Below are 112,376 nucleotides of genomic sequence, written 5' to 3'. Positions count from 1 at the left end.
CCAGTTTGCCGGTCAGTTCGCCCGTGCAGCCGGGGCGGATGTCGGCCTTGATCACCAGGGAGACGCGGCTGCCGTAGCGGCCCACGGCCTCCGTAGCCCGCTTCACGACGTCGAACACCTCATCCCATTCGCCCTCGATCGTGGTGAACATCGAGTCAGTGTGGTTCGGCAGCCCGGATTCCCGGACGATCCGCACCGCCTCGGCGACGGCATGGTGGACCGAGGCGTCGTCGGATTCGGAGCCGGCGGGGGCGCCGGCGGGACGGCCGGAGGGTGCGACAGAAAATGCAAGCAACATGGCTCCAGTCTGCCACGCGGGATCCGGGCAGCCCGGGTCCAAAATCGCGGGCCGACACGTCACAATTGGGCGTACCCGCCGGTAACAGGTTTCCTCCACCTCCGCGTTGCTACCCTGAGCAAATGAACCGGGCAGTAGACCGCAGGCCGCTCCGTGCGGATGCAGCGCGCAACGTCAACAAGATCATTGCCGCGGCCCGCCAGTGCTTTCGCGAGCACGGCCCCGAAGTTCCGCTTCAGACTATCGCCGTCACTGCCGGAGTAGGCCCCGCGACCCTGTTCCGGAACTTCGCCGACAAGGAAGAACTCGTGCTCGCCGCGCTGCACCAGCAGTTGAAGCTGCGGGTCAATCCGGTCATCGAGGAAGCGCTTGCCGGCAAGGACGCCGCCGAAGGCCTGTTCCGCGTGGTCGACGCCCTGATGGGGGTTGCCAGCGACGAAGCCAACCTGCTCGGCGCGGTGGCCGGCCGCCGCGGTGTGCTTACCGGCATCACCGGGGACCTGATCGAGTCGGTGGCCGTACTGCTGGGCCGCGGCCAGGGCCAGGGCACGCTGCGCAGCGACATCTCCATGACTGACATGATCCGGCTGCTGGCCATGCTGATCGGCGTGGTGGACACGATGGAGGCCGGTTCGGATGCCTGGCGTCGTCCGGCCGCCCTGCTCGAGGACGCCATCCGCGCAGAACGCCCCGATCGTCCGCTGCCACCGCAGTCGCTGCTGCCGGGGACCACGTACGGCACCGCATTCGGCGTCGGCTTCGGGTCGACTTACGGAACCACGTACCGTTGACCCCATGACGTGGGAAACCGTCGCCGGCGTGCTCGGCGGCCTATTGCTGATGTATGCCGTGCTACTGGCGCTGCTCTGGGGCTACGCGCGGCGCCACCCGGCGACGGTCACCATGAAGGATGCCCTGCGGCTGCTGCCGGACCTGCTCCGGCTGATCCGGCGGCTGGTGGCCGACCGCACGGTCGCTGTCGGCGTGCGCATCCGGCTGGCCCTGCTGCTGGCGTACCTGCTCTCGCCGATCGACCTGGTGCCCGACTTCCTGCCCGTGATCGGCTACGCGGACGACGTCGTCATCGTCGCCCTGGTGCTGCGCTCCGTGGTCGCCCGGGCCGGCGCGGAGGCCGTGGAACGGCACTGGCCCGGCACGCCGGAGGGCCTGCAGCTGATCCTGAAACTGGCCGGACTCGGCACCGCCCGGTGAGCTGACACACTTGTCTGCGGCACGCGGAATAGGGTCCCGGAAGCAGCCGTTGAAGCCTGCATGAAGGCGATAACGTACAGCGAATATGGAAATCCGGACGTCCTTGAGTTGGCCGAGCGTCCGATGCCAAAGGTCGGGCCGGGCATGGTTCTGGTCAAGGTCAAGGCGGCATCGGTAAATCCGGTCGACTGGAAGATCATGGCCGGCTACTTGGATGCAGTGATGGACCTGCAGTTCCCGGCAATTCCCGGCTGGGATGTGGCCGGCGTCGTGGAATCGGTCGGCATCGACGCGCCGCATTTCCAGCCCGGCGATGAAGTCATCGCCTATGGCCGCAAAGACTATGTCCACGGCGGGAGTTTCGCTGAATACATCGCCCTCCCGGAACGGCTCCTCGCCCGCAAGCCCGCCTCACTCGGGTGGAATGAGTCCGCCGGGCTTCCCCTGGCGGGACTGACGGCCTATCAGGTCCTCACGCGCCTCGGCCTCAAGGCCGGCGAGACCGTATTGATCCATGGCGGGGCCGGCGGCGTCGGGTCCCTCGGAATCCAGATCGCCGCGGCGCTGGGTGCACGTGTGATCGCGACGGCGTCAGAAAAGAACCACGAGTTCCTGCGCTCCCTCGGCGCCGAACCCGTCAGCTACGGTGAAGGACTCGCGGACCGGGTGCGGGCACTTCGCCCCGAAGGAGTCGAGGTCGTGGCGGACTTCGTCGGCGGGAACCTCGATGCCACCCTGGCGGTGCTGGCCGACGGCGGCCGGCACGCCTCCATCGCCGACAGCGAAGTTGAGCAGCACGGCGGCACCTGGATGTGGGTGAACCCGGTGGGCGCCGATCTGCAGGAGCTCTCCGAGCTGGTCGATGAGCGCAAGCTCCGGGTTGAGGTGGCGCAGACCTTCCCGCTGGCGCAGGCGGCAGATGCGTTCCGCCTCAACATGGAAGGGCACACCCGCGGCAAGATTGTCGTGACGGTCGACGGCGACGCCTGAGGCGGGGCGGCAGCCGGAGTCCGGCTGCCGCCGGCCCGCCGGGTCCTTGCAGCTGAACCTCTCAGTGCCCGCCTTGATCTTCGGCTGGCTTTTCCTTGGCCTCGTGCAGGTGGTGTGCCTCCTGCAAGTGCTGCTGCAGCTTCTCTTCGGCCTCACGACGGCGTCGGGCCATTTCGCGCAGTTCCCGGGTGGATTCTGCCCCGGGGGAAACGAAGTGCTCGTGCGGCCTGGGATGGTGTGCCTTGCCGGCGGCGTCCGCACCTGCGGCTTCCGGGTTCACCGCCTCTGGATCCTGCGGCCCGGGCGCGGCGGCATTCGGAACGTCTTTATCGGTCATCATCGAATGCTCCCATTGGGCGCCCGGCCCAACTAGGGGCTAAAGACCGTTGAGCGCCCGACGGCGGAGCGTCAGCTCCAGCCGAGCAACCGCAGCCCGGCCGCCGCGCCGGCGCCGGCTAGGACCACCACCAGGAACGGCGCCCGCAACCACAGGGCGATGGCGGCCGCGGCGAGGGCACCGAGCCGCGCGTCCAGCGCCAGGGACTGCCCGGACGCCACTGTGTTCACGACGGTCAGGGAGGCCAGCAACCCGATCGTCATGGTGCCGGCGATCCTGGACATCCGCGGATTGCGGAGCAGGCTGGCGGGCACAAGGTACCCCACCAGTTTCCAGGCGTACGCCAGCACGCAGGACAGCAGGAGCCAGAGCCAGAGCGTCATGAGGCATCCCCCGGGCTGTGGCCGGAACGGCGGGCAGCCTCATGCTCCTCGGCGTACGGGTCGACGTCGGGTTCGAGCCCCTCGTCGCTGCGGCCGTGACTGAACCAGCCGACCACCGCCGCCACGAACGCGGCGACCAGGATCGGCACCCCGGCCGGCACGAACGGCACGGCCAGGACGGTTGCCAGGGCGCAGACGACGGCGATCGCGACGGGTTCGCGGCCCTTGAGCCGCGGCCACAGCAGGCCGAGGAACGCCGCCACCGCGGCGCCGTCGAGCCCCCACTGCTTCGGGTCGCCCAGGGCGCTCCCGGCCAGCGCCCCCACAGCGGTGAACAGATTCCACAGCACGAAGATGCCCAGCCCCGCCGTCCAGAAACCCCGGCGTTGCTCCGCCGGGTCGGTCTGGCCGGTGCTCGTGGCGGTCGATTCGTCGATGGTCACGTGGGCGGCAGCGAACCGGCGCCAGCCCCGCGGCTGGAGCAGGGCGTTGAGCTGCATCCCGTAGATGCCGTTGCGCATGCCCAACAGGGTGGCGGCGCTCATCGCCGCGACGCCGGAACCGCCCCCGGCCACGACACCGATGAACGCGAACTGCGAGCCGCCGCTGAAGAGCAGCAGGCTCAGGGCCATGGTCTGCCAGAAATCGAGGCCGGACGTCACGGAGAGTGCCCCGAAGGACACCCCGTAGAGCCCGGTGGCGATGCTGATGGAGAGTCCCACCCGGAAGGCCGGGGATTGTGCCAGCTTCACCCGCGCCGCCGCTTCGGGACCGGCTTCGTCAGGCTCCACGCCCAGGCGATGAGCGGCGCCTGCAGCGGCAGCCGCAGGCTGTGGATACGGCGTTGCGCGGGCGTTCCCCCGGGTCCGAACGCCGTGCGGAGCGCGTCCAGGTGCCCGGCGAGGAAGGCGGTGAACATGCCGGTGACGCAGCCGGCAGCCACGCGTCGGGTGGGCGGGATCAGGAGTCCGACGGCGGCGCCCGCTTCCAGCAGCCCGCTCACCGCCACCCACTCTGCGCGGGACAGTACGGCGAGGGGCCCGTTCTGCCGGCCGCCGGAGTCATCACGGCAGAGGAAGTCCGGGACCACCGGGGCGAAGAAGTCCGGATCGCGGAAGTGTTTTGCCGCGCTGGCCAGCAGCAGCCCGCACAGGGCGGCCGCGGAAAGAGTCTGGGTTGCCCGGGGGGACCAGCGGAAAGGCATGCATCCATGCAACCACAGCGGCGGGGCGCCCGGTAACCGGGGCCGTAACCTGCGCCGGGGGCTTTGCGCGACCCGGGCGTGACCTGCGAAAACGGGACCTTCCGCAGGGGTCTGGAAGCGGTGCGCGGGAGTACCTTGTTGACTATGAGCAGTGTCGTGCAGATGAGCGGCGTCGTAAAGCGTTTCGGGGCCGTCACGGCCCTTAATGGCCTGGACTTCGAGGTGGCCGCCGGCGAAGTGCATGGCTTCCTGGGCCCCAACGGATCCGGCAAGTCCACCACCTTGCGGCTGCTGCTGGGCATGCTGCGGTCCAACGCAGGGTCCATCCGGGTGCTGGGACTTGATCCCTGGCGCGACGTCGCGACGCTGCACCGCCGGCTGGCGTACGTTCCCGGCGACGTGGCCCTGTGGCCCAACCTGACCGGCGGCGAGGTGATCGAACTTCTCGGCAAGCTGCAGGGCGGCCAGGACCGGGCACGGCGGGACCGGCTGCTGGAACTTTTCGAGCTGGATCCGACCAAGAAGGCCCGAACCTATTCCAAGGGCAACCGGCAGAAGGTGGCCCTGGTCGCCGCGCTGGCCACCGACGCCGAATTGTTCCTGCTGGACGAACCCACGAGCGGACTGGACCCGCTGATGGAAGACGCCTTCCGCGGCTGCGTCCGCGAACTCCGGGCACAGGGGCGCACCGTGCTGCTGAGCAGCCACATCCTCAGCGAGGCCGAGGCGCTCTCAGACCGGGTGAGCATCATCCGCGCCGGGCGGGTGGTGGAGACCGGCCCGCTTGAGCAGTTGCGCCACCTGACCCGGACTGCCGTCACCGCCGACGTCGCCGCCGTGCCGCCGGGGCTGGAACTGCTGCCCGGCGTGCACGACGTGGTGGTGGCCAACCACCGGGTCAGCGCCCAGGTGGATCCCGCCGGACTGGGCCCTTTCCTGCAGGCGCTGACCGCGGCCGGACTGCGGGCGCTGACCAGCCAGCCGCCAACGCTGGAAGACCTGTTCCTGCGGCACTATGGCTCCGGGAACGGCTCGTTTAACGCCGGCTCCGGGACCGGGGCGGGCCAGCGGGACACCGGGGCCGAAGCCGTGGGCTCCGCGGCAACGGGGCCCGCCGGGCCGGGATCCGGCAATGCCTGAGACGCTGGCCGGCACCGGAACGCTGGTCCGGCTGGGGCTGCGGCGGGACCGGTGGCTGCTGCCGGTGTGGGTGCTGGGATTCGCCGTCGTTGCCTACTCGACGGCGGTGGCCGGCGCGGACCTCTACCCAGACGTCCGCAGCCGGATCGAAGCCGCCAATGCCGTGAATGCCACCGCGTCGATGGTGGCGATGTTCGGGCGGATCTACGATCCCGCCTCCCTTGGGGCGCTCTCGCTGATCAAGTACACCGCGTTCATGACCGCCATCCTCGCGGTTCTCATGGTCATCCTGATCATCCGGCATACCCGGGCCGACGAGGAGGGCGGACGCCTCGAGCTGCTCGGCGGCGGCCGGCTGGGACGCGACGCCGCCCTGGCCGCCGCCCTCATTATCGGCCTAGGCGCCAGCCTGGCCGTGGGACTGCTGTCCGCCGCCGCCCTCGCCGCCGGCGGCCTGCCGGCTGCCGGGTCGCTGGCCTTCGGCCTAGGCTGGGCCGCAACCGGGATGGCCTTCAGCGCCGTGGCCGGCGTCGCCGCGCAACTGACCGCGAGCGCCCGCGCTGCCACCGGCTTGAGCGTTGGCGTCATCGCCGTCACCTACGGCCTGCGCGCCGTCGGAGACCTTGCCGAACCGGGGCCCTCGTTCCTATCCTGGCTCTCACCGATCGGCTGGAACCAGCAGATCCGGGCGTTCGCCGGGGACCGATGGTGGGTGCTGGCGCTGCCGGTCGCACTGTGTGTTCTCCTCATCCCGGCGGCCTTTGTGCTCCGGGCGCGCCGGGACCTGGGCGCGGGGCTCCGCGACGAACGTCCCGGCCCCGCAGTCGGCTCGCTCTCCGGGGTCTGGGCTTTGGCCGTGCGCCTGCAGCACAGGGTGTGGCTGGCCTGGGCCGCGGCGTTCGTCGTCTTCGGCGTCGTCATCGGCTCGCTGGTCAGCAATGTGGCGGAGATGCTCAGTTCCCCCAACGCGCAGGACCTGATCAAACTGATCGGCGGCGCATCCGCGCTGCGGGACGCCTTCCTGGCCGCGGAGATCAGCATCATGGGCCTGCTGGCCGCGGCTTACGGGGTGGCGGCGGTGAACCATCTGCGCAGCGAGGAGTCCGCCGGGCACACCGAAGCGCTGCTGGGGACGGCTACCACGCGCAGCCGCTGGGCAAGCAGCCACTTCGTTTTCGCACTGGCCGGAGTCGCGGTGCTGATGGTGCTAGCCGGGGTCTCGATCGGTGTCGGTGCCGCAGCCGCCGTCCAGGACAGCGGGCTGGTGGGCAGTGCCACGGTCGCCTCGCTCGCGCAGATTCCCGCAGCGTGGGTGCTGACCAGCGTGGCGCTGGCGGTGTTTGGCTGGGTGCCCCGGCTGGCCGGCGCGGTCTGGGGCGTGCTGCTAGCCTTCGTGGCGCTCGGAGAGTTCGGCGTGCTCTGGAACGCCCCGGGATGGCTCATGGATCTCTCGCCGTTCCGGCACTCCCCGCTGCTGCCGGTGGGCACCGACGCTGTGCCCGCGCTGGTGGCCCTGACCGCCGTCGCCGCCGGACTCGCCGTCTTGGGCTATCTCGGCTGGCGGCGTCGGGACCTGGCCGCGTAAGGGCACCACCATTGGCACCTGCTGGGCGGCGCACACAGATCCGCCGCCTGCTAGGCGAGGCTTGCGGCCAGCTCCTGGTAGGCGGGGTGGAGTTCCTGCCACCGGGCCCGAGCATCACAGGGTTCACGGCCGGAGAGGTAGGCGGCGAGGTCTTCGAGGTGAATCTGGTCTCCCGCCCCATAGGCGGCGATCTGCTCCAGGGGTAAGCCACGGTCTTCGATGACCAGGATGGTTTGGTCGCCGTCGGCGGTAAGCGTCACCTCGATCACGCCGTCCGGTTCGTCAGGGGATTCGGTCAGAAGCAGCAACCGCTGTGGAGGCTGGCACACTTGCACGCGACAGGTGCCTTCCCATCCGCTGGCAAAGTAGTGCGCGCGGTACTCACCGCCCTGGCGGAGATCGCCTTCCACCTCACCGAGCCAATGCGCGAGGCGGCTGGGGTCGGTGAGGGCTGACCAAAGGTCCTCCCTACCGACGTCGAACCGGTCTTCAAGTCGGACCATCCCTTTGCCGTCCGCCGTTCCCAAGGCGCCCAGGGTGCGCACGCTTCCGGAAGTGTCGGGGGTCATCGGGTGCTCCTTCGGTCGCGTTTGACGCGCGGTTTTCGTGGCTCCTCCGTTCCAAGGCCGTTACGGAACCGTCATGGCACGCCGCTCCACTCAATTGGCAGCCATAATGTCAGGCTGAATCCTCGCTGCCAAGGCAAGAACGGCAGTAAGTGTCCCCGGCCGTACCAACCTCGAAAAACCCGGTAGCCTCGTCCGCCATCGGGGAGCTTCCCGGCTAAGAGGCAGCGCCCGCCTGGCGGGCCCGGCGGCTCCAGCGCGACCCGCTGCCTTCTGCGGCGGCTGCGTCATCCGGGTTGATCAGGGAGCAGCGGCCCAGGGACAGGCACCCGCATCCGATGCAGCTCTCCAGCGAGCGTTCCAGTACTTGGAGTTCGCTGATCCGCCGTGCCACCAGGCCGGCCCAACGCTGGCTCATAGCAGTCCAGTCGGCCTGGGACGGCGCCTTGTCTAAGGGGAGTTCATCAAGGGCCGACTTGATCTGTTCGAGGGACAGGCCGACGCGCTGTCCGGCGGCTATGACGGCCAGTCGGCGCAGGGACATCCGCTTGTATCGGCGTTGGTTGCCAGTGGTGCGTTGGGAGTGCACGAGGCCGCGCTCCTCGTAATAGCGCAGCGTCGGCACGGTAATGCCGGCCCGGGAGGCGATCTCGCCAATGGACATCAGGGAATCAGGGCTGTGGGGCACCGGAGCAGTCTGCCAGGCCGGCGAACTTGACCTCAAGTCGACTTGAGGTTGTTGAGTGTTATCTGACAGATTCCCACTCGCTGGAAAGCAGGACCATGAGAAATCCCCGCAGGAACCGTTCCAACTCAGACACACCCGGCGAGGCCGCCCGATCCGAGCAACTACTGTTGCGGCACCGGCGGCCCTGGGAGAACCGGTCCTTCGATGCAGCCTTGACCACCATGTCGCAATTCCGGTGATCCGGCCCCGGCTCCTCAGAGCGGGGCGAGCAGCTGGGCGCGGACCTCGGCCGGCCGGTTGGTGGTGATCTCGTGGATGCCCAGTTCACGGCATAAGTCGACATCGTCCGCCGAGTCCACGGTCCAGACCCGGAAGCGGCGGCCCGAACCGAGCCAGCGCCGGACGGTGCGGGAGTGGCCGCGCACGTAGCCGATACCGGGCCCGGCCAGGCCCACCTCGCAGTCGTCCAGGATCCGCTCCCCCTCCGTCTGCGCAGCTTTCATGACGTTGGCGAGGGCGCCGCCGGTGATGGCCCCGAGGCCGAGTTCCTCGCGGATTTCCTCCACGTTCACGTCGTCCACGAGCTGGCAGATGGCCGCGGCGGGCACGCTCTGGAGCAGGTGCTTCACCGAGTCGGGGCTGAAGCTCATGAAGGAGACCCGGATGTTGTCCAGCATCGAGGTGGTCCGGTCCCAGCCCTCGGACTCGAGGACCGCCAGGACCCGGTCCTCGAGCTTGAGCTGGTAGGGGCTGGGGTGTTTGAGTTCGATCGCCAGCCCGATCTCGCGGCCGGCCAGGCGCAGGATGTCCAGCAGTTCGGGGAGCGTGAGGAACTGCTCGGACCGGGCGCCGTATTCCTCGGGGATCCGGGCGCCCTTCCAGGAGCAGAAGTCCAGCAGCCGCAATTCCGCCAGGGTGCGGTCCGCGACCGGGCCGGTGCCGTCCGAGGTGCGGTCCAGGTTGGCGTCGTGGAGCAGCACCGCGTGCTGGTCGCGGGTCAGGTGGATGTCGCATTCGACGCCGTCGGCGCCGTCGGCGATCGCCTGCAGATAGGCGGCACGGGTGTGCTCGGCGAAGGCTTCGCTGGCGCCACGGTGGGCGTAGACCAGCGGGCGGGCGGCGGCGGACTCCTCGGTAGTCATGCTGACACGTTAGCGGACGTCGGTTACGGATGCGCGGCTAGGCTGGGCACATGCAGGTGAACACTGAACGACCCTCCCGTCCCGCCGTCCCCCCGGCCGCCGTCGGACACCGGCTCTCCGCCGCGGACGCCGAAAAGGCCGCGGCGCTGCGGAAGATGAAGCTGCTGGCCGTGTCGCTGCTGATCGGCATGGCCGTCATTTTCGTGGTCGCCTTCGCCCTGCAGAAGCAGTACCCGTGGCTCGAGTACGTCCGGGCCGCGGCCGAGGGCGGCATGGTGGGCGCCCTCGCGGACTGGTTCGCGGTGACGGCCCTGTTCAAGTACCCGCTGGGTCTGAAGATCCCGCACACCGCGATCATCCCGCGGCGCAAGGACCAGATCGGGGCGTCGCTGGGCGAATTCGTGGAAACCAACTTCCTCTCCGAACAGGTGGTGAAGGAGAAACTGGCCAGCGTGGACATCGCGCGCAAGGTCGGCGGCTGGCTGTCCGGGCCCGGCGGCGCCGAGCGGGTGGCCAAGGAAGGTGCCGCCGTGATCCGCGGCGCCTTCACGGTGCTGAACGACGACGACGTCCAGGCCGTCATCGAGGGCATGGTCCGCCGGCACCTGCTGGCTCCGCCGTGGGGACCGCCGGTGGGCCGGCTCGCCCAGCGCGTGTTCGACGACGGCCACCACCACGCGCTCGTGGACCTGCTCGTGGACCGGACGGTGGACTGGGTGCGGGACAACCATGAGACGGTCAACCGGCTGGTCACGGACCGTTCCCCCACCTGGGTGCCGACGTTCGTGGACGGGCTCGTAGGCGACAAGGTCTACGTGGAGATCCTGAAATTCACCCGTGCCGTGCAGGCGGATCCGCAACACCAGGTCCGGCTCTCCATCGACAAATACCTCAAAGAGCTGGCCCAGGACCTGCAGCACGATCCGGTCATGATCGCCCGCGCCGAGGGCGTCAAGGCCCAGGTGCTGGGCGACCCGGAGGTCCGCGAACTCGCCTCCCGCACCTGGGGCACGGTCAAGGCCGCGCTGCTGGCCGCCGTCGACGATCCGCACAGCGAACTGACGGTGAAGTTCAAGGCCGCCGTGCACGACTTCGGCACCCGGCTGGTGGTCGACCCGGAACTGGCCGGCAAGGTGAACACGTGGATCGGCGACGCCGCGGGGTACCTGGTGAACAACTACCGTTCGGACATTGCCGGCGTCATCACCGATACCGTGGCCCGCTGGGACGCCGAGGAGACCTCGCAGAAGATCGAACTCCAGGTCGGCAAGGACCTGCAGTTCATCCGGATCAACGGCACCGTGGTGGGAGCCCTCGCCGGGCTCGCCATCTTCACCGCCGCACACCTCGTCTTCGGCTAATCCCCCGCGCGGACGAAGCGCGAACGGACACTTAGGGGCCCCTAAACGGGCACGACCCTGGCCTTGGCCCGGCCATGCATGGCGAAGACCGTGAACGCCAGCGCCGCGAGCGCCGTGACCACGAGCAGCATCAGCCCGATCGAGTAGCTCCGGGTCGCGGCGTCGTAGGTGGCTCCCATCACCAGCGGCGGGAAGTAGCCGCCCAGGCCGCCGGCGGCGCTGACCACCCCGCTGATGCTGCCGACCTTACCGGCCGGGGCGAGCACCCCGACCCAGGCGAAGACGCCGCCGGTGCCCAGCCCCAGGGCCGCCGCCATGGCGACGAACGTCAGGCCGGCGGGCACATCGCCGTCGGGCTGTAGATTCACTACCCAGGCCAGCACGGCGACGCCGGTGAGCGACACCATCACCACGGGCTTGGGTCCGAACCGGTCCGCGAGGACGCCGCCCACCGGCCGGGCCAGCACGGCGGCGAGGGCGAACCCGGCAGTGCGGGCACCGGCGGCGCTCGGATCGAAGCTGTAAATGTCGCGCAGGTAGGTGGGAAGGTACGTTGCGAAGGACACGAATCCGCCGAACACCACGGCGTAGAGGAAACACATCTTCCAGGTGACCGGCGTCTTGGCGGCGTCGAGCAGCTTGGGCAGCACCGGGGCGTCGTTGCGGTGCCAGGCCGGGGACTCCTTCATCAGGAACCAGACCAGGGACGCCATGACGGCCAGAACCCCGGCGATCAGCAGGTGCGTAGGGAAGTACCCGATCCAGGCGACCAGCCTGGGGTTCAGGAAGGCGGCCAGCGCGGTGCCTCCCATCCCGGCGCCGAACACCCCGGTGGCGAAACCGCGCCGGGACGGTTCGTACCAAGCGCTGACGAAGGGGATGCCGACGGCGAAGACCGTCCCAGCCACGCCAAGGAGCAGCCCGGCGCCCAGCACCAGCGCGAAGGAGCGGATGGTGCCCCCGACGGCCACCAGCAGGATCGGGACAATGGCCGCCAGCAGCACGAAACTGAAGAGGGCGCGGCCGCCGTACTTGTCCGTCAGGGCCCCGACGACGATCCTCCCCAGCGAGCCAACAAAGACGGGCATCGCGACGAGGATGCCCGTGGTGGCCGGGTTGAGCTGGAGGTTCTGGGTGTAGAAGGCCCCCAGGGTGGCCACCGAATTCCAGGCCCAGAAACCGGCCACCGAGGCCGCGGTGGCGAGCACCAGGTTGAGCGTCCGGCCGTCGGTGGCTGCGGACGGGGTCACTGCTCCGGCCATCGTGGTTTCCTTTCGATTCAGCGGGGCGGGGTCACCAAGAGCGCCGGCACCTCAGCGGTTGCGGGTGTCCCGGTCGCGGGTTCCGACGGCGGACCAGCCGCGGCGGGCGGCGGTGCCGGAGGACCGCGTGGCGGCCGCGCCGGCCCGGCTGCCGTCCCGGTCGCGGTCCCGGGAGCGGTACACGATGTAGGGGCGGAAGAGGTAGTGGAACGGCGCCGTGAAGGCGTGGACGAGGCGGGTGAACGGCCAGATCACGAACAGCGCCATGCCCACCAGGGTGTGCAGGTGGAAGGAGAACGGCGCCGCCGCCATCGCCGCGATGTCCGGCTGGAAGATGAACAGCGAGCGGAACCACGGAGCCACGGTCTCGCGGTAGTTATGCCCGTGCTCGCCCTCGAAGACGCTCGCCAGGGTGGTCCAGAGCCCGAACACGATCGCGCCGGTGAGCACGACGTACATGGTCTTATCGTTCTTCGTAGTGGCCATGAAGACCGGCCCGGTGGTGCGGCGCCGGTAGATCAGCAGGATGATTCCGCCCAGCGTCCCCACCCCGGCGATCCCGCCAACCAGCAGGGCGTTGAAATGGTAGAACTCCTGGCTCATGCCCACGGCCTGGGTCCACGCCATCGGAATGACCAGGCCGAAAAAGTGCCCCGCGATCACGGCGAGCAGGCCGAAGTGGAACAACGGCGAGGCAATCCGCAGCAGCCGGGATTCGTAGAGCTGGGAGGACCGTGTGGTCCAGCCGAACTGGTCGTATTTGTAGCGCCAGATGAGACCGCCCACCAGCACGACGACCATAACGTAGGGCAGTACGCCCCAGAGCACGATGTCCAGTGCGGAGATTTCGACGGCGGATCCTGGCTCGGCCTCTAATGCCAGCATGGTCAGGCCCCCTTCACGGGCAACAAGCGCGGATCATACGGGTCCAGGCCCACCGCCTCGGTGGGCGGACCGTAGCCGGCCATCCGCATCACGGCCTGCTCATCCGCCGGTGATTTCCCCGGCAGGGTGGCGCAGACGGCCTGCAGGATCCGGGCGTGTGGGAGGTCGTCCCGGAGCAGGCCGAAGCGCAGCATCTCCAGGCTGGCCCGGAACCGGCTCAACAGCTCCCGGCCGGCCGCGAGGTCCACCAGCGCGGCGTATTCCAGCACCATCGGGAGGTAGTCGGGCAGTTCACCGCGGGTGTCCACCAGGATGTCGCTTTGCCGGTAGGCCTTCTTGAAGTTCCCCAGCACTTCGCCGCGGCGCCGGGTATCGCCGTCGGTCCAGTAGGACAGGTGCAGGGCGTGGCGCTTGCCGAGGTCGAACTCGCGCACATAGTGGGCCTGCAGCTCCAGCGGCGGGGTGGAGTCCAGCCGGTCCAGCACCTCGGCGAAGTCCGCCCCGGCGCCGGGAAACTCGGCCAGCGCGGCCCGCATCATCGGCACCCTGCCGACCAGTTCCTCGTCCGGGTAGGACAGGCACCAGGCCGCGGCGAGGTAGAGGACCTGCTCGCGGCGGCTCACGGCCGGTCCCCCGGCTGGCTGCCTGGACCGGGGCCGGGGCCCCCACCGGCACCGGGGGGCGCCTTCTCCGGGAACAGTCCGGCCGGCGCCCCCGTGCCGTCCCAGTTCAGGAGGTTCACCCGTCCACGCAGCGTCGTTTCACCGGGCGCGGCGCCGGAGGTCTGCCGGTCCCGGAGGGCATTGAAGGTCTCCACCGCCACCGGGACGGGCCTGCCGCTGGCCTCGCCAAACGGCGAGGAGTCCTGCATGCCCGGTCCGCCCTCAAAGTCCAGCGAGCAGCCCATCTCCTCAAGGTCGTGCGCCTGCTCCACATGCGCCTTGGGGATCACGTAGCGCTCCTCGTACTTCGCGATCGCCATCAGCCGGTACATCTCGTACATGGTCTGGCTGTCCATCCCCACGGCTTCCGGGATGGAGTCGTCCGGGTCGTTGCCGAGGCTGATGCCTCGCATGAAGGAGCGCATCGCCGCGAGCTTCTTCAGCACTGCGGTGACCCGGTCCGCGTCCCCGGCGGTGAAGAGCTCCGCGAGGTATTCCACCGGGATGCGCAGCGCGTCGATGGCGCCGAACAGGTTGCCGGCGTCCTCGCCGTCGTGCCCTTGGTCCCGCAGCAGGTCCACCACGGGTGAGAGCGGCGGGACATACCAGACCATCGGCATGGTCCGGTATTCGGGGTGCAGCGGCAGAGCCACCTTATAGACCTTGGCGAGGGCGTAGACCGGCGAGCGCCGGGCCGCGTCGATCCAGTCCGCCGGGATGCCCTGGGCCCGTGCCTCGGCCTGGACGGCCGGGTCGTTGGGGTCCAGCAGCACGTCCATCTGGGCGTCGTAGAGCTCCTGCGGGTCCGTCACGGCGGCCGCCGCGGTGACGGCGTCGGCGTCGTACAGGAACAACCCCAGATACCGCAGCCGGCCCACGCAGGTCTCCGAGCACACCGTCGGGAGTCCCACCTCCACCCGCGGGTAGCAGAAGGTACACTTCTCGGCCTTGCCGGTCTTGTGGTTGAAGTAGATCTTCTTGTACGGGCAGCCGGTGACGCATTGCCGCCAGCCGCGGCACTTGTCCTGGTCCACCAGCACAATCCCGTCCTCCACCCGCTTGTAGATCGCGCCGGAGGGGCACGAGGCCATGCAGGACGGGTTCAGGCAGTGCTCGCAGATCCGCGGCAGGTAGAACATGAAGGTCTGCTCGTAGGCGAACTTGATCTTGTCCTCGGATTCGCGCCGGACCTTTTCCACGATCGGGTCCAGGTGCCCGTTCTCTGCGGAGCCGCCCAGGTCATCGTCCCAGTTCGCGGACCAGGTGATCTTGGTGTCCTCGCCGGTGATCAGGGACTTTGGCCGCGCCACCGGAAAGTCGTCGCCCAGCGGCGCGTCCACGAGGGTCTTGTAGTCGTAGGTCCACGGCTCGTAGTAGTCCTTGAGCTCGGGCTGGACCGGGCTGGCGAAGATCCCCAGGAGCTTCTTCACCCGGCCGCCGGCCTTGAGCACGAGCTTGCCGCGTTTGTTCAGCACCCAGCCGCCGTGCCACCTCTCCTGGTCCTCGTAGCGGCGCGGGTACCCCTGCCCGGGGCGGGTTTCGACATTGTTGAACCAGACGTATTCGGTGCCGGCACGGTTCGTCCACGCCTGCTTGCAGGTCACGGAGCAGGTGTGGCAGCCGATGCATTTGTCCAGGTTCATGACCATGCCCATTTGGGCCATGACACGCATCAGTACTGCACCTCCTGGGAACGACGGCGGACGGTGGCCACCATGTCGCGCTGGTTTCCGGTGGGGCCAAGGTAGTTGAACGCGTAGGCCAGCTGGGCGTGGCCGCCGATCAGGTGCGAGGGTTTGACCAGCAGCCGGGTCACCGAGTTGTGGATGCCGCCGCGCCGCCCGGTGGCCTCGGACTTCGGCACGTCGATGGTGCGTTCCTGGGCGTGGTGGACGTAGACGACGCCGGCCGGCATCCGGTGGCTGACGATCGCGCGGGCCACGAGGACGCCGTTGATGTTCACGCACTCCACCCAGTCGTTGTCCTTGACCTCGATGGCGTCCGCGTCGGCCGGGCTCATCCAGACCGTGGGTCCGCCGCGGGAGAGCGAGAGCATCAGCAGGTTGTCCTGGTATTCGGAGTGGATGGACCATTTCGAGTGCGGCGTCAGGTACCGGACCACCACCTCCATGGACCCGTCCCGGCCGAGTTTGGGTTCGCCGAAGAGCCGGTGCATGTCCAGCGGCGGCCGGTAGATCGGCAGGGCTTCACCGATGTCCAGCATCCAGTCGTGGTCCAGGAAGAAGTGCATCCGGCCGGTCAGGGTGTGCCAGGGCTTGAGCCGCTCCACGTTGATGGTGAACGGTGCGTAGCGCCGGCCGCCGGTCTCGGAGCCGGACCATTCCGGCGAGGTGATCACCGGGACCGGGCCGGCCTGGGTCTGCGCGAAGGTGATGAACTTTTCCTCGGAACCCTCGGACAGGTCCGCCAGTTTCCGGCCGGTGCGGACTTCCAGGTCCTTGAAGCCCTGGACGGACAGGGCGCCGTTGGTGGTGCCGGAGAAGGCCAGGATCGCCTCTGCCATCTTCGCGTCGGTGTCGATTGCCGGGCGGCCGTCCGCGGCGCCGCCGAGCATCACGCCGTTGGACCGGCTCAGCCGCTCCAACGGCCCTGCGAGTTTGTAGGTGACGTTCTTGACCGTGAAGCCCAGTTTGTCGGCCAGCGGCCCGACGGCGGCCAGCTTGTCCGCGATGGCGGTGTAGTCGCGCTCCACCACGGAGAAGATGGGCATGTTCTGCCCCGGCACCGCGGGGATGGACGCGTCCCGCCAGTCGCGGACGATCCCGCCGGGCTGGGCGAGCTGGCTGGGGGTGTCGTGCTGCAGCGGCACACTGACCAGGTCCCGGCGGACCCCCAGGTGCGTCTTGGCCTGCCGGGAAAACTCCTGGGCCAGCAGGTGGAAAGTGTCGAAGTCCGTCTTGGTCTCCCACGGCGGGTCGATCGCGGGGGTGAAGGCGTGCACGAAGGGGTGCATGTCGGTGGAGGACAGGTCGTGCTTCTCGTACCAGGTGGCGGCCGGGAACACGACGTCGGAGAGCAGCGTGGTGGAGGTCATCCGGAAGTCCGCGGAAACCAGCAGGTCCAGTTTTCCTTCCGGCGCCTGCTCGTGCCATTTCACGTCCCGCGGCTTGAGGCCTTCCGCGTGGTCCTTGCCGAGCACGTTGTTGTGGGTGCCCAGCAGGTTGCGCAGGAAGTACTCGTTGCCCTTGGCCGAGGAACCGAACAGGTTCGAGCGCCACAGCACGAGGGTCCGCGGCCAGTTCTCCGGGGCGTCCACGTCCTCGATCGCCGGGTTCAGGGTGCGGTTTTTCAGGGCGTCGGCGATGTAGCCCGGGGTGTCCTTCGCGGTGCCGGCGGCGACGGCGGCTTCCGCCTCGTCCGCGATCTCCAGCGGGTTGCGGTCGAACTGCGGGTAGAACGGCATCCAGCCGAGCCTCGCGGACTGGGCCATCGCGTCCGCGGTGTGCATGCCGTCCAGGGCCCCGGTGGACAGCGGGGATTTCAGCGCGTCGGCGGAGTAGCCGTCCTGCCGCCACTGGTCCGTGTGCATGTACCAGTAGCCGGTGCCGATCATGGTCCGCGGCGGCCGGGACCAGTCCAGGGCGTTCGCCAGCGAGACCCAGCCGGTGGCGGGGCGGGTCTTTTCCTGGCCCACGTAGTGCGCCCAGCCGCCGCCGTTGCGGCCCATGCAACCGGTCAGCATTACCAGGGCCAGCACGGCCCGGTAGGTGGTGTCGCCGTGGAACCACTGGCAGATGCCGGCGCCCATGATGATCATGGACCGCCCCTTGGACTGCTCCGCGTTGCGGGCGAATTCGCGCGCCACCCGGATGCAGGCCTGCGCGGGGACGGAGGTGATCTCCTCCTGCCAGGCCGGGGTGTAGGGCGTCCCGGCGTCGTCGTAGCCGGCCGCCCAGTCCCCCGGCAGACCCTCGCGGCCCACGCCGTACTGGGCCAGCATCAGGTCGAACACGGTGGTGACCAACTGGCCCTCCACCTCGAGGACGGGGACGCCGCGGCGGAGCACGCTGCCCTCGCCGCCGGCATCCTCGAAGCACGGCAACAGGATCTCGGCGTTTTCAGCGGAGACCTCCCGCAGCGACAGCGCCGGCTCGATGCCCTCAAGGTCCAGGTTCCATTTGCCCTCGCCGCTGCCGGAATAGCGGAACCCCATTGAGCCGTTGGGGACGGCGGGCAGGCCGGTCTTCTTGTCGAACAGCACGGTCCGGAACGCCGCGTCCTCAGCCAATGACTCGGCCGGGAGGTCCTTGGCGGTGAGGAACTTGGACGGGGTGAGGGAGCCGTCGTCGCGCCGTTCCAGCCGGACCAGGAACGGCAGGTCGGTGTACTGGCGTACGTAGTCGGTGAAGAACGGCACCTCGCGCTCGACGAAGAACTCCCTGAGCATGACGTGCCCCATCGCCATCGCCAGGGCGGCGTCGGTTCCGGCCTGCGCGGGCAGCCATTCGTCGGCGAACTTCGTGTTGTCCGCGTAATCCGGGCTTACCGTGACCACCTTGGTGCCGCGGTACCGCACCTCGGCCATCCAGTGCGCGTCCGGGGTCCGGGTCACGGGGACGTTGGAGCCCCACATCATCAGGTAGCGCGCGTCCCACCAGTCACCGGATTCCGGGACGTCGGTCTGGTCACCGAAAACCTGCGGGCTGGCCACCGGCAGGTCGGCGTACCAGTCGTAAAAGGACGTCATCACCCCGCCGATCAGCTGGATGAAACGGGTGCCGACGGCGTGCGAGACCATCGACATCGCGGGGATCGGGGAGAACCCGGCGCAGCGGTCCGGCCCGTAGTTCTTGATCGTGTTGACGTGCGCGGCGGCCGCGATCTCGATCGCTTCCTGCCAGGAGACGCGGACCAAGCCGCCCTTGCCGCGGGCCTGCTGGTAGCGGCGGCGCCGCTCCGGGTCCCCCACAACGTCGGCGAAGGCCAGCACCGGGTCGCCCAGCCGGGCCTTGGCCTCGCGGTACATCTCCACCAGCACACCCCGGGCGTAAGGGAAGCGAACCCGGGTGGGCGAGTAGGTGTACCAGGAGAAGGCAGCCCCGCGCGGGCAGCCGCGCGGTTCGTATTCGGGGCTGTCCGGGCCCACCGAGGGGTAGTCGGTCTGCTGGGATTCCCAGGTGATGATGCCGTCTTTGACGTACACCTTCCAGGAGCAGGAGCCGGTGCAGTTCACCCCGTGGGTGGAGCGGACCACCTTGTCGTGGCTCCAGCGGTCCCGGTAAAAGATGTCGCCTTTGCGGCCTCCCTCCCGGAACACCGCCCTGCCGTCCTCGGTCTGGTCCCATTTCGTGAAGAATCGGCCCAGCTTCAACATTGCATCCGAGGCGGGTCCGTCCAACCCCGCGGAGCCTCCGGCAGTCATGCCCCCAAAGCTATGGGCCGGGGTCCGGCCTCGATAGGGCCTTACGGCACTGGGCGGCCGCTGCGACCGGCACCCGGGCCCGGCATCTTCACCGCGGCGCAGCTGGTCTGCGTCCAACCCCGGCGCGAACGGACACTTGCGGCCCGCCTGCACGCCCAGACCGGGCCCGAAGTGTCCGTTCGCGCCCTGGAGAGGGCCCGCAAGTGTCCGTTCGCGCCCTGCTAGGCGAAGGACTCCAGTTCGACGCCGGCCTTCTCCAGCGCGGCGCGGACGGCGGCGGCTACCTGCACCGAGCCGGGGGTGTCGCCGTGCAGGCACAGCGAATGCGGTGTGAGCGTGACGACTGTGCCGTCGACCGCCAGGACTTCGCCCTTGAGGGCCAGCCGGAGCGCCCGCTCGACGATCTCGTCCGGGTCCTCAATCACCGATTCCTCCGCCAAGCGCGGCACCAGCGAGCCGTCCGGGAGGTAGGCACGGTCGGCGAAGGCCTCGTGGAACACCGGGTTGCCGGCCTCACGGGCAATCCTGAGCAAGGCCGAACCCTCCAGGCCCAGGATCGGAAGGCCTGGGTCGTAGGCCTGGATGGCGGCGACCACGGCGGAGGCCTGTTCGTCGTCGTGCATCGTGCGGTCGTAGAGGCCGCCGTGCACCTTGACGTAATCCACCGAGGCACCCACCGCATGGGCCACGCCGTCGAGCGCGCCGAGCTGGTAGAGAACCGCGCCGAACAAGTCGTCGAAGGTCATGTCCATGGCGCGGAGGCCGAAGCCGGCCAGGTCGGGGTAGCCCAGGTGGGCGCCGACCCTGACGTCGAGTTCGTAGGCCGCGCGGCAGGTGTCCAGCATGGTGACGGGGTCCCCGGCGTGCATACCGCAGGCCACGCTGGCGCTGGTGACGAGCGGGAACATCGCGGCGTCATCGCCCATGGTCCAGGAGCCGAAGGACTCCCCCAGGTCAGCGTTCAGATCCACGGGTTCCGCCTTCCAGGTCCGGGCCGGCTTCCGCGGTGCCGGCGCCGGGCTTCAGCTCGCCGGGGATGGTCACCGGCATCGGGCCGAAGGCCTCCTTGGCGTTTTCGACGACGGCGCGTCCCATCATCCGGTTGCCGACGCCGCCCACCACGGCGCCGACGCCGAAGGGCAGGGCGCGGCCCAGCAGCGCGGTGCCCTGGCGCTTGAGCAAGTTCCGGAGGAAGGCCCGCTGGATCCGCTCGCGCACCGAGCCGAAGCCGATCATCGGCGCCCTGCGTGCGAACAGCGTGCCCCAGGCCTGGGTTGGCCCCTTGCCCTGTCCGGCGGCGTGGCCGCTCAGCGAGCTCAGCAGTGCCGTGCCTTCTTCGCCGAGCATGATGGCCATGACCAGCGTGCTGGCCCTGTCCGGATCCACCATTCGCACCCCGTGCAGTTCCGCCAGCGAGGTGGCGAACAGCGCGGTGGCTTCCAGGAAACCGACGGTCGCGGCGGCGGAGAGACCCAGCGCGGCCACGGTGCCGACGCCGGGGATGACGGCCGCGCCGCCGACGAGGGCGCCGCCGCCGGTGACGGCGGTCAGGTAGTTGCGCTCAAGGATGGCGGCGAGCTGCGCCGCGGTGGCGTGCGGGTGCCTCCGCTGCAGCCGGCGCAGGTTCGCCAGGACCAGCGGCCGCTGGATTTCCACCGCGCGCAGGAGCATGTTGTGGACGCCGGGCTTGGGCTTGCCGTCGGCGTCGAACATCGCGCTGTGGGCGGTCTTTTGGGCAATTTTCATTGCCGGGTTGCTGCGCTTGGCCATCATCGCCTCTCCGTGAACCATAAGTGTGCTGAACATCGTCCAGCCTTAACACTAGGCCACGTGCCGCCCGGCCGCTCTTGCGCAGCTCCTGGGCCGGTGCCGCCGTCGGGCCGGGGCGCTAGAGCACCCAGGATTCGGCCAGGGCGATGAACGCCGAGGAGGACGGTCCCAGCGGACCGGGATAGACCGCCGGCGTGCCCGGCCACTCCACCCCGAATTCCGCGAGCCGCCCGGTGCTGCAGGGCAGATAAACGTTGCTCAGGGCAGCGGTGCCCTCGCCGAGCTGGAAGTTAGGGGCAGTGAACTGCCTCCGGTCCAGGACGCCGCTGATTGCCAGCTCAGCCTTGTGGCCGGTTGCGCGGAACCCGGCCGCCGGGTCCACCTCCACCGTGAACTCGTCATGGGTGTGCCCGATCCCGGTCAGCGGGAAGCGGGCCGCTTCCGGGAAATAGCGGGTAAGTTCGGTGGCCAGGGTTTCCGCGAGGGCCTCATTGGTGCCGTAGCTGCGCCAGCCCTGCAGGGTGGCAACCAGCAGGGCGCTCCCGGCACCCCAGCGTGACCAGTCGGCCTGCCAGAACGTGGCGAAGCAGCTGGCCGGCTCGCCCGAGACCTGGGCGCCCCGGGAGTCCGCCGGGTGCAGCGCCAGACCCGCGTTGATTCCCACGAATGCCAGGCTGCGCCGCGCCGCTGCGGTGGCCGTTTTCTCCATGTGAGGAGCCTAACGGGACGGCAACGGCTGCGGCCGGAAGGTCTTCACCTCCGGCCGCAGCCGTGTCCTGGCGGGGATTCCCGGCTGAAGCGGTCCCGCCTGGGGCGCGCCCGTTTAGCGCGGGGTACGGATCAGCTTCTTGTTCACGAATTCGTCCATGCCGAACCGGCCCAGCTCACGCCCGACGCCGGAGCGCTTGACGCCGCCAAAGGGCATGTCGGCCTGCGTCTGGGCCACGGAGTTGATGAACACCATGCCGGTGTCCAGCTGGTCGGCGACGTCCTGGGCCTTCGCGGGATCGGCGCTGAAGACCGATCCGCCCAGGCCGTAGGGTGAGCCGTTGGCCAGGTCGATCGCTTCCTCCACGCTGGCCACCTTGTAGATGACGGCAGCCGGGCCGAACAGCTCCTCGGAGAACGCGCGCATCTCCGGGGTGACGTCGGTGAGGACGGTGGGCTCGACGTAGGCGCCGGGTCCGTCCACCTTGTGGCCCCCGGTGCGCAGGGTGGCTCCCTTGTCCACGGCGTCCTGGATCTGTTCGACCAGGCCGTCCGCTGCACTCTGGGAGGACAGCGGACCGAACCGGGTGTCTTCCTGCTGGGGATCGCCGGGCTTGATCCGAGCCATCCGCTCGGTGAACTTCTCCACGAAGGGTTCGTAGAGGTCCTCAAGCACGATGAACCGCTTGGAAGCGGTGCAGGCCTGCCCGGCATTGCCCATCCGGCCGCCCACGGCGGCCTTGACCGTGGCGTCCAGGTCATCGGAGTCGAGCACGATGAAGGGGTCGCTGCCGCCGAGTTCCAGGACGTACTTCTTGAGGTTGCGCCCGGCCACCTCGGCCACGGCCGCACCGGCCCGCTCGCTGCCGGTCAGGGAGACGCCCTGGACGCGGGAGTCGGCGATGATCTCCGCCACCTGGTCGTTGTCCAGGAACAGGTTGGTGTAGGCGCCCTTCGGCAGGCCGGCGTCGTGGAAGATCTCTTCGATCGCAAGCGCCGACTGCGGGCAGCTGCCGGCATGCTTGAGCAGGATGGTGTTGCCCAGGACCAGGTTGGGCGCGGCGAAGCGGGCCACCTGGTAGTAGGGGTAGTTCCACGGCATGATGCCCAGCAGGGGGCCGATCGGGGTGGAGCGCACCAGTGCGTCGCCGCCGCCCTTGACCTCCAGCCGCTCGTCCTTGAGGAATTCCGGGCCCTCGGTGGCGTAGTAGTCGTAAATCGAGGCGACCAGCTTGACCTCGCCGCGGGCCTCGACCACGGGCTTGCCCATCTCCTTGGCGATCAGGCGCGCCAGTTCATCCTGGCGCTCCCGGTACAGCTCGGCGACCCGGGCGATGACCTTGGTGCGCTCCTCCACGGGCGCCTTGCGCCACTCGAGGAAAGCCTGCTGCGCGGCGGCGAGCGCCGTCTCGACCTCTTCCTTGGTTGCGAGCGGAAATTCCTTTTCCGTCTCTCCGGTCGCGGGGTTCACTGTCTTGTAGGCAGTCATTGGTCCACCATCTCCGTTTCTGGCTGAGTTGAGCCGGTGTGGGCGCGGGCCGCCGGTGGCGCCGGGTACGGCGTCGACGGCGGATACCGCCCATTGCGCGGGGCCGGCCTGCCTTCAAAGGCGGGCCAGGTCCCTTAGGCGCCAACCGGGGCATACCCCGGACTATTCCATCGGGGGTTTCCGGCGGCGGCCGGCGCCAGCGCCTTTCGCTACAGCGACACGTCGCCGCAGAGGTGGACCTGCACTCCCAGCTCGGCAAAGAAAGCGGCCTTGGCTTCCAGAGCCTTGTCCGCCGTCGCGGCATCCGGGGCGTAGACCACCTGGGCGTGGTTGGCCTTGTGCCGGGCCATCAGCTGGTCCCGGCTGACGCCGTTGAGGACGGCGTGCATGATCGGCCACTGCGGGTCGGTCGCGTCCAGCCGCCGCCGGGTTTCCTCTTCCGGAAGCTCGACGACGTGGCCACGGCCGAGGTCAACGTGCAACCGGTCATCCATGATGAAGACCCGCGACCAGACGATCTCCCCCGGCTTGGAGACACCGCTGAGGGTACCGCCGCCCAGCGGGAAGAACATCGAGGGCTGGCGCATGCTGTAGGACTTGTCGTAGCCGCCGTTGTGGGAGGCCGGCACCGAGCCGGAGATTTCGAAAACCCAGACGAACTCGCCGTCGTAGTCGGCACCCCAGCGCACATCGTGCAGCGTGGTGGCGGGATCGAGTCCCATCGCGGTCCAGATTCGGTTGGTGATGAGGGCGTCGACGGCGACCCCTTCGTCCACTTCGTTGAAGTGCGGCAGCGCCTTGCCGGCGAACAGCTCGCGGCCCCCGTCGCGGGAGTAGACCGGTGGCCGCTGGACGTTGTTGAGCAGGCCTTCCGCCAGGTCCGAGGCCGGGACGGTGTCCTTGAGGCCCTGCTGATACTGGATGCCGACGGCGTCGACTCCGTAATCGTCCGAAATCCGCAGCGCCGCAATGTACATCTTCAGCTGGCTGTGGACCTGGTCGGGGGTCAGTTCCGTCGCCGGGTCGGTTCCGAAGTGGAAGGTCAGGCCGGCGTCGTCGAGCCAGCTCTTCACCGCGTCCGCCTCGGCGTCCGGGACCTTCTGCATCTCGGCCACGAGGGCGCTCTGCGAGAGCCGCTCCTTGTATATGCCCAGCGGGTTGAGCATTTCGTCGTCGATGATGGCGTTGTACATGCCCATGCAGCCCTCGTCGAAGACGCCGATGATGGCCTTGTCGGCCATCAGCTGCTGCGCCAGGGCGCGTCCCAGCCGGACCTCTTCGGTGTCCGCCAGCGGCGGCAGTTCGCGGACGTGGCTGGTGTCGTGGGTGATGCTGCCGGACGTGAGCCAGGACTTGAGCTTGCCCAGCGCCCATTCGTCGGTGAAGTCCTCGCTCCACAGCGCAGAGTAGTCGACCTTGGCCTTGGTCAGGCTTCCGGTGAGGTTGAGCAGCCCCACCAGGCCTGGGAAGTCGCCCGCCCAGTTCGCCACCACCAGGATCGGGCCGCGGTGCGTGCGCAGGCCCGCAAGGACGTGGTGGCTGTATTGCCAGACGGCCTCGACAACCACCACCGGCGCCGTGGGCGGGATGTTCTTGAAGACCTCCATGCCCATCCGCTGGCTGTCGATGAAGCCGTGCCCGGTGTCCGGGTTGATGCCGTGGGCGCGGACGACCTTGTAGCCGAGCGACTCCACGGCGGCGGCGAAGTGCCCTTCGAGCTGCTGCTGGGTGGGCCAGCACTTGGTGTTCGCGGCGAGCCGGAGGTCGCCGCTGCTGATGGTGTAGACCGTGTTGGCCTCAGCGGCGGGGGTCTCCGCGACGGCCGGGAAGGTGTAGTTGCTCATGGTGTGGATTCCCTTTCGAGGTTTTGGGGGCTCAGGCGTTCTTCTCGTCCGGCGAGGGCGTGGGCGATGTCCTGCGTGGCCGGGTAGAGCCGCAAATAGAGGTCGTATAACTCGTCATAGTCCGCGGTGAGGGCGGGGTTGGGGTGCACGGTCCGGGCCGGCGGATTCCATTCGCTGATGCTGACCTCCGCAACGGCGCCTGCGGCCAGATAAGCGGCGCCGTAGCTGGCGCCGATGGTCTGGCTCGGAATGAGCTGCGGCTGGCCGGTCACGTCGGAGACGATCTGGGTCCACAGCTCGCCCTGGGTCCCGCCCCCGACGGCCACGATGCGCTCGATATTTCCTCCGGCCAGCTCCATGGATTCGATGTTGTGCCGGACGCCCAGCGCCGTTGCCTCCAAGGCAGCCCGGTACAGGTCCCCGCGGGTGTGCGAGAGGGTCAGCCCGGCGATGATGCCGCGGGCTTGCGGATCCGCCACCGGGGTCCGTTCGCCGGCAAAGTAGGGCAGCATCAGCAGTCCCCTGGCGCCGGGGCCGGAGGCGGCGGCCAGCCCCAGCAGTTCCGGGAAGTCGAGGGAGCCGAAGAGTTCCTTGAGCCACGAGGTGACCGCCCCGGAGGTAGCCATCCCGCCGGCCAGGTTGCGGGTTCCCTCGAAGGCGCCGACCGTTCCCCACAGCTGGGGAGAGGTCACCCGGTCCGGCACGGTGTTCACGAGGAACATGGTGGTGCCATACATCAGCATCAGGTCGCCGTTGTTCTGGCTGTCCACGCTGACGGCTTCGCTCCAGGCGTCGATGGTTCCGGCGATCACCGGCACTCCAGCCGGCAGTCCGGTGGCGGCGGCGGCTTCCGGGGTGACGTACCCGGCGGTGTCGCCGGGCCAGAGCAGCGGTGGTAGTTCCAGTCCGGGGGCGATCTGGTCAGCGTAGGGCGGATACCATTCCAGCGCCCGCGTGTCGTAGAGCGGTGTGCACTGGCTGGCGGAGTGGTGGTCCAGCACGTACGCTCCGGTCAGGTGGTATGCGAGCCAGGACGAGGGCATGAAGAGCCGGCGGCTCTTTGCGAACACTTCAGGTTCGTGCCGGTCCAGCCATGCCAACTTCGGCCCGACCGCCTGCGTGGACAACACGGAGCCGCAGCGCTCCATGATGACGTCGTCGCCGCCAAGCCGGGCGGTCAGCGACTCGATCTGCTCGGTGGCCCGGGAATCGATGCCGTAAAGGATAGCCGGGCGAAGCGGGGTGCCCTCCGCGTCCGTGACCAGGACGCAGGGCCCCATGCCGCTGACCCCGACGGCGACAATTTCTTCGTCCGCATCCGCGCTGGTGAGCAGCTCGCGGCTGATCGCGGTGAACTCCTCCCACCACAGCTCCCCATCCATCTCGGCCCAGCCCGGCCGGGGCCGACTTACCTCGTGGCTGCGCGACGCGGAGCGGAGCACCCGGCCGGCCAGGTCCACGAGGACGCCCTTGCTGCTGCTGGTGCCGATGTCCACGCCGAGCACCGCCCGTGTTCGGGCCGGCTGCTCCGTCACGTGACCGGCCTCAGGCGCAGGCCCTGCATGCCGCCGTCGACTGCCAGTGAGGTTCCGGTCGTGGAGCCAGCGGCGGGCGAGGCCAGGTAGGCGATGGCGGCCGCCACCTCGTCCGCCGTGACCAGGCGGCCGTGGGGCTGGCGGGCGTTGAGCGCGGCGCGTTCGGCCTGCGGATCATCGCTTTGGTCCATCAGGCGGCCGATCCAGGGCGTGTCCGCAGTGCCCGGGTTCACGCAGTTGACCCGGATGCCTTCGCGGATGTGGTCCGCGGCCATGGCCAGCGTCAGGGACAGGACAGCGCCCTTGCTGGCGCCGTACAGCGCCCGCTGCGGCAGTCCGGCCGTGGCCGCGATGGAACACGTGTTGACGATCGCGGCAGCCGGCGAGCGGCGCAAATGCGGCAGCGCGGCGCGGCTGACCCGGACCATGCCAAGCACGTTGATGTCGAACACGCGGTGCCATTCCTCGTCGTCGTTGTCGGCGATGGTGCCCTGGGCGCCTATCCCGGCGTTGTTGACGACGACGTCGAGCCGGCCAAAGCGCCCGGCCACTTCATCGACGGCCGCGACTACGGAGGCGTCGTCGGCAACATCGCAGCGCACCGCGAAGTGCCCTTCGGCGGCGTCCTCCGGGTTCAGGTCCAGGACCGCCACTGCGGCTCCGGCTGCGGCGAGCCGCGCCGCCGCGGCGGCACCGATGCCGGAGGCGCCGCCAGTCACAATCGCGACCAGCCCGTCCATCTCCGTTGTCATGTTTTTCCTTTCCAAGATGTTTTTTTAGGTGCGCTGCGCCGGCTGGCGCCGGCAGGCACGGCGCGGACCGCTGGTTCAGGCCTGCGCGAAGACTTGCCGCTGGCGGCCGAGCCCCTCGATCTCTACCTCGACGACGTCGCCGGCCTTGAGGTACGGGAATTTGCCGGAAAGCGCCACGCCCTGGGGCGTGCCGGTAAGGACGACGTCACCGGGCTCCAGGGCCATGTACTGGCTGAGGTGGTGGATCAGGAAGTCGACCGGAAAGACCATGTCCGCTGTGCTGGAGTCTTGCCGCGGCTCGCCGTTGACCCAGCTACGGAGCCGGAGCCTGCCCGGGTCCACCTCGTCGGCCGGCACAAGCCACGGCCCGAGCGGGGAAAATCCGGGCGCACATTTGCCCTTGGACCACTGGCCGCCGGACTCCTCGATCTGGAAAGTGCGTTCAGACAGATCGTTGGCAACCAGATAGCCCGCAATGTGCTCCGCCGATTCCGCCGGCGACCCGAGGTAGCTGGCGCTCCGGCCGATCACCACTCCGAGTTCGACCTCCCAGTCGGTCTTGGTGGAATTGCGCGGGATGAACGCCGCATCGTCCGGCCCCGCGACTGTGTTGGGCGTCTTGAGGAAGATGATGGGAACCTCGGGCGGGAGCGCTCCGGATTCCGCGGCATGCGCGGCATAGTTCATCCCCACGCAGATGACCGCGGACGGACGGACGATCGGGGCACCGATCCGGACCCCCGCCGCATCCAGCGGCTCGAGTTCCCCGCGCTCCAGGGCGCGCCGCGCGGCCGCGACTCCCCCACCGGCCAGGAACTCGCCGGTGATATCCCGGGTCAGGGGAGATAGATCATATGTCTTTTCCGTTCCGGCGCTGTCGACGGCAATAACGGCGGGTCGTTCCGCTCCCGCGGCGCCCAGGCGAACCAACTTCACACTTCCTCCAAATCGGGCAACACTGCCCGCCGCTAACCCGGCAGCCGGACAGACTGCACGGAAAGGTGTCGCACACCACAATACAGATCACATCGTCGTTGACAAGCCATACATCCGATGTTTACTGTCGAAATCACCGCCCGACCGGGCGACGCGACATCCCCGGCGCTGCCCGGAGCATGAGGAGTTCCCACGTGAGTACCATCACCGCCGTCACGGTCAGTGACGTCCGCTTTCCGACGTCCTCGTCCCTGGACGGGTCGGATGCCATGAACCCCGACCCGGACTACTCTGCGGCGTACCTGGTGATCGGCACCGACGCCGGGGACGACCTCGAGGGCCACGGCTTCGTCTTTACCATCGGGCGCGGCACCGAAGTGGTGGCCAGCGCCCTCACCGCCCTCATCCCGTACCTCCAGGACCGGAACACCGAGGAGCTCCTGGACGACATGGGTGGGACCTGGCGCTCCATGGTGCACGACTCGCAGCTGCGCTGGCTGGGACCGGAGAAGGGGATTATGCACATGGCCATCGGGGCCGCCATTAACGCCCTGTGGGACCTGAAGGCAAAGCGCGCCGGATTGCCGCTGTGGCAGCTGCTGTCCCGGCTATCGCCCGAGGAGCTGGTTGACCTGGTGGACTTCCGCTACCTCAGCGATGCCCTCACCCCGGAGGAGGCCCTCGATCTCCTGCGCAGCGCGGAGGCCGGGCGTGCGGGCCGCGAGTCGGAGCTTCTCCGGGCTGGCTACCCGGCGTACACCACCACCCCTGGCTGGCTCGGCTATGACGACGCCAAGCTCGCCCGGCTGTGCCGCGAGGCCGTGGCGGACGGCTTCCCGCTGGTCAAACTCAAGGTCGGCGCCAACCTCGACGATGACGTCCGGCGCCTGCGCGTGGCCCGGGACGCCTGCGGCCCAGGCATCAAGATTGCCGTGGACGCGAACCAGCGCTGGGACACCGCGGAGGCCATCGAATGGATCCGCGGCCTCGGCGACCCTGACCTTGCCTGGGTAGAAGAACCCACGAGCCCGGACGACATCCTGGCGCACGCCGCGATCGCACGCGCCATCGCCCCGATTCCGGTGGCGACCGGGGAGCATGTCCAGAACCGGGTGGTGTTCAAGCAGATGCTGCAGGCCGGCTCCCTCGGGGTGCTGCAGCTCGACGCGGCCCGGGTCGCCGGCGTGAACGAGAACATCGCCATTTTGCTCCTCGCGGCGAAATTCGGGGTCCGGGTCTGCCCGCATGCCGGCGGCGTGGGGCTCTGCGAAGCCGTCCAGCACCTCTCGATGTTCGACTACGTGGCGGTTTCCGGGCAGCTGGAGGGCCGGATGATCGAATTCGTCGACCACCTCCACGAGCACTTCGTCGTCCCCGTCGAGGTCCATGGCGGCCGCTACTGGCCGCCGACTGCCCCCGGCGGCGGCAGCGAAATGAAGGCGAACTCCCTCGCGGAGTTCGCCTTCCCCGCCGGTCCGGCGTGGTCCACTCCGGTTGCAGCTGTGGCAGGCTAATCCGATGAGCACAGCCCCGGAACGCATCGCATTGCACACCCGGCTCAAGGCCGGCCGCGAGTCCGACTACGACCGGATCCACGCACGGATCCCCGCCGAGCTCGCGGCTGCCATGCGCGCGATCGGCGTCCACAGCTGGCGGATCTGGCGCAGCGGCCGGGAACTCTTCCACGTCGTAGAGGTCGACGATTACGCCAGAATGCGCAAGTTCCTGGCCGACCACCCCGCGAACATCCCCTGGCAGGCGGAAATGGCCGAACTCCTCGAGGTCGAGGACGACTACTCGGGCGAGGACCGCGGCATCCCGATGGTGTGGGAGCTTGCACGGCAATGACGCAACTTCCCCTCGGCCGTCTGGGCTACGGCGCCGCCGCTCTCGGGAACCTGTATTCGAGCATGGGCGACGACGCCGCCCGGCGCACCCTGGAGGCCGCCTGGCTCGGCGGAATCCGCTACTTCGACACGGCGCCGCACTACGGGCTCGGGCTGTCGGAACGGCGGCTCGGCGACTTCCTCCGCACCCGCCCCCGGGAGGACTACCTCATCTCCACCAAGGTCGGCCGCCTACTGGAGCCGAATCCGGCCTACCGGTCCGGCGAGCTGGACACCGAGGGCTTCGCGGTACCCGCCCGCAGCACCCGGCGGTGGGACTTCACCGAACGCGGCATCCGGCAGAGCCTGGAGGACTCCCTGAACCGGCTGGGCATCGAACGGGTGGACATCCTTTACCTGCATGACCCCGACGCCTACGACATGGACGCCGCACTCAGGGATGCCCTGCCGGCCCTGCGGCGGTTGAAGGACGAAGGCCTCGTCAGGGCCATCGGGGTGGGATCCAACTCCGCCGAGGCCCTGCACACGCTCGCCGACCGCGCCAACCTCGACCTGGTCATGCTCGCCGGCCGCTTCACCCTGCTCGAGCAGCCCGCCCTGGCCGGACTGCTGCCGCATTGCGTCGAACGCGGCGTCGGAGTCGTCGCCGCCGGAGTGTTCAACTCGGGCATCCTCGCCAAGGCGAAAGTTCCGGCGGGCGCCCATTACAACTACGGACCGGCGCCGAAAGAACTGTTGTCCCGGGCCCGGCGGCTCGCCGACGTCTGCGCCACGTTCGGCGTGGCTCTGCCCGACGCCGCCATCCAGTACCCGCTGCGGCACCCGGCCGTGCACAACGTGGTCATCGGGGCCCGCGGCGCGGAGCAGATCAACGCCAACATCGCCGGCATGGACCGGCCGCTCCCCCACGAGCTCTGGGACGCGCTCGAAGCGGAGGAGCTGATTCCCCGATGAGCGGACTGCCCACGATCGACTCGCACCTGCACCTGTGGAGCCTTGGCCGCAGCCGGTACCGGTGGCTGGATTCGGTGCCGGCGCTGAAACAGGATTTCACCGCCGCCCAAGCACGTGCGGAGCTCGATGCGGCGGGCGTGGCGGAGGCGATCCTCGTCCAGGCCGACGACACGCTGGAGGACACCCTGTTCCTGCTCGAAACGGCCGCCGCGGAACCTTGGATCCGCGGCGTGGTCGGCTGGCTCCAGCTGGACTCCCCTGCCCTTGCGGCAGCGCAGCTGGACCGGTGGCTGGAATCGGACAAGTTCTGCGGGGTGCGGCACCTGGTCCACGACGACCCGCGGGACGGCTTCCTCGCCCTCGCCCCGGTCCGTGAATCACTTGGCCTGCTTGCCGCGGCCGGCCTGCCCTTCGATGTTCCCGACGCGTTTCCGCGCCATCTCGGAGCCACGGCCGAACTGGCCGGGGCGCTCCCGGAGCTCACCGTCGTCGTGGACCACTTGGGCAAACCGCCGCTCGCGGATCCGGAGGCGATGGCTCGGTGGCGAAGCCACTTAGCCGCCTGCGCCGCCCGCCCCAACACGGTGGCGAAGCTGTCCGGCCTTCATATTCCCGGCGCGGAATATAGCGTCGCCGCGCTGGAGCCGGTGTTCCAAGAGGCGCTGAAGCTGTTCGGGCCGGCTCGGCTCATGTACGGCGGCGACTGGCCCGTGTCGGTCATTTCCGGGGGATACCAGCCCACCTGGCGGGTGCTGCATGAACTGATCCGAACGCTCAGTCCTGCTGAACAAGATGACATTCTCGCGGCTACAGCGAACCGGGTATACCGCCGCGGAGCGGTAGCCTGATTCCTTCCCGGCCGGGGCCCGGGATGACCGGGTCTAAGATGTTTTTCAGGCGTGCCGACGCCGGATGCACAGAATGGCGTTTTCCATGACAAACCCCCCAGCCGCGGCCGCCGCCGCGCAGAGCGATGCCGCCCCGGCCAAGATGGTCAAGGACGCGTCGCTGCCGATGTACAAGCAGCTGTGCGACCAGCTGATCCGCGAAATCTCGACCCGCAAGCTGGCCCCGGGGCACAGGCTCCCCGGCGAGCACGGCATGTGCGAGCTGTACGGGGTTTCCCGCACTGTGGTCCGGCAGGCACTGGGACAGCTCGAGCACGACGGCGTGATCGAGCGGGTCAAGGGCAAGGGCACCTTTGTGGCCCCCCGCAAGGTCTCTGAAAGCCTGGTCCATACCCTCCGCGGCCTTTACGCGGACGTGGAGTCCCGCGGCGGCCGCGTCTACAGCGATGTGCGCCGCCTGGAACTGGTCCCGGCCGACGAAACAGTGGCCGAGGCGCTCCGGATCCCCAAGGGCGAACCCGTCGTCGCCCTTGAGCGTCTCCGTTACGTCGAAGATTCCCCGTGGTCCCTCACCACCACCTACCTCCCCGGCGACATGGCGGAGATCGTACTCGGTGCCGACTTCCGCAACCAGTCGCTCTACGCCTTGCTGGCCAGCAACGGAATCCGGGCGCACCACGGCATTCGCTCGGTCGAGGCCACGGTGGCGAACAAGACGCAGGCCGAGGCGCTGGGCATCGTGAAGGGCGCCCCGCTGATGCAGCTGCGGAGCATCGTCTACGACGCAGCGGACCGGCCGCTGGAATTCTTCGTGGCCCACCACCGCGGGGACCAGAGCCGTTTTGAGGTTGTCATCGACGCCGCCTCGACGGGCTCCGGCACGGCCGGCTTCCACCGCGTCACCACCGGCTGAACGCCGCGGGCCGCGCGGGCCCGCTCCTCCTGACGATTCCCAAGGACCGGCTTGGCATGTAACCTGTAATTACAGGTTGCCGCTTCGGCAACGGCCTATTTGCTGATTCTCAGGAGACTTCTGCCCGTGAGCGAATTCATCACTCCCCCCGTTCCGCCCATGACCATCCGCTTCGACGCGCAGGCCGGCACCCTGTCGCCGCAAGGCCCGACGCTGGAACGCCGCATGTCGGACCTTGAAGGCCTGTTCGCGGACAAGGACGCCTGGAACGAGGCCGTCGCCAACGGCAATCCCGTGGTCTACTCCGTGGTTTCTACACCGGTTCCGGAAGCGGACCGGGAGCTCCCGCAGTCCATCACCACGATCGAACCCGGCACCACCGCCGGCGAGTTCTGGATGACGAAGGGCCACCAGCACCCGAACCACCAGGGCGAGATCTACCTGGGCATCTCCGGCCAAGGCGGCCTGCTGATGTTCGACGGCGAGAACACCTCATGGGTGGACATGGCCCCCGGCGTGATCGGCTACATCCCGCCGGGCTGGGCACACCGCAGCATCAACGTGGGCTCCGAGCCCTACAAGTTCCTCGCGGTCTATCCCGGCTGTGCCGGCCACGACTACGGCTGGGTCCTGGAGCACGGCATGGGCCGGCGCGTCTACACCTCGGACTCGGGCCACGAGTTCGCACCCTTCTTCGCAGCACAGGCCTAAGACGGAAGGACCGGTCCCATGATCATCGCTCACGATCTCGGCACGACGGGCAACAAGGCATCGCTGCACGAGGCTGACGGTACCCTCCTGAGGGCCGTCACCATCAGCTACGAGCCGCACTTCGCTGCCGGCGGCCGCGCCGAGCAGGATCCCGATGTCTGGTGGAACGCGGTGGTGCAGGCCACGCAGAAGCTGCTGGCCGAGACCGGCGTCGATCCGGCGTCGGTGCAGGGCCTCGTGGTCGGCGGGCAGATGATGGGGGCCGTGCTCCTCGACGGCAACTACGCGCCGGTCCGGCCCGCCCTGATCTGGGCCGATCACCGGAGCGTCGCCCAGTCCGATGAACTGGCCGGGGCCTTCGACGAGCGAGAGGCCTACGCCCTGCTCGGCCACCGGATCAACCCCACCTATTCGCTGAGCAAGGTCATGTGGGTCCGGGACAACGAGCCCGAGGTGTTCAGCCGCGTGCGCCACGTCTGCCTTGCCAAGGACTACGTGGTGCACCGGCTCACCGGGCGGCTCGCGACGGACCACTCCGACGCCTCCGCCACGAACGCCTACGACCAGACCACTGGAACCTGGTCGGAGCGGATGCTGGCCGCCGCCCGGATCGATCCGGCACTGTTTCCCGAAATCCTCAAGTCCACCGACGTCGTCGGCCCCCTCACCGCCGCCGCTGCGGCCGCCACCGGCCTCGGCACCGCCACGTCGGTGGTGACGGGCGGCGGCGACGGCCCGGTGGCGGCCGTGGGCGCCGGTGTCGTCTCCGAGGACGACCAGGCGTACGTCTACCTGGGCTCCTCCTCGTGGGTGCAGATCGTCACGGCCGCGCCGCTGATCGACCCGCTTCGCCGGACCATGACGTTCGACCACGTCATCGACGGGAAGTACGTCCCCACCGCGACCATGCAGGCCGGCGGAGCGTCCCTCCAGTGGGCCGTCGGGCTGTTCTCCGACCGCGGCGAGAAGGACCGATTTGACCGGCTCATTGCCGAAGCCGCCGGGGCAACCGCCAGCGAGTCGGGACTCTACTTCCTGCCGCACCTGCTCGGCGAGCGCTCTCCGTACTGGAACCCCCAGGCCGCCGGCGCCTTCGTTGGCCTTGAGATGCACCACGGCCGCGCTAACATGATCCGCTCGGTCCTTGAGGGCGTGGCCTTCAACCTGGGGACCTGCGTCAATGCCTTCAACGAGGCCGGGGCATCCATCAGCCGGATCGACGCCATCGGCGGCGGTGCCGCCAGCGACACCTGGCTGCAGATCATGGCCGACGTCTGGGGCGTGACCGTCCGGCGCCGGAGCATTGTTGAAGAAGCAAACAGCCTCGGCGCCGCAGTGACCGCAAGCGTGGGGCTCGGACTCGTGGCCGACTTCAGCGTCGCCCGGGACCTGTCCCGGGTGACCGCCGAGTTCCAGCCCGACCGCGAAGCGCACGAACGCTACACAGCCAGCCACCAGACCTTCCTCGACGCCTACGGCCAGCTGGAACCGTGGTTCCCCAACCGCCGGGGGAAGCGCTGATGCCGGTCATCCTCGTCACCTCCCGCTCCTTCTCGTCCGGCGAACAAGACCTGGTCTCCCGGCTGGAAAGCCGCGGCTACACCGTCCGGCGGGGCCCCGCGGACCACTCCCTGGACGCCATCGGCGCCGATCTGGCCGTGGCGGAAGGGTGGATCGCCGGAACCGGCGAGGTCACCGCTGCCCACCTGGACGCAGCGCCGCGGCTGAAGGTCCTGGCCCGGTACGGGGTGGGTTTCGAAGCCGTCGACATCCAGGCCGCAGCCGAGCGGGGCGTGGTGGTCACCAACACCCCCGGCGCCAATTCCAACGCCGTCGCCGAGCACGCCCTGGCCCTCATGCTGTCGGTCCTGCGCACCGTTCCGGAGGGCGACCGCCGGGTGCGGAACCGCGACTGGTCGGTTATCCGGGGCCGCGAACTGGGCTCGCTGACCGTGGGCCTGGTCGGATTCGGCCGGATCGGGCAGATCGTGGCACGCCTGCTCACCGGCTTCGGTTCCACCGTGTACGCCTCGGACCCGCTGATGGGCCCCGAACTGATCCGGAGCCTCGGCGCCGAACCGCTGGAGCTGGCGGAAATGGCGGCGAAATGCGACGTGATCTCCTTGCACGCCCCGGGCGGCCAGCAGCTCATCGACGCGGCTTGGCTGGCCGGCGCGGCGAAACCGCTCGTCCTGGTCAACACCGCCCGCCCGGAACTCGTGGATGAGGAGGCGGTCGCCGAGGCCCTGCGCACCGGAGGGCTCGCCGCCTTCGCGGCGGACACCCTGCGCGGAGACACGAGCGGGCAGGACTCCCCCGTGCTCGATCCGCAGCTCGCGGCCCGGGTGGTCATCACTCCGCACTTCGGTGCGCAGACCGTCCAGGCCGTCGACGGCATGGGATCCATCGCCGTGGACAACCTGCTTGCCGTCCTGGCAGGGCGGACGCCGCCCAACCCCGTCAGCCCGACTCCTATGAAAGTGAACTAATGGCCGACCTTCTCAAACTCAGGCAGACCGGGATCCTCGCCGTCGTGCGGGCCCCCAGCACCGAGAGCGCCCTCCGCGGCGCCGCCGCACTCCTGGAGGGGGGCGTGACCGGACTGGAGATCACGTACTCGACCCCCGACGCCCCCGCCGTCATCCGCGCCCTGCGTGCCGAATACGGCGACAAGATCTACCTGGGCGCCGGCACCGTGCTCACCCGCGCCCAGGCCGAGGACGCCGTCGACGCCGGTGCGGAGTTCCTGGTCAGCCCCGGCACCGTCGCCGAGACCGTCACGGCGATGAAGGCCACCGGATCCCTCGTCATGGCCGGAGCCCTGACCCCCACCGAGGTTCTTACCGCAGTCGGCCTGGGCGCCGACGTCGTCAAGATTTTCCCTGCCTCCCTCGGCGGCCCCTCCTACTTCAAGGCCCTCCGCGGCCCGCTGCCGGACGTGCCGCTGATGCCCACCGGAGGGGTCACCCCCGGCAACATCGGCGAATGGTTCGACGCCGGAGCCGTCGCCGTCGGCGCCGGCGGCGACCTCTGCTCCACCGCCGACCTCGCCGCCGGACGCTATGACCTGGTTCGCGAGAAGGCCCTCAACTTCAGCGCCGCGCTGGAAAGGACGCTTGCATGAACGGCTACATGGGATTTGTCGGTGTGACCACCTCGGGGTCCTCGATCATGAAAATATTTCCGGAGTGGGCGCGGATCCTTCAACTGCCGACCGACCGGCTGACGGGCCACGACCTCCCCCTGGGGGCCAGCCGGGAACAGTACCGCGAGCTGGTAACCCGGATCCGCGACGACAAGAACCACCGCGGCGCCCTGGTCACAACCCACAAGATGGACCTGTACCAGGCCGCCCATGACCTCTTCGACGAGATCGACGAGTTCGGCCGGCTTTGCGGCGAGATCTCCAGCATTTCCAAACGGGACGGCCGGCTGATCGGCCACGCCAAGGACCCCATCACCGCGGGCCTCGCACTCGAGGAGTTCCTGCCGCCGGGCCACTTCAAGGAAACCGGCGCCCACGTCATCTGCCTGGGCGCCGGCGGTGCCGGAACCGCCCTGAGCTGGTACCTGGCCGGCCACACCGACGCGCCGGAGAAGATCATCTGCACCGACACCAGCCCGGTCCGCCTCCAGCACCTCGCGGACGTCCACACCCGGGGCCAGCTCCCCGCCGGCCTGTTCGAGTACCGGCTCATCGAGGGGCCCGCGGACACGGCGCGCGTGATGGCCGAAGCCCCTGCGGGCAGCCTCGTGGTCAACGCCAGCGGCCTCGGCAAGGACCGGCCGGGATCCCCCGTCCCGGACGGCGTCGACTTCCCCCAGGAAGCGATTGTGTGGGAGTTCAACTACCGCGGCTCCCTCGAGTTCCTGGCCCAGGCCCGCGAACAGGCGGAACGCCGGCAGCTGACCGTCATTGACGGCTGGCGCTACTTCATCCACGGCTGGAGCCAGGTCATCGCCGAGGTGTTCGACGTCGAACTCACCGACCAGCTGTTGGACCAGCTGTCCGAAGCCGCAGCCAGCGCCCGATGAACTTCGTCCGCACCGTCCTCGGAGACATCGACCCGGCGTCGCTCGGACCGACGAACTATCACGAGCACCTGTTCCAGTCCTCTCCCCTGCTGCCGGGGGACGAGCTGGACGACGAGGCCCTTTCCGGCCGGGAAGCGGCTCTGCTGTGCGGCGCCGGCATGGCTGCGATGGTGGAGGCGACCCCGCTGGGCCTGGGGCGGAATCCCGCGGCGACGGCACGCATCGCCGCCGCCACCGGGCTGCACATTGTCGCCACCACGGGTGCCCACCGCGAGGCCCACTACCCCCAGGGGCACTGGCTCCGCGCGGAACGGGAAGAGAAACTTGCTCGGCGGTTCACCGTTGAGCTCACGGCCGGCGGCGGGGCACCCGAAGAATCCGCGGAACCATCGGCGGAATCTTCCGACCCGGAGACCGGCGCTTCCGTCCCCGGCCCGGCGCCGATGCGTGCGGGGCTGCTGAAGGCAGGGATCGGCTACTGGTCCATCACCGCCTTTGAACACCGCGTGCTGGCGGCCGTGGCGGTGGCCCACGCCGTCACGGGCGCCCCGGTCATGGTCCACCTGGAATTCTGCACGGCCGCCCACGAACTGCTCGACCTCCTAGCCGCCGCCGGCGTCCCCGAGTCCCGGGTGATCCTGGCCCACGCCGACCGGAACCCCGACGCCGGACTGCACCTCGAGCTGGCCTCCCGCGGTGCCTACTTGGGCTACGACGGCATGGCACGCCCCAAGGGCCGCACAGATGCGGAGATCATCACCCTCGCAGGGCAGGTCATCGCCGGCGGCGGCGGAAGCCGTCTGCTCCTTGGCGGCGACGTCGCCCGCCGCACCCGGTACGTCTCCTACGGCGGGATGCCCGGCCTGGCCTACCTCCCCGAGCGCTTCGTTCCGCGGCTGGCGGACGCCGTCGGCGCCGCCGCTGTGGACCGGATCCTGGTCGACAACGCCGCCCGGGTGCTGCAGTGGCGCACCGGCCCCGAGCCGGACTAGGCAACGTCGGGCCACCGGCCAGCCGCAGCACCCACACAGAGAGAGGCCCCGGAGAAATCCAGGGCCTCTCTCTGTGTGTACTGCCAGGTGCAGCGCAGCTGCTTACTTGTTACGGCACCTTACTGGTAAAGCACAGCCGCGATCTTGGCGTCATCCATGTTGGTCTTGTCGTACCAGTAGAACGGGGTGTCGGTGACCTTCGGCATGGACTTGCCCTTGGAAGCGTCAATAGCGGCCTGCACCGTGGCGGCACCCATGCCGATCGGATCCTGCGTGATGGCACCGGCCATCAGTCCGCTGCGGATCGCGTCGAGCTGGGCCTTGCCGGAGTCGAAGCCAATGACGGTGAGCTTGCCCGGCTTGAGGCCAAGTTCGGTGACCGCGTTGACGATGCCCACGGCCGAGCCTTCGTTGGTGCCGTAGAGGCCCTTGAGGTTCGGGTGGCCCTGGATCATCGCCTTGGCGATGTCCGCGGACTTCAGGTGGTCGCCGTCGCCGTACTGGACGTCGACAACCTTGATGTCCGGGTACTTGGCCTTCATCTCGTTGAGGAAGCCGTCGCGGCGTTCCACGCCGGTGCTGTTGATCTGGCTGTGGCCGACGACGGCGATCTCGCCGCTCTTGCCGATCAGCTCAGCCATGTGGTCGGCTGCCATCGCGCCGGCATCCATGCTGTTGGTCTTGGCCAGGTTCACCGGGTAGTCGCTCTTGCAGCCGGCGTCGAACTGGACCACGGGGATGTTGGCGGCCTTGGCCTGCTCAATGGCCGGGACACAGGCTTCCGGGTCCAGCGCGGCGTAGGCAATCGCCGTCGGCTTCTTGTCGATGGCGGCCTGGAGCATCTGCAGCTGCGAATCGACTTCGGTTTCGGCAGCCGGGCCCTCGAAGGTGATCTTGACGTTGAGCTCCTTGGCCTTGTCCTCGGCGCCCTTCTTCACGGCCTGCCAGAACTGGTGCTGGAAGCCCTTGGAAATCATGGCGACGTACGGGGTACCGCCATCGCCCCCGCCGCTGGGGGTCGCGCTGCCGGAGCCGCCGCAGGCGGTCAAGGAAAGAGCTGCGGCGAGGACGCCCGCCGCGAGGGCCTTTTTACCGAGTTTCATGTAAATCTCCATCCAGTGAACGGGCCGGCAACATTGCGGGCCCTTGACCATTGTTGTTGGTTTCGAACGTTAAGTACAGGTAGATACAAGTTATTTTTTTGATCTAGTTTTCTGTGGCTGTGGCGCCCGCGTGGGGGCGGCGCTGCGGGCCCGCCTAAGCCTCCCGGCGGCGGCGCAGGGAGTCGGTGAAGACGGCCACGAGGATCACGATTCCCACCACGACGGTCTGCCACTCGGTCTGCACCGACATGATGCGCAGGCCGTTGATCAGCACGCTCATGATGAGGGCGCCGATGAGGGTGCCGAGGACCGAGCCCCGGCCGCCGAGAAGAGAGGTTCCGCCGATGATGACGGCTGCGATGGCCTGCAGTTCATAGCCGGATCCCAGCTGAGGCTGCGCAGAGTCGAGGCGGGCAGCGATGACAACGCCGGCCACGCCGGTGAAGATGCCCGCAACGGTGTAGACGAGGATCTTCCACTTGCCGGTGTTCACACCGGAAATCTTGGTGGCTTCCTCGTTGCTGCCGATCGCGAAGATATAGCGGCCCAGCAGGGTCTTGCCGAGCACCAGGTACGCCGCAATGCCGGTCAGGACCAGGATCAGGACGGCGTTGGGAAGGCCCGGGATGAGCTGGCCCAGGGCAATGTCCTTGAAGCCCTGGACCTTGCTGAAGTAGATCGGCCGCACGCCGGAAAGGACCAGCGCAAGGCCCTGGGCGATCAGCATCATGGCCAAGGTGGCGATGAACGGCGGAAGCTTCAGGATCGATACATTCAGGCCGTTGATCAGGCCCATCAGGGCGCCCGTCGCGATGCCGCCGAGCACTCCGATGAACAGCGGAAGCTGAAGGTTCACCAGCAGGAGGCCCGTGACCACCGAGCACAGCGTCATGCCCGTCCCGATCGAGAGGTCGATTCCGGAGGTGATGATCACGAGGGTGGTGCCGAACGCCAGGATGCCGATCACCGCGGTGGAAAGCAGGATTCCGGAGATGTTCGTCCAGGTAAAGAAGTTGCCGCTGGCCAAGGAGAAGAAGGCAAGCAGGACGATCAGGGTTCCGAAGGCCAGCGACTGCTGCAGCCGCTGGCGCAGGAAGGATCCCCCGGGTGATTCGCGCTTGACCGCGTCCGCGGACGCCTCCGTGCGCGGGACAGACTTTACTTCACTCATTTTTCCGCTCCCTGCTGCTCCACCCGTGTGGCGTAGTCCATGATTTTTGCTTGATCAGCACCGTCGCTGTCGATTTCCCCGGTGATGCGGCCTCCGGCCATGACCATGATCCGGTGGGACAGCCGGAGAACCTCCGGCAGTTCCGAGGAGATCATGATGATCGACTTGCCCCGCGCCACCAGGTCGTTGAGCAAGCGGTAGATTTCTTCCTTCGCACCGATGTCGATGCCGCGCGTCGGCTCATCGAAGATGAGGATGTCGCAGTCGCGGGCCAGCCACTTGGCAATGACGACCTTCTGCTGGTTTCCGCCCGAGAGGTTCTTCGTGGTCGCAAACATCGACGGCGTCTTGATCCGGAGCGAGTCAATATATTTCTGCGAGGTGCCCTTGCCCGAGCCGGCCTTCATGAACCCGACCGGATTCGTGTAGTTTCCGAGCGAGGACAGCAGGATGTTGGTGTTCACGTCCCGGTCCAGCAGCAGGCCCAGGCTCTTGCGGTCCTCGGACAGGTAGCCGATCCCGTGCTTGACGGCGTCGGCAGGCTGGCCGATCTTCACCTCCTTGCCGTTGACGAAGATCCGCCCCTCGGTCATCCGGTCGGCTCCGATGATGGCCCGGGCCAGTTCGGTCCGGCCTGCCCCCATCAGTCCGGAGAACCCCAGGATCTCCCCGCGCCGCAGTTCGAAGCTGACATCCTTAAGAAGCTTCCGCGTGCTGAGGTTTTCTACACGGAGGACGACGTCGTCCACGTTGTCCCGGCGGACGTTCTCCGGGCGGGCGTTCTCGTCGATCTCCCGGCCGACCATCAGCTTGATCACCTCGTGCTGGCTGGCGGTCGCGGTGTCCATGGTGGCGATGTATTTACCATCGCGGAGGATGGTGATGCGGTCGGTGATCCGCTTCAGCTCCTCCATCCGGTGCGAAATGTAGATGACGCCGACGCCGCGGTCGCGGAGGTCCCCGATCAGGCGGAAGAGGGTCTCGGTTTCCGAGGTGGTAAGGGCCGACGTCGGCTCGTCCATGATGACGACCTTGGCGTCGAAGGACAGCGCCTTGGCGATCTCCACCATCTGCTGCTTCGCTACGGTGAGGTTCTCGACCAGGTCGGTCGGGGCGAATTCCTTGATGCCGAGCCGGCCAAGCAGCTCGGCGGTCTGCCGGTTCAGCTTCTTTTCGTCCAGCAGAAGGCCGCCGAGACGCCGAGGCTCGCGGCCGATGTAAATGTTCTGGGCCACCGTGAGGTGGGACATCAGGTTCATTTCCTGATGGACGATGATGATGCCGAGCTCTTGGGCATGCCGCGGGCCGTCAATCTGGACCGGAACGCCCTCGAGGTAGATGGTCCCGGCGTCTTTTTGGTAGATGCCGGACAGGATCTTCATCAGACTGGACTTTCCCGCGCCGTTCTCGCCGACCAGGGCGATAACCTCGCCCTTATTGACGTCGAAGTGGACATCACTCAGAGCCTGGACGCCGGGAAAGCTTTTGCTGATCCCTTCGACCTTCAGTAGTGGTTCACCCACTGTCTCACCTACTTCTTCGGAGATAACGCTGGTGCCTTGCGGCCGGTACTCGTGGATTTGGACGACGGCCGGCAACACTGCCGACCCTCAACTTGTATCTCGATGTATCTATCCTTGGTCCATAACTAGAGTAAGGTCAAATATGACCTAAAACACACCCTTTGGTCGGATGTTTAGAAATCGTTATGGGAGAAACATATGATGATTGGCTGTCACAGCTTGGTCTGGAACGGCTCGTTGGACCCGGTTTCCTTCGCGGAATCAGCGCGAATGACGTCCGAGGCCGGCTTCGACTTGCTGGAAATCCCACTCATGGACCCCTGGTCCTTCGAGCCGACGCAGGCCTCCCGCTCGCTCAGGGAGCACGGACTGGCCGCCACCGCCTCGCTGGGCCTGACGGCGCAGACCGACCTCAGCAGCGAGGATCCGTCCGTGGTCGCCAGGGGCGAAGAGACCCTGAACAGGTGCTTGGAAATCGTGCACGACCTTGAGGCGGACTACCTGTGCGGCGTGATCTACAGCGCCATGCAGAAGTATTCCAGGCCCGCCACTGAAGCCGGCCGACGCAACAGCGCCGAGGCCTTGCAGCGGCTTGCGGAGCGGGCCGCCAGCCTCGGCATCCGCCTCGGCCTGGAGGTGGTGAACCGGTACGAAAGCAACCTGCTCAACACCGGCCGGCAGGCCCTCGCGTTCATCGAGGAGATCGGCCACCCCAACGTCTACCTGCATCTGGACACGTACCACATGAACATCGAGGAACCAGACCTGCTGAGCCCCGTGCTCGCGGCAGGCAAGAAGCTGGGCTACGTTCACATCGGGGAGAGCCACCGTGGCTACCTCGGGTCCGGCAGCGTGGACTTCGGCGCCTTCTTTCGCGGCCTCGCCCTCATCGGCTACGACGGCCCCGTGGTATTCGAGTCCTTCTCCTCCGCCGTGGTGGACGACAATCTCAGCAACACCCTGGGCGTGTGGCGGAACCTGTGGGACGATTCGGCCAACCTGGGCTCCCACGCCAACAGCTTCATCCGCGGCCAGCTGGCGTCAGTCTCCTCCATCGACAAGCACTAAACATCTGACCTATGAGGAATAACATATGACAAACGAGACCGGAAACGGCCGAGAAGGCGTCATCATCGTCGGCAGCATCACTGCGGACGTCACAACTTTCTCGAAAAGATTGCCGAAACGAGGGGAAACCATTCTCGGCGAAGAGTTCACCCTGCTGCTGGGAGGCAAGGGCGCCAACCAGGCCGTCGCGAGCGGCCTCGCCGGTGCACCGTCCTTCATGGTGGGGTGCGTGGGCAACGACCTCTTCCGGCCACTGGTCACGGGAGGGCTGGAGGACCACGGCGTCGACACCAGCGAACTCCGTGTGGTCGAGGCCCCCACCGGGATCGCCCACATCCGGGTGGACGACTCCGGCGAAAACGACATCGTGATGGTGCCGCTCGCCAATGATCATCTGGGGCCGGAGCAGATCACTGCCGCGATCGCCCGGCTGGCGCCCAGGGCGTCGGTGCTGCTGACCCAGCTGGAAATTCCGCGGGAAGCTGCCGCGCACGCCGTCCGCGCAGCCCGGGCAGCCGGGCTAACAGTCGTCCTGGACCCGGCTCCCGCCGCCGCCCTGGACCAGCAGACCTGGGCGGGCGTGGACTACGTGACACCCAACGAGACGGAAGCCAGCCTGATCACCGGGATTCCGGTCACGGACCAGGCCAGCGCCATCCGCGCCGGGCAATGGTTCCTGGCGCAGGGAACCGGAGGCGCTATCATCACCCTGGCGTCTGCCGGCGCCGTCCTGGTCACTGCCGACCGGCAGGCCGTCTTCGAATCCTTCCCCGTCACCGCGGTGGACACCACGGCCGCCGGAGACGCGTTCTCCGGCTACCTTGGAGCCTCGCTCGCCGCCGGCCTGTCTATTGACGACGCGATCCGGCGCGCAATGGCCGCCGGGGCACTGGCCGTGACCAAGAAGGGGGCGTCCCCCAGCCTGCCCTCCGCGGCCGACGTCGAGCTCTTCCTTTCCAGCAACGTCCCGAGCCACTAGGAGCACCCCAGATGAGAAAAACCCACGGAATCCTGAACGGGCAACTATCGCGCATCGTTTCCGAGACCGGCCACACGGACACCCTCGTGGTCACCGACGCGGGCCTGCCCATCCCGGCCGGGGTCGAGCGCGTCGACCTGGCCTACTTCCCCTCCGAACCGCCGTTCCTCAAGGTCCTCGATGCCGTGCTCGCGGAAGTGGTCATCGAGGGCGCAACGCTGGCCGAGGAGCTGCGCGAGGCGAGCCCGGCGATGCTGGCGCAGATCCTGGAGCGCCTCGAGGCGGCAGGCGTCGTGCCGGAGTTCGTCCCGCATGTCGAGTTCAAGGCGCAGACATCCGGGGCCCGCGCGGCCGTGCGCTCCGGCGAGTTCACCCCGTACGCGAACGTGATCCTGCATGCAGGCGTTGCCTACGGCCCGGGCCAGGACTAGGAGGGGCCGTGCACTTTTATCTGGATACGGCGTCGCGGGCCGAGGCCGAACCGCTGCTGCGCAGCGGCCTGTTCGCGGGCCTGACCACGAACCCCAGCATCCTCGCCGGCGCAGGCTTGCTGAACCGACAGATTCCCGAGCTGGTCGACTGGGCGGGGGCTGCCGGCGCCGGCACGGTGTTCGTCCAGGCCTGGGGTTCCACCCGGGCCGAGCTGGAGGACCGCGGCGACTGGATCCACTCGCTGGGCGACAACCTCGTGGTGAAGGTTCCCGCCACCGCGGAGGGTGTCGCGGCGGCCAGGGCGCTGGCAGCCCGGGGCGTGCGGATTCTGGTCACCGCCGTCTACGCGAGGGAACAGGCCCTGCCCGCCATGGCGGCCGGGGCAGAGTTCCTGGCCCCGTACCTGGGCCGGATGAACGACGCCGGCCGCGACGGGACCGCAGAGATCGCGGCCATCCAGCAGTGCATCACCGCCGGAGGCTCGCCGATGAAGCTCCTCGTGGCAAGCCTGCGGGAGGCGGCCCAGATCTCGGCGCTGGCCCAGCTGGGGGTCTCGCATTTCACCCTGGCGCCGGTCACGTGGCACAAGTTCTTCTCGGATCCGCTGACGGCCGCCGCCGTCGAGGTCTTCGAAACGGAATCCGAGCGGATGGGCGTGGCCGGCTAAGACCCGGGCCGGGTCCTATTTGGCCGGCAGCGAGCGCTTGAGCCAGTGTTCGACGCCGCTGACGTGGACGATCGTGAGGGCCCGGGCCAGGTCCGCATCGTGGTTTGCCAGCGCGTCCGCTATCGCCCGGTGCTCCGCGAGCGTCCGGGCGACGGCGTCTTCCTCCGTCAGCGCGCGCCACACCCGTGCCCGCACGGTGCGGCTATTGAGGCCGGAGAGCAGGCTCGCCAGATAGGAGTTGCCTGAGGCCTCCGCGATCAGCGCATGGAAGTTCAGGTCGTGTTCGACCAGGTTTTCCGCGGAGTCGACGTCGACGTCGTCGATCTCCTTGTGGAGCAGCGCGAGCTGCTCCGGCGAGACCGCCTGCGCCGCAAGCGAGGCCGCCGAGGCTTCCAGGATCCGCCGCACTTCGAGCAGCTCAAGGACCGAGGAATCCCGGCTGAGGTCCACCATGAACGCCACCGATTCCTTCAGCAGCGCCGGCTCGAGGCTCGTGACATAGGTCCCGTCCCCACGCCTGACGTCAAGTACCCTGATGGTCTCGAGAGCCTTCACGGCCTCGCGCAGGGAACTGCGGGAGAGCCCGAGCTTCTCACTCAGCTCATTTTCCGGAGGTAGTTTGTCTCCGGGCGACAACTCGCCGGTGAGAATCATGTCCTTGATTCTGGCGATCGCATCATCGGTTAGGGCCATTGGCCCAGCATAGTTCACCGCCGGAATGGCCCGACGCAGCCAATCCGGACGGGACACAGAGGGAAGGAGCAGCGTGGCGGCAACCGTTCGCGGCGAGGAGATTGGGCTCGAGGCGGTCTTTTGGGACCTCGACGGCACACTGGTGGACACGGAACGCCACTGGACCGCGGTGCAGACGGAGCTGGTCGAGAGCTTCGGCGGAACCTGGACCGAGGCCCAGGCCCTGTCGATCATGGGCTGCTCCCAGGCCGATTCGATCAAGGTCCTGCAGCGCGCGGGCGTCCGCCTTTCCGACGACGAGATCGCCCGTCGGGTGACGGGAGGCGTCCGGGACCGCATCAGCGAAAGCGTCCATTGGCGTCCCGGGGCCGCGGAGCTGCTGGCCGGCCTCCGGGCACACGGCGTGCCGTGCGTGCTCGTGACCATGTCCCACCGCCACATTGTTGGCGACATCCTGAACCACTTTCCGGCCGACAGCTTTGAGCTGGCCGTGACCGGGGACATGGTTTCGCAGGGCAAGCCGCATCCCGAAGCGTATGAGACCGCGTTCCGCCGCCTCGAGCGCATCCGGCCGCAACTCTCCAGCAGGAGGGTCATCGCCATCGAGGACTCGCTGCCGGGAACCCGGGCCGCCCGCGCGGCCGGGCTGCCGACGATCGGTGTTCCGCACCTTGCGCCGCTGCCGGCCGCGGACGGGCTGACCATCTGGCCCACCCTGGCAGGCCGCGGCGTCCCGGACCTGTATGCCGTCATCGCCGCTTCGGGCCACGGCCGCGCCGAAGGCCCCTAGGACCGGGAGGCCTAGGATTCGACTTCCGCCGCCGGGGTCAGCCAGCTGAGCTGCGAGCCGTCTTCCTCAATCAGGCCGCCCAATTCGGCGTTGAAGACCTTGCTGTGCTCCGCGGCGATATGCGCCTGGAACGCCTCTTCGTCGCGGTAGATCTCATAGACAAAGTAGGCATTCGAATTTTCTCTCCGGGTGTGCGGATCGAAGACAAGGTTTCCGCTCTCGCCGCGGACCTTTGCGGTCAGTTCGGCCATCATCTCCGCGACCCGGTCCTCGGCCCCGGTCTTGACCGTAAATTCGGCATACAAAGCAACAGGCACTGGCATTCCTCTCCCTCGGTGGATCCGACTCTAGCCGTCCAGGCCGACGGAGCGAAGCGTTCCTGCGGCCGCGCCGGCACCCGACGTGATGGCGGCTCCCGGGGCGGGCGCTCGGGGAGCCGCCGGCGCGTCAGTTGACGGCGTGTCAGTTGACGGCGCGCACCACCGGGATCGACGCCGTCGCCGGACCTGGGAACACCGTTGGCTCCGGGCTCACCACGGCGTGCAGCGGCACGGTCACCGGCTCGCCGCCCACGGTGAACCGTTCACCGCGCACGTCGACGTCCAGCGGCGCGCCCTCCCGGACGGTCAGCCGGAGCGCCGCGTGGTCCAGCTCGACGTGCAGCAGCCCGCCGCGGAGTTTCAGGTGGAAGGACAGGGAGTCCCATTCGGCCGGCAGCCGCGGATCGAAGTACGGCACCTGGCCCTGGTCGCGCAGGCCGGCGAAGCCGCTGACCAGCGAGCTCCAGACCCCGCCGGTGGAGGCGATGTGCACGCCGTCGATCGTGTTGCCGTGCGTATCGTCCAGGTCGATGTACAGCGCGTGGATGAAGTGGTCCAGCGCGGCCTGGCCGTACCCGACCTCGGCGGCCATGATGCCCTGCACACAGGCGGACAGGGTGGAGTCGCCGGTGGTGATGGGGTCATAGAAGTCGAAGGCGCGGCGCTTTTCCTCCGCCGTGAAGTCCTGCCATTGCAGGAACATGGCCAGCACCGTGTCCGCCTGCTTGAGCACCTGGTGCCGGTAGATCACCAGCGGGTGGAAGTTCAGCAACAGCGGGTACTTCGACCGCGGCGTGTCCCAGTCCCACGGTTCCAGGGTCATGAAGTCGTTGTCCTGCGAGAAGACCTGGAGGTCCTCGTCGTAGGGCAGCTGCATCCGGTTCGCGGCCTGCTCCCAGACCTCCCGCTCGGCGTCGTCGATCGCCGGGTGGTCCAGCGCCGCGGCGGCGCGCAGGTTAAAGCGGGCCATGACGTTGGTGTAGAGGTTGTCATTGACGACGGCGGTGTACTCGTCCGGGCCGGTCACGCCGTGGATGTGGAACAGCCCGTCCTTGCCGAAGAAGCCCAGCGAGGCCCACATCCGGGCGGTCTCGATCAACAGGTCGGAGCCGAGGGTCTCCTGGAACTCGGTGTCACCGCTGGCCCAGATGTAGCGGTTCGTGGCAAAGGCGACCGCGGCGGCGATGTGGAACTGCGCGGTGCCGGCGGCGTAGTAGGCGCTGGCCTCCAGGCCGTTGATGGTGCGCCAGGGGAACAGGGCGCCGTCCACGCTGAGCTCCTTGGCGCGGACCCTGGCCTCAGGCAGCAGGTCGTGGCGGAACTCGAGGACCTGGCGGGCGTTGCCGGGGCTGGTGTAGGTCAGGTAGGGCAGCAGGTACACCTCCTGGTCCCAGAAGTAGTGCCCGTCGTAGCCGGAGCCGGACACGCCCTTGGCCGGAATGCCGGCCACGTCTGCGCAGGCCGTGGCCTGCGCCAGCTGGAAAAGGTTCCAGCGGATGGCCTGCTGCAGCTCGGCCTGGCCGCCCACCACGATGTCGCTGGTGGTCCAGTAGTCGCGGTAATGCGCCTCGCTCTGGGCGAAGATCTCGGCGACGGGCAGCAGGGCCCGCTCGGCGGTGTCGGCGAGGTCTTCGTCGGCGGCGCCTCCTACGGCGTAGGAGACGCTCTTCTCCAGCACGAACGGCGTATCCGCGCTGACGGCCAGGACGTAGCGGACGCTACTGTCGTCCTGATCCACCTGGGTGTCGAACGGCTGGACACCGGCGGAGGTCCAGTGGTCTACGGCCATGCCGAGCCGCTGCTTGGACTCGGCGGCCTCCCAGGAGAGCCGGAGCGAGCCGTCGCCGCCGTCGAGCCTTACCGGGAGCAGCACACGTCCGGCGTGCCGGCCGGCGCGGCGCGGGTCATGCGCCGAGTGGTCCTCCACCGGCTGGTCCTGCCGGTTCACCACGGCGGAGGTCACGTCGGCGGAGATGTCCCGGTCGGCCGCGACTTCCAGCGAGATGCCGAGGGCACCGCGCGCCTGGTACCCCACCGCGCGGCGTTCCGTGGTGGTCACGGTGGCGCCGGAGCGGCACTGCCAGACGATCCGGCACTCGTAGACGCCGGTGGCGAAGTCCACGCTCCGCCGGTAGTCCAGCACCGTGGATTCCTCGAGGGTGAGCATCTCGCCGTCGATGACCACGACGAAGTTGTTGGCATCCGGAACGTAGAGGATGCGCTGGCCGGTGCGGGCGAAGCCATACGCATTTTCCGCGTGCTTGATGTCCCAGATCTCGTGGAAGCCGTTGATGAAGCTGCCCGGGAGTTCGGCGTCGGAGGCTGCCCAGTGGGCGCCACGGATGCCGAGGTGGCCGTTGCCGAGGCTGAAGAGGGTCTCCAGCGTTCCGGCATTGCCCGGCAGGTGGACGGTTTCCACGAGCTGCCAGGGGTCATTGGGGAACCTGGCGCGGTCCGAGGTGATGAGAGCCATGGTTGGGGTCCTTTGGCGGTGACGGTTGTGCGGGTGGGTGGTGGCGGCCGGCTAGAGCAGTTCGGCCAGATCGTTGACGACGATCGTGGCGCCGGCGTCGAGCAGGGTCTTCCGGCCCGCTCCGCGGTCCACGCCGATGACCGAGTGGAAGCTCCCCGCGCTTCCAGCCTGGACACCGGAGACGGCGTCTTCGACGACGACGCACTCTTCGCTGGGAAGACCCAGCAGCCGTGCGGCGTACTGGTAGGTGGCCGGGCTGGGCTTACCCGGCAGCCCCTCGGACACCGCGACGACGCCGTCCACCACCACCGGGAAATAGTCCGAGAGCCCGGCGGCTTTCAGCACCGGGACGGCATTGCGGGAGGAGGAGACGACGGCGAGCTTGAGTCCGCGCTTGAGCGCGGCGTCGATGAAGCGGACGGAGCCCTCGAAAGGCTGCACGCCGCCGGCGGCCACGATGTCGTTGAAAACCTTGTTTTTGCGGTTGCCGAGGCCGTGCACAGTGTCGTGCGCCGGATCGTCGTCGGCGGGGCCTTCCGGCAGCACGATGTTTCGCGAAGCCAGGAAGTCGCGGACGCCATCGAAGCGGGGCTTGCCGTCGATGTGGTCGAAGTAGTCGCTCTCGCGGTAGCCCGGCGCCTCCGGCACGCTCTTGAGGAACCCGTCGAAGAGTTCCTGCCAGGCGCGTTCGTGCACCACCGCGGTGGGGGTCAGGACGCCGTCGAGGTCGAAGAGGATGGCGGAGGCGCCGGCGAGCACGTCTGCCCGGGCGCCGTCGTTGGAAATCTCAGTGCGGTTGGGGATCTCAGTCATGGAGCGAATGTCCTTTCAGACGGTGGCAGGGAAAGTCGTGGGAAGCTTGGTGGCCGCCGCGGGGGTCGCGTCGGGGCGACGGGCGTTGGGCGAAGGCGTTGGCCGGCATCAGCGTCGGCGGCGGGTGCTCCTGCGCTCGACCAGCTTGGTCTCCAGCAGGTGGGTGGCGGGGGGATTCGGAAGCCCGGCGCGGTGGAGTCTGTCGATCAGCAGGTTGGCGGCGAATGCGCCCTGGTCGGCGACCGGCTGGGCCATCGTGGTGAGTCCGAGGAACCAGCTCATCTGATGATCGTCTATTCCAATGATGGAGACGTTCTTGGGCGCTGACAAACCGAGGTCCCGCAGGGCCATCAGCGCACCGAACGCGGTCTCGTCGCAGCCGGCGAAAACTGCGGACGGCATCCTGCGGTTCTCGATCAGTTCAGTCATGGCCCGGCGTCCGCCCTCGATGCTCGATCCGGCGTCCAGCACAAGGTCGGGATCGACGGTGAGTTCGTGCTCGGCCAGGGCCGCTTCGAAGCCGCGCCTCCGCGCGTCTGCGGTGACCACGGAGCGCTCCCCCGGCTCGCGGCCGGCCAGCATCGCCAAATCCCAGTGCCCCAACCCGAGGAGGTGGCCGGTGGCTTGCCGGGCGGCCTCTTCGTTGTCGATTCCCACGTTGTCCCACGGGACGCCGTGCATGCCCACGCTCGCGACGGCGAGGCCTGAGGCTTCGAGGGCGGCTATCTCACCGCTGTCGAGGGCGACGTTCAGCAGCAGGACCCCGTCCACCCGCTGGGCCAGCCCGGCCAGGTCGCCGAAGAGCTTGCGCTGCACGCTGTGCCGGTTCCGGAGGCTGATCAGCACGGTATCGAAGCCGCTGTCCGCGAGGACTTCCTCGGCGGCTTCGACGGCCTGGGCGAAGAACCAGGCCGTGGCGGTGGGGACGATGATGGCCACGGCGCCGGTGGTTCCGCCGGCCAGCCGCGAAGCCGCGGACGATGCCCTATAGCCGAGCTTGGCGGCCGCGTCGGCCACTTTGACCTGGGCCTTTTCGGACACGTTGGGAAGGTGCCGGAGGGCGCGGGAAACGGTGCAGATGGAGAGCCCGGAGAGTGCTGCGACGTCCTGGATGGTCACGCGTGGAGCCTTAGCCATGCGACACGGGCCTGGACCTTTCTTCCCCCTGCAGTAGTGGGCCGATCAAATTGGCCAAAGTTGAGTGTAAACGCTTATAAATTCGGCGCGCAAGTGGCGGCGGTTTTCCATCGAATGGAATATATTCCGCGGGCCGGAAGCCGGCGTCCGAGGGCGCGGAATCCGGCTCAGCGCAGCACATAGTGGCGCAGGAACGCGCCGACATCCACGAGTTCCGCCCGGGAGATCGCGTGCCCCATCCCGGGATAGCTGCGCGCCGTGAGCTGGGTGTTCCGGTGCAGCCATTCCTCGGTGTGTGCCCTGGCGGCGTCGTTGATCACGGGATCCGCCTTGTCCCGCCCCCAGAAGAACGGCGGCCTGGCGTCGAAGGACTCGCTCATGGCCAGCAATTCGTTGTCCAGCACGAAGCCGGACAGCCCGACGACGGCGCGGAACGCCTCCGGCCGCAGCCGCAGCAGGGTGCTCGCCATGGCCATGCCCTGGGAGAAGCCGAGCAGGCTGACGCTGCTGTGCCGCGCCTTGACGGCGTCGATCCAGCTGAAGACCGAGTTCGTGGCGCTGATGACGTCCGCGAAGTCGTGGGTGAGGAAGTAGTCCAACAGGAACCAGCCGTAGTCATCGCCGATCACCTTCGGCCCGCGCAGGGCGGCGCAGGTGAAGTCGGGCGGCAGGCTGGCAAACAGGTCCGCCATCCGCGTCTCGTCCGTGCCGTAGCCGTGCAGCATCACCAGCAGCGGCGTGCCGGCGCGCTCGGCCTCCGGCCTGGACCAGACAACAGTATTCATGGAGCCAGCCTAGCCAGCCCGACGGTGGTGCCTGCGCGCCCGGTCCCAGCCACGGCGTCCGCCACGGCTTGCGCCACGGGCCGCGGATTCCGCTACGGCTTCGGACGGATGCACCCCGGATCCGCGCCGCGCGTGCCCGGAATTGACGCCGTCGTCCGGAAACGCAGCGGAAAATGGCCCGGCAGGGCCCGGTTCGGCCCCTCACCTGCGGATTTCCCCGGCGGGGTGGGGCCAAAATCGTTGAAAGGACACGTACCGGGCTGTAGCGTGACGCTGGACAGCATGCTTAGCAATACCTATCGGTCCCACCCGGACAACAAGGAGCAAGTCATGAGAATCGGTTCCTCCATCTTCCTCATCGCCATCGGCGCCATTCTGGCCTGGGCCATCGCACCCGGATTGATCCCCAACGTGGACCAGACCATGGTCGGTTACATCCTGATGGTGGTCGGCGTCATCGGGCTGGTCGCGTCCCTGATCCTGGCCTCCCCCGGCCGCAGCCGCACGCGCCGTGTCAGCGAGACCCGCTCCGTCGTCGACCCCAACACCGGCGAGACCATCACCCGCAATGAAAGCCGCGACGCCGGCATCTGATCCCCGGGCGCTGCGACGCGCCAACCTACTGACCCGGGCGCCGGGCCGGACCTTCAAAGTCTGGCCCGGCGTCCGGCGTTTAAGCTGCTGCCGGGCTCCTCACGCCTATTTTTGGCCCAGCCCTGCCGCGGACATGCCCAACTTCGGACGCAGCGAATGGGCATAGTCCCGAAATGTCCATGCTTCAGCCCGAGCAATGGACATGTCCCCAGCTGCAGGCCGCTTGCAATGGACATGTCCCCTTCAAGGCACACGGACTTAGCATGCACGGCCCACACCCGCTTCTGCGTTCATGTGGTTTTTCGTTGACAAACCCACATGAACAAAGATAAAGTCAATCAATTCCACTTCATGTGATGGGGGTCACCGGAGTAGCCGGAAGACGCCGCATTGGAAATAGCAGTACTCGAAGTAAATGTCGCAATGGAGGGCACGTGTTCGCCGAAGAACGCCAACAACTGATCGTGGAGCTCGTCGCCGCCAGCGGCCGGGCCAGCGTCACCGACCTCGCCGAGCGCTTCAGCATCACCACCGAAACCGTCCGCCGTGACCTGGCCGCCCTTGAGATCGCCGGCACGGTCCGCAGGGTCCACGGCGGCGCTGTCTCCCCGGAGCGCATCAGCACCACTGAAGAGAGCATCCTCGAGCGCACGGTGCAGCGGCAGACCGAGAAGACCCGGATTGCCGAGGCCGCCCTGGCCCTCATCCCGCAAGGCCGGTCCGGCAGCATCCTGATCGACGCCGGCTCCAGCACCGAGGCCCTCGCGGAACTCCTCGCCGCCCGCACGGCCGCCGCCGGAACCGCGGGCGACGCCGAACTCGTGGTTATTACCCACGCGCTTCCCATCGCGGCCAAGCTTTCCGGCGGACCCGGCATCGCCCTGCACCTGCTCGGCGGCAAGGTCCGCGGCCTGACCCAGGCCGCCGTCGGCCAGTCCACCGTCGAAGCCGCCCGGCGGATCCGGCCCGACATCGCGTTCATCGGCACCAACGGTATTTCCGCGGCCTTCGGCCTGAGCACTCCCGATCCTGAAGAAGCTGCCGTCAAGGCCGCCTTCGTCCATTCAGCGCGCCGCATTGTGGTGCTGGCTGATTCCTCCAAGCTGGATGCAGAGACGCTGGTCCAGTTCGCCTCCTTGAAAGATCTGGACACCGTGATCACAGACACGAAACCCAGCCCGGCCCTCGCCGAAGCCCTCGCGGACGCCGGAGTGGAGGTGGTGGTCGCATGATCGTCACCCTCACGGCCAACCCCAGCCTGGACCGCACCGTGGCGCTGCCCGGCCCGCTGCTCCGCGGCGAGGTCCAGCGCGCCATCTCCGTCCGGCAGGAGTCCGGCGGCAAGGGAGTCAATGTCTCCCGCGCCCTCGTGGCCTCCGGCCTGCAAACCCTTGCCGTGCTGCCGGGCGCGGCTGCGGACCCGGTGCTCGCCGGGCTGCGGGACAGCGAGGTACCGTTCGCCGCCCTGCCCATCGGCGAGCCGCTGCGCAGCAATGTGGCGCTCACCGAGCCCGGCGGCGTCACCACCAAGATCAACGAGCCCGGTCCGGCGCTGAGCGGGGAACAGCAGGAGGCCCTGATCGGGCTGCTGCTGGATTCCTCCCGCGGCGCCAGCTGGGTCGTCCTGGCCGGCTCGCTCCCCCCGGGGGTCCCGGTCGACTTCTACGCCACCGTTACCCGGCGGCTGCGGTCCCTGCACGACGGCACCGAGGCACCCCTCATCGCCGTCGACTCATCCGGCGAGCCGCTCGCCGCCGCGATCTCCGGGGACGCCCTGGGGAAACCGGACCTGCTCAAACCCAATGCCGAGGAACTGGCGGAACTGGCTGCCGCAGCCGGATTCGCCACGGATAAGTCCGCCGAGGAACTCGAGGGTGATCCGGAGGCTGCCGCGGCAGCCGCCGCCGCCGTCGTGCGTTCCGGAGTGGGTGCCGTACTCGCCACCCTCGGTTCCAAGGGTGCGGTGCTTGTGACGGCCGACGGCGCGTGGCTGGCCACGCACCCGCCGGTCAAGGCGGTCAGCACGGTCGGCGCCGGCGATTCCTCGCTGGCCGGCTACCTGCTCGCCTCCAGCCAGGGCGCCGCCCCGGCCGATTGCCTGCGTCAGGCGGTGGCCCATGGTGCCGCTGCTGCCTCGCTGCCCGGCTCCACCGTCCCGGCAGTGCATCAAACAACCCCCGCCGCCGTAACCATCACGGCCCTGAAGAAGGATTGACAGTGACCCAGCTCATTACTACCGAACTGGTCGAGCTCGACCAGAATCTAGGCAATACGCCCGAGGACGTGATCCGGCACCTGGCAGGCAGAGTTGCAGCCAACGGACGCGCCACCGAAGTCGAAGGGCTCTTCACGGACGCGTTCGCCCGCGAATCCAAGACCGCCACGGGCGTGCCGGGCGGCATCGCGATCCCGCACTGCCGCTCGACGGCGGTCACGGAAGCGACGCTGGCCATGGCACGGCTGTCCCAGCCGGTCGATTTCGGTGCCAAGGACGGTCCGGCCGACCTGATCTTCTTCATCGCGGCCCCGGAAGGCGCGGACCAGGAGCACCTCAAGCTCCTGTCCAAGCTGGCCCGGTCCCTGATCAAGAAGGACTTCACCGCAGCGCTGCGGGCAGCCGCCACGCAGGCCGAGGTCGTGGAGCTGGTCGAGGGCGCGCTGGCGGACAAGCCCGCCAGCCACGCCGCCGCCGTGCCGGCAGATACTGCCGCTCCGGCAGCGGCCGGCTCAACCGCGCCAGCCGCGGCGGCCCCCGGGGCTCCCCGCACCAAGCGCCTCGTCGCCGTCACGGCGTGCCCCACCGGCATCGCCCACACCTACATGGCCGCCGACTCCCTCGTGGCGGCCGCCAAGGAAGTCGGCGTGGACCTGCAGGTCGAGACCCAGGGTTCCTCCGGCGCCAAGGCGCTGGATCCGGCCGTGATCGCCGCGGCCGACGCCGTGATCTTCGCCGTCGACGTCGACGTACGCGGCAAGGAGCGCTTCGCCGGCAAGCCGGTCATCAACGCCCCGGTCAAGCGTGGCATCGACGAGCCGGACAAGATGGTCCAGGAAGCCCTCGCCGCGGCCGACAACCCCAACGCCCGGCGTGTGCCGCACTTCGGCGCCGAGGAACAGGCACAGCACGAGGCCGAGGAAAAGGGCGAGCACATCGGCCAGAAGCTCAAGAAGGCCCTGCTCACCGGCGTCAGCTACATGATCCCGTTCGTGGCGGGCGGCGGCCTGCTGATCGCCCTCGGCTTCCTGATGGGCGGGTACCTGATCACGAAGTACGCGGACACGATTGTGGTGCAGAACAGCCTGTTCAACCTGCCGACCGAGTTCCCGGACAACGCCTGGGGTCCGCTTGGCGCCTACATTGGGGCCGTGCTGTTCAAGATCGGCGCGCTTTCGCTGGGCTTCCTGGTCCCGGCCCTGGCCGGCTACATCGCCTACGCGATCGCTGACCGCCCCGGCATCGCCCCCGGTTTCGTCGCCGGCGCCGTCGCCGGGTTCATGGGGGCGGGCTTCCTTGGCGGCATCGTCGGCGGCCTGCTCGCCGGCTACATCGCCCTCGTGATCGGCCGCCTGCAGGTGCCGCGCTGGCTGCGTGGGCTGATGCCGGTGGTCATCATCCCGCTGCTGGCCTCGATTGTCGCCTCGGGGCTGATGTTCCTGATCCTGGGCGGCCCGATTGTCGCCATCACCAAGGGCCTGAATGCCTGGCTGTCCGGCCTGACCGGCGCGGGCGCGATCGCCCTCGGCGTGATCCTGGGGCTCATGATGTGCTTCGACCTCGGTGGCCCGGTCAACAAGGTTGCCTACTCCTTCGCCGTCGCCGGACTGGGCGCCGCGTCCCTGGACAACCAGGCGCCGTGGCAGATCATGGCGGCCGTAATGGCGTCCGGCATGGTGCCGCCGCTGGCCATGGCCCTCGCTTCCACCGTCCTGAACAAGAAGCTCTTCAGCCTCGCCGAGCAGGAAAACGGAAAGGCGGCCTGGCTGCTGGGGGCATCCTTCATCTCCGAAGGGGCCATCCCCTTCGCTGCGGCGGACCCACTGCGCGTCATTCCCGCCAGCATGGTGGGCGGCGCGGTGACCGGGGCCATTTCGATGGCGGCCGGCGTCGGATCCAAGGCACCGCACGGCGGCATCTTCGTCTTCTTCGCGATCGACAACTTCCTGATGTTCGTCGTCTCGATCGCGGTCGGCACGGTGGTTACCGCGCTGTCCGTGATCGCACTCAAGCGCTGGGCAGTCAAGAAGACCGTTGATACGGTTGAACCGGTTCCCGTAACCGTCTGAGCCGGTCCACAACAGACCTTCCCAAGCTGATAATCCAAAGCTGAATTCAAGGAGCAACAATGACCGAACGTAACGCCACCATTGCCAGCCGCGTAGGGCTGCATGCCCGCCCGGCCGCCATCTTTGCCGAGGCTGCTGGCGAGTTCGATCTCGAAATCACCATCGCCCGGCTCGGCGAACCGGAGGACGAGGCCATGGACGCGGCCAGCATCCTGTCCCTGATGAGCCTGGGCGCATCGCACGGCGAAGTTGTGGTGTTGCGCGCCGAGGGCGACGGCGCCGACGCCGCCCTGGACCGCCTCGTCCAGATCCTCGAGACGGACCACGACGCCGAATAGCACCAGCAGGACCGCGGCCGCCGTGCCCGCCTCCCCCACCGGGGCGGCGGCCGGCGGCCGCACGTCGTTAAGGCCCTGTCCTCGCGACTCACGCCCGATGGGACATGCCCAGTCCATACCACCAACCACCGGTGGACATGCCCAGCCCTCACCGCCAACCACCGGGGGACATGCCCAGCCCTGGCCGCAACGCATGGACATATGGGCACTATGTCCAGTGCCGGGCCGGCCCGGAGGGCATGTCCCGTGGTTCTGCCGCTTACGGAAATGCCCGGCCGACGTCGTCCCCGCCGGCGGCAGCGGCAGGGCCCATGTCATAAGGGAACTTAGTAAGTGCTTGTCTTCGCCGTGCGGCGTGGATAGTTTGGGAACCGCGGCCCCTCCACCGAGGGTCGCCGCAGGAACGCGTTCCCGGACCGAAGGAGATCACCGCATGGCAAGCGTGCAGGAGAGCATCGAAGTCGACGTCCCCGTGTCGACCGCGTACAACCAGTGGACCCAGTTCGAGACCTTCCCGGAATTCATGAAGGGCGTCGAGGCGGTGGAACAGATCGACGAGACCTCGCTCCAGTTCCGCACCGACATCGCCGGGGTGCGGCGCGAGTACCTCGCCCAGATCACCGAGCAGACCCCGGACCGCAGGATCGCCTGGGTCAGTTCGGACAAACCGCGCAATGCGGGCACCGTCACGTTTGAATCCCTCGGCTCCGAGCGCACCCGCGTCAACGTCGAACTCGAGTGGGAGCCGGAGGGCGTGGTGGAGAAGACCGGCTCCGCGCTCGGTGCGGACAGCCGCCAGGTCAGCACCGACCTTGGCCGTTTCAAGGAGTTCATCGAGTCCCGCGGCATCGAAACCGGCGAGTGGCGCTCCTCCGTCGACCGCGGCGAGGTCGACGACGACGTCCCGGCGGATCCGGCGGATCCGGCGCACGGCGGGCCGCGGTAGCCATGCCTGCGAACAAGGGTGCGCCGCAGGGTTCCGAGAGCCCCAGCATCAAGGACCCGGAACTTTATGAAGCGCTGTTGGAGGACGGTGCCTCGAAGCAGAAGGCAGCCCGCATTTCCAACGCGGCGGCCAAGCGGGGCAGGTCATCGGTGGGCCGCAAGGGCGGCAAGTCCGGCGACTATGAGGACTGGACGGTCCCGCAGTTGAGGGAAAAGGCCAAGGAGATCGGTCTGAAGGGCTATTCGGCGAAGAAGAAGAGCGAACTGATCTCCGCTCTGCGGAATTCCTGAGCCGATGACGCCACGGGCGCGGGAGGCGAACCCGGACGCGGGCTCAGGCGCCCTTGCGTGCAGCCCCCTTCGCGGCGGCAGTTTTAGAGGCTGCGGTCTTGGCGGCAGCCGTCTTGGACGAGGCCTTGGACGCGGTCTTGGACGCGGTCCCCGTCCCGCCGGCACCGCCGGAGGCGGCCTTTGCGGTGGACTTGGCCGCGGCCTTCGGAGCCGTCTTGGACCCGGGCTTCCTGGCCGGCGCAGCTTTCGCCTTGCTGCCGGCCGCCGCTCCGGCGGCTGCGCCGTCGTCGTCCGCCGCGCCGCCGCCGCCGGCCGCCGCTCCGCGCTTGCGCTCGATGCTGCGCTTCAGCGCGTCCATCAGGTCGATCACTTCACCGGTTCCGGCTTCCGCCGCCGGAGCGCCGAAGGTCTCCTCCGTGTCCAGCGACTCGCCCTGTTCGATCTTCGCGTCGATCAGCTGCCGCAATTGCAACTGGTAGTCGTCCGTGAACTGCTCCGGTTCGAAGTCGGCCGCCATCGAGTCCACCAGGGCCGCGGACATTTCCCGTTCCTGAGCCGAGATCCGGACGCTCGTCTCGAGCGCGGGGAAGCTCGCCTCGCGCACCTCGTCCGCCCAGAGCAGCCCCTGCAGCACCAGCACGTCGCCGCGGATCCGCAGCGCCCCGAGCCGGGTCTTTTCCCGCAGCGCGAACTGGACGATAGCCACCCGGTCCGTGTCCTCCAGGGCCCGGCGCAGCAGCACGTAGGCCTTGGGCGACTTCGCATCCGGTTCCAGGTAGTAGCTCTTCTCGAACATCATCGGGTCAAGCTGCTCGGCGGGCACGAACTGCACCACCTCGATCTCGTGGCTGTTCTCCGCGGGGATCGACTTGAGCTCCTCACGGCTGAGGATCACTGTCCTGCCCTCGTCCTCGTAGGCCTTGTCGATGTCCTCGTAATCGATGATCTTGCTGCAGACCTCGCACCGGCGCTGGTAGCGGATCCGGCCGCCGTCGGCGTTGTGGACCTGATGCAGGCTGATGTCGTGGTCCTCGGTCGCGCTGTAGACCTTGACCGGCACGTTGACCAGCCCGAACGCTATCGCGCCTTTCCAGATGGCTCTCATGGCTCAAGTGAACACCAGAGCCGCACGGAGGTGAAGTGTTTTGGCTGACAGCAAGGAACGCGTCCGGGTCGACGGCCGGGAACTGGTGCTGACCAACCTGGACAAGGTGATGTACCCGGAGACCGGGACCACCAAGGCCGACGTGCTCGCCTACTACGCCGCGGTGGCATCCGTGTTGATCCCGGCCGCGGCGAACCGACCGGCCACCCGGAAGCGCTGGGTCCACGGCGTGGGGACCGCGGAGGCGCCGGGCGAGATGTTCTTCCAGAAGAACCTGGATCACTCCACGCCGGGCTGGGTGCCGCGCGCGTCCATCACGCACAAGGAGCGGACCATCCAGTACCCGCTGGTCAACGATCCGGCCACGCTCACCTGGCTGGCCCAGATTGCGGCGCTGGAGATCCACGTGCCGCAGTGGAGGGTGGATTCGCACGGCAACGCCCTTCCCCCGGACCGCCTGGTGCTGGACCTGGATCCCGGGGACGGTGCAGGTCTGACCGAATGCGTGGAAGTCGCCAAACTGGCACGCAGCATCCTGCAGGACGTGGGCCTGGAGCCCGTGCCCGTGACCAGCGGCAGCAAGGGCATCCACCTCTACGCCGCGTTGGACGGGTCGCAGAGCTCGGAGCTGGTCTCGGAGTTTGCCCACGAACTGGCCCGGGCACTGGAGGCCGACCACCCGGATTTGGCGGTCAGCGACATGAAGAAGACCCTGCGCACCGGCAAGGTGCTGGTGGACTGGAGCCAGAACAGCGCCGCGAAGACCACCATCGTGCCCTACTCGCTGCGGGGCAGGCTCCGGCCCACTGTGGCGGCGCCGCGGACCTGGCGGGAGCTCGGCTCGCCTTCGCTGCACCAGCTCGACTACCTGGAGGTGATGAAGCGGGTGAAGGCGGGCAAGGACCCGTTCGCGGTCATCTCCGGGGCCGGGCACCCCGGCGCTCAACACGGCGCGCCGGCGGCCAACGCCGGGGGCACACCCGGATCCGACGGCAAAAGCACGGGCGACGGCGGCGACACCGACCCCCGGCTGGAGACCTACCGCACCAAGCGGGACCCGGCCGCCACACCGGAGCCGTTCACGGCCGAACAGCACCGCAGCAGGACCGACGGCGGCACGCTCCGGGAGAGTTTCGTCATCCAGGAACACCACGCCAGCCGGCTGCATTTCGACTTCCGCCTCGAGCGCGACGGCGTGCTGGTGTCCTGGGCGCTGCCCAAAGGTGTTCCAACCACCAAGGCAAAAAACCACCTCGCCGTCCAGACCGAGGACCATCCGATGGACTACGCGGACTTTGAGGGGACCATCCCCAAGGGCCAGTACGGGGCGGGCACGGTCACCATCTGGGACCGCGGGCACTACGAGTGCGAAAAGTGGATCGCGGGCAAGGAAGTCATCGCCACCCTCACCGGCCAGGAGGGCGGCGGGCTGGGCGGCACCCGGAGGTTCGCGCTGATCCACACCGGCCAGGCCAACGACCAATGGCTCATCCACCTCATGGACACCCCCGATGCCGGTCAGGGCCACCAACCCGCCCCGGAGCGAGACCAGCCGGCGACTGTAGACCGCCCGGCCGGCCCGGCACCCGCCCCGGATCCGGCGGAACTCTCGCCGATGCTGGCCAGCGCCGGAACCCCTGCGGATCTGGCGGACAAGGACTGGCAGTTCGAGCTGAAATGGGACGGCATCCGGGCCCTGGTCCTGGGCGACGCGCAACGGATCCGGCTGATCAGCCGCAACGGCATTGACATGTCTGCCAGCTACCCGGAGCTCACGGACCGCTCCTGCTGGCCGTCGCAGGAGTTCGCCGCCGACGGCGAGATCATCGCGGTCGGACCGGGCGGCAGGCCCGATTTCGGGCTCTTGCAGGGACGGATGAAACTGAGCAAGGCCGCCGACGTGGCGAAGGCGCAGGCCTCCACCCCCGTGCGCCTGATGCTCTTCGACCTGCTAACCGAGGGCGGCGAGGACCTCCGGCGCCGTCCCCTCCGGGAGCGGCGGGACCGCCTCGAAACCTTCTTCCGGGCCAGCGCCCGGGACGGCGCCTGCCCGGTGGAACTCTCCGAGGTGATCGACGCCGACGTCGGGCACATCCTGGAAAGCGCGGAGGAGCTGGGGCTGGAGGGCGTGATGGCCAAGCGCACCGGCGGACGCTACGTCGGGCAGCGGAGCCGGTCCTGGCTCAAGCTCAAGTTCGAGAAGACCCAGGAAGTGGTGGTGGGCGGCTGGCGGCCAGGCAACGGCGGGCGCCGCGACTCGGTCGGTTCGCTGTTGCTGGGCATCCCGGACGGGACGAAACTGCGCTACGTGGGCCGGGTGGGCAGCGGGTTCAGCACCCGCGAACTCAGGGAACTGCGCCAGCAGCTCGATGCCATCCCGCGCAAGACGTCGCCCTTCGCCGAGGTCCCGGCGGAAGACGCCTCCGACGCCCGGTGGGTGTCCGCCAGGCTGGTCGGCGAGGTCACCTTCGGCGACTGGACCGGAGGCGGCAAGCTCCGCCACCCGGTCTGGCGCGGCTGGCGCCTGGACAAGACACCGGCCGACGTCGTCGTCGAACATAAGTGAGGGCCCGCCGTGGCGGGCCCTCATGGTTCTTAGTCGTGATGCGGGATCTGCGGCCGGCTTTGCCGGTGGATCGCCGCGTCTGCCACTTGCTGCGCCTGCTGCCCGCGGACCACATCGCGGTCCTTGGGATGGCGGTGCTTCCCGCTACCGTCCGGCCACTCATGGCCGTCGGCGGGCGAGGGCGGTTCCGGTCGCTTGCTCTCCGGCCCGGGAACCTCGTCCATGGACTCCGCAAGGTGACTCGCAACCTCAGGCTCGATCTCTTCGTTCGAGTGATGATCCGCCATGGCTCTTCCCTTCTGCGATGAAATGAAGCGTCCCCCCATCGTAGGTCGGCGCCGGTGAGATGTCTCTAGGTGCTACCAGCGGACTTTCTTCTGCGCGGGCCCCTGCTTGCCGCTGGCGTGGGTGGGCTTGTGGCTGCGGCCGACGCTCTGCAGGCCGGCGCCGCCGCGGGATTTGCTGGCAAGCATTTCCTTCTGGGCATCCGTGAGGCGGGACTTGACGCCCTGTTCGGGTTTTGGCGCGGCGCCGGGTTCTGGCGCAGCGCCGGTTTCTTCCGCGCCCGGCGCCTCGGTCTCTTCGGGCTTGCCGGATTTTTCGGTCATGGAAGGTACTCCTCGGCTCGGCTTGTCTGGGCACTGGCGACGATACTGGCGGTGGCTCCACCATAGGCAGTTGCCGCGCCGCTTGAACAGGGGTTAGGCGGCGGCTCAGGCGCGAAAAGTTAGGCTGGGGCATGGATTACGGGATTCGCCACGCCACTGCCGCCGATGCCGATGCCCTGGTTCGGATGCACACCCTGGCTCACGAGCAGTGCTACGCAGCCCAGCTGCCCGCGGCGTTCTTTGAAGCCCGGCGCGCCAACATCCTTGAACGGGTGGAACGGCGCCGCCCCCACCTGGACAGTACCGAGCCCCGGATCATCGCCATGGACGCAAGCGGGGAAATCCTTGGATTCGCCGACGCCGGACCGGGGCGGGACGCGGACCGGCCCCGGGAATTGGAGCTGTATTCCCTCTACACGCTGACCCGCGTCTACGGCAGCGGGCTCGGCGCCGCCTTGCTGAGGGCCGCCATCGGCGACTCCCCCGCGTACCTCTGGGTGCTCGAAGACAACCCCCGGGCCCGGGCCTTCTACGCCAAGCACGGGTTCCAGCCCGACGGGGAACGCAAACTGCTGCCGGCCGATTGGTACGAACTGCCCGAAATACGCCTGGTGCGGCCGGTCGAATAGGCCCGAAACGCGGCCGAATAGCCCCGAACGGCGCCCGAATCCGGCCCGGAGCGAAAAAATTTGACGGAGAATCCCCGGAACCGCCTCCTTCCTAGGAACGGCGCGGATAAACCGCACCCGGAATCAGTGCGCAGAGCGCCGGATCGGTGGTCGAAACAGCGGATCATACGGCACCGAAATCGGAAATGCCATGGAAATCGCGTAAAATTGAAAGCCTGCCCGGAGCGGGGCAGCTACAAGTCGCAAGCAAATGACCTCCACAGGAGTTGCCCAAATGCCCAAAGACCGAAGCACGACCGACTCTTCAGCTGGCGTTTTGAACGCCAGCGGAACCAACCAAGGCGCACCCCGGGGCGCCAAGAAACCACGGCTTCGTCGCCGTCGACTCCGCGAGTCCGACGTCAACGTCGTCGACCAGCCGATGCTTAAGAAAGCGCTTGGCGGCACCATCGTGGGTAACACCATGGAATGGTACGACGTCGGCGTGTTCGGCTACCTGATCACCACCATGGGACCGGTGTTCCTGCCAGAGGCGGACAAGTCCGTCCAGACCCTCTTCCTGCTCGGCACCTTCGCCGCCACCTTCATCGCCCGCCCCCTCGGCGGCGTCGTGTTCGGCTGGCTTGGCGACAAGATCGGCCGGCAGAAGGTCCTCGCCGCGACCCTGATGATCATGGCGGCCAGCACCTTCGCCGTCGGCCTCCTGCCCGGCTATGCCCAGATCGGCATCTGGGCCGCAGTCCTGCTGGTCCTGTTCAAGGTCATCCAGGGCTTCTCCACCGGCGGCGAGTACGCCGGTGCCACGACCTTCGTGAGCGAATACGCCCCGGACAAACGGCGCGGCTTCTTCGCCAGCTTCCTGGACATGGGCAGCTACCTCGGCTTCGCCGCCGGCGCCGCCCTCGTTTCCGTGCTGCAGCTGACCCTCGGCCAGGACACCATGGAGCAGTGGGGCTGGCGTATCCCGTTCCTGCTGGCCGGTCCGCTGGGCCTGATTGCTGTTTACTTCCGGAGCAAGATCGAGGAATCCCCCCAGTTCCAGGCCACCCTGGATGCCCAGGAGAACCTCGCCAAGGACGCCACCGCCGCTGACACGGCCGCGTCCAAGGGACCGGTGGGCATTGTGAAGGCCTACTGGCGCTCCATCATCGTCGCAATGATCCTGGTAGCCGCAGCCAACACCGCCGGCTACGCCCTGACCTCGTACATGCCGACCTACCTGACCGAGTCCAAGGGCTACGACGAGGTGCACGGCACCCTGCTGACCATCCCCGTGCTGGTCATCATGAGCCTGTGCATCCCGCTGACCGGCAAGCTCTCCGACCGGATCGGCCGCCGCCCCGTGCTGTGGATCGGTGCCATCAGCACCGTCGTCCTGGCCACCCCCGCGTTCCTGCTGATCGGCGTCGGCGAGATCTGGTCCACGTTGGCCGGCCTCGCCCTGATCGCCTTCCCGGTAACGTTCTACGTAGCCAACTTGGCGTCGGCCCTGCCGGCCCAGTTCCCGACGGCCAGCCGCTACGGCGCCATGGGCATCGCGTACAACTTCTCGGTGGCCATCTTCGGCGGAACCACCCCGTTCATCGTCGCCGCCCTGATCAACGCCACCGGCAACGACATGATGCCGGCCTACTACCTGATGGCCACCTCGGCGATCGGCGCCGTGGCGATCTACTTCCTCAAGGAATCCGCCCAGATGCCACTGCCGGGCTCCATGCCGAGCGTGGACACCCAGGCCGAGGCCCGGGAACTGGTCGCGACGCAGGATGAGAATCCGCTGATCGACCTTGAGCACATGGACATGCCGCTTACCGCAGCCGACGCAGCCGAAGCGGCCGACGGGGACGCCGGGAAGGTACCCGCCCGCGCCTAGTCCAGGCCCGCCGGTCCGGACCGCGTAGCCCAGCGCCCCGCCCGTAGAGGCCTGTCCCGCACGCTTTTCCATTTGGGGGAAGCGCGCGGGGCAGGCCTCTGGCGCGTCCCCAACCCATCACCCCACCCGCAGCCCCAGGAGGTCCGTGTGCAGTCCCTGTTGCGGCACGTCCGTGTTTTGCACCGGCTTGGCCCGGCGAACCGAGACAGCGTCTCGGCGCTGCGCGTCGCCGTCGGTGTGGCGGTCCCCTCGCTGGCGCTGCTTGCCGCCGGGCGCCCGGACCTCATCATCTACGCCGTGTTCGGCGCCCTCACCGGGATGTACGGCCGCTCCGAACCCCACCAGCTCAGGCTCAAGCACCAGCTTCAGGCGGCCTTCGTCCTGGTTGGCGGTTTGGGAGTCGGCGTGGCGCTCTCGGTGAACCAGCTCCATTCGTGGACTCTCGTGGCCGTGGAAGCGATCCTGGCGGCCGCCGGATCACTCTTCGCGGACAAGGTCGGGCTCACGCCCAACGGCCCCTTCTTTGGAATCCTGGCGCTGGGTGCCTGCGCCTCTGTCCCCACCGCGGTGCCGTGGCAACTCGCCCTGCTGATCGGTGCGGCGTCCGCCGCCTTCTCCATGGCGGTCGGCTTCGGCGGCTGGGTCCGCGGCCGGGCCTGGGAGCGCGGCGCCGCTCGCGTTGTGCCGCCGCTGCGCGGGATCCGCCGTCGCGCCGCCTGGATCCACGCGGCGCGGTATCTGGCCGCGGTGGCAGCCGCCGGCAGCGTCGGGGTGCTCAGCGGCAGCGCGCACCCGCACTGGGCGATGGCCGCCGCGGCGGTACCCCTGGCGGGGGCGGACCTGCCCAGCAGCGTCTACCGCGGGCTGCACCGGATCGTCGGCACCCTGCTGGGCCTGGTCGTGGTGGCCGTGGTGCTGTTTCCGTGGGCGGGCTCGCCCCTGCGGCTCTTCCCCGGCCACGAGACCGCCGTCCTGGCGGTGCTGGTGATCGTCCTGCAATTCACCACCGAGCTCTTCATGACACGGCACTACGGGCTTGCGATGGTGTCATTCACGCCCGTCATCCTGCTGATGACGCAACTGGCGTTCCCCGCCGATCCCGGCTTCCTCGTGGCCGAACGGGCGGTGGAGACCCTGATCGGCGCGTGCACCGGCATCGCCGTCGTGGTTCTGATCCGGCGCCGACGGCCGCTGGCCGCGACGCCGGACGCGTAGCCCGGCTGCCTCTACTTCGCGCGCCGCGGCGGCCCCGCGACGAGCCGCGCGGGCAGCACGCGCGCCGCTGCCGTGAGGAGTTTGTAGCGTTTGCTCGGGATCGAGACGGCCTTGCCCTTTTCGTTGTCGGCGAGGCCTTCGCGGACCACCTGTTCGGCCTGCAGCCACATCCAGCGCGGGGTCACCGCTTTGTCCATGCCCATCCGGTCGTGGAATTCGGTGTGCGTGAAGCCGGGGCAGACGGCTGTCACCTTTACCCCACGCCCGGCATAGGCGAGGTTGGCCCAGCGGCTGAAGCTGAGCAGCCATGCCTTCGCGGCGGAATAGGTTTCCCGCGGCAGGAAGGCCGCCACGCTCGCCACGTTGATCACCCGGCCCGAACGCCGCTGCAGCATGCCCTGTAGCGCGGCGTGCGTCAGTTCCATCGCCGTTTCGACGTGCAGCTTGAGGTGCCGTTTCTCCTCGGCAATGTCATTGTCCGCGAAGGAGTGAAGCAGGCCGATCCCCGCGTTGTTGACCAGGATCTCCACCGGGCGCGCCGGATCGCTCAGGCGTTCGACGACGGCGGCCACTCCGCTGTCATCCGCCAGGTCAGCGGCCAGCACCTCCGCCCGGACGCCGTAATTGTTTTCCAGCTCCGCCGCGCCAGCCAAGAGCCGCGCCTCATCGCGTGCCACTAGAACCACGTTGTGTCCCTGCTGGGCGAGCTGGCGGGCGAACTCGGCCCCGAGGCCGGCCGTTGCGCCGGTGATCAGGGCGGTGCCGGCCGTGGCCGATGGTCCTTGAGCGGGTGTGTTCATAGCCACAGCCTAGCGCCGCCGCGTTCTGGGCCTCAGGCCAGGGCCGGCCCCGGGGCGAGTTCGCCTTCGGCCGGGCCGTCCGGAACGCTATCCAAGGTGGCACCGTCCAGCACGGCACCGTCCAGCACGGCGCCGGCCGGGCCCACGCCGTCCAACTCAGCACCCTCCAGCTCAGTCCCGTCCATGGCGCGGTAGCGCTGCTGCAGCTCTTCGGCGGCGAGCTCGTACCAGGTGTGGGCGCCGAAGGAGGGGCTGGGGGTGTCCAGGTGGCGGTACAGGGCGTCGGCCAGCTGACCCAGGGCCGCGTCGGAGAGGGCCTGCACGGTGGCGGCCGGATCCAGTGTCCCCTCGAAGTAGTCGGAAAGCTCAAGGCCGTCGATGAGGTCAGGGCCGGGCGCAGTGGCGTTGCCTGCATCGTCCGGCGCGTGTTCGGCGACGTCGAGATCGGCAACTTCTCCAAGGAGCTGGCCGGTGACGGCCCCGGTGATCTCGCCGTCCAGGCCGGCCAGGACCTCGCCGTCGGAACCGACGTGAACCAGGCAAATGGGCAGCTCGGCCGGTTCCCGGAGGAGAAGCCGAAAGCCCTCGCTACCGCCGGCCGCAAGGCCGACGGCGGCAGCCACCGGCTCCTGGGGTGCCGCGGGGGCCTGGTTTGCGGCGAGTTGCCGGAGGTAGAGCAGGATCTCCGGGTCGAGGTGGGAGGCGCCGTGCAGATCGATGCTGACGTCCGAGCCGGAGGCAAGTCGGCTGGCTCGCCGCATGATGTGCAGCAGGGCGGGGTAGTTTGCCTGGGTCAGGCAACCGGTGACTTCCAGAGTCACGTGTCCGGGATCGACATCAACACGGACAAGCACACGCAGTTTGTGGTTCACGGGGTTCTCCAAATGACACGTCCTTGAGCCAACTGCATAACTCAAGCTAAACCATACGAAATTGTCGCCCCGCTCACAAGCGGTTACGCCCCGGCGGGCGCCTGCTCCGGCCAGTCAATGCACTGGTTGTAGGCGTCATGCTTGCGCAGGTAGCGGTAGATGTAGGGGCAGTGCGGGATGATCCGCTTCCCGGAGGCCACCACGTCGTCCAGGGCGAAGTGCGCGAGCACCCCGGCGAGCCCCTGGCCCTTGAATTGCTCGGCCGTCTCGGTGTGGATGAAGTCCACATGGCCCGGCCTGTCGATGTAGCGCACCTGGACCGCGAGCTTGCCGCCGACATGCAGCTCATAGCGGTGCAGGTCATCATTGCGGGTGGTGGAGACGTCCGGGCTGAACGTGTCTTCAGTTTCTGCCGAGTTCTCCGTCATGGTTCGAGATTGGCACGTAATGGCGGGTGTGGCAATGGCAGTCCGGATCCACCGGAAGCGCCGGCTTCGGCGTCACGGGACGGAACCCGGCCCAGCAGCAGCACGGCGAGCGCGAAGCAGGCCGCACCGCCGCCGAGCAGCCCTATCGTGAGCCCGTTCAGTGCCGCGTCGGCCACCGGGATGAAGACGACGACGGCGGCCGTCACCACGGCAGCCGCAGGCCGCGTGCGGGAGCGGCCCGGCGACGTCGGCCGCTCCTCCAGCCGCCCAAACAGCGCCAGCACGGGCAGCAGCAGAGCGACGACGCCCAACAGCACCAGCGGCCGGGTCCACCACCACGCTGCGGTCCCCCCGGTCGGCTGCGGAAGATCGGTGAGCAGCAACAGACCGGACATCGCTGCCAGTAGCGGCAGGTGCCACAGGTAGACGGTCATGGAACGCCGCCCCACCCGGGCCACGACCCCGCGGACCGGCCCGAGGGCAGCCAGCCGGGCGAGGAGCGGCCGGACAAGCTGCAGCCCGGCGGCCTGGGAGACGGCAAGCAGGAACAGCGTCAGGTTGGGCGGGTTGAGGTTGACCAGCATGTTCCCGGAGTACAGCCGGAGCACCACCAGGACGCCGAGCATCAGGTTGCTCGCCGCCACGACGCCGAGCAGCCCCGAGGGGGTCAGGCCCTGCAGTTTCCCGTCGGCCACGATGAAGCCAAGCTGCTGCACAGCGCACCAGAGGAAGACCATGTTGGCGTAGGCCAGTTGGGGCAACGCGCCGCGGAGGCAGTCCACGGCCACCACCAGGCAGAGGAGGGCGGCCAGGGTCAGCCGGGGCGCTCGGGCATGGAGTGCGGCCAGCCAGGGCAGGTTCAGCTGCGCCGCGAGGTAGGCGGCCAGGAACCACAGCGGCATGCCCGCGCCGGCGGCCAGCAGTTGGATCACCTGCGGGTCCACGCCGCTGAGCCGTGCGGCCCACAGGCCCGTGAACATTACTGCCAGCAGCACGGCGGCCGGGCGGATCAGCCGCAGCAGCCTGCCCTGGACGAATTCGAAGGCGCTGCCGCCCTGGGACCGCAGGCGACGCCAGGAATACAGGCCGGTGACGCCGCCGGCGACGAAGAACAAGGGCATCACCTGGAGCACCCAGACCACGGGTTCAAACCAGTGCTGGTTCCCCAGGGTGTTGTCGGAGCTCACGGTGCCGTCCGGATGCAGGACCGGGCTGACCATCATCGTGTGGCCGATGACCACCAGCGCGAGGCAGAAGAACCGGGCCAGGTCGATGACCAGGTCTCGCTCCGGCACAGCTGGTGCCGCGCCGCCTGCGGGCTCCTGCATGGCGCTCCTTACTGTTGCGGCAGGGCAACCGGCCGCTTTTCCTCCATTGTCGGCCCTGCCGGAGGGAACGCAAGAGGCCAGGACCATCAGATGGTCCTGGCCTCCGGTGACGGGATGCACTCAGGCGAGCGAGAGGAAAAGCTTCTCCAGTTCGGCACGGTCAAGGCTCGGGTCCTCCTGCTGCATGCACTGCTGCAGGCCGGTGGCGATGATGGAGAATCCGGCCTTGTCCAGGGCGCTGGAGACGGCGGCAAGCTGCGTGACGACGCTCTTGCAGTCCCGTCCCTCTTCGATCATGCGCGTGACCGCCGCGAGCTGGCCCTGGGCGCGGCGCAGGCGGTTGATAACGGACTTCATGTCGGTGGGATCGAGTTCCATGGGGGCCTCCCGGAGTAGACGGATTACATTCCATGATATACCCCCCTTGGTATTTCACATACCCCTAGTGGTATAAGCGCCCCCTGGCCGCGCGTAAACCGCGGCGAAGTCCTGTCCGGTAGGGACGTAAGTACCTACCGGACAGGGGCTTACGGGCGTATTTCTGGGAGTGTGAACGCGGCCAGCTTCGGTGATCCGGTGATGGCCCGCAAAGGCGCCACCGGCGCCGGTCCGGGCCCCTGGAACCGCTACGTCGCCCTGGGAGATTCGTTCACTGCCGGCCTGGGCGATCCCGAGCCCCTCAGCCCCGGCGGAATGAGGGGGTGGGCGGACCGGATCGCCGAGGAATTCAGTGCCGCACGCGGGGATTTTTCCTACGCCAACCTGGCCGTCAGCGGCCTTGTGCTGCAGCAGATCGTGGACCAGCAGCTCGGCCCTGCGATAGCCCTGAAACCGGACCTCGTCACGCTGTCCGCGGGTGGCAATGACCTGGTCTTCCATCGGCGCGATCCCGACCGGCTCGCGGTAAGCCTCGATGCAGCGGTCGCGGCGCTCTCCGCGGCGGGGGCAACCGTCGTGCTCTTCACCGGGCCGGACTGGGGCGATACCCCGGTCTTCGGCCACATCCGCGGCAAGGTGGCCGTCTTCAACGAGAACATCCGGACCATCGCCGCCCGCCATCACGGCGTCATCGCGGACTTGTGGACCTTGCGGCAATTGAGCGACCCCCGGATGTGGGATCCGGACCGCCTGCATTTTTCCCCGCTCGGACACCACACGATCGCCGGCATGGTGCTGGACACCCTGCAGGTTCCGCACAGCCTGCAGCCGCTGCAACCCAAGCCGCTGCCGGCCGGCAACTGGCGGGAGACCCGGGCCGGCGACCTGGCCTGGGCCACGCACTACCTGCTGCCTTGGATGATGCGGCGCGTCCGGCCGCGCGACGGCGGCGCCCCTCCCGCCCCCAAGCGGCCCGAACCCGGCCCGGTCTTCGGCGCGCCGACCAACGCGGCGCACCCCTAGTCCGGCCGGGCTCTGTCGGCTAGTCTGCAGGGACGGCCCCCGGCCACCGGCCGGAGACAGCAGACCGATGACGATCCCGAGGAGCGAAGTTGTCTAATCACACCTACAGCATTTCTGAAATTGTCGGGACCTCGAATGAAGGCGTGGACGCCGCCGTGCGCAACGGCATCTCCGAGGCTGCAAAGACCCTGCGGAATCTGGACTGGTTCGAGGTCAAGGAGATCCGCGGACACCTCGAGAATGGCCAGGTTGCCGACTGGCAGGTGACCATCAAGCTCGGGTTCCGGCTGGAGCGCTGACGTCCGGGAGGACGGTGCATGGAGTACACCCAGCTGGGCCGTTCCGGCCTGAAAGTCTCCCGCCTCTGCCTGGGCACCATGAACTTCGGGCCGCAGACCGAGGAATCGGACGCCCACGCGATCATGGATTCCGCACTGGACGCCGGGATCAATTTCTTTGACACGGCCAACGTCTACGGCGGCTCCAAGCACCGTGGCTGGACCGAGGAGATTTTGGGCCGCTGGTTCGCCAAAGGCGGCGAGCGCCGGGAACGGACGGTGCTCGCCACCAAGGTCTACGGCACAATGGCTGACCGGCCCAACGAGTCCCGGCTCTCCGCGCTGCATATCCGCCAAGCCCTCGACGCAAGCCTCCGGCGCCTGCGGACAGATTACATCGACCTGTACCAGTTTCACCACGTGGACCGGAACACGCCGTGGGAGGAAATCTGGCAAGCAGTTGACGTCGCCGTGCAGCAGGGAAAGATCCTGTACTCGGGCAGCAGCAACTTCGCGGGCTGGCACTTGGCCCGGGCGCAAGAAGCCGCCGCCCGGCGGCATTCGAACGGCCTGGTCAGCGAGCAGTCCATCTACAACCTGCTGACCCGCAACGCCGAACTCGAGGTGATTCCGGCCGCCCAGCACTATGGCCTCGGGATCCTGCCGTGGTCTCCGCTGCATGGGGGCCTGCTCGGCGGCGTTCTCAAGAAGGAGCACGAGGGCGTCCGCCGGAGTGAAGGACGCTCGCTTGAGGCCCTAAAGAAGCACCGGAACCAGATCCGCCGGTACGAGGATCTCGCGGACGAACTCGGGCACGGGCCGGGGGAACTGGCGCTGGCGTGGCTGCTGCACCAGCCGGCTGTCACGGCGCCCGTCGTCGGCCCGCGCACCCGCGAGCAGCTCGACGCCGCCCTGCGCTCACTTCCGGTGCAGCTCGACGCCGAGGCCTTGGGGCGCCTCGACGCGATCTTCCCCGGCCACCGGACCGCCCCGGAAGACTACGCGTGGTGAGGACTACGGCGGCCTGTGATCCGCTTGCGACGGACATTTTTGACCGCCCGACAGTACCGAAATTCCCTGTGAATACAAGGGTTTTCCAAACTTCTTAGGGCGTCGAGTGGCGTTTTGATAGTAAGCATGATTAGTATTTAGGCAGAAGGATGAAGCGCACCCGGCAACCCGGGTGTCTCCTCAATGAAAGAGAAGGGCCGATAAAATGGGTTTTTTCGCATTTCTTATTCTGGGTCTTATTGCCGGAGCAATTGCTAAGGCTATCCTGCCGGGACGTCAGGGCGGTGGCTGGGTCATCACGCTGATCCTCGGTGTTGTGGGCGCCCTCCTGGGCGGCCTCATCGGTAGCGCAATCTTCGGCACGGGGCTGCAGGAATTCTTCTCGCTGACCACGTGGCTGCTGGCGATCGGCGGTGCGATCATCGTACTGCTGGTCTACGGCATGATCACCAAGCGCTCGCACCGCTAAAACGGTGTGACCGGAAAACCGGTCCCGGGATTATGTCCTGGGGCCGGTTTTTTGGTACCCGTCGACGTTTCAACACGACTTCAAGGGCACCCTTCCAGAGAACACAGAGCAGGAGTACAGCATGAAAGCCAAACTTCTTTTCGGCACCGGCCTCGCGGCAGGTTACGTCCTTGGATCCCGTTCCGGGCGGGCAGCCTACGAAAAACTGAAGGCGCGGGCAGCGGACCTTTGGCAAAGCAAGCCGGTCCAGGACAAGGTGGCGGCCGCGACGGAAGCGGTCAAGGAAAAGGCCCCCGAGGTTTCCAGCCAGCTCACCGAGGCCGCCCGCCGCGCGGGCACGGTCATCAGTTCCGCCGTTCAACGGGACGAGACCCCCGCCGGGAGCCCCGCTCCCTCGGAGACGCCGTCCGCGGAGGCCCCGGCCACAGCGGGCACGCAGGCCGGCAGCGCGATCCCCGCGCACAGCACCCACCCCGGCACGGCCAACCTGGGGACCTCCCGCGACGCCCACGCCGCCGAGACGGCCTCCGACGTCGCTTCGGATCCGGCCCTGAACGATGAGACCGGGCAGGACTGGTCGGATGAAGGCGGCGCTACGCCAGCCGGACCGGCAACCAACGTCGACCCGGACAAGCACTAACAGGTCGGGCACGGGCGCACCTCAGCCCGCAGTCCCGGCCGCGGGACCAACTCCGGCCCCGGCAGCAACGGCGCCCAGCACGACGGTGGCGTCCCGCTTCCGGGAGCTGAAGACCCGGCCGGAGAGCCTGCTCCCGGCGAAGATTTGGACCGTCTGAGGCGCCTGCTGCCGGCTCGTCTCAATCAGTAGGTGGCCGCCCGGCGCCAGCCACTGCGGCGCCGCGGCGGCCACGCGCCGTTGCAGCTCCAGTCCGTCCGGGCCTCCGTCGAGGGAAGTCCGCGGCTCGTGCAGGCGCGCTTCCGGCGGCATGGTCCCGATCATCCCGGAGGGAACGTAGGGCGCGTTCACCGCCAGAAGATCCACCCGGCCGCGGAGCCGGTCCGGCAACGCCCCGTACAGATCGCCCTCGTGGACCTCTCCGCCCAGCGGGAGCACGTTACGCCGCGCGCAGGCCGCCGCCACAGGGTCGATGTCGGCAGCATGCAGCTCCAGCGGCCCCGCCGCAGCCGCCAGCGCGGCCCCTACGGCACCGGAGCCGCAACAGAGGTCGACGACGACCGGAATCCGCACTGCCCCGGCCGCCCGGCGCGCGTTCAGGACTTTTGCTCCCCGCCGGACGAGATACTCGGTGCGGCGGCGGGGCACAAAGACTTGAGGGTCCAGTGCGATGCGGAGGCCGCAAAACTCCGCCCAGCCCAGCACTTGCTCCAGCGGCACCCCCGCGACCCGCTGCCTAACAAGCGCATCGAGCTCGCCGGCAGTGGCCGCCGCGGCCACCAGCAGGGCGGCCTCTTCTTCGGCGAAGACGCAGCCGGCGCTACGGAGCCGGCTGATCACATCCGCCGGCAGCGGGGGCAGGGTCCGCATGGCATCACGCCCTTTCCGCCGCACGTTCTGGCAGCCGTGCCGGCAGCCGCCTTGGAAGGCCCATGCTATCCAAAGCGGCACCGCACGCCCTACGCCTAGTCCCGGAACATCCTGCGAACCGACATGGCACCGGCCCGGAGACCCACAGCCTGAAGATTTGCTGGAAAATCCATATGCAAGCGCTTACAGTTGTGACTTGGCTCTCAGTAGCCGGTCTCCCGCATCCGTCCCTTCGTCGAGGCAACGTCGCTCACCCGGAAGGTCTCCATCGTGTTCACCCGCAGCTCCAGCCTGCCCAGGCCGCCCCGTTTGAGGCGCGGCGCAGGGCGTCCCCACACCGCTCGCGCCGCCGTCGCCCTCGTGGCGGCGCTGGCCGCCGCCGCCGTCGCCGTCGTCCCCGCACAGGCCGCCCCCGACCCCCGGGGCCCGGGCGCCCCGTCGGCTGCGCATTCGCTGCGCGGGCCGGTCACCGACGAGCGGTTCTACTTTGTGATGGCGGACCGCTTCAACAACGGCAGCACCGCCAACGACGACGGCGGCCTGGGTTCGGATCCGATGGTCTCCGGCTTCGACCCGACGAAGAAGGGCTTCTACAACGGCGGCGACCTCAAGGGCCTGCGGGACAAGATCGACTACATCCAGGGCCTTGGCACCACCTCGATCTGGCTGACTCCGAGCTTCAAGAACAAGGCCGTCCAGCCGGAGGACCAGTCGGCCGGCTACCACGGCTACTGGGTCACCGACTTCACCCAGATCGACCCGCACCTGGGCACCAACGCCGAGCTGAAGACGCTCATCGACGAGGCACACGCCCGCGGCATGAAGGTCTACTTCGACATCATCACCAACCACACCGCCGACGTGATCGGCTACGAGCAGGGCGACCGCACGGCGTACAAGTCCAAGGACGCCGCCCCCTATCTGACCGCCGCCGGCGAACCGTTCGACGACCGTGACTACGCCGGCACGGGCACCTTCCCGAAGCTGGATGCGGCCACCTCGTTCCCGTACACGCCGAAACTCGCGCCCGGCGAGGAGAACCTCAAGGTCCCGGCCTGGCTCAACGACACCACGCTCTACCACAACCGCGGCGACACCACCTTCGAGGGCGAAAACTCCTCCTACGGCGACTTCTTCGGCCTCGATGACCTGTTCACCGAGCACCCCAAGGTGGTCAACGGCATGGTCGACATCTACGAGAAGTGGATCGGCGACTTCGGCGTGGACGGCTTCCGGATCGACACCATGAAGCATGTCAACGACGAGTTCTGGCAGCAGTTCGGCCCCCGCGTCCTCGCCTATGCCAAGGCGCACGGCAAGGACGAGTTCTTCATGTTCGGCGAGGTCTTCGACACCTCCAAGAGCTTCACCTCCCAGTTCACCACCCGTAACAAGATGCAGGCCGTGCTCGACTTTCCGTTCCAGGAGGCGGCCCGGAACTTCGCCTCGCGCGGCCAGGGCGCCAAGGAGCTGGAGACCTTCTTCGCCGGTGATGACTGGTACACCGACGCCGACTCCAACGTCTACGAGCTCCCCACCTTCCTGGGCAACCACGACATGGGCAGGATCGGCAGCTTCATCACCGCGGACAACCCGGGCGCGGACGACGCCGAGCGCGTCGCCCGGGACCGGCTCGCCCACGAGCTGATGTACTTCTCCCGCGGCAACCCGGTGGTCTACTACGGCGACGAACAGGGCTTCACCGGCCCCGGCGGCGACCAGGATGCCCGCCAGACGATGTTTGCCAGCAAGGTTCCGGACTACCTCGACGATGACCTGCTGGGCACCGACGCCACGCATGCGGGCGACAACTTCAACACCGCCCACCCGCTGTACCGCGACATCAGCGAACTCGCGGCCCTGACCACCGAGCACCCGGCGCTGCGCAACGGCGCGCACCAGAACCGCTACGCTTCCGACGGGCCGGGCATCTACGCCTTCTCCCGGACCGATGCCAAGGACCAGCGCGAGTACGTGGTCTCCATCAACAACAGCAAGCAGGCCCAGACCGCAGCGGTCCCCACCTACGTGGGCAAGCGCACCTTCAACCGGATCTACGGGGATGCAAGCGCCGAGGCCAAGACCGCGGCGGACGGGAAGCTGACGGTCACGGTTCCACCGCTGTCCGCCGTCGTCTACGAGTCCGCCGGCCGCATCCCGCACTCGAAGGCGGCGCCGGCCGTGAACCTGCAGGCGCCGGCAGCCGCGGCCGCGGACAACAGCCGCGTACGCGTGGCGGCCGACGTCGACGGCAGCTCCTTCTACGAGGTCACCTTCCAGGCCCGCACGACTGGCGGCGCATGGGCCTCGATCGGTACCGACGACACGGCGCCGTACCAGGTCTTCCATGACGTTTCCGCCCTGAAAGCCGGCACCGCCGTGGAGTACCGCGCCGTGGTGCTGGACAACGGAGCGCACACCTCGGTGAGCCAGCCCCGCAGCGTCACCGTCCCGTCCCCGGTGCTCAGCATCGTGAACCCCAAGGAAGGCAGCAGCGTCCGCGGCAAGGTCGAAGTCAGCGCCGTCGCCAGTCCGGAAAAGGCCGACTACGTGGTCCGGTTCGAACGCAGCATCGGCGGCGGGGCCTGGACGAAGTTCGGCGAGGACAGCTCCTCCCCCGCCTACACCGCGGTGGATGACCTGGCGGCGCTGTCACTGCCGGACGGGACCCAGCTGCGTTATCGCGCGCTCCTGACCGTGCCGGGCGCCGGCGAGGTGGTCAGCGATGTCCGCACGGTGGTCGCGGGGGACCTCCCCCAGCCCAATTCGGTCACCATTGCGGGCAGCCTCAACTCGGAAGTGGGCTGCCCCGGGGACTGGCAGCCAGCCTGCCCGGCAGCCTTCCTGAAGCTCGATCCGGCGGACAAGGTCTGGCGCCTGACCGTTCCTGAGCTGCCCGCCGGCAGCTACGAATTCAAGGCCGCCATCAACGGCTCGTGGGACGAGAACTACGGCGCGGGGGGCGGGGCCAACGGCAGCAACATCGTGCTGAACCACCCGGGCGGCGCCGTGACCTTCCGTTACGACAACAGCACCCATGTGATGAGCGCCGTTTACGCCTCGCAGCAGCCGGCCGCGGTGGCGGTTGCCGGTGACCTCGATTCGGAACTGGGCTGCCCGGGCGACTGGATGCCGGACTGCCCGCAGGCCCAGCTCTCGCTGGATCCGGCGGACCTCGTCTGGAAGCTGACGTTCCCGGACCTGCCAGCCGGCACCTACTCGTTCAAGGCCGCCCTCAACCGTTCGTGGGCCGAGAACTACGGTGCAGGCGGAGTCCCGGGCGGCGGCAACCTCAGCCTGGTGCACGACGGCGGCCCGGTCACCTTCCGGTATGACCACTTCACCCACCTGATCACCGCCGGCTAGCTCCGGGGCCCGACGGACACGGGAAGAACGCCGAAGGCCGGCCTGCACTGAGCGTGCAGGCCGGCCTTCTGACGTACCGGGAGTCGGTCAGCCGGCTCCTCAGCCGACCACTCAGCCGGCTCCTCAGCCGACCAAACGAAGTGGCGGGAGGGCCCGGGCCAGCCTGCTTGCCAGCTTGTGGGCCCCCGCCGCCGAGGGCCGCGCCGCGGGATCCATCGCCGTCATGGCCATCAGCAGCGAGACCCAGCCGGCGCCGAGTTCGGCCGGAATTTCCGGGCCCCGCAGGGTGCGGGCCACGAGCGACTCGACCGGCGTCCCGGGATAGGCCTTCACGCCGGTAAGGCACTCGAGCAGCACCAGTCCCAGCGCATAGACATCGGTGGCAGCGGTGACCGGGTGACCGGCCGCCTGCTCCGGGCTCATGTAATGCACGGTGCCCGAGGAATCCCCCGGTTCAGGGGCTGTCCCGGCCGGCGTGGCGATCCCGAAGTCGGCGATACGTACCGAGCACCTCCGGAGCGCACTAAGCAGGATGTTTGCGGGCTTGATGTCACGGTGAACCAGGCCCCGCGCGTGGACGTGCCCCAGCCCGGACAGTGCGGCGGCAGCCCAACCGGCCACTTCCTCAGTCCCGGTAGCGCCGCCGCGGATCCGCTCGGCCAGGCTGCCCCCGTAGGCGAATTCTTCGACCAGGAAGGGCCGGCCAGCCCACTGGTCACCGGGCGGCACTGTGCCGGCGGCAATGAAGCGGACCACGGCGGGGTGATCCAGGGAGGCGAGTACATGCGCTTCTGCGTGGATCCGGTTGGCGTGCTTCTCGGCGGGACCTTCGGCCACCTTGATGGCGACCGGACGGTCGTTGAGCAGGTCTGTTCCGCGGAACACGGTGGCAGTCGCCCCGCGCCCCAGGAGCTCGTGGACCAGGAAGCGTCCGCCGGGAGCGTCCGGCAGCGGCAGCACCGTGAAGTTGAGGCCGGCGGCAGACGCTGCTGCCAGTCCGGAGACGGGGCGGCCCTCCGCCACCGCGAGCACTGGAAGGGCGCTCACGAAAGCGCGGCCAGCGCGTTGGAAGTGTGGACGATCCCGTCGAGCTGGAAACCGCAGGAGCAGCGCCACACCGGCGGCAGCTCCGCGGAGCCGATCCCGGCGTCGAACGAGTAAGCGAACATGGCGTCAAGCGCCGGTGCTGTCCACTCCATCGGAGCTCCGCAATGGCTGGGTGCCTTGCTGGCCGTGGTCAAAGGCAGGACCGAGGCCGCGGCGCCCGGCTCTACCGGGGAGTCCGGCGCACCCAGAGGGGCCGCACTGGCTCCCGGGGTTCCGGTGATCGTCAACAACTCAGCCACGACTCCTCCACGAAAACGATTATCTAGCACAAGTAGTAAGCATACATATCACTAGTCCAACTAGCTAGTTGCTGTCTAGATAATCTTTACGGCTCGGCCGTCGACTCAGTGGCGCTCGACGTGTTCGGTGAGGGCATCGGCCATGCGCCGCAGGAAGGACACGATGACGCGGCTCTCCTCCGCGCTGAGCTCTTCCGCCACCGCCAGCATCCTGCGGTGCATCTCCCCCAGCGTCTCTCGGACTTCCGAATCCGTCGCAGCAGTCGGCACGATCACCAGGGAGCGCCGGTCCGTGGGATGAGGCTCCCGCCGCACGTGGCCGCTGCCGACGAGCCGGTCGATCAGCGAGGTGGTGGATGCCGTCGTGATGCCCAGCGTCCGACTCAGGTCCTTGGGGCCCACCCGCTCCCCGGCGGCTTGGGCGCGCAACAGATAGCGGAGGGCCAGCAGGTCGGTTTCCCCCATGCCCATCGAGTCCCGCGTCGAGCGCCTGGTGGCAACCTCGGCGGCGCGGTAGCCGCGAAGGGCCTGCAACACTGCGGTGGGCGGGTCAAGCCGCTCATCCGGCCCATACCAGTACCCTGAGCCTGCTGCACTGTCCGAGTTCATCCGATAATCCTAGCCGATCTAACTACTAGGCAGGCTTGCTTACTGCGCCGGCGGAGGGCGCGTTCAGGCGCGTCCGGACCCGGACGCAAAAAACCCCCGGCTTCCTGTCGCCAGGATGCCGGGGGTTTTTCCACTCTTCGCTAAAAGAGTGGGCCCTGTGGGGATCGAACCCACGACCCACGGATTAAAAGTCCGATGCTCTACCAACTGAGCTAAAGGCCCCAGCCGACAGCCGCAACCGGCGGAAAAATCCGCTGTTGACGGGCGCGTCGGCCCAGTCCATTTCTGGACGTTAATACTGTACCCCAGACGCAGGCGGGCTTTGTCACCGGGCCCGACGCGCCGCCGTCGTAGGCTTGTCGGGCGTTGCTACCGCACTCGGGGCATGCTCGATTCCCGGAATGCACAGGAGTAGCGTGGTGGCATGAGCGAGCAAGCAGGAGCCAGCAGCCCCGGACCGCACCGTCACCACAAGCCGAAGCCCTTTGCGCCGATCGACTTTGAGCCGTTCGCCGGGGGTGCGGACCCTGCAAGGGTTTCCGAGGCAGCCCACCTCGCGGCCCAGGCGCTCGTCCGCCGTGGACGGGACAGCGACGACCCCAAGGTCACCCGGCGGCTGGTCAAACTCGCCGATGAACAGGGCCTCGATGCCATTGCCGAAATGTGGGCGGAGAGCCCGGCTCGGTCCCTGCCGGGCGCGCTCTGGCGGCTCTACGCGCTGCGGGCCGCCACCATCCGGGACCCCGAACGGATTTCGGTCTACTTCAAGGCAGGCAAAGACACCGCCCAGGTGTCCCACGTGGTGGCCGGCGCGGCCGAGCCACCAGGTGCCGAGGAAATGAAGTCGATGGCGGACGCCATCCTCTCCGGCGCCTTCGACGGCGAGTTCGACGTCGCGCTGGAGCGCTCGGCGGCATTCTGCCGGGTGGTGGCGCTGGGCCAGGCCACCCTTGCCGACGGCGCGGAGCACAGCAACGCGAACCACGCGAGCAAGCTGACGCGGAATTCACACCTCCTGGTCAAGACCGCCGAGGACCTCGAACATGCTGCCAACGCCTGGCGGCTGGGCGAGCTCGACTGAGCCCTCCGGCGGCTGTTGGGCGCCGGAATTCGGCCGTTTAACCCCGCCGTCCGGCACTGTTAATACGCACGCCGGGGCCCTGCTGTCAATGTTGACTTGGTCCTCCCGAAGTAGAAAACTAAAGGCGGTGCCGAGCCGCGAAACCCCCGGGCTTCAACAATTAGCCGCCTAGAGCGGCCTACCGCCGAGAGGCGTATCCGGTTCGGCACCATTTTCATGCCCGCTTCCGGGCGGCCCGTTGCGGGCGGCCCGGCGCATGCCCGGCCGACGGTTCCCGGGGGCCTAAGTCCGGGCGGTAAAGTAAACCCCATGCGCGGGTCATCGTCACGTACCAGGGCCGGCAGACAACGCCCGTGTAAGCCTCGTCCGGAGACCGGTAACCCCACGTGAAGCTGCGCCTTTTCCCCCAGGAGCCCGCAGGGCTGAACCTGCTGTCCCAGATGGCCCACCAGATAGCCGTGGCCACGGGAACCCTTTCGGAGATCCTTGGAGCGCCCGCCAGCGAACATTCGCGGCTGGTGGAGGACATGCACGACCACGAGGCGAAGTCGGCGGAACTGCATTTTGCCCTCCTGACGCACATGCGGACCAGCTTCCTGAATCCCCTCCCCCGCGAGGACATGTACGCGCTCTCCCGCTACCTCAACGAGGCAATGGAGAAGCTCGACGCCGCCGCGGACCTCGTCTTCCTCTACAAGCTGGAGCGGCTGCCCAAACGCGCGGCCGACCAGCTGGAAATCATCAGCAGGCAGGCCGAGCTCACCGTTGACGCCATGCGCCAGCTGAACAACCTCGATGACCTGGAGGATTACTGGATCGAGATCCTCCGGCTCACCAAACGGGCCGAGCGCACCCACCGGGTCTGGGTGGCGGACATGATCAGGGACATGAAATCGGCGCAGTACGCGCGCAACCGCGACATCGCGGACCAGCTCGTGGAAGTCACCAAGGACATGCGGCGGATCGCTACCCAGGTGGGCAGCATCATCGTCAAGGAATCCTGAGGTGTCCGTCGTTTTCTTTGCCCTGGTGGTTCTCTTCGCCGGGGCGTTCGCCTTTCTCAACGGCTTCCGCGACGCTTCTTCCTCGGTTGCCCTCGCCGTCCGGACGCGTGCCCTGACCCCCACCGTCGCGGTGCTCCTGGCCGGTTTGTTCAACTTCATCGGCGCCGCCCTCAGCGCAGCCCTGGCGCTGGAGGTCAGCCGGACCTGGGTGGTTCTTCCGCCCGGCGGCAACGGCCTGACCATCCTCATCGCCGGCCTGCTGAGCGCCGTGCTGTGGGGCCTCTACACGTGGTGGCGCGGCATCCCGGCCTCCTCGACACACGCGCTCGTGGGGGGCCTGGCCGGGGCCGGCGTCGCCAGCGTTGCCGTGGGCGGACACTCGGTCCTCGGCGTGGACCAGTCCTTGCTTTTCCAAGTGGTGCTGCCGCTGCTGCTCTCCCCGGTCATCGCTTTCGCGGGCGCCTACCTGCTGGTCTGGCCCGCCACGTGGGCAGCCCGCTACACACCGCCGAGCGTCGTCAATACCAGGTCCAGGCGTGCCCAGGCCATCGCCGCGGGTGCCGTCGCTTTCGGCCACGGCCTGCAGGACGGCCAGCGCACCAGCGCCGTGCTGATCCTGGCGATGCTGGCCGCGGGGCTCCCCGACGGCGGCACCACCCCCGTCTGGGTGGCGCTGCTGACCGCGGCCATGCTGACGGCAGGCACCCTCGCAGGCGGCTGGCGGATCTCCTACACGATCGGCTACCGGATGATCCGGGTCGATCCGCTGCGCGGCTTCGTCGCGCAGCTCTACAGCAGCGCCATCCTGCTGGTGGGCGCGATCGGGCTGCACTGGCCGATGTCCACCACCCACACCGTGACCTCCGCGGTGCTGGGCGCGGGCACCAACCAGAGGTACTCGGCGACCAACCGCCGGCTGGTGCTCCGGATCCTCGCCTTCTGGGCGCTGACTCCGCTGGTCACCGCCGCGGCGGCCTTTGTGCTGGAACTCGCCCTGTCGCCCCTTGCGGGGCTCTAGGGAACCGTCGGCTGCTCCGTAGGTGCCCTTTTGAGGGCCCAAGACGGCACCTGCGGAGCACTCGATGGGCGGGTGGAGCACTCGATGGGCGGGCGGCTTTATCCGAAGCGGCCGGAGACGTAATCCTCGGTGGCCTTCACGGAAGGGTTGCTGAAGATGGTGTGGGTGTCACCATACTCGATCAGCTTGCCGGGCTTGCCGGTTCCGGCGATGTTGAAGAACGCCGTCTTGTCCGAGACGCGGGCAGCCTGCTGCATGTTGTGGGTCACGATCACCACCGTGTATTCGTCCTTGAGCTCGTTGATGAGGTCCTCAATGGCGAGCGTGGAGATCGGGTCCAGCGCGGAGCAGGGCTCGTCCATCAGGATCACCTGGGGCTCCACGGCGATGGCGCGGGCGATGCAGAGGCGCTGCTGCTGGCCGCCGGACAGCCCGGAACCGGGCTTGGCCAGGCGGTCCTTGACCTCGTTCCAAAGGTTGGCGCCGCGCAGGGAGCGCTCCACGAGCGCGTCCGCCTCGCCCTTGGAGATCTTCTGGTTGTTCAGCTTCACGCCCGCCAGCACGTTGTCCCGGATGGACATGGTGGGAAACGGGTTGGGCCGCTGGAAGACCATGCCGATCTGCGAGCGCACCGTGACGGGGTCCACGCCGGGACCGTAGAGGTTGTCGCCGTCGAGGAGTACTTCGCCTTCCACCCGGGCGCCGGGAATGACTTCGTGCATCCGGTTCAGGGTGCGCAGGAAGGTGGACTTGCCGCAGCCGGAAGGGCCGATGAAGGCGGTGACGGACTTGGCGTCGATGTTGATGTTGACGTCCTCCACGGCCAGGAATTTGCCGTAGTAGACGTTCAGGTCTTTGACGTCGATGCGCTTAGACATGCTGTTCCTTCACTTGTGGTGGTGGGGGCCGGGTGCCTGCGGTGGCCTAGCGGCCGGCCTTCGGGGCGAAGATGCGGGCCACTAGGCGGGCGGCCAGGTTGAGCAGCATCACGAGGATGATGAGGACCAGGGCCGCGCCCCAGGCGCGCTGATCGGACGGACCCGGGTTGGACGGCGACGTCGGGTTCAGGATCTGCGTGTAGATGAAGGTGGGCAGCGAGGCCATCCAGCCGCCGAACACGTTGTTGTTGATGGAGGTGGCGAAGCCGGCGGTGACCAGGATCGGGGCGGTCTCGCCGATTACGCGTGCAATAGCCAGGGTAACGCCGGAGGCGATGCCGGAGATCGCCGTCGGGATGACCACCTTAAGGATGGTCCGCCACTTGCGGACGCCGAGGGCGTAGGCGGCTTCGCGGAGTTCGTTTGGGACGATCTTGAGCATTTCCTCGCTGGAACGGACCACCACCGGGATCATCAGCACGGAGAGTGCGACGGCGGCAACGGCGCCCGTCTTGGTGCCCGGGCCGACGACGGCGAAGAAGAACGCCGCGGCGAACAGGCCGGCCACGATCGAGGGGATACCGGTCATCACGTCGACGAAGAAGGTGATGGCACGGGCCAGCGCGCGGTCTTCGCCGTATTCGACGAGGTAGATCGCGGTCAGCAGGCCCACCGGGACCGAGATGACGGTGGCGAGCAGGGTGATCTGCACGGTGCCGATCAGCGCGTGGTAGATACCGCCCAGCACGGGGGCGCCTTGTTCGACGCTCTTGTTGTCGAACGCGCCGGTGACGCCGTTCATCGAGGTGCTCAGGAAGCCGGGGTCCACCAGGCCCGGCAGGCCCTTGACCAGCACTGTCCAGATCACCGAGATCAGCGGCAGCAGGGCAACAAGGAAGGCACCGACGACGAGGCAGGTGACCAGTTTGTCCTTGGCCTTGCGGGATCCTTCAACGGCGGCACTCCAGCCGACGAGCCCGGCGGTGAAGAGCAGCGCCGAGACGATGCCCCAGCCGAAGGCGTTGAAGCCGATCAGGGCCATGATGGCGGCCCCGATGACGAGGGCGAGGGCCAAGACGATGTACGGCGCGGCCTTGGGCAGCTGCCCCTTGGTAAGGGCGGAGCGTTTGCGCACCGGGTTCAGGGTGGAGGTCATTTAGTTGGCTCCCGAGAATTCTTTGTGCCGGGTGATGATCCACCGGGCAATCATGTTCACGCCGAGGGTGATGACGAACAGCACCAGGCCAGCGGCGATCAGTGTGCTGACCTTCAGGCCGCTGGCTTCGGGGAAGTTCAGGGCGATCTCGGCGGCGATGGTCTGGTTGCCGGACTGGATCAGGCTTGCCGTGAGGACTCCGGAGGAGAGCACGAGCGCGACGGCCATGGTCTCGCCCAGCGCACGGCCCAGGCCCAGCATCACGGCGCTGACGATGCCCGGGCGTCCGAACGGCAGCACGGCCATCCGGATCATTTCCCAGCGCGTGGCGCCGAGGGCCAGTGCGGCCTCCTCGTGCAGCTTGGGGGTCTGCAGGAAGATTTCGCGTGAGAGCGAAGTGATGATCGGCAGGACCATGACCGCGAGCACGATGCCTGCCGTCAGGATGGTCTTGCCGGTGGCGGACGCCGGGCCCTGGAAGATCGGCAGCCAGCCCAGGTTGTTGGCCAGCCAGTTGTAGGCCGGTGAGATTTCCTTGGCCAGGAAGGCTGCACCCCAGGCGCCGTAGACCACCGACGGGATGGCGGCCAGCAAGTCCACCACGTAGCCAAGGCCGGACGCCAGCCTGCGCGGGGCGTAGTGCGAGATGAAGAGCGCGACGCCGATGGCCACGGGGGTGGCGATGACCAGCGCGATGACGGCCGCGATGAGGGTGCCGACGACGATCGGCCAGATGTAGGCGAAGAAGCCCTTGCCGCCCTGGATGTCCGCGGCCGGGGCGGTGAACGCGGGAATGGCCTGGATGACGAGGAAAAGCGCAACGCCAAACAGAACAGCGAGGATCAGGCAGCCCGCTGCCAGGGTGGCCCCTGAGAAGACTTTGTCCCCGGCACGGCCTGCGCCCTGGGGTTTGGTCAGGGAGGTGGAGGTCATACCTGGCCCTTCGGTGTCGGTGTTGCGGATGTACGGAACCTCGTGGAACGGCCCGTTACGGAACTGCGGGTGACGCGGCTAAGTTCCCCGCCCCGCCAGGCGGCGGGGCGGGGAACTTAGGCGCACAGATCAAACCTTACGACTTGACCTTGATGGATTCGATGGCCTTGACGGCCTTCTCAGCCAGGGTGGAGGAGAGCGGAGCCGACTTGGCGGAGTCGGCAGCAGCCTTCTGGCCCTCTGCGGAGAGTACATACTTCTCGAAGCTCTTGACCAGATCGACGGTTTCCTGCTTGTCGTAGGTGCTGCACACGATGTGGTACGACACCAGTACCAGCGGGTAGGCGCCGGCTTCGGTGGTGGTGCGGTCCAGCTTGATGGCCATGTCGTTGGCGCCGCGGCCCTCGACGGGCTTGCCCAGGTCCACGGCCTTGGAGGCCGCTTCCGGGGAGATCTTGACGAAGTCGGAGCCGACCTTGATCTGGGCGGTGCCCAGCTTGCCGCTGACGGCCGAGTCATCGGCGTAGGTGACCGCACCGGCGGTGTCGGTGACGGTCTTGACGACGCCGGAGGTGCCCTTGGCATTCTCGCCCTTCAGCGAAGCCGGCCAGACACCGTCAGCCTTGTCCTTCCAGACGGCGGGAGCCGCGGCGAAGAGGTACTCGGTGAAGTTCTTGGTGGTGCCGGAGTCGTCAGAGCGGTTGACCGGGGTGACCTTGAGGTCCGGCAGCTTGGCGTCCGGGTTCAGGGCGGTGATGGCGGGGTCGTTCCACTTGGCGATCTCGCCGCGGAACATCTTGGCCGCGGTGGCTGCGTCCAGCTTCAGGTCCGTCACGCCCGGCACGTTGAACGCGATGGCGATCGGCGAGATGTAGACGGGGACCTCGATGGCGCCGTCCGGGCCGCACTTGTCCTTGGCCTTGGCGGCCTCTTCATCCTTGAGGTAGGCGTCGGAGCCGGCGAACTGGGCCGAGCCGTCGAGGATGGCCTTGCGGCCTGCGCCGGAACCGTCCGGGGAGTACTGCACATTGGCGCCCTGGTTTGCGGAGGCGAAGTTGGTCTTCCACACGTCCATGGCTGCACCCTGCGCGGAGGAACCGATGCCGGTCAGCGTGCCCGTGACCTTGGGGCCTGACGCGGACTGGGTTCCTGCAGCGGTGTTGGTTGCGTTGTCCGAACCGCAAGCGGTGAGCGCGAGTGCGCCGGCTGCGATAACAGCGATGGCCGCGTTGCGGCCGAAGCGTGATGCCTTCACTAGATGTACCCCTTCCAGGGTTATTCAGATGCGTGCCGGACCGGAGGCGTCCGGGCAATAAAGACGGTGGATACGGTTTGTACCTCTACTGAAGTTAAGTGCCCCAGGTGAAGGGAACTGGGGTCCAAAGTGAACGGCGGGTTAACGACGTCGGACCATTGGTCGACGACTGACGGGTTGGTCTTGCGTTAGCTGCGTCACAGCCGTAGGGGCCGCGGCCCGCGCCTTGGGCGCCGCGGACAGCAAATAGACTGGTGCGCATGGCCTCCGCTACTGGACTCACTGCAAGCGCACGATTTCTGCGCGGCCGGGTCCGCACCGGATTTGTCCGGAGCCGTAATTCGCTGGTGCCTGCGCTCCAGATGACGGCCTGCGCGGTGGGAGCCTACGCCTTCGCAGAGTACGTCCTGGGCCACACCGGGCCGTTGTTTGCCGCCACCTCCTCCCTGATAGCCCTGGGCTTCTCCCGTGATCCCCGGCTTCGCCGGGTCGTGGAGGTGGGGCTGGGCTGCACTATCGGCATTGTGGTGGGCGACCTGTTGCTGCACTGGCTGGGCGCCGGGATCTGGCAGGCCGCCGTCGTGCTCCTCTTCTCGATTCTACTGGCGCGCTTCCTGGACAGCGGAACTATTTTCACCACCCAGCTGGGGCTGCAGTCCCTGCTGGTGGTGCTGCTGCCGGCCCCCGCCGGAGGACCGTTCACCCGGAGTATCGATGCCGTGGTGGGCGGCGTCTTCGCGCTGGCGGTAACCTTCCTGATCCCCAAGGATCCGCGGCGCGAACCCCGCAACGACGTGAAGAAACTGCTGCACGAACTGGCGGAGGTGCTGCGCGAGTGCTCCTCGGCCCTGACCCACAGTGACTCCACCCAGGCTTGGCATGCGCTGATCCGCGGACGCAACTGCCAGCCCCTGGTCGATGCAATGCGCCAGACGCTGCGCTCCTCCGGTGAGGTGGCCACCCTGGCCCCCGCCTACCGCCGGTACCGGGACGAGCTGGACCGGCTGGCGCAGTCGGTGGACTTCATCGACCTCGCGCTGCGCAACAGCCGCGTGTTTGCGCGCCGGCTGACCAGCGCGATCAACCACGCCGCGCTCTCGGACGAGGCCACCGAGAACATTGCCGAGGTCCTGCAGGAGACTGCCGCGGCGATCGATGAACTGGGCCTGGGGCTGGCGGAGGTGCACGACGGTGTCCGCCGCGCCCACCTGCGCACGGCGAGGGTGGAACTGAGCGAGACCGCAGGCCGGCTGCACCCGCGCCTGCTGGACGTGCAGCGGCTTGAGGGGGAAACCGTGGTGATGCTCTTCCGCCCGCTCATGGTGGACCTCCTCGAAGCCGCCGGCATGGATCCGAACGAGGCCCGGGACATCCTGCCTGCCCTCTAGTCCCGGGTGCCGGCCTGCGTCCCCCGAACCGGGCCCCGTCAGCGTCCCCGGGCCCGGGCTCGAATGTCGCTGCCCCCGGTTAGGGTGGAGCAATGGCAACAAAGACTTCCCGCGCCGCGAAGGCGCCGGGCTACAAGTGCGCGGAATGCGGCTGGACCACGGCAAAGTGGGTGGGCCGGTGCGGCGAGTGCCAGGCCTGGGGCACGGTTGAGGAAACCGGCGCCGCCGTGGCGCGGACGACGGCGGCGACCACCGTCCTGGAGCCGGCCCGCCGCATCGCCGACGTCGATGCCACGACGGCAGCGTTCCTCCCCACCGGGGTAGACGAACTGGACCGCGTGCTGGGCGGCGGACTGGTTCCCGGCGCGGTGATCCTGCTGGCCGGCGAGCCCGGCGTGGGCAAGTCCACGCTGCTGCTGGACGTCGCGGCCAAGTTCGCCCGCACCGCCCAAGACGTCCTCTACGTCACCGGCGAGGAATCGGCCGCCCAGGTGAAGCTGCGCGCGGACCGGATCGACGCCGTCGCCGAATCGCTGTACCTGTCCGCCGAAACGGACCTCGGCCAGGCGCTGGGGCAGGTGGAAAAACTTGAGCCGAGGCTGCTGGTTGTGGATTCGGTCCAGACGCTGAGCAGCGCCGACGTCGAAGGCAGCGCCGGCGGCGTCTCCCAGGTCCGAGAAGTCGCGGCCTCGCTGATCGCCGCCGCCAAGCGCCGCAACATGACCACCCTGCTGGTGGGGCACGTGACCAAGGACGGCTCGATCGCCGGGCCCCGGCTGCTCGAGCACCTGGTGGACGTGGTCTGCCAGTTCGAGGGCGAGCGGCACTCGCGGCTGCGGCTGCTGCGCGCCGTGAAAAACCGCTATGGCCCCACCGACGACGTCGGCTGCTTCGACCTGAACGAGGACGGCATCGTCGGTCTGGCCGATCCCAGCGGCTTGTTTGTCTCCCGCACCAAGGACCCTGTGTCCGGCACCTGCATCACGGTGACGCTGGAGGGCCGCCGGCCGCTGCTGGCAGAGGTCCAGTCCCTGCTCGCCGAAAGCGCCAACGCGCAGCCGCGCCGGGCCACCAGCGGCTTGGACAGCTCCCGGGTCGCGATGCTCCTGGCTGTGCTGCAGCAGCGCGCCGGCTGCCTGCTGCACAAGGATGACTCCTACGTCGCGACCGTGGGCGGGGTGAAGCTCAGCGAACCCGCCACGGATCTCGCCGTGGCCCTGGCCGTCGCCTCGGCGAAGGCCAAGAAGCCGCTCCCGCAGCGGCTGATCGCGTTTGGCGAGGTGGGCCTGGCCGGCGAGGTCCGTCCGGTGCCGGGAATCAACCAGCGCATCCAGGAGGCGCACCGGCTGGGGTTCACCCACGCCGTGGTGCCCGCCAGCCCCAACGGGCCCGGTCCGGTCCCCGCGGGCTTCTCGGTCCGGGAAGTCGGCCACCTGGCCGAAGCCCTGGGCCTGCTCATCAGCTGACGGCGCCTGGTCGGAGGGCGACTTAGGACCCTAGCGCCGCTGTCCCGGCGGGAGCACCATGGGACCAGTAGCTTCCGTTGGCGAAGGGAACAGTCATGATGTGGGGTTACGGGCAGAACCTGTGGTGGATGTGGCTGTGGGGGGTGCTGTTCCTCGTCGGAATCGCTGTGCTGGTGCTGCTCGCGGTCCGGATCTTCGGCGGGCCCGGCGGCGGAGCGCAGCCCGGGCCAGGCCACCCCGGACCCTACGGCCACCCCGGTCCCTCCCCCCAGCCGGGCACGCCCGGCCGGAGCCCTGGAACCCCGGGCGGCAGGAGCCAGGCCCGGCTCATCCTCGATGAGCGCTTCGCGAAAGGCGAACTGACGGCAGAGCAGTACCGCGAGCACGTCAGGGAACTCGGCGAGGGGCCGTAGTGCCTCCTATCAGCCGCCGCAGCGCCTTGTTGCTGGGCGGAGTCGGCCTGACCGGAACCGTTGCCGGGGGCGCCGGCCTGTGGTGGTCCCTCAACTCGCGGCCGTCGCCGGTGACCGGAGAGCCCCTGGGGCAACCGCCGTCGTTCAGCAGTTCGGGCGGCATCCTGGAAGCCAGCCTCCAGGCGGCCCCGGGCCAGTTCCCGCTGGCCGGCCGGCAGGCGGGGGCATTGGGCTACAACGGCGGCATCCCCGGACCCACCCTCCGGCTGCGCGCCGGGGACGTGCTGAGGCTCAAACTGGTCAACAAGCTGGCCGAACCCAGCAACCTGCACCTGCACGGACTCCACGTCTCGCCCCAGGGCAACGGCGACAACGTGTTCGTGGCCGTGGACCCTGGCAGCAGCTTCGACTACGAATACCAACTCCCGGCCGGGCACCCGCCAGGCTTGTACTGGTACCACCCGCATCACCACGGCCGGGTCTCTGACCAGATCTTCGCGGGCCTCTTCGGCGCCATCATCGTCGAAGATCCCGTGCCGGTGCCCGCGAGCGCCGAACGCGTACTGCTCGTCTCGGACACCAGCCTGGACGGTGCCGGGAACGTGGCCGAGGCCTCGCAGCAGGACCGGATGGTCGGGCGCGAGGGTGCGCTCCTGCTGGTCAACGGCCAAGCCAATCCCCGTTTGGCGGCGCGGCCGGGGCAACGGGAACGGTGGCGCATTGTGAACTGCTGCGTGGCCCGGTACCTGCGCTTGCGGCTGGACGGACAAAAGCTGCAGCTCCTGGGCATGGACTCGGGGCGGTTCCGCTCGCCGTCGGACGTGCAGGAAGTGCTGCTGGCGCCGGGGAACCGGGCGGAGCTGCTGGTCACGGCCGCCCTCGGGCAATCCGAACTGCGCGCGGTGCCTTATGACCGCGGGACCATGCCCGGGATGAGCCGGCGCGGCATGGGCCCTGGCCTGCCGGCGGAGCAGGACGGGACGGCGGATCCGGCCGGGACCACCCTGGCAACGCTGGACGTGGCCGGCGACCCGGCCCCGCCGGCCCCCGTCATTTCGGCCGGGGCCGCCCCGCCTGAGTTGCGCTCCGCCGCCGTCGCCGCGCGCCGGCAGCTAATTCTCGCCACGCCAATGGGTGCGGGAATGGGCGCGGGAATGATGGGCTTCACCATTAACGGCCTGACCTTCGACGAGCGAAGGACGGACACCACCGTCGCCGCCGGGACGGTTGAGGAGTGGGTCCTGGTCAACCGCAGCCCCATGGACCATCCCTTCCACCTGCACGTGTGGCCGATGCAGCTCATAGCGGAGAATGGCCGCGCCCTGGAGACGGCGGTTCTCCGCGATGTGGTCAACGTGCCGGCCAACGGCCAGTGCACGGTCCGGATCGCATTCCGGGATTTTACCGGCCGCTCCGTCTACCACTGCCACATCCTGGACCATGAGGACCTCGGCATGATGGGCGTCATCGAGGTGCGCTGACCCCGGGTTCGGAGTGCCTGGCCGATCCAACGACGCTATTGCCAAATATACCCCCCGGGGGTATGTTTGGAGTCGGCAACAGGACAGCCGCGACTTCTCCGGAGGCAGGAACCATGGACCACCAGCACAGCGGACAGACTGACCAACTGCGGGCCGGCACCGGCCACTCCGGCCACCACCAAGCACAGCCCGGCCGGGACGATGAGCACCTCGTGCACAGCCATGGCCAGCACGCCGGCCACAGCGTCGCGATGTTCAAGAACAGGTTCTGGCTGACGCTGGCGCTGGCGGTCCCGGTGGTGCTGTTCAGCCCCATGTTCGGACACCTGCTCGGCTACGCGCCCCCGGTTTTCCCCGGTTCGGCCTGGATCCCGCCGGTACTGGGGACCGTCATCTTCTTCTATGGCGGGCAGCCCTTCCTCAAGGGTGGGCTGGATGAACTGAAGAGCCGGAAACCTGCCATGATGCTGCTGATCGCCATGGCCATCAGCGTCGCTTTCGTCGCCTCGTGGGTCACGAGCCTGGGCATCGGGGGGTTTGACCTCGACTTCTGGTGGGAGCTGGCCCTGCTGGTGGCGATCATGCTGCTGGGGCACTGGATCGAGATGCGCGCCCTCGGCTCGGCGCGGGGCGCGCTCGACGCCCTCGCCGCACTGCTGCCGGACGAGGCGGACCGGATCACGGCAGCGGGCACGGAGACCGTCAAAGTCAGCGAACTCGTGGCAGGGGACACCGTCCTGGTCCGCTCCGGAGCAAGGATGCCGGCCGACGGTGTGGTCGTCGACGGCCAGGCCGAATTCGACGAGTCGATGATCACCGGCGAATCCAAGACAGTGCTCCGCTCACCCGGAGACAAGGTCGTCGCCGGGACCGTGGCCACGGACAACACGGTCCGCGTGCAGGTCACCGCCGTCGGGGATGACACCGCCCTGGCCGGGATCCAGCGGCTGGTGGCCGAGGCGCAGGCCTCCTCGTCCAAGGCCCAGGCTTTGGCCGACCGGGCTGCAGCGTTCCTGTTTTACTTCGCCGCCGGCGCCGGCGTCATCACGTTCATCGTCTGGTCCCTGCTGGGCAGCATTCCCGACGCCGTCAGCCGCACCGTCACCGTGCTCGTGATCGCCTGCCCGCATGCCCTGGGCCTGGCCATCCCGCTGGTCATTGCGATTTCCACGGAACAGGCCGCCCGAGCCGGGGTCCTGATCAAGAACCGGATGGCTCTGGAACGGATGCGGACCGTCGACGTCGTCCTCTTCGACAAGACCGGGACCCTCACCAAGGGCGAACCCGCCCTCAAGGACGTCGCCACCGCCGAGGGCGTGGACCGGGACAGTCTCCTGGCACTGGCCGCAGCCGTCGAGGCAGACAGCGAGCACCCGGTGGCACGTGCGATCGTCCGGGCGGCGCGCCAGCAGAGCCTGCAGATTCCGGCGGCTACCGAGTTTTCGTCCATGACCGGCCGCGGCGTCCGCGCCACGGTCGGCGGCAGGACCATCCAGGTCGGCGGCCCGGCCCTGCTCCGCGACCTCGAAGCGGCAGAACCGCAGGCACTGGCAAGTACCACCCGGGCCTGGATGGACCGCGGCGCGGCCGTGCTCCACGTCATTGACGGGCACAAGATTCTGGGGGCCGTGAGTCTCGAGGACGCCGTGCGGACCGAGTCCCGGCAGGCCGTAAAGGCCCTGCAGGATCGTGGCATCAAGGTCGCCATGATCACCGGCGACGCCCGTCAGGTGGCCCGCGCCGTCGGCGAGGAACTCAACATCGACGAGGTCTTCGCCGAGGTCCTACCGGCCGACAAGGACAAGAAAGTCGCCGAACTGCAGTCCCGCGGCTTGAAGGTGGCGATGGTGGGCGACGGCGTCAACGACTCCCCCGCGCTGGCGCGGGCCGAAGTCGGCATCGCGATCGGCGCCGGTACCGACGTCGCGATGGAATCCGCTGGCGTCGTCCTGGCCGGCAACGACCCCCGGGCCGTCCTGTCCATGCTGGACCTTTCCCGGGCCAGCTACCGCAAGATGTGGCAGAACCTCATCTGGGCCGCCGGCTACAACATCGTCTCCGTTCCGCTGGCCGCCGGCGCCCTTGCCTTCGCCGGCGTCGTCCTCTCCCCCGCGGCCGGAGCGGTGCTGATGTCCGCCTCGACGATCGTGGTGGCGCTGAACGCCCAGCTGCTGCGGCGCCTGAAGCTCAACCCGGCCCAGGTCCGCTGAACGGAAGGACGCCCATGGATGCCCACACCCCGTCGTTCGGACGCTCCTATGCCCGCGTCGGGCCCCGGATGGACGCCCGCGGGGCGGCCGACCACCGGCGGCGCCTCGTTCAAGCGGCCCACGGCGCCGTCGTCGAAATCGGGGCAGGCTACGGGGCCACCTTCCCGTTCTATCCGTCCGCGGTGACGGGGGTGCTGGCGCTCGAACCGGACCCCACGCTCCGGGCGCTGGCCCTGGCCGCCGCCGCGACGGCGCCGGTGCCGGTCACCGTGCTGGACGGGGTCGCCGAGTCGCTGCCCGCCCCGGACGGCTCGGTGGACGTCGTCGTCTCGAGCCTCGTGCTGTGCAGCGTGGCCGAGCCGTCCGCCGCCCTGGCCGAAGCCGTCCGGGTCCTCAAGCCGGGCGGCCAGCTCCTGTTCTACGAGCACGTCCGCTCCGCCCACCGCGTGCTGGGGTTCGCCGAGGACCTGCTCACACCGCTCTGGAGCCGCCTGGCCGGCGGCTGCCACCCCAACCGGGACACTGCGGCCACCATCGTCCGGGCCGGCCTGGCCGTCGAGTCCCTGGACCGCTTCGGCTTCGCAGTGCTGCCCGGCAATCCGCCGCTCGCCCACGTTTTGGGGGTGGCGGTCAAGGTCTAGGGCTAACCCGCGGGCGGCCGCACCAAGGACACGGGTCCGTCACAGCGGGTCGGGAGAGGCTCGCGACACGCGCTTTCCACCCCGGACTTGGCGGGATCCCGGCGCCGCCTGTTGCCCTACAGTGGACGTAATCATCGAAAGGACCCCCCACATGGCATGTGACGGCTGCACTGCGTCTCCAAGACTCGACTTTGACTTCAGCATGGCTTTCCAGCCGATCTACGACGCCGTTGCCGGTCGCGTGTGGGGCTACGAGGCCCTGGTCAGAGGCTTGTCGGGCGAGGGGGCGTATGACGTTCTGTCAAAAGTCTCACCGGAGCAGAAGTACCGCTTTGACCAGGCCTGCCGCGTTAAGGCCATCGAGCTGGCATCCCGCCTCTTTCCTGCGGGTGAGGATCTGATGCTGTCGATCAACTTCATGCCCAACGCGGTCTACGAACCGGCTGCATGCCTTCGTGCGACGCTGCAGGCAGCCGCGCGATGCAGCTTTCCGACGTCGTCGATCATGTTCGAATTCACCGAAAATGAGGAGGTCTCGGACACGGCGCACCTCACGAATATCATCACCGAGTACCGCAAGCACGGCTTCACCACCGCGATCGACGATTTTGGCGCTGGCCATGCGGGACTTGGCCTCTTGGTCGATTTCCAGCCCGACCTGATCAAGGTCGACATGAAACTCATCCGAGGGATCGACGCCAGCCCGGCCCGCCAGGCCGTGATCGCCGGCATCGTCGGCATCGCCAGGGAGCTGGACATCACGGTGCTCGCGGAAGGCATCGAGACGGAAGCGGAGTTCCTGGCCCTGAAGGCAACCGGCATCCGCCTGTTCCAGGGATATTGGTTTGGGAAGCCGGCCTTCGAGGAGCTCCCCCGGGTCCACCAGGAGTCGGTTCTCAGCAGCACCGCCTAGCGTCTACCGCATCCCCCGGCGGACCCGGGCGCCTAGGCCTTCTTCGGCGGCAGGGCCAGCCGGAAGATCTTGGCCCAGGTGGAGCCGACCTGCTTCCAGATCGGGCCCGTGGTGTACGGCAGGCCGTAGCGCCGGCAGATCTCCTGGACCTTCGGGGCCACCTCGGCATAGCGGTTGGACGGCAGGTCCGGGAAGAGGTGGTGCTCGATCTGGTGCGAGAGGTTGCCGGTCATCAGGTGCATGAACTTGGAGCCGGAGATGTTGGCCGAGCCGATCATCTGGCGCACGTACCAGTCGCCGCGGGTCTCGCCGTCGACCATTTCCTCGGTGAACGTATCCGTTCCGTCCGGGAAGTGCCCGCAGAAGATCACCGCGTGGGCCCAGACGTTGCGGACCGCGTTGGCGGTCAGCGTGCCGTAGAGGGCCTGCTTGCCGGAGCCGGTGAGCATGGCGACGGCGGGCGTGGCGGCGTAATCCTTGGTGAACTGCTTGAGGGCCTTGCGGCCGAGCGCCTTGAGGTCCTTGACCAGGGCTTCCTTGGACTTCCTGCCCTCCCGGTAGTCCACGAGTTCGAGGTCGTAGACCGCGATGCCCCACTCGAAGACCGGCGCCAGCAACGCGTTGTAGAGCGGGTTGCCGAGGTTGAACGGCTTCCATTCCTGCTGCGGGTCCATGCGCAGCAGGTTGTACCCGATGTCGTTGTCCTTGCCGACGACGTTGGTCCAGCGGTGGTGCAGGTCGTTGTGGGTGTGCTGCCAGGAGCGCGCCGGGGTGACGAAGTCCCACTCCCAGGTGGTGGAGTGGATGTCCGGGTCGCGCATCCAGTCCCACTGGCCGTGCAGGATGTTGTGCCCCAGCTCCATGTTTTCCAGGATCTTGGCGAAGCTCAGCAGCGTGGTGCCGGTGACCCAGGCGGCCTTGTTCTTGCTGACCAGGAGCGCGGCGCGGCCGGAGATCTCCAATCCGCGCTGGATCTTGATCATGCGGCGAATGTAGGCGGCGTCGGAGGAGCCGCGCTTGGCGAGGATGTCGTCCTTGATGGCGTCGAGTTCCCGGCCCAGCTCCGCGACCTGCTCGTCCGAGAGGTGCGCTGCGGCGGGCGGGCGGAGCAGCGGGCTGCCCGTCTCGGCGAGCGCCCCTGGCCGCTTCTTTACGGCGGCGACGACGGCGGATCCGGACTGGGCGCCAGTGCTGCCGCCTTCGGCAGTATCCGGCTTATCAGTAAGTGTGGTCATGTGGTTTCTCCTCAGAGGTCGAGGTTAACGGGTCCGGCGGCTGCCGAAACGCACGTTTGGATTAGTTGGCCGGGCTCGCCGTGGACTTCGCCCGTGCGCAGGTCGCGGATCTGGCCGGCCCGGAGCGGGATGAGGCAGCTGTGGCAGATGCCCATCCGGCAGCCGCTGGGCATCAGCACGCCGGCGTCCTCGCCGACGTCGAGCAGGGGCGTGTCGCCGTCGGCTTCGACTTCACGGTCGGAGGCTTCGAAGGTCACCAGACCGCCGTCGTGCCCCTCGCCGCCGGCCAGGCTGGTGCTGAAGCGTTCGATCGTCAGGGTTGCCGCCGTGTCGGAGGTGCCAGGTGCCGCTTCGGATTCCCAGAGCGCCTCTGCGGCGTCGAGGAAGCCCTCGGGGCCGCAGGCGTAGGCGGCGCGGTCCCGCCAGTCCGGGCACAGCGCGTCAAGCCCGGCCGCGGAGCTGAAATCGAGCCGCCCGCGTTCCCCGGTGAACCAGTGGGTGACCTTGAAATTGGGGAATTGGTCTGCGAGTTCGGCCAGTTCTTCGCGGAAGATGGCGTCCGCCGCCGTCCGCGCCGTGTGGATGAGGACGACGTCGGCATCGGGACGGTGCGGGACAAGCGTGCGGACCATCGACATCACCGGGGTGATGCCGCTGCCCGCGGTGAGCATGAGCAGCGGGCGCGGATGCTCGGGGAGGACGAAGTCGCCCTGCGGCGGCGCGAGGAAGAGAACGTCGCCCGGCTTGGTGGTGCGGACCAGGGTCCCGGAGACGGCACCCATGTCCGTGACGGTGATGGCGGGGTCCTCGCCGGCGGGCGCGCTAAGCGAATAGGACCGCCAGTGGCGCACGCCGTTGAGTTCGACGCCGATGCGGGCCCACTGGCCTGCGCGGTGCGCTTGCCAGCCTCGGCCGGGACGGAAGAAAATGGTGGCGGAATCGGCCGTTTCTGGAACCACCCGGGTAACCACGCCGCGCAACTGGCGGGCAGAAAATACGGGGTTGAACAGCGACAGAATGTCTTCTGGAGCTAGTGGGGTGGTCAGTAGAGATGCGGCGCGCGCCAGCTTACGGAGCCGGATCATCTAATAAGCCTATGTCAGGCTGAGTCATAATTCTTCACTCAAGGCATACGATCGACTCAAAGAAACTATCTCTACGAAACAATTTTTGGGATACCCGCCATGGATGCTCCTCCCGCCGGCCACCCCGGCTACCCCGCCTACGACCCGCCGTGGCTGGCGTTGCCGAAGGAGGTCAGCGACATGCTCCGGCCCAGGATGCCCGGCATCGTGGAGGCCATCATCGACGCCGTGCCACAGCTGGTTCCCGCCTATGCACGGCCGATCGAGGGCCGCTTCGGGCGGGGGCTGCGGCGCGGCGTCGCGACGGCCCTGGACCGCTTCCTGCAGCTTCCGGGCACCACGCTGCCGGCGCTTTCCGAGGAGAGCCGGCAGCTTGTGGCGGGCCTGGGCAGCGGCGAGTTCCGGCAGGGCAGGAGCATGGATGCCCTGCTTAGCGCCTACCGGATGGGCGCCCGCGTGACGTTCCGCGAGATGTCCAAGGTCTCGGTGGAACACCATCTGGGCCAGAACGTGGTGGTGGACCTCGGCGAATCGATCCTGGCCTACATCGACGAGCTCTCCGCGGTCAGTGCCGAGGCCTACGCTTTTGAGCAGTCCGAACGCGCCGGCGCGGTGGACCGGCGCCGCACCGAGCTGCTGGACCTGCTGCTGCTGGGGCAGGCGGACGAGGCGGCGCTGCGCCAGACGGCGGCAATGGCGGACTGGTCCCTGCCCGCGCGCATGACGGTGGTGACGCTGCCGGTGGACCGGGCCGCCGGACTGCGGCTGCGGCTCGGCCCGGGAACCCTGGTGATCGAACGCGAGACCGACGCCGTGGCTCTGGTCCCGGCACGCAACTCCAAGTCCGCCCGCAAGGACCTGGAAAAGGCGCTCCGGGGCCGCGGCGCCTCCGTGGGGCCGGCCGGCGGCTGGGAGAAGGTCCCCGAGTCCCTGCGGCTGGCCGTGCTGGCGGCATCGGTTTTGCCGCACCGGGACGGTCCGGAGGACCCCCCGATCTGGGCGGATGAGCATCTCGCTGCGGTGATCCTCGGCGCCGAGCCCTCCGCCATCACCGAGCTGGCCAACCGCCGCCTGGCCCCGCTCGAGGGGCTCCGCCCGGCGCAGCGCGAACGGCTCGCCGAAACCCTGTTGTCCTGGTTGCGCCACTGGGGACAGCGCGCGCCGGTGGCCGCCGAACTGGGCATCCACCCGCAGACCGTGGGCTACCGGGCGGCCCAGCTGCGCGAGCTGTTCGGGGACGCGCTGGAGGACCCGGTGGCACGGTTTGAGCTGGAGCTCGCGCTGCACGCCGGCAGGCGCTGACCCCGAGGCGCTGACCCGTCGACCAGCGCTGACCCGGCGACGCCGGCGGCTAGCTGGCGATCGCCTCGCGGGTGTGAAGCCGCATTTCAAGGTCGTTCATGACGATCGCGGCGAGGTCCTCGAGTGTCCGGGTGTCCTCGGCGGTGAACTCCCGCGGCTCCCGGTCCAGGATGCAGAAGGTGCCGAGGTTGAATCCGTCAGGGGTGCGAAGCGGAACCCCGGCATAGAACTGCAGCCCGAACTCCCCGGCTACGAGCGGGTTGGACAGGGTCCGCGCGTCCCTCGCGGCATCCTCGATGATCCAGGGCCCGTCCTGCAGGATCGCCGAGGCGCAAAGCCCCGGATCCCTGCCGATCTGGGTGACATCGGTGCCGTGGTGGGCCTTGAACCAGATCCGGTCGTGGTCCACAACGCTGACGATAGCGACCGGCACCGAAAACACCCGGGCAGCGAGTGCCGCGATCCGGTCGAAGACGCCGTCCTCGGGCGTGTCAAGGATCCGGTACCGCTCGACGGCGCGCATCCGGCCGTCCTCGTCGTTGGCCGCCGTCGCACGGTGCTGCCGGTGGCGGCCGGCGCCGTTGATGACTTCCTGGCGCAGGGCAAGGGAAACCTCGCGGGCGTCCGGCCGGGCGGCCGGGTCGCGGGACAGCATGGAGGACAGCAGCGCCACCCACATTGGGGCGAGCTCCTCCGGGATCTGCGGGTCGTGGAGCAGCCGGGCGACGGCGGACTGGATTGGTGCGCCCGGGTAGGCCATCTTGCCGGTCAGCCCCTCGAGCAGCACGAGTCCGAGCGAGTAGATGTCGCTGGCCGGGCCGGCCGGTTCGCCGCCGGCCTGCTCGGGGCTGAGGTAGGCCGGGGTCCCGGAGGTGCCGCCGTCGTCGTCCGCGCGGTTGTGCCCCAGGATGGCCGCGACGCCGAAGTCGGTCAGTTTGGCCCGGGGGCGGCGGTCGTCGTTGCTGTAGTCCACCAGGAGGATGTTGGCCGGTTTGATGTCCCGGTGCACAATCCCGTGGTGGTGGATGTAGGACAGCCCGTCAGCCAGGTCGTAGCCGATGTGGGCCATGTGCGCGGCGGAGAGCGGCCCCTGCAGGGACCGGTGGCGCAGGTCCTGGCCGCGGACGAGTTCCATCACGAGGTAGGTGAGCCGGGAGTCCGGATTGCTGAGGTCGGCGCCGGCGTCGAACAGGGTCACCAGGGCGTGGTGGCTCATCCCCGCGAGGATCCGCACTTCCTGGCCCTGGCGACGGGTGTGCTCAAGGTCGTCCGCGTCATTGCGGAAGAGCTTGACCGCCACCTCGCGCTGCAGCAGTTCGTCGTGCGCCCGGTAAACAGTTGATTGGCTTCCCCTGCCAATGAGGGCTTCGATCCGGTACCGCCCGCTGAGCAGAAGGCCGGATTCCATAGTTATTGTCAACGAGTTTTCTTGTTCCCTCAAAACGGGTCCGCACGTGGAATCGGACAGAGCAGTCCTAAAAGCCAGCCAGATCGGCAAGCGCCCGCGAAATTAGCAAGGTTACTTATGGTATCGCGGAATGCGGATTCAGGAAGACCTTCGGGCGGGAAATTTCGGGAACCCCCGGCGGGGCTCCCGGCGGTGTCCGGAGGCTATTTAGCCGGGTTGTGCGTGCCGATCGGCACCAGCGTCAGATCCGGGTGGTTCTTCTCGATCCGGCGCAGGGCCCAGACGTCGTTGAACAGCGCCAGGTACTCGCCGTCGGAGCGCAGCAGCACCTCGGCGCCCGGCACGTTGGCCAGCGCCGGCATCGCGTCCGCAGTCGTGATCCGGGCCAGCGAGTAGGGCAGCCGCTCAAGCCGCATCGGGGCGCTGAAGTCGTGCGCCATCCGGTCCTCGACGACCTCGAACTGCATCGGGCCGACGGCGGCCAGCACGGGTGCCTGGTCGCCGCGGATGTCGGAACGGAGCACCTGGATGACGCCCTCGTGCTCGAGCTGTTCGATGCCGCGGCGGAACTGCTTGAAGCGGCTGGGGTCCTTGGAGCGGGCCACCTGGAAGTGCTCGGGGGCGAACAGCGGGATGGCCGGGAACTCCACCGGCTGCTCCAGGAACAGGCTGTCCCCCACGCGCAGCGAGGAGGCGTTCACGAGACCCACGACGTCACCGGGGAAGGCCTCGTCGATCACCTCGCGTTCGCGGCCGAACACCTGCTGGGCGTACTTTGTGGCGAATGATTTCCCGGTCCGGCCCTGCGTGACCACCATGCCGCGTTCGAAGACGCCGGAGCAGACCCGGATGAACGCGACGTGGTCGCGGTGGGCCTTGTTCATGCCCGCCTGGACCTTGAAGACGAACCCGGCGAACGGGGCGTCGACGGGCCGCGCGGCGCCGTCGACGTCGGGCCGCGGGGCAGCGGGCGGGGCGAAGTCCACGAGGGCGTCGAGGATTTCCTTCACGCCGAAGTTCAGCGCGGCGGAGCTGAACAGGATCGGCGTCGCCTTGCCGGCGTGGAAGGCGTCCACATCGAACGCCAGGTTGGATTCGATCACGAGACCGGCCTCGTCCACGGCGTTGGACCAGTCGCCGCCCTGGCTGGCGGCGGCCTCCTCCGGGGTGAAGTACTCCGTCAGGGCGATGTTGGCGCCGGCATTGTTGCGCTTGAACTGGGCGAAGCGGTCGTTGCGCAGGTCCCAGACGCCGCGGAAGTCTCCGGAGATGCCGACCGCCCAGGTTAGGGGCATGGGCTGCAGGCCGGTCCGTTCGGTGATCTCATCCATCAGGGCCAGGGCGTCCAGGCCGGGCCGGTCCCACTTGTTGATTACGGTGATGATGGGCAGGTTCCGCTGCTTGCAGACCTCGAAGAGCTTCATGGTCTGGGTTTCCAGGCCCTTGGCCGCGTCCACGAGCATCACGGCGCAGTCGACGGCGGCCAGCACCCGGTAGGTGTCCTCCGAGAAGTCCGCGTGGCCCGGGGTGTCCAGCAAGTTGATGACGGTGTCGCGGTAGGCGAACTGCAGCGCTGCCGAGCTGATCGAGATGCCGCGGTCCTTCTCCATCTGCATCCAGTCGGAGACGGTTTCCTTGCGGTTGGCCTTGCCGCTGGACGCGCCGGCGGTGCCGATCACCTTGGCGTGCAGGGCCAGGGCCTCGGTCAGCGTGGACTTGCCGGCGTCGGGGTGGGAAATGACTGCGAAGGTCCGGCGCCGGGCTGCCTGCTTGTGAATCTCGTGGACTCGGGCGGGGCTGTGGACTTCTTGGGACACGGTGCTACTTTCGCTGCGGCTGGGAACGGGTCACGGCGCGGAGAGCCCGCGGTACACCCTAGGCAACAAGTTTATCGCAGGCGGCGGCAGGCCCGGGCGGACGGCCGAAAACGCGGGTTCCGCGGACGGGCGGACGGCCGTCTCCGCGGGACCGGCGGGCAACGGTAAATGGGGCACTTTGAGGCTTGACCGTGCGGAAACCGCCCGCCGTTGCCTCTATGATGGTGCTTACGGGAAACCGGGCACTTTTGTTCTTGCCGGCCAACGATGGAATAACCATCAAAACCGGCGTACTTGCGGGCGGCGTCCTGCACCTTTGAAGGGGTAAACCTATGGCTCGGAGTCCCGAAGATGCACTCAAGGCGACTTTGGCCAGGGTGGCACCGGGGACGGCCCTGCGGGACGGCCTGGAGCGCATCCTCCGCGGACGTACCGGCGCCCTGATCGTGCTGGGCATCGACCGGACCATCGAATCCATTTGTTCGGGCGGCTTCGAGATCGGAATCGACTTCTCCCCCACCCGGCTGCGGGAACTGGCCAAGATGGACGGCGCTATTGTCTGCGACAAGGATGCGAGCAACATCCTGCGGGCCGGCGTCCAGCTGGTGCCCGATTCCAGCATCGAGACCCAGGAGACGGGAACCCGGCACCGGACCGCGGAACGGGTTGCCATCCAGACCGGCGTTCCGGTCATCTCCGTGAGCCAGTCGATGCAGATCATCGCGCTCTATGTGAACGGGCTGCGGCACGTCCTGGAAGGCTCCGAAAAGGTCCTGGCCCGCGCCAACCAGGCCCTCGCCACGCTGGAGCGGTACCGCTCGCGCCTGGACCAGGTGACCAGTTCGCTGTCGGCCCTGGAGATCGAGGCCATGGTGACGGTCCGCGATGTGGCCGTGACCCTGCAACGCCAGGAGATGGTGCGGCGGATCTCCGAGGAGATCTCCCAGTACGTGCTGGAACTCGGCGAGGACGGCCGGCTGCTCTCACTCCAGCTGGACGAACTGACGGTGGGCCGCGGGCCGGGCAGCGACGTGATCATCCGGGACTACTCGGGCCCCAGCGCCTCCGCCGCAGACATCGAAAACGCCGTCAAGGCCCTGGTGAACCTGGGGCCCACCGAGCTCATCGACCTGGGCAAGATCGCTGGCATCGTCGGCTTCGCCGGCGGCGAGGCGAACCTCGACGCCGTCGTGCAGCCGCGCGGATACCGCTTGCTTTCCGGCCTCAAAGCGGTGCCGAAGGCCGTCGCCGACCGCCTGGTGGACCACTTTGGCGGGCTGCAGTTCCTGATGGCAGCCACCATTGATGACCTCATGACGGTGGACGGCATCGGCGACCAGCGCGCCCGGACGGTCCGCGAAGGCCTGAGCCGGATGGCCGAGGCCAGCCTGCTGGACCGGTTCCTCTAGACGGGTTCCTTCTAGAGCCCGTCCGCTGCTCCGTAGCGGCCCTTTCCGGCCCGCACAACGGCACCTGCGGAGCAGTCGAAAAGGACTAGCCGAGCTGGAAGACGGCCTTGGGGCTGGTCTTGTTGCCGAGCCGGGCAGTGAAGACGTAGTAGGCACCGCCGCCGCCCGGCTGGGCCTCCACGACCTTGCAGCCCTCGGTGGACCGGTTGCGGTTCCACGGGAAGTTCGCCGTCTCGCTGCCGCCGGGGCGGATCGTCTTGACCAGGTCGCTGCTCTCCGCCTGGCAGTCCCGGGACGAGAAGATCCGGTCCGAGCCGCTGGTGATCAGGTACTCCATCTGCGAGGTCCCGAGGTTGACCTCACACGGCACCTTGTTGCCGTTGGTGACCTTGAGGGTCAGCAGCGGGTTCTCGGAAGCCGCGTAGGCGGCCTTGTCCGTGGCCGCGGTGACCTTCAGCAGCGTCTCGTCGCAGCCAGCTCCCGCCGTTGGCGGGGCCCCGGCGGACGCCTGCGGGCTGGCGGGGGTGCTGCCGGGATTGGCCGGCCGGGTCGAGTCGCCGGCAGTGGCCGCCGGTGTTTCGCCGTTGAGGGCGTTGGAAATCGCTGCGAAACCGCCGACAACGAGGGCAAGCACCAGCAACAGGGCGGCTCCGACGAAGAGCCGGCGTCGGCGGTAGACAGGGCTAAGGGGTTTCCGGGCCGGCCTGCCGCTGGTCTTTGCCTTGGCGGAAGCCTTCGGTCCCGAACCGTGCGTTCCTGAGTTGCCTTGCCTGACCATCCTTCTAGGCTAGATAACGCCGCGGGTTATGCCGGCCCACCACGCCGCTGGCCGCACTATGGTGCCCGTCTCTATTAAGCTGGTTCGATCAAAGCCTTAGCCGATTCCCCCGCCCTCCCCGCTGCCCCGGTCCTCCCGCCGGCGCCGGCTGTGCCGCTCGCCGAGCTGCATGCCGCCCTGGACTCCTGGTTTGGTGACACCGCCCGCGATCTTCCCTGGCGGGCGGCGGACTGTTCCGCCTGGGGTGTGCTGGTCAGCGAAATTATGCTCCAGCAGACCCCGGTGGTCCGGGTGCTGCCCGTGTGGGAGGAATGGCTGCGGCGCTGGCCCGCCCCGGCCGATCTCGCCCGGGAGCCTGCCGGGGAGGCTGTCCGGTCGTGGGGCCGGCTGGGGTATCCGCGGCGGGCGCTCCGGCTGCACGCGGCCGCCGCCGCGATTGTGGACAACCATGGCGGCGCGGTTCCCGGCAGTTACCCGGAACTGCTGGAACTTCCCGGCGTGGGCAGCTACACGGCCGCCGCCGTCGCCGCGTTCGCCTTCGGCCGCAGGGAGACCGTGGTGGACACCAATATCCGCAGGGTCCACGCCCGACTGTTCACCGGGACCGCGCTGCCGGCGCCGGCCCTGACGGCCGGTGAAATGCGGCTGGCCGCGCAGCTGCTGCCCGACGACGGCGCCGCCTCGGTGCGCTGGAACGCCGCCGTGATGGAGCTGGGGGCGCTGGTCTGCACGGCCCGGGCGCCGAAGTGCGGTCAATGCCCCGTCCGCGGCGCGTGTGCCTGGCTCGCCGCCGGCGAACCTCCCCCCACCTACACGCCCAAGGGGCAGGCCTGGCACGGGACGGACCGTCAGGTGCGCGGTGCCGTGATGGCCGTCCTGCGCCTGGCCGAGTCACCGGTGGCCCGCGAACTGCTGGAGCAGGCCCCTGCGGACCTGGGCTTCGACGCTGACGGAATTGGCGTCCCGCTCGCGGCGCTGCACCGGCTGAACCCGGCGCCCGAGCAGCTGGAACGGGCCCTTTCCGGGCTGCTCAGCGACGGCCTGGCCGAGCTGCATCCGGGCGGTCTGCGGCTGCCCGGCTGACCTGCTCCTAACTACGCCTAGGGCTCTCCGAAGCCGGCCTTGATCAGGCCACCCAGGTAGTCGACCGCCTTGCCCGCGTCCGCCCCGCTGGCTTCGATATGCAGGACGGTTCCTTTCGCGGCGCCAAGCATCATAAGTTCCGTCATGGACGCACCGTCGACCCCGTTGATGGTGACGTCGGCGTCCATCCCGGCCAGGCCGCCGGCAATCTTCGCCGCGGGCCGCGCGTGCATCCCGGCCTGGTTGACGAGTTCGAAGTCGCCCTGGGCATCCGGCGGCTGCTGGTGCGCGTGTTCGGGCCCGTGCGGGTGGGCCGGGGGGCGGTAGACGGCTTCGGCCGCGTCCTTCACCGTCCCGGCGTCGGCCCCCGTCTGGGCGGAAACGGCTGCCGCGACGAGTCCTTCGATCAGCGGGGCATCGGCCAGGTGGATGGACTCCGGTTCGGCGGCGAACTCCACCGCCGATTCCGCTGTCATGACGGCGGAACCAAGGTCGGTGAGCACCACGATGCCGCTTCCCCCGGCCGCCCGTTCCAGAGCGGCCATTACCTTCTCCAGGCTGGTTCCGATCCGGCCGTCGTCGGTGCCGCCGGCCGCCACGATCATGACATCTGGCGCCATTTGGGCGGCGAGCTCGACGGCGCCGTCGGCGATCTTTTCGCTGTGCGAGACCACGACGAGCCGGACGGTCATTCGGCGGCCCCCACGGCGGCGCGCAGGATCAGGGCACTGGATACAGCTCCGGGGTCGCGGTGGCCGATGCTGCGCTCCCCCAGGTAGCTGGCGCGGCCCTTGCGGGCCAGCATCGGGTCGGTGGACACAGCGCCGGCCTCGGCCGCATCGGCCGCCGCGGCCAGGACCTTGCGGACGTCGCCCTCGCCGGCCGCGGCCGCCGAGGCATCCACGGCAGGAGTCCAGGCGTCCACCATCGTCTTGTCTCCGGATTCGGCCTTGCCGCGGGCCACGATGCCGTCGCGGGCAGCCTGCAGCGCCGCGGCCAGCGTGGCGGCGTCAATGTCGGCGGCGTCCCCGAGGGCCGTTGCGGCCCGCAGGAAGGCTGTTCCATAGAGCGGCCCGGCGGCGCCGCCCACCTTGGACATCAGGGTCATGGCGGTGAGTTTCAGTGCCGCCCCTGCAGTTTCCGGGGGCGCTTCGGCAAGTTTGTCCATCACGGCTTTGAAGCCGCGGTCCATGTTTTCGCCGTGGTCGGAGTCTCCGATCGGCCGGTCCAGCTCAATGAGTTCAACCCTGTGCTCGGCCATTGCCTCGGCGGAGAGCGTCAGCCACCGCACGGCCCAGTCGACGTCCAGCCCCACGTTCAGACGCCCCAGCGCAGGGCGGCCGTGTGGACGGGCGCGTCCCAGAGCCCGGTCATTTCCTCGTCGAGGCGCAGGACGGTGATGGAGCAGCCCTGCATCTCAAGCGAGGTGATGTAGTTGCCCACCAGCGAGCGCGCCACGGTGACGCCCTGGTCCGCGAGCCTTTGCGCGGCCCGGCGGTAGACGATGTACAGCTCGCTCAACGGTGTGCCGCCCATGCCGTTGACGAACAACAGGACCTTCTCCCCCGGGGCGAGGCCGAGGTCGCTGACGACGGGGTCCAGCAGGCGGTCGGTGATGCCGTCGGCGGGCTCCATCGGAATCTTGTGCCGGCCGGGCTCGCCGTGGATGCCGATGCCGATCTCGATCTCGTTGTCCTCGAGCTCAAAGCTGGGCACCCCGGCGTGCGGGACGGTGCAGGCGCTCAGGGCCACGCCCATGCTGCGCACGTTCTGGTTGACGCGGTCGCCGATGGCGGCGACGGCGTCCAGGCTGTCGCCGCGTTCGGCGGCGGCGCCAGCGATCTTCTCGACCAGGACGGTTCCGCCCACGCCGCGGCGCCCTGCGGTGTAGAGCGAGTCCTGCACGGCGACGTCGTCGTTGACCAGCACCGTGCGGACCTCCACGCCCTCGGCCTGCGCCAGTTCGGCGGCGGTCTCGAAGTTCAGCACGTCTCCGGTGTAGTTCTTCACGATGTGCACAACGCCGGCGCCGGAGTTCACCGCAAGCGTGGCCGGCAGGATCTGGTCCGGGGTGGGTGAGGTGAACACTGCGCCGGGTACTGCGGCGTCGAGCATCCCCATTCCGACGTAGCCGCCGTGCAGGGGTTCGTGGCCGCTGCCGCCGCCGGAGACCAGCCCGACCTTCCCTGCCACCGGGGCGTCCTTGCGGACGATGTATTTGGGATCCGGGTAGACAGTCACAAGGTCGGCGTGAGCGAGCCCGAACCCCTCCACTGACTCGTCGACCACGGCCTTGGGATCGTTGATGAGTTTCTTCATGGCTGTGCTCCCTGGATGGTTGTCCTGGCTGCTTGCTTAGACCCTACTACCGGGGCCCTGCCAGCGGTAGGCTCCGGGTTCAACCACTGCCGGGGCGCTCAGGATCCGGGTGCAGTCTCCGGCGCGAAGCTCGGCCAGGCGTCCGGACCAAGCGCCACCCGGGGCTGCAGCCGGCGCGCGGCGGCGGCATCGGCACTACCGCCGCAGTTACCGCCGGGCGAGTCCGGCTGCACCGGCGCGGCATCGATCGTCATTTGGAATGCGGAGAAATCTGGAAAAATCACGCGATTCTGCAATTTCTGCCTCCGGAAGCTGGCGGCCCGCCCCATCGGGCCGGGATCAGTTTATCCACCAAGTTGATTTGGCGGAAGACCCCCGTTTCAGGCAGCTGCGGGAAGCGCCTAGAGCGTCCGGATCATCCGGGTGTTGCCCAGGGTATTGGGCTTGACCCGCGCGAGGTCCAGGAATTCGGCGACGCCTTCGTCGTGCGAGCGCAGGAGCTCCGAGTACACCACCGGATCCACGGCCGTCTGGTCCGCCATCACGTCGAAGCCGTGCTTCTTGAAAAAGCCCACCTCGAAGGTCAGGCAAAACACGCGGGAGATGCCCAGCGCTTTCGCATCCTCCAGCAGCCGCTCCACCAGCAGGTGTCCGACGCCCTTGCCGCGCCACGCGTCCGAGGTGGCCAGGGTGCGCACCTCCGCCAGGTCCTCCCACATCACGTGCAGCGCGCCGCAGCCGATCACCTCGCCGTCGGGTGCTTCGGCGATCCGGAACTCCTGGAGGCTTTCGTAATAGGCGACGGTTTCCTTGGCCATCAGGATCCGCTGGTCGGCCAGGGGTGCCACCAGGGTCTTGATGGCGGCAACGTCGCCGGTGCGGGCAGGGCGGATGCGGATCGTCTCAGTCACAGCCCAATCCTACGGCGCGGCCCGTTGCGCCCCCGCCCCGGCCGGGCGCCGGCCGGGCCGGGCCGGCGGCTGGCGGGCGGCTCAGAGACCGAGTTCGTCCGGCACCGGGATGTCCTTGTCCAGCAGGTTCCTGGCCAGGAAGTGTTCGACGACGCCGTACCAGACCTTGGCGTGCTGCGGCTGCAGGATCCAGTGGTTCTCGTCCGGGAAGTAGAGGAAACGGTGGTCGGTTTCGCCGTTCTCGTCGGCCGCCAGCTGCGACCTGGAGAGCAGTTCGTACCAGAGCCGCAGCCCCTCCCCGATCGGCACGCGGTAGTCCTTGTCGCCGTGGATGACCAGCATCGGCGTGCGGATGTTCTCCACATGCAGGTGCGGAGAGTTCTCCGCGGCCATCTCCGCCGTCATTTCCTTCAGCCAGTACTGCGCTGAGTCCGTGGTCGGGCCGAACTGGTCCAGGGCCCACAGGCTTGCATGGGTGACGATAGCCTTGAAACGGTCCGTGTGGCCTGCCACCCAGTTGGCCATATAGCCGCCGAATGATCCGCCCATCGCCGCGGTGCGTGTCTCGTCGATGTCGGGGCGCTGCTCGACGGCGTCGGTGATCGCCATCAGGTCCAGGAACGGAGCCTTGCCCCACTCGCCCCAGCCGCGCTGGATGTGGTCCTGGCCGTAGCCGGTGGACAGGGCCGGATCCGGGAGCAGCACCGCGTAGCCCCGGGCCACGAGCAGCCACGGGTTCCAGCGCCAGGTCCAGGCGTTCCAGGAGCCCAGCGGGCCGCCGTGGATCCAGAGCAGCAGCGGAGCCGGGTTTGTGGCCGATGCATCTTCCGGCAGGGCCAGGTAACCGGGCACCCGGCTGCCGTCCGCCGAGGTCGTCTCCACCCGCTCGAGCCTGCCGCGGTAGGCAGGGCGCTCGGCCGGGGCCGGCAGCCGGGTGACGTCGCCGCTGGCGAGGTCGATCCGGACGGCTTCCGCCGGAAATTCATAGGAACTGCGCAACGCATAGGCGCTCCGCCCGTCCGGGGAGACGGCGACGTCGGTGTAGGCGGCCGGGTCGGCCGTCAGCCGCACGGGCGCGGTGTCCCCGCCGGCGCTGCCGGGCACGGCGATGCGGAACACCGGCGAAGCCCCGTCTTCGTCCGCCGTCACAAGCACGGCCGATCCGTCCGGAAGCCAGGCCGCGGGGTGCGCCCAGCGGTCCCAGCCCTGCGCGAGCGGCGTCAGCGCCGCATCGCCGTCGGCGGAGCCGTCGCTGTCGGCGGAGCCGTCGACATCGAGGAGGTGCAGCGCGATCCGGGGCGCCTGCTCCGGAGTGGTGTCGGTCTCGCTCAGCACCACCAGGGTCCGGCCGTCAGGGCTGACCGGGCCGGGGAAGTAGCTCATGCCCTCGGTGTCGAGCAGGACCCGGCGGGTGCCGGTGGCGACGTCGACGGCCACGAGCACGGTACGGGAGTCGGCATTGGCGAGCGGCCGGGTGAAGCTGCTGTAGACCGTCTTCCCGTCCGGGCTGACGACGGTATCCGCCTCGCGGAGTCCGTTTCCGGCGTCGGGGGTCAGGTTGCGCAGCTTGACCGGCGGGAGGGCGTCGACCGTCACCGGCTTCCCGGGCTCCGGCTCCGCACCGGGCTCGACGGCGAACAGCCGCGGCTGCGCGGGGCCCAAGTCCGCGTCCCAATAGCGCACCGGGTAGCCGCTGTGCAGGATCGCGGCCACCTTGTTGTCCTTGCGGTCCTTGCGGCGCTCCTCGTCGTTCTCCTCGTCGGTGGAACCGGCGAGGACGGATGCCGTGACGAAGAGGGCGTCGGCCTCTTTTGCGGCCAGGAGGCCGCCGATGCCGCCGGCGCGGGAGAGCGCGACGCGGGCCTCGCCGCCGTCGGCCGGGAGGACCCAGAGGGCTTTGACCGGCTCGGCGTCCGGGCTCTCGGGGTCCGGGCGCGCGGAAGTGAAGTACAGGCTGCCGTCCGCCGCGAACACGGCGCCGGCCTCGCCCTTGGCGCTGCGCGTGATCCGCCGGGCCTGCTTCTGGCCCGCAGGATCCAGCTCCCACAGCGCGGTACGGTATTCGGTGCCCTTGTCGTTGAGCGTGGCCACGGTGGTGACGAGCCGTCCGCCGTCGGGGCTCAGCGCCAGGCCGCTCACCCGCGGAAGAGCGAGGTAATGGTCCAGGTCGTGGAACGGGGTCTCGGGGTGTTCGGCCGGGGTCTGCGTATCGGTAGAAGCCATGCCCTCGATTCAACACCCCTTGTGCGCCGGATCACACCCCGTTCACTCAGAGTGAAACACTGCTTTCAGATTCAAGGGTGCGCAAATCGCAGCGGGCTCTCAGGGACTGTTGGCATGATGAATCCATGAACCCTGAAAAGTCCCTGCCTCGACGCTCCCTACTGCTCGGCGCCGGCGCCCTGGGCGGCAGCGCCCTGGCCCTTTCGGCCTGCACCGCTTCGCCGACCGGCACCCCGGCGACGACGGCGGCCGGGCCCTCTGTTCCGGCCGGCACCGCGGTCAAGGTGGGCAAGCTCAGCGACGTGACGGTGGGCGGCACGGCCACCGGGAAAATCAACGACAAGACGGTGGTGATCTTCCGGCCGGACGAGAAGACCGTCCTGGCGTACGACGCGACGTGCACGCATGCCGGCTGCCCGGTGGCCCCTGCCGGGGAAGACTTCGAATGCCCGTGCCACGGCTCCTCCTTCAAGGGATCCGACGGCAGCGTGCTCAACGGGCCGGCCCAGGCGCCGCTGGCCAAGTTGAAGGCGGCCATCGACGGCGAATGGATCACCGTCACGGCCTGACACCGCAGTCCCACGTCGAACACCAGGGCCCGCAGCAACCGGGCCCGCAGCAACCGCGCCCGCGACAAAAAGGCCCCGGCCGCCTCCTTGAAGGAATGAACTGGTCCCTGAAAGTTGGACTGGCTAAGTAAGAGCCTAGGCTGCGAGGGCC

Annotated in this window: 108 protein-coding genes, 1 tRNA gene and 1 pseudogene (1 of these 110 running past the window's edge); 53 read left to right on the top strand and 57 right to left on the bottom strand. The window is 68.4% G+C overall.

Annotation, left to right across the window (positions count from 1 at the left end):
- Positions 1-298: the 5' portion of a thiamine-binding protein gene (locus HNO80_RS09110; RefSeq protein WP_175322529.1), read on the bottom strand. 29 nt of this gene lie to the left of the window's left edge; 298 of the gene's 327 nt are visible here — the first part of the coding sequence; it begins with the start codon at positions 296-298; its stop codon lies off the left edge, out of view.
- Positions 299-420: 122 nt separating this feature from the next.
- Between HNO80_RS09110 and HNO80_RS09105 the strand changes: the two genes are divergently transcribed.
- The 3 genes and pseudogenes from HNO80_RS09105 to HNO80_RS09095 all read left to right on the top strand — a co-directional run bounded on the left by HNO80_RS09105 (position 421) and on the right by HNO80_RS09095 (position 2,500).
- The gene (locus HNO80_RS09105; protein ID WP_175322528.1) at positions 421-1,089 is read left to right on the top strand and encodes a TetR/AcrR family transcriptional regulator; all 669 of its coding nucleotides are present in this window, start codon (positions 421-423) and stop codon (positions 1,087-1,089) included.
- A gap of 223 nt (positions 1,090-1,312) precedes the next feature.
- Positions 1,313-1,394 (top strand): annotated as a pseudogene (locus tag HNO80_RS18200) (YkvA family protein); the annotation flags it as partial.
- Between the two features lie 176 nt (positions 1,395-1,570).
- Positions 1,571-2,500 (top strand): NADP-dependent oxidoreductase, encoded by a 930-nt coding sequence (locus HNO80_RS09095; protein WP_175322526.1) that lies wholly within the window; start codon positions 1,571-1,573, stop codon positions 2,498-2,500.
- 61 nt (positions 2,501-2,561) lie between these two features.
- Here HNO80_RS09095 and HNO80_RS09090 read toward each other — a convergent pair whose 3' ends face one another.
- From HNO80_RS09090 to HNO80_RS09075, 4 genes are all read right to left on the bottom strand, one after another.
- Entirely contained in the window at positions 2,562-2,840 is a 279-nt protein-coding gene (locus HNO80_RS09090; protein ID WP_217500761.1) for a hypothetical protein, read from the bottom strand.
- Between the two features lie 68 nt (positions 2,841-2,908).
- On the bottom strand, positions 2,909-3,220 hold the full coding sequence (locus tag HNO80_RS09085; protein WP_175322525.1) for an AzlD domain-containing protein: 312 nt from the start codon (positions 3,218-3,220) through the stop codon (positions 2,909-2,911).
- Positions 3,217-4,017 (bottom strand): AzlC family ABC transporter permease, encoded by an 801-nt coding sequence (locus tag HNO80_RS09080; RefSeq protein WP_217500757.1) that lies wholly within the window; start codon positions 4,015-4,017, stop codon positions 3,217-3,219. Before HNO80_RS09080 ends, HNO80_RS09085 begins: the two co-directional genes overlap by 4 nt.
- Positions 3,969-4,424, bottom strand: coding sequence for a DoxX family protein (locus HNO80_RS09075; protein WP_175322524.1), 456 nt, complete (start codon positions 4,422-4,424; stop codon positions 3,969-3,971). The genes HNO80_RS09080 and HNO80_RS09075 overlap by 49 nt, the downstream gene beginning before the upstream one ends.
- Before the next feature lie 144 nt (positions 4,425-4,568).
- Here HNO80_RS09075 and HNO80_RS09070 point away from each other — a divergent pair, with 144 nt between their 5' ends.
- The gene (locus HNO80_RS09070; RefSeq protein WP_217500742.1) at positions 4,569-5,564 is read left to right on the top strand and encodes an ABC transporter ATP-binding protein; all 996 of its coding nucleotides are present in this window, start codon (positions 4,569-4,571) and stop codon (positions 5,562-5,564) included.
- Entirely contained in the window at positions 5,557-7,149 is a 1,593-nt protein-coding gene (locus tag HNO80_RS09065; RefSeq protein WP_175322523.1) for an ABC transporter permease, read from the top strand. The genes HNO80_RS09070 and HNO80_RS09065 overlap by 8 nt, the downstream gene beginning before the upstream one ends.
- A 50-nt stretch (positions 7,150-7,199) precedes the next feature.
- Here the strand turns inward: HNO80_RS09065 and HNO80_RS09060 are convergent, their stop codons facing one another.
- From HNO80_RS09060 to HNO80_RS09050, 3 genes are all read right to left on the bottom strand, one after another.
- On the bottom strand, positions 7,200-7,718 hold the full coding sequence (locus tag HNO80_RS09060; RefSeq protein ID WP_175322522.1) for an SRPBCC domain-containing protein: 519 nt from the start codon (positions 7,716-7,718) through the stop codon (positions 7,200-7,202).
- A gap of 214 nt (positions 7,719-7,932) precedes the next feature.
- Entirely contained in the window at positions 7,933-8,403 is a 471-nt protein-coding gene (gene soxR / locus HNO80_RS09055) for a redox-sensitive transcriptional activator SoxR (protein ID WP_349627290.1), read from the bottom strand.
- 254 nt (positions 8,404-8,657) lie between these two features.
- Positions 8,658-9,545, bottom strand: coding sequence for a glycerophosphodiester phosphodiesterase (locus tag HNO80_RS09050; protein ID WP_175322521.1), 888 nt, complete (start codon positions 9,543-9,545; stop codon positions 8,658-8,660).
- Positions 9,546-9,595: 50 nt separating this feature from the next.
- Here HNO80_RS09050 and HNO80_RS09045 point away from each other — a divergent pair, with 50 nt between their 5' ends.
- Positions 9,596-10,906: a DUF445 domain-containing protein gene (locus HNO80_RS09045; RefSeq protein WP_175322520.1), complete on the top strand. Its 1,311-nt coding sequence runs from the start codon at positions 9,596-9,598 to the stop codon at positions 10,904-10,906.
- Between the two features lie 41 nt (positions 10,907-10,947).
- Here HNO80_RS09045 and HNO80_RS09040 read toward each other — a convergent pair whose 3' ends face one another.
- From HNO80_RS09040 to HNO80_RS08980, 13 genes are all read right to left on the bottom strand, one after another.
- Complete coding sequence (locus HNO80_RS09040) at positions 10,948-12,168, bottom strand: MFS transporter (RefSeq protein WP_175322519.1); 1,221 nt, start codon at positions 12,166-12,168, stop codon at positions 10,948-10,950.
- Positions 12,169-12,219: 51 nt separating this feature from the next.
- Positions 12,220-13,053: a respiratory nitrate reductase subunit gamma gene (gene narI, locus HNO80_RS09035; protein ID WP_175322518.1), complete on the bottom strand. Its 834-nt coding sequence runs from the start codon at positions 13,051-13,053 to the stop codon at positions 12,220-12,222.
- Positions 13,054-13,055: 2 nt separating this feature from the next.
- The gene (narJ, locus tag HNO80_RS09030) at positions 13,056-13,676 is read right to left on the bottom strand and encodes a nitrate reductase molybdenum cofactor assembly chaperone (RefSeq protein WP_175322517.1); all 621 of its coding nucleotides are present in this window, start codon (positions 13,674-13,676) and stop codon (positions 13,056-13,058) included.
- Positions 13,673-15,388, bottom strand: coding sequence for a nitrate reductase subunit beta (narH, locus tag HNO80_RS09025; RefSeq protein WP_175322516.1), 1,716 nt, complete (start codon positions 15,386-15,388; stop codon positions 13,673-13,675). The genes narJ and narH overlap by 4 nt, the downstream gene beginning before the upstream one ends.
- Positions 15,388-19,098 carry a nitrate reductase subunit alpha gene (locus HNO80_RS09020; RefSeq protein WP_175322515.1) on the bottom strand — a complete coding sequence of 1,237 codons (3,711 nt, stop codon included), beginning with the start codon at positions 19,096-19,098 and terminating at the stop codon, positions 15,388-15,390. Before HNO80_RS09020 ends, narH begins: the two co-directional genes overlap by 1 nt.
- Positions 19,099-19,319: 221 nt before the next feature.
- On the bottom strand, positions 19,320-20,069 hold the full coding sequence (locus tag HNO80_RS09015; protein WP_175322514.1) for a LamB/YcsF family protein: 750 nt from the start codon (positions 20,067-20,069) through the stop codon (positions 19,320-19,322).
- The gene (locus HNO80_RS09010) at positions 20,053-20,868 is read right to left on the bottom strand and encodes a hypothetical protein (protein WP_175322567.1); all 816 of its coding nucleotides are present in this window, start codon (positions 20,866-20,868) and stop codon (positions 20,053-20,055) included. The genes HNO80_RS09015 and HNO80_RS09010 overlap by 17 nt, the downstream gene beginning before the upstream one ends.
- A 118-nt stretch (positions 20,869-20,986) precedes the next feature.
- Positions 20,987-21,577 (bottom strand): hypothetical protein, encoded by a 591-nt coding sequence (locus HNO80_RS09005; RefSeq protein WP_175322513.1) that lies wholly within the window; start codon positions 21,575-21,577, stop codon positions 20,987-20,989.
- A 114-nt stretch (positions 21,578-21,691) separates the two neighbouring features.
- Positions 21,692-23,065, bottom strand: coding sequence for an NAD-dependent succinate-semialdehyde dehydrogenase (locus tag HNO80_RS09000; RefSeq protein WP_175322512.1), 1,374 nt, complete (start codon positions 23,063-23,065; stop codon positions 21,692-21,694).
- A 209-nt stretch (positions 23,066-23,274) separates the two neighbouring features.
- A complete protein-coding gene (locus HNO80_RS08995) occupies positions 23,275-24,909 on the bottom strand; it encodes a fucose isomerase (RefSeq protein WP_175322511.1) in 1,635 nt (544 codons plus the stop codon).
- The gene (locus tag HNO80_RS08990; RefSeq protein ID WP_175322510.1) at positions 24,906-26,444 is read right to left on the bottom strand and encodes an FGGY-family carbohydrate kinase; all 1,539 of its coding nucleotides are present in this window, start codon (positions 26,442-26,444) and stop codon (positions 24,906-24,908) included. The genes HNO80_RS08995 and HNO80_RS08990 overlap by 4 nt, the downstream gene beginning before the upstream one ends.
- A complete protein-coding gene (locus HNO80_RS08985) occupies positions 26,441-27,196 on the bottom strand; it encodes an SDR family NAD(P)-dependent oxidoreductase (protein ID WP_175322509.1) in 756 nt (251 codons plus the stop codon). Before HNO80_RS08985 ends, HNO80_RS08990 begins: the two co-directional genes overlap by 4 nt.
- A 75-nt stretch (positions 27,197-27,271) precedes the next feature.
- Complete coding sequence (locus HNO80_RS08980) at positions 27,272-28,132, bottom strand: fumarylacetoacetate hydrolase family protein (RefSeq protein ID WP_175322508.1); 861 nt, start codon at positions 28,130-28,132, stop codon at positions 27,272-27,274.
- Positions 28,133-28,326: 194 nt separating this feature from the next.
- On the opposite strand from HNO80_RS08980, the gene HNO80_RS08975 reads away from it, so the two are divergent.
- From HNO80_RS08975 to HNO80_RS08925, 11 genes are all read left to right on the top strand, one after another.
- Complete coding sequence (locus HNO80_RS08975; RefSeq protein ID WP_175322507.1) at positions 28,327-29,646, top strand: enolase C-terminal domain-like protein; 1,320 nt, start codon at positions 28,327-28,329, stop codon at positions 29,644-29,646.
- 4 nt (positions 29,647-29,650) lie between these two features.
- On the top strand, positions 29,651-29,980 hold the full coding sequence (locus HNO80_RS08970) for an L-rhamnose mutarotase (protein ID WP_175322506.1): 330 nt from the start codon (positions 29,651-29,653) through the stop codon (positions 29,978-29,980).
- On the top strand, positions 29,977-30,933 hold the full coding sequence (locus HNO80_RS08965; RefSeq protein WP_175322505.1) for an aldo/keto reductase: 957 nt from the start codon (positions 29,977-29,979) through the stop codon (positions 30,931-30,933). Before HNO80_RS08970 ends, HNO80_RS08965 begins: the two co-directional genes overlap by 4 nt.
- Complete coding sequence (locus tag HNO80_RS08960) at positions 30,930-31,781, top strand: amidohydrolase family protein (protein WP_175322504.1); 852 nt, start codon at positions 30,930-30,932, stop codon at positions 31,779-31,781. Before HNO80_RS08965 ends, HNO80_RS08960 begins: the two co-directional genes overlap by 4 nt.
- An 85-nt stretch (positions 31,782-31,866) precedes the next feature.
- A complete protein-coding gene (locus tag HNO80_RS08955) occupies positions 31,867-32,694 on the top strand; it encodes a GntR family transcriptional regulator (protein ID WP_175322503.1) in 828 nt (275 codons plus the stop codon).
- A gap of 126 nt (positions 32,695-32,820) precedes the next feature.
- Positions 32,821-33,405, top strand: coding sequence for a glucose-6-phosphate isomerase family protein (locus HNO80_RS08950; protein WP_175322502.1), 585 nt, complete (start codon positions 32,821-32,823; stop codon positions 33,403-33,405).
- An 18-nt stretch (positions 33,406-33,423) separates the two neighbouring features.
- The gene (gene xylB, locus HNO80_RS08945; RefSeq protein WP_175322501.1) at positions 33,424-34,926 is read left to right on the top strand and encodes a xylulokinase; all 1,503 of its coding nucleotides are present in this window, start codon (positions 33,424-33,426) and stop codon (positions 34,924-34,926) included.
- Positions 34,926-35,894 carry a 2-hydroxyacid dehydrogenase gene (locus HNO80_RS08940; protein ID WP_175322500.1) on the top strand — a complete coding sequence of 323 codons (969 nt, stop codon included), beginning with the start codon at positions 34,926-34,928 and terminating at the stop codon, positions 35,892-35,894. The genes xylB and HNO80_RS08940 overlap by 1 nt, the downstream gene beginning before the upstream one ends.
- Positions 35,894-36,529, top strand: a complete 636-nt coding sequence (locus HNO80_RS08935; protein WP_175322499.1) for a bifunctional 4-hydroxy-2-oxoglutarate aldolase/2-dehydro-3-deoxy-phosphogluconate aldolase — start codon at positions 35,894-35,896, stop codon at positions 36,527-36,529. Before HNO80_RS08940 ends, HNO80_RS08935 begins: the two co-directional genes overlap by 1 nt.
- A complete protein-coding gene (locus HNO80_RS08930) occupies positions 36,526-37,440 on the top strand; it encodes a shikimate dehydrogenase family protein (protein ID WP_175322498.1) in 915 nt (304 codons plus the stop codon). The genes HNO80_RS08935 and HNO80_RS08930 overlap by 4 nt, the downstream gene beginning before the upstream one ends.
- On the top strand, positions 37,437-38,432 hold the full coding sequence (locus HNO80_RS08925) for a phosphotriesterase family protein (protein ID WP_175322497.1): 996 nt from the start codon (positions 37,437-37,439) through the stop codon (positions 38,430-38,432). The genes HNO80_RS08930 and HNO80_RS08925 overlap by 4 nt, the downstream gene beginning before the upstream one ends.
- Positions 38,433-38,551: 119 nt before the next feature.
- Here HNO80_RS08925 and HNO80_RS08920 read toward each other — a convergent pair whose 3' ends face one another.
- The 3 genes from HNO80_RS08920 to HNO80_RS08910 all read right to left on the bottom strand — a co-directional run bounded on the left by HNO80_RS08920 (position 38,552) and on the right by HNO80_RS08910 (position 42,229).
- On the bottom strand, positions 38,552-39,535 hold the full coding sequence (locus HNO80_RS08920; RefSeq protein WP_175322496.1) for an ABC transporter substrate-binding protein: 984 nt from the start codon (positions 39,533-39,535) through the stop codon (positions 38,552-38,554).
- A 154-nt stretch (positions 39,536-39,689) separates the two neighbouring features.
- Positions 39,690-40,706 (bottom strand): ABC transporter permease, encoded by a 1,017-nt coding sequence (locus HNO80_RS08915; RefSeq protein ID WP_175322495.1) that lies wholly within the window; start codon positions 40,704-40,706, stop codon positions 39,690-39,692.
- The gene (locus HNO80_RS08910; protein WP_175322494.1) at positions 40,703-42,229 is read right to left on the bottom strand and encodes a sugar ABC transporter ATP-binding protein; all 1,527 of its coding nucleotides are present in this window, start codon (positions 42,227-42,229) and stop codon (positions 40,703-40,705) included. The genes HNO80_RS08915 and HNO80_RS08910 overlap by 4 nt, the downstream gene beginning before the upstream one ends.
- A gap of 270 nt (positions 42,230-42,499) precedes the next feature.
- On the opposite strand from HNO80_RS08910, the gene HNO80_RS08905 reads away from it, so the two are divergent.
- Genes HNO80_RS08905 through HNO80_RS08890 form a run of 4 tightly spaced genes read left to right on the top strand, consistent with a single transcriptional unit; the run spans position 42,500 to position 45,375 of the window.
- Complete coding sequence (locus tag HNO80_RS08905) at positions 42,500-43,297, top strand: sugar phosphate isomerase/epimerase family protein (RefSeq protein ID WP_249777239.1); 798 nt, start codon at positions 42,500-42,502, stop codon at positions 43,295-43,297.
- A gap of 25 nt (positions 43,298-43,322) precedes the next feature.
- Complete coding sequence (locus tag HNO80_RS08900) at positions 43,323-44,276, top strand: ribokinase (RefSeq protein ID WP_175322492.1); 954 nt, start codon at positions 43,323-43,325, stop codon at positions 44,274-44,276.
- 11 nt (positions 44,277-44,287) lie between these two features.
- The gene (rbsD, locus tag HNO80_RS08895; protein ID WP_175322491.1) at positions 44,288-44,707 is read left to right on the top strand and encodes a D-ribose pyranase; all 420 of its coding nucleotides are present in this window, start codon (positions 44,288-44,290) and stop codon (positions 44,705-44,707) included.
- Positions 44,708-44,715: 8 nt separating this feature from the next.
- Positions 44,716-45,375 (top strand): transaldolase family protein, encoded by a 660-nt coding sequence (locus HNO80_RS08890; RefSeq protein ID WP_175322490.1) that lies wholly within the window; start codon positions 44,716-44,718, stop codon positions 45,373-45,375.
- A gap of 15 nt (positions 45,376-45,390) precedes the next feature.
- Here HNO80_RS08890 and HNO80_RS08885 read toward each other — a convergent pair whose 3' ends face one another.
- On the bottom strand, positions 45,391-46,068 hold the full coding sequence (locus HNO80_RS08885) for a FadR/GntR family transcriptional regulator (RefSeq protein WP_175322489.1): 678 nt from the start codon (positions 46,066-46,068) through the stop codon (positions 45,391-45,393).
- Positions 46,069-46,141: 73 nt separating this feature from the next.
- Here HNO80_RS08885 and HNO80_RS08880 point away from each other — a divergent pair, with 73 nt between their 5' ends.
- The gene (locus tag HNO80_RS08880) at positions 46,142-46,858 is read left to right on the top strand and encodes an HAD family hydrolase (protein WP_175322488.1); all 717 of its coding nucleotides are present in this window, start codon (positions 46,142-46,144) and stop codon (positions 46,856-46,858) included.
- Between the two features lie 11 nt (positions 46,859-46,869).
- On the opposite strand, the gene HNO80_RS08875 is transcribed toward HNO80_RS08880, so the two are convergent.
- The 5 genes from HNO80_RS08875 to HNO80_RS08855 form a co-directional block, all read right to left on the bottom strand.
- Complete coding sequence (locus HNO80_RS08875; protein WP_175322487.1) at positions 46,870-47,175, bottom strand: putative quinol monooxygenase; 306 nt, start codon at positions 47,173-47,175, stop codon at positions 46,870-46,872.
- A 145-nt stretch (positions 47,176-47,320) separates the two neighbouring features.
- Positions 47,321-49,651 (bottom strand): glycoside hydrolase family 65 protein, encoded by a 2,331-nt coding sequence (locus tag HNO80_RS08870; protein WP_175322486.1) that lies wholly within the window; start codon positions 49,649-49,651, stop codon positions 47,321-47,323.
- A 51-nt stretch (positions 49,652-49,702) separates the two neighbouring features.
- Positions 49,703-50,464, bottom strand: a complete 762-nt coding sequence (locus HNO80_RS08865) for an HAD family hydrolase (RefSeq protein ID WP_175322485.1) — start codon at positions 50,462-50,464, stop codon at positions 49,703-49,705.
- A 108-nt stretch (positions 50,465-50,572) separates the two neighbouring features.
- The gene (locus HNO80_RS08860; protein ID WP_349627289.1) at positions 50,573-51,583 is read right to left on the bottom strand and encodes a LacI family DNA-binding transcriptional regulator; all 1,011 of its coding nucleotides are present in this window, start codon (positions 51,581-51,583) and stop codon (positions 50,573-50,575) included.
- 185 nt (positions 51,584-51,768) lie between these two features.
- Positions 51,769-52,386: an alpha/beta hydrolase gene (locus tag HNO80_RS08855; protein WP_175322483.1), complete on the bottom strand. Its 618-nt coding sequence runs from the start codon at positions 52,384-52,386 to the stop codon at positions 51,769-51,771.
- A gap of 330 nt (positions 52,387-52,716) precedes the next feature.
- Here HNO80_RS08855 and HNO80_RS08850 point away from each other — a divergent pair, with 330 nt between their 5' ends.
- The 7 genes from HNO80_RS08850 (at position 52,717) to HNO80_RS08820 (ending at position 58,838) form a co-directional block, all read left to right on the top strand.
- The gene (locus HNO80_RS08850; protein WP_175322482.1) at positions 52,717-52,980 is read left to right on the top strand and encodes a DUF6458 family protein; all 264 of its coding nucleotides are present in this window, start codon (positions 52,717-52,719) and stop codon (positions 52,978-52,980) included.
- A gap of 434 nt (positions 52,981-53,414) precedes the next feature.
- Positions 53,415-54,212: a DeoR/GlpR family DNA-binding transcription regulator gene (locus HNO80_RS08845; RefSeq protein WP_175322481.1), complete on the top strand. Its 798-nt coding sequence runs from the start codon at positions 53,415-53,417 to the stop codon at positions 54,210-54,212.
- A complete protein-coding gene (locus HNO80_RS08840; RefSeq protein ID WP_175322480.1) occupies positions 54,209-55,195 on the top strand; it encodes a 1-phosphofructokinase family hexose kinase in 987 nt (328 codons plus the stop codon). The genes HNO80_RS08845 and HNO80_RS08840 overlap by 4 nt, the downstream gene beginning before the upstream one ends.
- Positions 55,196-55,197: 2 nt before the next feature.
- Positions 55,198-57,264 (top strand): PTS fructose transporter subunit IIABC, encoded by a 2,067-nt coding sequence (locus HNO80_RS08835; RefSeq protein WP_175322479.1) that lies wholly within the window; start codon positions 55,198-55,200, stop codon positions 57,262-57,264.
- Between the two features lie 59 nt (positions 57,265-57,323).
- Positions 57,324-57,602, top strand: a complete 279-nt coding sequence (locus HNO80_RS08830) for an HPr family phosphocarrier protein (RefSeq protein WP_138767728.1) — start codon at positions 57,324-57,326, stop codon at positions 57,600-57,602.
- A 433-nt stretch (positions 57,603-58,035) separates the two neighbouring features.
- The gene (locus HNO80_RS08825; protein ID WP_175322478.1) at positions 58,036-58,548 is read left to right on the top strand and encodes an SRPBCC family protein; all 513 of its coding nucleotides are present in this window, start codon (positions 58,036-58,038) and stop codon (positions 58,546-58,548) included.
- A gap of 2 nt (positions 58,549-58,550) precedes the next feature.
- Positions 58,551-58,838: a DUF7218 family protein gene (locus HNO80_RS08820; protein WP_175322477.1), complete on the top strand. Its 288-nt coding sequence runs from the start codon at positions 58,551-58,553 to the stop codon at positions 58,836-58,838.
- Positions 58,839-58,881: 43 nt separating this feature from the next.
- Here the strand turns inward: HNO80_RS08820 and ku are convergent, their stop codons facing one another.
- The gene (gene ku / locus HNO80_RS08815) at positions 58,882-59,943 is read right to left on the bottom strand and encodes a non-homologous end joining protein Ku (RefSeq protein ID WP_175322476.1); all 1,062 of its coding nucleotides are present in this window, start codon (positions 59,941-59,943) and stop codon (positions 58,882-58,884) included.
- Positions 59,944-59,983: 40 nt separating this feature from the next.
- Between ku and HNO80_RS08810 the strand changes: the two genes are divergently transcribed.
- Positions 59,984-62,509 (top strand): ATP-dependent DNA ligase, encoded by a 2,526-nt coding sequence (locus HNO80_RS08810; protein ID WP_175322475.1) that lies wholly within the window; start codon positions 59,984-59,986, stop codon positions 62,507-62,509.
- Positions 62,510-62,538: 29 nt separating this feature from the next.
- On the opposite strand, the gene HNO80_RS08805 is transcribed toward HNO80_RS08810, so the two are convergent.
- Complete coding sequence (locus HNO80_RS08805; RefSeq protein ID WP_175322474.1) at positions 62,539-62,796, bottom strand: hypothetical protein; 258 nt, start codon at positions 62,794-62,796, stop codon at positions 62,539-62,541.
- A 72-nt stretch (positions 62,797-62,868) separates the two neighbouring features.
- Positions 62,869-63,117, bottom strand: a complete 249-nt coding sequence (locus tag HNO80_RS08800) for a hypothetical protein (RefSeq protein ID WP_175322432.1) — start codon at positions 63,115-63,117, stop codon at positions 62,869-62,871.
- 131 nt (positions 63,118-63,248) lie between these two features.
- Between HNO80_RS08800 and HNO80_RS08795 the strand changes: the two genes are divergently transcribed.
- The 3 genes from HNO80_RS08795 (at position 63,249) to HNO80_RS08785 (ending at position 66,834) form a co-directional block, all read left to right on the top strand.
- Positions 63,249-63,746: a GNAT family N-acetyltransferase gene (locus tag HNO80_RS08795; RefSeq protein ID WP_175322473.1), complete on the top strand. Its 498-nt coding sequence runs from the start codon at positions 63,249-63,251 to the stop codon at positions 63,744-63,746.
- Positions 63,747-64,020: 274 nt separating this feature from the next.
- A complete protein-coding gene (locus tag HNO80_RS08790) occupies positions 64,021-65,619 on the top strand; it encodes an MFS transporter (RefSeq protein ID WP_175322472.1) in 1,599 nt (532 codons plus the stop codon).
- Positions 65,620-65,766: 147 nt separating this feature from the next.
- Positions 65,767-66,834 (top strand): FUSC family protein, encoded by a 1,068-nt coding sequence (locus HNO80_RS08785; RefSeq protein WP_175322471.1) that lies wholly within the window; start codon positions 65,767-65,769, stop codon positions 66,832-66,834.
- A gap of 11 nt (positions 66,835-66,845) precedes the next feature.
- Here the strand turns inward: HNO80_RS08785 and HNO80_RS08780 are convergent, their stop codons facing one another.
- The 5 genes from HNO80_RS08780 to HNO80_RS08760 all read right to left on the bottom strand — a co-directional run bounded on the left by HNO80_RS08780 (position 66,846) and on the right by HNO80_RS08760 (position 70,640).
- Positions 66,846-67,634 (bottom strand): SDR family NAD(P)-dependent oxidoreductase, encoded by a 789-nt coding sequence (locus tag HNO80_RS08780; RefSeq protein WP_175322470.1) that lies wholly within the window; start codon positions 67,632-67,634, stop codon positions 66,846-66,848.
- Between the two features lie 32 nt (positions 67,635-67,666).
- On the bottom strand, positions 67,667-68,506 hold the full coding sequence (locus tag HNO80_RS08775; RefSeq protein ID WP_175322469.1) for a hypothetical protein: 840 nt from the start codon (positions 68,504-68,506) through the stop codon (positions 67,667-67,669).
- 83 nt (positions 68,507-68,589) lie between these two features.
- The gene (locus HNO80_RS08770) at positions 68,590-68,934 is read right to left on the bottom strand and encodes a GNAT family N-acetyltransferase (RefSeq protein WP_175322468.1); all 345 of its coding nucleotides are present in this window, start codon (positions 68,932-68,934) and stop codon (positions 68,590-68,592) included.
- Positions 68,931-70,262: an acyltransferase family protein gene (locus tag HNO80_RS08765; RefSeq protein WP_175322467.1), complete on the bottom strand. Its 1,332-nt coding sequence runs from the start codon at positions 70,260-70,262 to the stop codon at positions 68,931-68,933. Before HNO80_RS08765 ends, HNO80_RS08770 begins: the two co-directional genes overlap by 4 nt.
- 120 nt (positions 70,263-70,382) lie before the next feature.
- Positions 70,383-70,640, bottom strand: a complete 258-nt coding sequence (locus HNO80_RS08760; RefSeq protein WP_138767747.1) for a metal-sensitive transcriptional regulator — start codon at positions 70,638-70,640, stop codon at positions 70,383-70,385.
- Positions 70,641-70,841: 201 nt separating this feature from the next.
- On the opposite strand from HNO80_RS08760, the gene HNO80_RS08755 reads away from it, so the two are divergent.
- The 5 genes from HNO80_RS08755 (at position 70,842) to HNO80_RS08735 (ending at position 74,061) form a co-directional block, all read left to right on the top strand.
- Positions 70,842-71,663, top strand: a complete 822-nt coding sequence (locus HNO80_RS08755; RefSeq protein ID WP_175322566.1) for an SGNH/GDSL hydrolase family protein — start codon at positions 70,842-70,844, stop codon at positions 71,661-71,663.
- Positions 71,664-71,752: 89 nt separating this feature from the next.
- Complete coding sequence (locus tag HNO80_RS08750) at positions 71,753-71,962, top strand: dodecin (protein WP_175322466.1); 210 nt, start codon at positions 71,753-71,755, stop codon at positions 71,960-71,962.
- 18 nt (positions 71,963-71,980) lie between these two features.
- Complete coding sequence (locus tag HNO80_RS08745) at positions 71,981-72,952, top strand: aldo/keto reductase (RefSeq protein ID WP_175322465.1); 972 nt, start codon at positions 71,981-71,983, stop codon at positions 72,950-72,952.
- A 205-nt stretch (positions 72,953-73,157) separates the two neighbouring features.
- Positions 73,158-73,421, top strand: coding sequence for a GlsB/YeaQ/YmgE family stress response membrane protein (locus HNO80_RS08740; RefSeq protein WP_175322464.1), 264 nt, complete (start codon positions 73,158-73,160; stop codon positions 73,419-73,421).
- Between the two features lie 121 nt (positions 73,422-73,542).
- Positions 73,543-74,061 carry a hypothetical protein gene (locus tag HNO80_RS08735; protein WP_175322463.1) on the top strand — a complete coding sequence of 173 codons (519 nt, stop codon included), beginning with the start codon at positions 73,543-73,545 and terminating at the stop codon, positions 74,059-74,061.
- A 21-nt stretch (positions 74,062-74,082) separates the two neighbouring features.
- On the opposite strand, the gene HNO80_RS08730 is transcribed toward HNO80_RS08735, so the two are convergent.
- Complete coding sequence (locus tag HNO80_RS08730; RefSeq protein ID WP_175322462.1) at positions 74,083-74,928, bottom strand: putative protein N(5)-glutamine methyltransferase; 846 nt, start codon at positions 74,926-74,928, stop codon at positions 74,083-74,085.
- Positions 74,929-75,198: 270 nt separating this feature from the next.
- Between HNO80_RS08730 and HNO80_RS08725 the strand changes: the two genes are divergently transcribed.
- The gene (locus tag HNO80_RS08725) at positions 75,199-78,294 is read left to right on the top strand and encodes an alpha-amylase family glycosyl hydrolase (protein WP_502707832.1); all 3,096 of its coding nucleotides are present in this window, start codon (positions 75,199-75,201) and stop codon (positions 78,292-78,294) included.
- 123 nt (positions 78,295-78,417) lie between these two features.
- Here HNO80_RS08725 and HNO80_RS08720 read toward each other — a convergent pair whose 3' ends face one another.
- The 4 genes from HNO80_RS08720 to HNO80_RS08705 form a co-directional block, all read right to left on the bottom strand.
- Complete coding sequence (locus tag HNO80_RS08720) at positions 78,418-79,341, bottom strand: serine/threonine-protein kinase (protein WP_349627287.1); 924 nt, start codon at positions 79,339-79,341, stop codon at positions 78,418-78,420.
- Positions 79,338-79,640, bottom strand: coding sequence for a hypothetical protein (locus HNO80_RS08715; protein WP_175322431.1), 303 nt, complete (start codon positions 79,638-79,640; stop codon positions 79,338-79,340). The genes HNO80_RS08720 and HNO80_RS08715 overlap by 4 nt, the downstream gene beginning before the upstream one ends.
- 105 nt (positions 79,641-79,745) lie before the next feature.
- On the bottom strand, positions 79,746-80,249 hold the full coding sequence (locus HNO80_RS08710) for a MarR family winged helix-turn-helix transcriptional regulator (RefSeq protein ID WP_175322461.1): 504 nt from the start codon (positions 80,247-80,249) through the stop codon (positions 79,746-79,748).
- A gap of 149 nt (positions 80,250-80,398) precedes the next feature.
- Positions 80,399-80,471: transfer RNA gene (locus tag HNO80_RS08705), tRNA-Lys, on the bottom strand.
- A 202-nt stretch (positions 80,472-80,673) separates the two neighbouring features.
- Here HNO80_RS08705 and HNO80_RS08700 point away from each other — a divergent pair.
- The 3 genes from HNO80_RS08700 (at position 80,674) to HNO80_RS08690 (ending at position 83,352) form a co-directional block, all read left to right on the top strand.
- Entirely contained in the window at positions 80,674-81,330 is a 657-nt protein-coding gene (locus HNO80_RS08700) for a hypothetical protein (RefSeq protein WP_175322460.1), read from the top strand.
- A gap of 386 nt (positions 81,331-81,716) precedes the next feature.
- Positions 81,717-82,334 (top strand): DUF47 domain-containing protein, encoded by a 618-nt coding sequence (locus HNO80_RS08695; protein WP_175322459.1) that lies wholly within the window; start codon positions 81,717-81,719, stop codon positions 82,332-82,334.
- A 1-nt stretch (position 82,335) separates the two neighbouring features.
- The gene (locus tag HNO80_RS08690; protein WP_175322458.1) at positions 82,336-83,352 is read left to right on the top strand and encodes an inorganic phosphate transporter; all 1,017 of its coding nucleotides are present in this window, start codon (positions 82,336-82,338) and stop codon (positions 83,350-83,352) included.
- Between the two features lie 98 nt (positions 83,353-83,450).
- Here the strand turns inward: HNO80_RS08690 and pstB are convergent, their stop codons facing one another.
- From pstB to pstS, 4 genes are all read right to left on the bottom strand, one after another.
- On the bottom strand, positions 83,451-84,230 hold the full coding sequence (gene pstB / locus HNO80_RS08685; RefSeq protein ID WP_175322457.1) for a phosphate ABC transporter ATP-binding protein PstB: 780 nt from the start codon (positions 84,228-84,230) through the stop codon (positions 83,451-83,453).
- A gap of 46 nt (positions 84,231-84,276) precedes the next feature.
- Positions 84,277-85,386, bottom strand: coding sequence for a phosphate ABC transporter permease PstA (gene pstA, locus HNO80_RS08680; protein WP_175322456.1), 1,110 nt, complete (start codon positions 85,384-85,386; stop codon positions 84,277-84,279).
- Positions 85,387-86,319 (bottom strand): phosphate ABC transporter permease subunit PstC, encoded by a 933-nt coding sequence (gene pstC / locus HNO80_RS08675; RefSeq protein WP_175322455.1) that lies wholly within the window; start codon positions 86,317-86,319, stop codon positions 85,387-85,389. It abuts the gene before it with no gap.
- A 136-nt stretch (positions 86,320-86,455) separates the two neighbouring features.
- Positions 86,456-87,574 carry a phosphate ABC transporter substrate-binding protein PstS gene (gene pstS, locus HNO80_RS08670; RefSeq protein ID WP_175322454.1) on the bottom strand — a complete coding sequence of 373 codons (1,119 nt, stop codon included), beginning with the start codon at positions 87,572-87,574 and terminating at the stop codon, positions 86,456-86,458.
- Between the two features lie 260 nt (positions 87,575-87,834).
- Here pstS and HNO80_RS08665 point away from each other — a divergent pair, with 260 nt between their 5' ends.
- The 7 genes from HNO80_RS08665 (at position 87,835) to HNO80_RS08635 (ending at position 96,086) form a co-directional block, all read left to right on the top strand.
- Positions 87,835-88,962: an FUSC family protein gene (locus tag HNO80_RS08665; protein ID WP_175322453.1), complete on the top strand. Its 1,128-nt coding sequence runs from the start codon at positions 87,835-87,837 to the stop codon at positions 88,960-88,962.
- Between the two features lie 92 nt (positions 88,963-89,054).
- Positions 89,055-90,428: a DNA repair protein RadA gene (radA, locus tag HNO80_RS08660; protein ID WP_175322452.1), complete on the top strand. Its 1,374-nt coding sequence runs from the start codon at positions 89,055-89,057 to the stop codon at positions 90,426-90,428.
- A 95-nt stretch (positions 90,429-90,523) separates the two neighbouring features.
- A complete protein-coding gene (locus HNO80_RS08655; protein WP_175322451.1) occupies positions 90,524-90,841 on the top strand; it encodes an SHOCT domain-containing protein in 318 nt (105 codons plus the stop codon).
- Complete coding sequence (locus HNO80_RS08650; protein WP_175322450.1) at positions 90,841-92,322, top strand: multicopper oxidase family protein; 1,482 nt, start codon at positions 90,841-90,843, stop codon at positions 92,320-92,322. The genes HNO80_RS08655 and HNO80_RS08650 overlap by 1 nt, the downstream gene beginning before the upstream one ends.
- 113 nt (positions 92,323-92,435) lie before the next feature.
- Positions 92,436-94,532, top strand: a complete 2,097-nt coding sequence (locus HNO80_RS08645) for a heavy metal translocating P-type ATPase (RefSeq protein ID WP_175322449.1) — start codon at positions 92,436-92,438, stop codon at positions 94,530-94,532.
- A 14-nt stretch (positions 94,533-94,546) separates the two neighbouring features.
- The gene (locus HNO80_RS08640) at positions 94,547-95,173 is read left to right on the top strand and encodes a class I SAM-dependent methyltransferase (RefSeq protein ID WP_175322448.1); all 627 of its coding nucleotides are present in this window, start codon (positions 94,547-94,549) and stop codon (positions 95,171-95,173) included.
- A gap of 202 nt (positions 95,174-95,375) precedes the next feature.
- Entirely contained in the window at positions 95,376-96,086 is a 711-nt protein-coding gene (locus HNO80_RS08635) for an EAL domain-containing protein (RefSeq protein WP_249777237.1), read from the top strand.
- Between the two features lie 32 nt (positions 96,087-96,118).
- Here the strand turns inward: HNO80_RS08635 and HNO80_RS08630 are convergent, their stop codons facing one another.
- Both HNO80_RS08630 and HNO80_RS08625 read right to left on the bottom strand, forming a co-directional pair.
- The gene (locus HNO80_RS08630) at positions 96,119-97,321 is read right to left on the bottom strand and encodes a fatty acid desaturase family protein (protein WP_175322446.1); all 1,203 of its coding nucleotides are present in this window, start codon (positions 97,319-97,321) and stop codon (positions 96,119-96,121) included.
- 11 nt (positions 97,322-97,332) lie between these two features.
- Positions 97,333-98,406, bottom strand: coding sequence for a ferredoxin reductase (locus HNO80_RS08625; protein ID WP_175322445.1), 1,074 nt, complete (start codon positions 98,404-98,406; stop codon positions 97,333-97,335).
- 99 nt (positions 98,407-98,505) lie between these two features.
- On the opposite strand from HNO80_RS08625, the gene HNO80_RS08620 reads away from it, so the two are divergent.
- Complete coding sequence (locus HNO80_RS08620; protein ID WP_175322444.1) at positions 98,506-99,708, top strand: PucR family transcriptional regulator; 1,203 nt, start codon at positions 98,506-98,508, stop codon at positions 99,706-99,708.
- 49 nt (positions 99,709-99,757) lie between these two features.
- Here the strand turns inward: HNO80_RS08620 and HNO80_RS08615 are convergent, their stop codons facing one another.
- A complete protein-coding gene (locus HNO80_RS08615) occupies positions 99,758-101,116 on the bottom strand; it encodes a protein kinase domain-containing protein (protein WP_175322443.1) in 1,359 nt (452 codons plus the stop codon).
- A 203-nt stretch (positions 101,117-101,319) separates the two neighbouring features.
- Positions 101,320-102,933 (bottom strand): peptide chain release factor 3, encoded by a 1,614-nt coding sequence (locus tag HNO80_RS08610; protein ID WP_175322442.1) that lies wholly within the window; start codon positions 102,931-102,933, stop codon positions 101,320-101,322.
- A 332-nt stretch (positions 102,934-103,265) separates the two neighbouring features.
- Between HNO80_RS08610 and disA the strand changes: the two genes are divergently transcribed.
- On the top strand, positions 103,266-104,342 hold the full coding sequence (gene disA, locus HNO80_RS08605) for a DNA integrity scanning diadenylate cyclase DisA (protein ID WP_175322441.1): 1,077 nt from the start codon (positions 103,266-103,268) through the stop codon (positions 104,340-104,342).
- Between the two features lie 85 nt (positions 104,343-104,427).
- Here the strand turns inward: disA and HNO80_RS08600 are convergent, their stop codons facing one another.
- Positions 104,428-105,120, bottom strand: coding sequence for a hypothetical protein (locus HNO80_RS08600; RefSeq protein WP_175322440.1), 693 nt, complete (start codon positions 105,118-105,120; stop codon positions 104,428-104,430).
- A 246-nt stretch (positions 105,121-105,366) separates the two neighbouring features.
- Between HNO80_RS08600 and HNO80_RS08595 the strand changes: the two genes are divergently transcribed.
- Complete coding sequence (locus tag HNO80_RS08595) at positions 105,367-106,203, top strand: iron-sulfur binding domain-containing protein (protein ID WP_349627298.1); 837 nt, start codon at positions 105,367-105,369, stop codon at positions 106,201-106,203.
- A gap of 17 nt (positions 106,204-106,220) precedes the next feature.
- Here HNO80_RS08595 and dhaM read toward each other — a convergent pair whose 3' ends face one another.
- From dhaM to HNO80_RS08570, 5 genes are all read right to left on the bottom strand, one after another.
- The gene (gene dhaM, locus HNO80_RS08590; protein WP_175322439.1) at positions 106,221-106,895 is read right to left on the bottom strand and encodes a dihydroxyacetone kinase phosphoryl donor subunit DhaM; all 675 of its coding nucleotides are present in this window, start codon (positions 106,893-106,895) and stop codon (positions 106,221-106,223) included.
- Entirely contained in the window at positions 106,892-107,518 is a 627-nt protein-coding gene (gene dhaL, locus HNO80_RS08585; protein WP_175322438.1) for a dihydroxyacetone kinase subunit DhaL, read from the bottom strand. Before dhaL ends, dhaM begins: the two co-directional genes overlap by 4 nt.
- Before the next feature lie 2 nt (positions 107,519-107,520).
- On the bottom strand, positions 107,521-108,522 hold the full coding sequence (gene dhaK / locus HNO80_RS08580; RefSeq protein WP_175322437.1) for a dihydroxyacetone kinase subunit DhaK: 1,002 nt from the start codon (positions 108,520-108,522) through the stop codon (positions 107,521-107,523).
- Positions 108,523-108,923: 401 nt separating this feature from the next.
- Positions 108,924-109,433 (bottom strand): amino-acid N-acetyltransferase, encoded by a 510-nt coding sequence (locus tag HNO80_RS08575; protein WP_175322436.1) that lies wholly within the window; start codon positions 109,431-109,433, stop codon positions 108,924-108,926.
- An 81-nt stretch (positions 109,434-109,514) separates the two neighbouring features.
- Positions 109,515-111,656: a S9 family peptidase gene (locus tag HNO80_RS08570; protein ID WP_175322435.1), complete on the bottom strand. Its 2,142-nt coding sequence runs from the start codon at positions 111,654-111,656 to the stop codon at positions 109,515-109,517.
- 125 nt (positions 111,657-111,781) lie between these two features.
- On the opposite strand from HNO80_RS08570, the gene HNO80_RS08565 reads away from it, so the two are divergent.
- The gene (locus HNO80_RS08565) at positions 111,782-112,225 is read left to right on the top strand and encodes a Rieske (2Fe-2S) protein (RefSeq protein ID WP_175322434.1); all 444 of its coding nucleotides are present in this window, start codon (positions 111,782-111,784) and stop codon (positions 112,223-112,225) included.
- Positions 112,226-112,376: the final 151 nt, after the last annotated feature.

The organism is Arthrobacter sp. C9C5 (genome assembly GCF_013359735.1).
Taxonomy (GTDB): domain Bacteria; phylum Actinomycetota; class Actinomycetes; order Actinomycetales; family Micrococcaceae; genus Arthrobacter.
This window is presented reverse-complemented; position numbering and strand designations above follow the sequence as displayed.

Coding starts and splice junctions, on each gene's coding strand:
- HNO80_RS08735 (WP_175322463.1), top strand. CDS start 73,543: ATGAAAGCCAAACTTCTTTTCGGCACCGGCCTCGCGGCAGGTTACGTC.
- HNO80_RS08710 (WP_175322461.1), bottom strand. CDS start 80,249: ATGAACTCGGACAGTGCAGCAGGCTCAGGGTACTGGTATGGGCCGGAT.
- HNO80_RS09095 (WP_175322526.1), top strand. CDS start 1,571: ATGAAGGCGATAACGTACAGCGAATATGGAAATCCGGACGTCCTTGAG.
- HNO80_RS09050 (WP_175322521.1), bottom strand. CDS start 9,545: ATGACTACCGAGGAGTCCGCCGCCGCCCGCCCGCTGGTCTACGCCCAC.
- HNO80_RS09070 (WP_217500742.1), top strand. CDS start 4,569: ATGAGCAGTGTCGTGCAGATGAGCGGCGTCGTAAAGCGTTTCGGGGCC.
- HNO80_RS08825 (WP_175322478.1), top strand. CDS start 58,036: ATGGCAAGCGTGCAGGAGAGCATCGAAGTCGACGTCCCCGTGTCGACC.
- HNO80_RS08865 (WP_175322485.1), bottom strand. CDS start 50,464: ATGACTGAGATCCCCAACCGCACTGAGATTTCCAACGACGGCGCCCGG.
- HNO80_RS08960 (WP_175322504.1), top strand. CDS start 30,930: ATGAGCGGACTGCCCACGATCGACTCGCACCTGCACCTGTGGAGCCTT.
- HNO80_RS09040 (WP_175322519.1), bottom strand. CDS start 12,168: ATGGCCGGAGCAGTGACCCCGTCCGCAGCCACCGACGGCCGGACGCTC.
- HNO80_RS08570 (WP_175322435.1), bottom strand. CDS start 111,656: ATGGCTTCTACCGATACGCAGACCCCGGCCGAACACCCCGAGACCCCG.
- HNO80_RS08915 (WP_175322495.1), bottom strand. CDS start 40,706: ATGAGTGAAGTAAAGTCTGTCCCGCGCACGGAGGCGTCCGCGGACGCG.
- pstB (WP_175322457.1), bottom strand. CDS start 84,230: ATGTCTAAGCGCATCGACGTCAAAGACCTGAACGTCTACTACGGCAAA.
- HNO80_RS09010 (WP_175322567.1), bottom strand. CDS start 20,868: ATGGCCAAGCGCAGCAACCCGGCAATGAAAATTGCCCAAAAGACCGCC.
- HNO80_RS08885 (WP_175322489.1), bottom strand. CDS start 46,068: ATGGCCCTAACCGATGATGCGATCGCCAGAATCAAGGACATGATTCTC.
- HNO80_RS08655 (WP_175322451.1), top strand. CDS start 90,524: ATGATGTGGGGTTACGGGCAGAACCTGTGGTGGATGTGGCTGTGGGGG.
- HNO80_RS08640 (WP_175322448.1), top strand. CDS start 94,547: ATGGATGCCCACACCCCGTCGTTCGGACGCTCCTATGCCCGCGTCGGG.
- pstC (WP_175322455.1), bottom strand. CDS start 86,319: ATGACCTCCACCTCCCTGACCAAACCCCAGGGCGCAGGCCGTGCCGGG.
- HNO80_RS09085 (WP_175322525.1), bottom strand. CDS start 3,220: ATGACGCTCTGGCTCTGGCTCCTGCTGTCCTGCGTGCTGGCGTACGCC.
- HNO80_RS08665 (WP_175322453.1), top strand. CDS start 87,835: ATGGCCTCCGCTACTGGACTCACTGCAAGCGCACGATTTCTGCGCGGC.
- HNO80_RS08795 (WP_175322473.1), top strand. CDS start 63,249: ATGGATTACGGGATTCGCCACGCCACTGCCGCCGATGCCGATGCCCTG.
- HNO80_RS09005 (WP_175322513.1), bottom strand. CDS start 21,577: ATGGAGAAAACGGCCACCGCAGCGGCGCGGCGCAGCCTGGCATTCGTG.
- dhaK (WP_175322437.1), bottom strand. CDS start 108,522: ATGAAGAAACTCATCAACGATCCCAAGGCCGTGGTCGACGAGTCAGTG.
- HNO80_RS09045 (WP_175322520.1), top strand. CDS start 9,596: ATGCAGGTGAACACTGAACGACCCTCCCGTCCCGCCGTCCCCCCGGCC.
- HNO80_RS08965 (WP_175322505.1), top strand. CDS start 29,977: ATGACGCAACTTCCCCTCGGCCGTCTGGGCTACGGCGCCGCCGCTCTC.
- HNO80_RS08645 (WP_175322449.1), top strand. CDS start 92,436: ATGGACCACCAGCACAGCGGACAGACTGACCAACTGCGGGCCGGCACC.
- HNO80_RS08755 (WP_175322566.1), top strand. CDS start 70,842: ATGGCCCGCAAAGGCGCCACCGGCGCCGGTCCGGGCCCCTGGAACCGC.
- HNO80_RS08940 (WP_175322500.1), top strand. CDS start 34,926: ATGCCGGTCATCCTCGTCACCTCCCGCTCCTTCTCGTCCGGCGAACAA.
- dhaM (WP_175322439.1), bottom strand. CDS start 106,895: ATGACCGTCCGGCTCGTCGTGGTCTCGCACAGCGAAAAGATCGCCGAC.
- HNO80_RS08760 (WP_138767747.1), bottom strand. CDS start 70,640: ATGGAACTCGATCCCACCGACATGAAGTCCGTTATCAACCGCCTGCGC.
- HNO80_RS08995 (WP_175322511.1), bottom strand. CDS start 24,909: ATGAGCAACTACACCTTCCCGGCCGTCGCGGAGACCCCCGCCGCTGAG.
- HNO80_RS08770 (WP_175322468.1), bottom strand. CDS start 68,934: ATGACGGAGAACTCGGCAGAAACTGAAGACACGTTCAGCCCGGACGTC.
- HNO80_RS08740 (WP_175322464.1), top strand. CDS start 73,158: ATGGGTTTTTTCGCATTTCTTATTCTGGGTCTTATTGCCGGAGCAATT.
- HNO80_RS08920 (WP_175322496.1), bottom strand. CDS start 39,535: ATGAAACTCGGTAAAAAGGCCCTCGCGGCGGGCGTCCTCGCCGCAGCT.
- HNO80_RS08625 (WP_175322445.1), bottom strand. CDS start 98,406: ATGATCCGGCTCCGTAAGCTGGCGCGCGCCGCATCTCTACTGACCACC.
- HNO80_RS08800 (WP_175322432.1), bottom strand. CDS start 63,117: ATGACCGAAAAATCCGGCAAGCCCGAAGAGACCGAGGCGCCGGGCGCG.
- HNO80_RS09075 (WP_175322524.1), bottom strand. CDS start 4,424: ATGCCTTTCCGCTGGTCCCCCCGGGCAACCCAGACTCTTTCCGCGGCC.
- pstA (WP_175322456.1), bottom strand. CDS start 85,386: ATGACCTCCACCCTGAACCCGGTGCGCAAACGCTCCGCCCTTACCAAG.
- radA (WP_175322452.1), top strand. CDS start 89,055: ATGGCAACAAAGACTTCCCGCGCCGCGAAGGCGCCGGGCTACAAGTGC.
- HNO80_RS08765 (WP_175322467.1), bottom strand. CDS start 70,262: ATGCAGGAGCCCGCAGGCGGCGCGGCACCAGCTGTGCCGGAGCGAGAC.
- disA (WP_175322441.1), top strand. CDS start 103,266: ATGGCTCGGAGTCCCGAAGATGCACTCAAGGCGACTTTGGCCAGGGTG.
- HNO80_RS08805 (WP_175322474.1), bottom strand. CDS start 62,796: ATGGCGGATCATCACTCGAACGAAGAGATCGAGCCTGAGGTTGCGAGT.
- narH (WP_175322516.1), bottom strand. CDS start 15,388: ATGCGTGTCATGGCCCAAATGGGCATGGTCATGAACCTGGACAAATGC.
- HNO80_RS09105 (WP_175322528.1), top strand. CDS start 421: ATGAACCGGGCAGTAGACCGCAGGCCGCTCCGTGCGGATGCAGCGCGC.
- HNO80_RS08620 (WP_175322444.1), top strand. CDS start 98,506: ATGGATGCTCCTCCCGCCGGCCACCCCGGCTACCCCGCCTACGACCCG.
- HNO80_RS08635 (WP_249777237.1), top strand. CDS start 95,376: ATGGCTTTCCAGCCGATCTACGACGCCGTTGCCGGTCGCGTGTGGGGC.
- HNO80_RS08700 (WP_175322460.1), top strand. CDS start 80,674: ATGAGCGAGCAAGCAGGAGCCAGCAGCCCCGGACCGCACCGTCACCAC.
- HNO80_RS08730 (WP_175322462.1), bottom strand. CDS start 74,928: ATGCGGACCCTGCCCCCGCTGCCGGCGGATGTGATCAGCCGGCTCCGT.
- HNO80_RS09065 (WP_175322523.1), top strand. CDS start 5,557: ATGCCTGAGACGCTGGCCGGCACCGGAACGCTGGTCCGGCTGGGGCTG.
- HNO80_RS08900 (WP_175322492.1), top strand. CDS start 43,323: ATGACAAACGAGACCGGAAACGGCCGAGAAGGCGTCATCATCGTCGGC.
- HNO80_RS08855 (WP_175322483.1), bottom strand. CDS start 52,386: ATGAATACTGTTGTCTGGTCCAGGCCGGAGGCCGAGCGCGCCGGCACG.
- HNO80_RS09060 (WP_175322522.1), bottom strand. CDS start 7,718: ATGACCCCCGACACTTCCGGAAGCGTGCGCACCCTGGGCGCCTTGGGA.
- HNO80_RS08630 (WP_175322446.1), bottom strand. CDS start 97,321: ATGACCACACTTACTGATAAGCCGGATACTGCCGAAGGCGGCAGCACT.
- xylB (WP_175322501.1), top strand. CDS start 33,424: ATGATCATCGCTCACGATCTCGGCACGACGGGCAACAAGGCATCGCTG.
- HNO80_RS08830 (WP_138767728.1), top strand. CDS start 57,324: ATGACCGAACGTAACGCCACCATTGCCAGCCGCGTAGGGCTGCATGCC.
- HNO80_RS08600 (WP_175322440.1), bottom strand. CDS start 105,120: ATGGTCAGGCAAGGCAACTCAGGAACGCACGGTTCGGGACCGAAGGCT.
- HNO80_RS08955 (WP_175322503.1), top strand. CDS start 31,867: ATGACAAACCCCCCAGCCGCGGCCGCCGCCGCGCAGAGCGATGCCGCC.
- HNO80_RS08905 (WP_249777239.1), top strand. CDS start 42,500: ATGACGTCCGAGGCCGGCTTCGACTTGCTGGAAATCCCACTCATGGAC.
- HNO80_RS08870 (WP_175322486.1), bottom strand. CDS start 49,651: ATGGCTCTCATCACCTCGGACCGCGCCAGGTTCCCCAATGACCCCTGG.
- HNO80_RS08840 (WP_175322480.1), top strand. CDS start 54,209: ATGATCGTCACCCTCACGGCCAACCCCAGCCTGGACCGCACCGTGGCG.
- HNO80_RS08935 (WP_175322499.1), top strand. CDS start 35,894: ATGGCCGACCTTCTCAAACTCAGGCAGACCGGGATCCTCGCCGTCGTG.
- HNO80_RS08790 (WP_175322472.1), top strand. CDS start 64,021: ATGCCCAAAGACCGAAGCACGACCGACTCTTCAGCTGGCGTTTTGAAC.
- HNO80_RS08970 (WP_175322506.1), top strand. CDS start 29,651: ATGAGCACAGCCCCGGAACGCATCGCATTGCACACCCGGCTCAAGGCC.
- HNO80_RS08565 (WP_175322434.1), top strand. CDS start 111,782: ATGAACCCTGAAAAGTCCCTGCCTCGACGCTCCCTACTGCTCGGCGCC.
- HNO80_RS08780 (WP_175322470.1), bottom strand. CDS start 67,634: ATGAACACACCCGCTCAAGGACCATCGGCCACGGCCGGCACCGCCCTG.
- HNO80_RS08745 (WP_175322465.1), top strand. CDS start 71,981: ATGGAGTACACCCAGCTGGGCCGTTCCGGCCTGAAAGTCTCCCGCCTC.
- rbsD (WP_175322491.1), top strand. CDS start 44,288: ATGAGAAAAACCCACGGAATCCTGAACGGGCAACTATCGCGCATCGTT.
- HNO80_RS09090 (WP_217500761.1), bottom strand. CDS start 2,840: ATGATGACCGATAAAGACGTTCCGAATGCCGCCGCGCCCGGGCCGCAG.
- HNO80_RS08615 (WP_175322443.1), bottom strand. CDS start 101,116: ATGGAATCCGGCCTTCTGCTCAGCGGGCGGTACCGGATCGAAGCCCTC.
- HNO80_RS09000 (WP_175322512.1), bottom strand. CDS start 23,065: ATGACTGCCTACAAGACAGTGAACCCCGCGACCGGAGAGACGGAAAAG.
- narI (WP_175322518.1), bottom strand. CDS start 13,053: ATGCTGGCATTAGAGGCCGAGCCAGGATCCGCCGTCGAAATCTCCGCA.
- HNO80_RS08850 (WP_175322482.1), top strand. CDS start 52,717: ATGAGAATCGGTTCCTCCATCTTCCTCATCGCCATCGGCGCCATTCTG.
- HNO80_RS08930 (WP_175322498.1), top strand. CDS start 36,526: ATGAACGGCTACATGGGATTTGTCGGTGTGACCACCTCGGGGTCCTCG.
- HNO80_RS08925 (WP_175322497.1), top strand. CDS start 37,437: ATGAACTTCGTCCGCACCGTCCTCGGAGACATCGACCCGGCGTCGCTC.
- HNO80_RS08985 (WP_175322509.1), bottom strand. CDS start 27,196: ATGACAACGGAGATGGACGGGCTGGTCGCGATTGTGACTGGCGGCGCC.
- HNO80_RS09020 (WP_175322515.1), bottom strand. CDS start 19,098: ATGACTGCCGGAGGCTCCGCGGGGTTGGACGGACCCGCCTCGGATGCA.
- ku (WP_175322476.1), bottom strand. CDS start 59,943: ATGAGAGCCATCTGGAAAGGCGCGATAGCGTTCGGGCTGGTCAACGTG.
- HNO80_RS08820 (WP_175322477.1), top strand. CDS start 58,551: ATGCCTGCGAACAAGGGTGCGCCGCAGGGTTCCGAGAGCCCCAGCATC.